Source organism: Rahnella victoriana, assembly GCF_004330295.1.
Classification (GTDB): domain Bacteria; phylum Pseudomonadota; class Gammaproteobacteria; order Enterobacterales; family Enterobacteriaceae; genus Rahnella; species Rahnella victoriana.
In genome coordinates, this window is record NZ_SJOJ01000011.1 from 1 (window position 1) to 115343 (window position 115343).

General features: G+C 53.5%; 103 protein-coding genes, 1 other RNA gene and 1 other annotated feature (1 of these 105 running past the window's edge). Of the genes, 48 read left to right on the plus strand and 56 right to left on the minus strand.

Going from position 1 to position 115343, the window contains the following annotated elements; translation table 11 throughout:
• Together ybbP and ybbA are read right to left on the minus strand one after the other, a co-directional pair.
• Window positions 1-2410, minus strand: a 2410-nt coding sequence (ybbP, locus tag EYY67_RS10805) for a putative ABC transporter permease subunit YbbP (protein WP_131693491.1), incomplete at its 3' end; no start/stop codon positions are given.
• Window positions 2407-3093 (minus strand): putative ABC transporter ATP-binding protein YbbA, encoded by a 687-nt coding sequence (gene ybbA / locus EYY67_RS10810; RefSeq protein WP_095925008.1) that lies wholly within the window; start codon window positions 3091-3093, stop codon window positions 2407-2409. The genes ybbA and ybbP, both read right to left, overlap by 4 nt.
• Between ybbA and tesA the strand changes: the two genes are divergently transcribed.
• From tesA to EYY67_RS10835, 5 genes are all read left to right on the plus strand, one after another.
• On the plus strand, window positions 3064-3699 hold the full coding sequence (gene tesA, locus EYY67_RS10815; protein ID WP_123902755.1) for a multifunctional acyl-CoA thioesterase I/protease I/lysophospholipase L1: 636 nt from the start codon (window positions 3064-3066) through the stop codon (window positions 3697-3699). The genes ybbA and tesA overlap by 30 nt on opposite strands.
• A gap of 116 nt (window positions 3700-3815) precedes the next feature.
• Window positions 3816-4592 (plus strand): SDR family oxidoreductase, encoded by a 777-nt coding sequence (locus EYY67_RS10820; RefSeq protein ID WP_095925006.1) that lies wholly within the window; start codon window positions 3816-3818, stop codon window positions 4590-4592.
• Window positions 4593-4800: 208 nt separating this feature from the next.
• The gene (locus EYY67_RS10825; protein ID WP_131693492.1) at window positions 4801-5658 is read left to right on the plus strand and encodes a co-chaperone YbbN; all 858 of its coding nucleotides are present in this window, start codon (window positions 4801-4803) and stop codon (window positions 5656-5658) included.
• A gap of 236 nt (window positions 5659-5894) precedes the next feature.
• Complete coding sequence (locus tag EYY67_RS10830) at window positions 5895-6815, plus strand: SPFH domain-containing protein (RefSeq protein ID WP_095925004.1); 921 nt, start codon at window positions 5895-5897, stop codon at window positions 6813-6815.
• Window positions 6815-7270, plus strand: coding sequence for an NfeD family protein (locus tag EYY67_RS10835; protein ID WP_119826735.1), 456 nt, complete (start codon window positions 6815-6817; stop codon window positions 7268-7270). Before EYY67_RS10830 ends, EYY67_RS10835 begins: the two co-directional genes overlap by 1 nt.
• A gap of 9 nt (window positions 7271-7279) precedes the next feature.
• Here the strand turns inward: EYY67_RS10835 and cueR are convergent, their stop codons facing one another.
• The 3 genes from cueR to EYY67_RS10850 form a co-directional block, all read right to left on the minus strand.
• Window positions 7280-7681 (minus strand): Cu(I)-responsive transcriptional regulator, encoded by a 402-nt coding sequence (gene cueR, locus EYY67_RS10840; protein WP_095925002.1) that lies wholly within the window; start codon window positions 7679-7681, stop codon window positions 7280-7282.
• A gap of 62 nt (window positions 7682-7743) precedes the next feature.
• A complete protein-coding gene (locus tag EYY67_RS10845; protein WP_195816796.1) occupies window positions 7744-8529 on the minus strand; it encodes a molybdate ABC transporter permease subunit in 786 nt (261 codons plus the stop codon).
• Window positions 8501-9433 (minus strand): extracellular solute-binding protein, encoded by a 933-nt coding sequence (locus EYY67_RS10850; protein WP_131693493.1) that lies wholly within the window; start codon window positions 9431-9433, stop codon window positions 8501-8503. Before EYY67_RS10850 ends, EYY67_RS10845 begins: the two co-directional genes overlap by 29 nt.
• Window positions 9434-9617: 184 nt before the next feature.
• On the opposite strand from EYY67_RS10850, the gene copA reads away from it, so the two are divergent.
• From copA to EYY67_RS10880, 6 genes are all read left to right on the plus strand, one after another.
• Entirely contained in the window at window positions 9618-12161 is a 2544-nt protein-coding gene (copA, locus tag EYY67_RS10855; protein ID WP_131693494.1) for a copper-exporting P-type ATPase CopA, read from the plus strand.
• Between the two features lie 49 nt (window positions 12162-12210).
• The gene (locus tag EYY67_RS10860; RefSeq protein WP_119826742.1) at window positions 12211-13011 is read left to right on the plus strand and encodes a TraB/GumN family protein; all 801 of its coding nucleotides are present in this window, start codon (window positions 12211-12213) and stop codon (window positions 13009-13011) included.
• Between the two features lie 254 nt (window positions 13012-13265).
• The gene (gene ybaK, locus EYY67_RS10865) at window positions 13266-13745 is read left to right on the plus strand and encodes a Cys-tRNA(Pro)/Cys-tRNA(Cys) deacylase YbaK (RefSeq protein ID WP_119826744.1); all 480 of its coding nucleotides are present in this window, start codon (window positions 13266-13268) and stop codon (window positions 13743-13745) included.
• Between the two features lie 43 nt (window positions 13746-13788).
• Window positions 13789-15006 carry an MFS transporter gene (locus tag EYY67_RS10870; RefSeq protein WP_095924996.1) on the plus strand — a complete coding sequence of 406 codons (1218 nt, stop codon included), beginning with the start codon at window positions 13789-13791 and terminating at the stop codon, window positions 15004-15006.
• Window positions 15007-15237: 231 nt separating this feature from the next.
• Complete coding sequence (gene ybaL / locus EYY67_RS10875; RefSeq protein WP_119826749.1) at window positions 15238-16929, plus strand: YbaL family putative K(+) efflux transporter; 1692 nt, start codon at window positions 15238-15240, stop codon at window positions 16927-16929.
• A 144-nt stretch (window positions 16930-17073) separates the two neighbouring features.
• Complete coding sequence (locus tag EYY67_RS10880; RefSeq protein ID WP_095924994.1) at window positions 17074-18318, plus strand: GGDEF domain-containing protein; 1245 nt, start codon at window positions 17074-17076, stop codon at window positions 18316-18318.
• A 55-nt stretch (window positions 18319-18373) separates the two neighbouring features.
• Here the strand turns inward: EYY67_RS10880 and EYY67_RS10885 are convergent, their stop codons facing one another.
• The 4 genes from EYY67_RS10885 to EYY67_RS10900 form a co-directional block, all read right to left on the minus strand.
• On the minus strand, window positions 18374-19693 hold the full coding sequence (locus EYY67_RS10885; protein ID WP_095924993.1) for an inosine/guanosine kinase: 1320 nt from the start codon (window positions 19691-19693) through the stop codon (window positions 18374-18376).
• A gap of 38 nt (window positions 19694-19731) precedes the next feature.
• Entirely contained in the window at window positions 19732-20694 is a 963-nt protein-coding gene (hemH, locus tag EYY67_RS10890) for a ferrochelatase (RefSeq protein WP_119826755.1), read from the minus strand.
• Between the two features lie 244 nt (window positions 20695-20938).
• Window positions 20939-21583, minus strand: a complete 645-nt coding sequence (gene adk / locus EYY67_RS10895; RefSeq protein ID WP_095924991.1) for an adenylate kinase — start codon at window positions 21581-21583, stop codon at window positions 20939-20941.
• 103 nt (window positions 21584-21686) lie between these two features.
• Complete coding sequence (locus EYY67_RS10900; RefSeq protein ID WP_131693495.1) at window positions 21687-22571, minus strand: DMT family transporter; 885 nt, start codon at window positions 22569-22571, stop codon at window positions 21687-21689.
• A gap of 106 nt (window positions 22572-22677) precedes the next feature.
• On the opposite strand from EYY67_RS10900, the gene EYY67_RS10905 reads away from it, so the two are divergent.
• Window positions 22678-23553, plus strand: a complete 876-nt coding sequence (locus EYY67_RS10905) for a LysR substrate-binding domain-containing protein (protein WP_131693496.1) — start codon at window positions 22678-22680, stop codon at window positions 23551-23553.
• Window positions 23554-23614: 61 nt separating this feature from the next.
• Here EYY67_RS10905 and htpG read toward each other — a convergent pair whose 3' ends face one another.
• The 4 genes from htpG to dnaX form a co-directional block, all read right to left on the minus strand.
• Window positions 23615-25480: a molecular chaperone HtpG gene (gene htpG / locus EYY67_RS10910; RefSeq protein ID WP_165497961.1), complete on the minus strand. Its 1866-nt coding sequence runs from the start codon at window positions 25478-25480 to the stop codon at window positions 23615-23617.
• A gap of 167 nt (window positions 25481-25647) precedes the next feature.
• Window positions 25648-26253 (minus strand): recombination mediator RecR, encoded by a 606-nt coding sequence (recR, locus tag EYY67_RS10915; protein WP_095924987.1) that lies wholly within the window; start codon window positions 26251-26253, stop codon window positions 25648-25650.
• Entirely contained in the window at window positions 26253-26582 is a 330-nt protein-coding gene (locus EYY67_RS10920; protein WP_013576599.1) for a YbaB/EbfC family nucleoid-associated protein, read from the minus strand. Before EYY67_RS10920 ends, recR begins: the two co-directional genes overlap by 1 nt.
• 41 nt (window positions 26583-26623) lie before the next feature.
• Window positions 26624-28567, minus strand: a complete 1944-nt coding sequence (gene dnaX, locus EYY67_RS10925; protein ID WP_131693498.1) for a DNA polymerase III subunit gamma/tau — start codon at window positions 28565-28567, stop codon at window positions 26624-26626.
• Window positions 27224-27288, minus strand: a sequence feature (DnaX frameshifting element). Its footprint overlaps the gene before it by 65 nt.
• A gap of 319 nt (window positions 28568-28886) precedes the next feature.
• On the opposite strand from dnaX, the gene EYY67_RS10930 reads away from it, so the two are divergent.
• Complete coding sequence (locus EYY67_RS10930; protein WP_131693499.1) at window positions 28887-30950, plus strand: alpha-amylase; 2064 nt, start codon at window positions 28887-28889, stop codon at window positions 30948-30950.
• Between the two features lie 66 nt (window positions 30951-31016).
• On the opposite strand, the gene apt is transcribed toward EYY67_RS10930, so the two are convergent.
• Both apt and EYY67_RS10940 read right to left on the minus strand, forming a co-directional pair.
• Window positions 31017-31568 (minus strand): adenine phosphoribosyltransferase, encoded by a 552-nt coding sequence (gene apt, locus EYY67_RS10935; protein WP_013576602.1) that lies wholly within the window; start codon window positions 31566-31568, stop codon window positions 31017-31019.
• 184 nt (window positions 31569-31752) lie between these two features.
• A complete protein-coding gene (locus EYY67_RS10940; protein ID WP_131693500.1) occupies window positions 31753-32121 on the minus strand; it encodes a DUF454 family protein in 369 nt (122 codons plus the stop codon).
• Window positions 32122-32236: 115 nt separating this feature from the next.
• Here EYY67_RS10940 and priC point away from each other — a divergent pair, with 115 nt between their 5' ends.
• Together priC and rsmS are read left to right on the plus strand one after the other, a co-directional pair.
• Window positions 32237-32773 carry a primosomal replication protein PriC gene (gene priC, locus EYY67_RS10945; protein WP_095924982.1) on the plus strand — a complete coding sequence of 179 codons (537 nt, stop codon included), beginning with the start codon at window positions 32237-32239 and terminating at the stop codon, window positions 32771-32773.
• Between the two features lie 95 nt (window positions 32774-32868).
• On the plus strand, window positions 32869-33042 hold the full coding sequence (rsmS, locus tag EYY67_RS10950; protein ID WP_015690305.1) for a pleiotropic regulatory protein RsmS: 174 nt from the start codon (window positions 32869-32871) through the stop codon (window positions 33040-33042).
• Between the two features lie 60 nt (window positions 33043-33102).
• On the opposite strand, the gene mscK is transcribed toward rsmS, so the two are convergent.
• Together mscK and acrR are read right to left on the minus strand one after the other, a co-directional pair.
• Window positions 33103-36498 (minus strand): mechanosensitive channel MscK, encoded by a 3396-nt coding sequence (mscK, locus tag EYY67_RS10955; RefSeq protein WP_119826765.1) that lies wholly within the window; start codon window positions 36496-36498, stop codon window positions 33103-33105.
• A gap of 171 nt (window positions 36499-36669) precedes the next feature.
• Window positions 36670-37308, minus strand: a complete 639-nt coding sequence (gene acrR, locus EYY67_RS10960) for a multidrug efflux transporter transcriptional repressor AcrR (RefSeq protein ID WP_095924980.1) — start codon at window positions 37306-37308, stop codon at window positions 36670-36672.
• A gap of 141 nt (window positions 37309-37449) precedes the next feature.
• Here acrR and EYY67_RS10965 point away from each other — a divergent pair, with 141 nt between their 5' ends.
• The 4 genes from EYY67_RS10965 (at window position 37450) to ykgO (ending at window position 42331) form a co-directional block, all read left to right on the plus strand.
• The gene (locus tag EYY67_RS10965) at window positions 37450-38625 is read left to right on the plus strand and encodes an efflux RND transporter periplasmic adaptor subunit (protein ID WP_095924979.1); all 1176 of its coding nucleotides are present in this window, start codon (window positions 37450-37452) and stop codon (window positions 38623-38625) included.
• Window positions 38626-38641: 16 nt separating this feature from the next.
• Window positions 38642-41794: a multidrug efflux RND transporter permease subunit AcrB gene (gene acrB / locus EYY67_RS10970; RefSeq protein ID WP_131693501.1), complete on the plus strand. Its 3153-nt coding sequence runs from the start codon at window positions 38642-38644 to the stop codon at window positions 41792-41794.
• Between the two features lie 121 nt (window positions 41795-41915).
• Window positions 41916-42170, plus strand: a complete 255-nt coding sequence (locus EYY67_RS10975) for a type B 50S ribosomal protein L31 (protein WP_095924977.1) — start codon at window positions 41916-41918, stop codon at window positions 42168-42170.
• Between the two features lie 20 nt (window positions 42171-42190).
• Window positions 42191-42331 carry a type B 50S ribosomal protein L36 gene (gene ykgO, locus EYY67_RS10980; protein ID WP_095924976.1) on the plus strand — a complete coding sequence of 47 codons (141 nt, stop codon included), beginning with the start codon at window positions 42191-42193 and terminating at the stop codon, window positions 42329-42331.
• A gap of 122 nt (window positions 42332-42453) precedes the next feature.
• Here the strand turns inward: ykgO and EYY67_RS10985 are convergent, their stop codons facing one another.
• From EYY67_RS10985 to EYY67_RS10995, 3 genes are read right to left on the minus strand one after another with little or no spacing between them, the layout of a single operon-like run.
• The gene (locus tag EYY67_RS10985) at window positions 42454-43332 is read right to left on the minus strand and encodes a metal ABC transporter substrate-binding protein (protein ID WP_119826773.1); all 879 of its coding nucleotides are present in this window, start codon (window positions 43330-43332) and stop codon (window positions 42454-42456) included.
• A 43-nt stretch (window positions 43333-43375) separates the two neighbouring features.
• Window positions 43376-44233, minus strand: a complete 858-nt coding sequence (locus tag EYY67_RS10990) for a metal ABC transporter permease (protein ID WP_131693502.1) — start codon at window positions 44231-44233, stop codon at window positions 43376-43378.
• A complete protein-coding gene (locus EYY67_RS10995; RefSeq protein WP_195816792.1) occupies window positions 44230-44958 on the minus strand; it encodes a metal ABC transporter ATP-binding protein in 729 nt (242 codons plus the stop codon). Before EYY67_RS10995 ends, EYY67_RS10990 begins: the two co-directional genes overlap by 4 nt.
• A 365-nt stretch (window positions 44959-45323) precedes the next feature.
• On the opposite strand from EYY67_RS10995, the gene EYY67_RS11000 reads away from it, so the two are divergent.
• From EYY67_RS11000 to EYY67_RS11010, 3 genes are all read left to right on the plus strand, one after another.
• Entirely contained in the window at window positions 45324-45677 is a 354-nt protein-coding gene (locus EYY67_RS11000) for a hypothetical protein (RefSeq protein WP_131693503.1), read from the plus strand.
• 232 nt (window positions 45678-45909) lie between these two features.
• The gene (gene tomB / locus EYY67_RS11005) at window positions 45910-46278 is read left to right on the plus strand and encodes an Hha toxicity modulator TomB (protein ID WP_095924971.1); all 369 of its coding nucleotides are present in this window, start codon (window positions 45910-45912) and stop codon (window positions 46276-46278) included.
• A 45-nt stretch (window positions 46279-46323) separates the two neighbouring features.
• Window positions 46324-46527, plus strand: a complete 204-nt coding sequence (locus EYY67_RS11010) for an HHA domain-containing protein (RefSeq protein WP_056771138.1) — start codon at window positions 46324-46326, stop codon at window positions 46525-46527.
• 92 nt (window positions 46528-46619) lie between these two features.
• Here EYY67_RS11010 and EYY67_RS11015 read toward each other — a convergent pair whose 3' ends face one another.
• Window positions 46620-47561 (minus strand): LysR family transcriptional regulator, encoded by a 942-nt coding sequence (locus EYY67_RS11015; RefSeq protein WP_232770433.1) that lies wholly within the window; start codon window positions 47559-47561, stop codon window positions 46620-46622.
• 137 nt (window positions 47562-47698) lie between these two features.
• Here EYY67_RS11015 and EYY67_RS11020 point away from each other — a divergent pair, with 137 nt between their 5' ends.
• Both EYY67_RS11020 and EYY67_RS11025 read left to right on the plus strand, forming a co-directional pair.
• Window positions 47699-49486, plus strand: coding sequence for an adenine deaminase (locus EYY67_RS11020; protein WP_131693504.1), 1788 nt, complete (start codon window positions 47699-47701; stop codon window positions 49484-49486).
• 76 nt (window positions 49487-49562) lie between these two features.
• The gene (locus tag EYY67_RS11025; RefSeq protein WP_095924968.1) at window positions 49563-50912 is read left to right on the plus strand and encodes an NCS2 family permease; all 1350 of its coding nucleotides are present in this window, start codon (window positions 49563-49565) and stop codon (window positions 50910-50912) included.
• Between the two features lie 50 nt (window positions 50913-50962).
• Here EYY67_RS11025 and ffs read toward each other — a convergent pair.
• An RNA gene (gene ffs, locus EYY67_RS11030) (signal recognition particle sRNA small type) lies at window positions 50963-51059 on the minus strand.
• 193 nt (window positions 51060-51252) lie between these two features.
• Between ffs and EYY67_RS11035 the strand changes: the two genes are divergently transcribed.
• The gene (locus EYY67_RS11035) at window positions 51253-51561 is read left to right on the plus strand and encodes an MGMT family protein (RefSeq protein WP_095924967.1); all 309 of its coding nucleotides are present in this window, start codon (window positions 51253-51255) and stop codon (window positions 51559-51561) included.
• Between the two features lie 74 nt (window positions 51562-51635).
• Here the strand turns inward: EYY67_RS11035 and EYY67_RS11040 are convergent, their stop codons facing one another.
• Window positions 51636-52214, minus strand: coding sequence for a YbaY family lipoprotein (locus tag EYY67_RS11040; protein ID WP_095924966.1), 579 nt, complete (start codon window positions 52212-52214; stop codon window positions 51636-51638).
• Between the two features lie 271 nt (window positions 52215-52485).
• Between EYY67_RS11040 and tesB the strand changes: the two genes are divergently transcribed.
• On the plus strand, window positions 52486-53352 hold the full coding sequence (gene tesB, locus EYY67_RS11045; RefSeq protein WP_095924965.1) for an acyl-CoA thioesterase II: 867 nt from the start codon (window positions 52486-52488) through the stop codon (window positions 53350-53352).
• A 144-nt stretch (window positions 53353-53496) separates the two neighbouring features.
• Here tesB and amtB read toward each other — a convergent pair whose 3' ends face one another.
• The 5 genes from amtB to EYY67_RS11070 all read right to left on the minus strand — a co-directional run bounded on the left by amtB (window position 53497) and on the right by EYY67_RS11070 (window position 59709).
• The gene (amtB, locus tag EYY67_RS11050) at window positions 53497-54786 is read right to left on the minus strand and encodes an ammonium transporter AmtB (protein ID WP_095924964.1); all 1290 of its coding nucleotides are present in this window, start codon (window positions 54784-54786) and stop codon (window positions 53497-53499) included.
• 85 nt (window positions 54787-54871) lie between these two features.
• A complete protein-coding gene (gene glnK / locus EYY67_RS11055) occupies window positions 54872-55210 on the minus strand; it encodes a P-II family nitrogen regulator (RefSeq protein WP_009639071.1) in 339 nt (112 codons plus the stop codon).
• A 342-nt stretch (window positions 55211-55552) separates the two neighbouring features.
• Window positions 55553-57385: a SmdB family multidrug efflux ABC transporter permease/ATP-binding protein gene (locus EYY67_RS11060; RefSeq protein WP_131693505.1), complete on the minus strand. Its 1833-nt coding sequence runs from the start codon at window positions 57383-57385 to the stop codon at window positions 55553-55555.
• Complete coding sequence (locus tag EYY67_RS11065) at window positions 57345-59117, minus strand: SmdA family multidrug ABC transporter permease/ATP-binding protein (RefSeq protein WP_131693506.1); 1773 nt, start codon at window positions 59115-59117, stop codon at window positions 57345-57347. The genes EYY67_RS11060 and EYY67_RS11065 overlap by 41 nt, the downstream gene beginning before the upstream one ends.
• A 136-nt stretch (window positions 59118-59253) precedes the next feature.
• Complete coding sequence (locus EYY67_RS11070; RefSeq protein ID WP_095924961.1) at window positions 59254-59709, minus strand: Lrp/AsnC family transcriptional regulator; 456 nt, start codon at window positions 59707-59709, stop codon at window positions 59254-59256.
• A gap of 120 nt (window positions 59710-59829) precedes the next feature.
• Between EYY67_RS11070 and EYY67_RS11075 the strand changes: the two genes are divergently transcribed.
• Window positions 59830-60873: a PLP-dependent cysteine synthase family protein gene (locus tag EYY67_RS11075; protein WP_131693507.1), complete on the plus strand. Its 1044-nt coding sequence runs from the start codon at window positions 59830-59832 to the stop codon at window positions 60871-60873.
• A gap of 166 nt (window positions 60874-61039) precedes the next feature.
• Here the strand turns inward: EYY67_RS11075 and cof are convergent, their stop codons facing one another.
• Entirely contained in the window at window positions 61040-61858 is an 819-nt protein-coding gene (gene cof / locus EYY67_RS11080) for an HMP-PP phosphatase (RefSeq protein ID WP_131693508.1), read from the minus strand.
• A 191-nt stretch (window positions 61859-62049) separates the two neighbouring features.
• Between cof and EYY67_RS11085 the strand changes: the two genes are divergently transcribed.
• Together EYY67_RS11085 and queC are read left to right on the plus strand one after the other, a co-directional pair.
• Window positions 62050-63762 carry an SgrR family transcriptional regulator gene (locus EYY67_RS11085; protein WP_131693509.1) on the plus strand — a complete coding sequence of 571 codons (1713 nt, stop codon included), beginning with the start codon at window positions 62050-62052 and terminating at the stop codon, window positions 63760-63762.
• Between the two features lie 110 nt (window positions 63763-63872).
• Window positions 63873-64571, plus strand: a complete 699-nt coding sequence (gene queC / locus EYY67_RS11090; RefSeq protein ID WP_095924957.1) for a 7-cyano-7-deazaguanine synthase QueC — start codon at window positions 63873-63875, stop codon at window positions 64569-64571.
• A 69-nt stretch (window positions 64572-64640) separates the two neighbouring features.
• Here the strand turns inward: queC and EYY67_RS11095 are convergent, their stop codons facing one another.
• The 9 genes from EYY67_RS11095 to bolA form a co-directional block, all read right to left on the minus strand.
• The gene (locus EYY67_RS11095) at window positions 64641-65042 is read right to left on the minus strand and encodes a YbgC/FadM family acyl-CoA thioesterase (RefSeq protein ID WP_013576634.1); all 402 of its coding nucleotides are present in this window, start codon (window positions 65040-65042) and stop codon (window positions 64641-64643) included.
• Between the two features lie 118 nt (window positions 65043-65160).
• A complete protein-coding gene (locus tag EYY67_RS11100; protein ID WP_095924956.1) occupies window positions 65161-65544 on the minus strand; it encodes a ComEA family DNA-binding protein in 384 nt (127 codons plus the stop codon).
• A 139-nt stretch (window positions 65545-65683) separates the two neighbouring features.
• Window positions 65684-67564, minus strand: a complete 1881-nt coding sequence (gene ppiD / locus EYY67_RS11105; RefSeq protein WP_095924955.1) for a peptidylprolyl isomerase — start codon at window positions 67562-67564, stop codon at window positions 65684-65686.
• 165 nt (window positions 67565-67729) lie between these two features.
• Window positions 67730-68005, minus strand: coding sequence for a nucleoid-associated protein HU-beta (hupB, locus tag EYY67_RS11110; protein WP_013576637.1), 276 nt, complete (start codon window positions 68003-68005; stop codon window positions 67730-67732).
• Between the two features lie 216 nt (window positions 68006-68221).
• Window positions 68222-70576, minus strand: coding sequence for an endopeptidase La (lon, locus tag EYY67_RS11115; protein ID WP_095924954.1), 2355 nt, complete (start codon window positions 70574-70576; stop codon window positions 68222-68224).
• A 191-nt stretch (window positions 70577-70767) separates the two neighbouring features.
• Window positions 70768-72042, minus strand: coding sequence for an ATP-dependent protease ATP-binding subunit ClpX (gene clpX, locus EYY67_RS11120; RefSeq protein ID WP_095924953.1), 1275 nt, complete (start codon window positions 72040-72042; stop codon window positions 70768-70770).
• A gap of 205 nt (window positions 72043-72247) precedes the next feature.
• Window positions 72248-72871, minus strand: coding sequence for an ATP-dependent Clp endopeptidase proteolytic subunit ClpP (gene clpP / locus EYY67_RS11125; protein WP_056771081.1), 624 nt, complete (start codon window positions 72869-72871; stop codon window positions 72248-72250).
• A 417-nt stretch (window positions 72872-73288) separates the two neighbouring features.
• Window positions 73289-74593: a trigger factor gene (gene tig, locus EYY67_RS11130; RefSeq protein WP_095924952.1), complete on the minus strand. Its 1305-nt coding sequence runs from the start codon at window positions 74591-74593 to the stop codon at window positions 73289-73291.
• 431 nt (window positions 74594-75024) lie between these two features.
• Window positions 75025-75339: a transcriptional regulator BolA gene (gene bolA, locus EYY67_RS11140; protein ID WP_095924951.1), complete on the minus strand. Its 315-nt coding sequence runs from the start codon at window positions 75337-75339 to the stop codon at window positions 75025-75027.
• Window positions 75340-75667: 328 nt separating this feature from the next.
• Between bolA and EYY67_RS11145 the strand changes: the two genes are divergently transcribed.
• The 9 genes from EYY67_RS11145 to EYY67_RS11185 all read left to right on the plus strand — a co-directional run bounded on the left by EYY67_RS11145 (window position 75668) and on the right by EYY67_RS11185 (window position 86104).
• Window positions 75668-76246, plus strand: a complete 579-nt coding sequence (locus tag EYY67_RS11145; RefSeq protein WP_095924950.1) for a lipoprotein — start codon at window positions 75668-75670, stop codon at window positions 76244-76246.
• Between the two features lie 148 nt (window positions 76247-76394).
• The gene (ampG, locus tag EYY67_RS11150; RefSeq protein WP_131693510.1) at window positions 76395-77873 is read left to right on the plus strand and encodes a muropeptide MFS transporter AmpG; all 1479 of its coding nucleotides are present in this window, start codon (window positions 76395-76397) and stop codon (window positions 77871-77873) included.
• A 434-nt stretch (window positions 77874-78307) separates the two neighbouring features.
• Complete coding sequence (gene cyoA, locus EYY67_RS11155; RefSeq protein WP_095924948.1) at window positions 78308-79267, plus strand: cytochrome o ubiquinol oxidase subunit II; 960 nt, start codon at window positions 78308-78310, stop codon at window positions 79265-79267.
• 3 nt (window positions 79268-79270) lie between these two features.
• Complete coding sequence (cyoB, locus tag EYY67_RS11160) at window positions 79271-81262, plus strand: cytochrome o ubiquinol oxidase subunit I (RefSeq protein ID WP_013576646.1); 1992 nt, start codon at window positions 79271-79273, stop codon at window positions 81260-81262.
• Entirely contained in the window at window positions 81252-81866 is a 615-nt protein-coding gene (locus tag EYY67_RS11165) for a cytochrome o ubiquinol oxidase subunit III (protein WP_013576647.1), read from the plus strand. Before cyoB ends, EYY67_RS11165 begins: the two co-directional genes overlap by 11 nt.
• Window positions 81866-82198, plus strand: a complete 333-nt coding sequence (locus EYY67_RS11170) for a cytochrome o ubiquinol oxidase subunit IV (protein ID WP_013576648.1) — start codon at window positions 81866-81868, stop codon at window positions 82196-82198. Before EYY67_RS11165 ends, EYY67_RS11170 begins: the two co-directional genes overlap by 1 nt.
• 18 nt (window positions 82199-82216) lie before the next feature.
• Window positions 82217-83101: a heme o synthase gene (gene cyoE / locus EYY67_RS11175; protein WP_119826790.1), complete on the plus strand. Its 885-nt coding sequence runs from the start codon at window positions 82217-82219 to the stop codon at window positions 83099-83101.
• 172 nt (window positions 83102-83273) lie between these two features.
• Window positions 83274-84638: an MFS transporter gene (locus EYY67_RS11180; protein ID WP_131693511.1), complete on the plus strand. Its 1365-nt coding sequence runs from the start codon at window positions 83274-83276 to the stop codon at window positions 84636-84638.
• A gap of 167 nt (window positions 84639-84805) precedes the next feature.
• Window positions 84806-86104 (plus strand): Gfo/Idh/MocA family protein, encoded by a 1299-nt coding sequence (locus EYY67_RS11185; protein WP_131693512.1) that lies wholly within the window; start codon window positions 84806-84808, stop codon window positions 86102-86104.
• Between the two features lie 168 nt (window positions 86105-86272).
• Here EYY67_RS11185 and EYY67_RS11190 read toward each other — a convergent pair whose 3' ends face one another.
• Complete coding sequence (locus EYY67_RS11190; protein ID WP_095924945.1) at window positions 86273-86764, minus strand: YajQ family cyclic di-GMP-binding protein; 492 nt, start codon at window positions 86762-86764, stop codon at window positions 86273-86275.
• A 240-nt stretch (window positions 86765-87004) separates the two neighbouring features.
• Here EYY67_RS11190 and panE point away from each other — a divergent pair, with 240 nt between their 5' ends.
• A complete protein-coding gene (panE, locus tag EYY67_RS11195; RefSeq protein WP_119826795.1) occupies window positions 87005-87916 on the plus strand; it encodes a 2-dehydropantoate 2-reductase in 912 nt (303 codons plus the stop codon).
• Window positions 87879-88487 (plus strand): protein deglycase YajL, encoded by a 609-nt coding sequence (gene yajL, locus EYY67_RS11200; protein WP_131693513.1) that lies wholly within the window; start codon window positions 87879-87881, stop codon window positions 88485-88487. Before panE ends, yajL begins: the two co-directional genes overlap by 38 nt.
• An 84-nt stretch (window positions 88488-88571) precedes the next feature.
• Here yajL and thiI read toward each other — a convergent pair whose 3' ends face one another.
• A complete protein-coding gene (thiI, locus tag EYY67_RS11205) occupies window positions 88572-90020 on the minus strand; it encodes a tRNA uracil 4-sulfurtransferase ThiI (RefSeq protein ID WP_095924942.1) in 1449 nt (482 codons plus the stop codon).
• Between the two features lie 276 nt (window positions 90021-90296).
• On the opposite strand from thiI, the gene xseB reads away from it, so the two are divergent.
• From xseB to EYY67_RS11225, 4 genes are all read left to right on the plus strand, one after another.
• Window positions 90297-90539, plus strand: coding sequence for an exodeoxyribonuclease VII small subunit (gene xseB, locus EYY67_RS11210; protein ID WP_095924941.1), 243 nt, complete (start codon window positions 90297-90299; stop codon window positions 90537-90539).
• A gap of 5 nt (window positions 90540-90544) precedes the next feature.
• Window positions 90545-91474, plus strand: a complete 930-nt coding sequence (gene ispA, locus EYY67_RS11215; protein ID WP_119826801.1) for a (2E,6E)-farnesyl diphosphate synthase — start codon at window positions 90545-90547, stop codon at window positions 91472-91474.
• 18 nt (window positions 91475-91492) lie between these two features.
• The gene (gene dxs, locus EYY67_RS11220; protein ID WP_095924939.1) at window positions 91493-93355 is read left to right on the plus strand and encodes a 1-deoxy-D-xylulose-5-phosphate synthase; all 1863 of its coding nucleotides are present in this window, start codon (window positions 91493-91495) and stop codon (window positions 93353-93355) included.
• Between the two features lie 183 nt (window positions 93356-93538).
• Window positions 93539-94513 carry an aldo/keto reductase gene (locus EYY67_RS11225; protein ID WP_095924938.1) on the plus strand — a complete coding sequence of 325 codons (975 nt, stop codon included), beginning with the start codon at window positions 93539-93541 and terminating at the stop codon, window positions 94511-94513.
• Between the two features lie 69 nt (window positions 94514-94582).
• On the opposite strand, the gene pgpA is transcribed toward EYY67_RS11225, so the two are convergent.
• The 6 genes from pgpA to nrdR all read right to left on the minus strand — a co-directional run bounded on the left by pgpA (window position 94583) and on the right by nrdR (window position 98926).
• Complete coding sequence (pgpA, locus tag EYY67_RS11230; protein WP_095925292.1) at window positions 94583-95077, minus strand: phosphatidylglycerophosphatase A; 495 nt, start codon at window positions 95075-95077, stop codon at window positions 94583-94585.
• Between the two features lie 62 nt (window positions 95078-95139).
• Entirely contained in the window at window positions 95140-96126 is a 987-nt protein-coding gene (gene thiL, locus EYY67_RS11235; protein WP_131693514.1) for a thiamine-phosphate kinase, read from the minus strand.
• 164 nt (window positions 96127-96290) lie between these two features.
• A complete protein-coding gene (gene nusB / locus EYY67_RS11240; RefSeq protein WP_013576663.1) occupies window positions 96291-96704 on the minus strand; it encodes a transcription antitermination factor NusB in 414 nt (137 codons plus the stop codon).
• A gap of 20 nt (window positions 96705-96724) precedes the next feature.
• Window positions 96725-97195: a 6,7-dimethyl-8-ribityllumazine synthase gene (gene ribH / locus EYY67_RS11245; RefSeq protein ID WP_095924936.1), complete on the minus strand. Its 471-nt coding sequence runs from the start codon at window positions 97193-97195 to the stop codon at window positions 96725-96727.
• A 123-nt stretch (window positions 97196-97318) separates the two neighbouring features.
• Window positions 97319-98428: a bifunctional diaminohydroxyphosphoribosylaminopyrimidine deaminase/5-amino-6-(5-phosphoribosylamino)uracil reductase RibD gene (ribD, locus tag EYY67_RS11250; protein ID WP_162928695.1), complete on the minus strand. Its 1110-nt coding sequence runs from the start codon at window positions 98426-98428 to the stop codon at window positions 97319-97321.
• 48 nt (window positions 98429-98476) lie between these two features.
• Entirely contained in the window at window positions 98477-98926 is a 450-nt protein-coding gene (gene nrdR / locus EYY67_RS11255) for a transcriptional regulator NrdR (protein WP_015698341.1), read from the minus strand.
• A 160-nt stretch (window positions 98927-99086) separates the two neighbouring features.
• Between nrdR and EYY67_RS11260 the strand changes: the two genes are divergently transcribed.
• A complete protein-coding gene (locus EYY67_RS11260) occupies window positions 99087-99650 on the plus strand; it encodes a DUF3251 domain-containing protein (RefSeq protein WP_131693515.1) in 564 nt (187 codons plus the stop codon).
• A 68-nt stretch (window positions 99651-99718) separates the two neighbouring features.
• On the opposite strand, the gene secF is transcribed toward EYY67_RS11260, so the two are convergent.
• The 5 genes from secF to queA all read right to left on the minus strand — a co-directional run bounded on the left by secF (window position 99719) and on the right by queA (window position 105378).
• Window positions 99719-100690, minus strand: coding sequence for a protein translocase subunit SecF (gene secF / locus EYY67_RS11265; protein WP_095924933.1), 972 nt, complete (start codon window positions 100688-100690; stop codon window positions 99719-99721).
• Window positions 100691-100700: 10 nt separating this feature from the next.
• The gene (secD, locus tag EYY67_RS11270; RefSeq protein ID WP_119826807.1) at window positions 100701-102548 is read right to left on the minus strand and encodes a protein translocase subunit SecD; all 1848 of its coding nucleotides are present in this window, start codon (window positions 102546-102548) and stop codon (window positions 100701-100703) included.
• Window positions 102549-102575: 27 nt separating this feature from the next.
• Complete coding sequence (yajC, locus tag EYY67_RS11275; protein WP_095924931.1) at window positions 102576-102908, minus strand: preprotein translocase subunit YajC; 333 nt, start codon at window positions 102906-102908, stop codon at window positions 102576-102578.
• A gap of 162 nt (window positions 102909-103070) precedes the next feature.
• Window positions 103071-104195 carry a tRNA guanosine(34) transglycosylase Tgt gene (gene tgt, locus EYY67_RS11280; RefSeq protein WP_095924930.1) on the minus strand — a complete coding sequence of 375 codons (1125 nt, stop codon included), beginning with the start codon at window positions 104193-104195 and terminating at the stop codon, window positions 103071-103073.
• Between the two features lie 112 nt (window positions 104196-104307).
• Window positions 104308-105378 carry a tRNA preQ1(34) S-adenosylmethionine ribosyltransferase-isomerase QueA gene (gene queA / locus EYY67_RS11285; protein WP_095924929.1) on the minus strand — a complete coding sequence of 357 codons (1071 nt, stop codon included), beginning with the start codon at window positions 105376-105378 and terminating at the stop codon, window positions 104308-104310.
• A 134-nt stretch (window positions 105379-105512) separates the two neighbouring features.
• On the opposite strand from queA, the gene EYY67_RS11290 reads away from it, so the two are divergent.
• The 3 genes from EYY67_RS11290 (at window position 105513) to ggt (ending at window position 108928) form a co-directional block, all read left to right on the plus strand.
• A complete protein-coding gene (locus tag EYY67_RS11290) occupies window positions 105513-106094 on the plus strand; it encodes an ACP phosphodiesterase (RefSeq protein WP_095924928.1) in 582 nt (193 codons plus the stop codon).
• Window positions 106095-106318: 224 nt separating this feature from the next.
• On the plus strand, window positions 106319-106921 hold the full coding sequence (locus EYY67_RS11295; protein ID WP_095924927.1) for a peroxiredoxin C: 603 nt from the start codon (window positions 106319-106321) through the stop codon (window positions 106919-106921).
• Window positions 106922-107176: 255 nt separating this feature from the next.
• Window positions 107177-108928, plus strand: a complete 1752-nt coding sequence (gene ggt / locus EYY67_RS11300) for a gamma-glutamyltransferase (protein ID WP_095924926.1) — start codon at window positions 107177-107179, stop codon at window positions 108926-108928.
• A gap of 139 nt (window positions 108929-109067) precedes the next feature.
• On the opposite strand, the gene proY is transcribed toward ggt, so the two are convergent.
• The 5 genes from proY to phoB all read right to left on the minus strand — a co-directional run.
• Entirely contained in the window at window positions 109068-110492 is a 1425-nt protein-coding gene (gene proY / locus EYY67_RS11305) for a proline-specific permease ProY (RefSeq protein ID WP_205948387.1), read from the minus strand.
• A gap of 162 nt (window positions 110493-110654) precedes the next feature.
• Window positions 110655-111974, minus strand: coding sequence for a branched-chain amino acid transport system II carrier protein (gene brnQ, locus EYY67_RS11310; RefSeq protein ID WP_095924924.1), 1320 nt, complete (start codon window positions 111972-111974; stop codon window positions 110655-110657).
• A 444-nt stretch (window positions 111975-112418) separates the two neighbouring features.
• Window positions 112419-113522 (minus strand): cobalamin-independent methionine synthase II family protein, encoded by a 1104-nt coding sequence (locus EYY67_RS11315; RefSeq protein ID WP_095924923.1) that lies wholly within the window; start codon window positions 113520-113522, stop codon window positions 112419-112421.
• Between the two features lie 251 nt (window positions 113523-113773).
• Complete coding sequence (gene phoR, locus EYY67_RS11320) at window positions 113774-115093, minus strand: phosphate regulon sensor histidine kinase PhoR (protein WP_131693516.1); 1320 nt, start codon at window positions 115091-115093, stop codon at window positions 113774-113776.
• A 22-nt stretch (window positions 115094-115115) separates the two neighbouring features.
• Window positions 115116-115343: the 3' portion of a phosphate response regulator transcription factor PhoB gene (gene phoB, locus EYY67_RS11325; protein ID WP_131693517.1), read on the minus strand. 462 nt of this gene lie beyond the right edge of the window; only the last 228 of its 690 coding nucleotides appear in the window; its start codon lies beyond the right edge, outside the window; the stop codon is at window positions 115116-115118.

The window sequence follows — 115343 nt, forward strand, 5'->3', positions numbered from 1 at the left end:
GGCCATGCTTGGTCAGCGACATAAACAGTTGCACCGCAATGGTCACGACGGCCATCACGATCACAATCACCGGCACCGCAATCCACATCAGATAATTGGGTTCCCACGGGAAATCGAACACTTTGCGTTGCAGCAGCCATAATGCGGCTTCCGCGCCGATCGCCGCCGCAATACCCGCCACCAGCCCGAGCACGGCAAACTCACACCACAGTGTGCGGTGCAGCATTTTTTTGCTGGCACCCAGCGTGCGGTACACAATCAGTTCCTGACGTCGCTGACGCATACCGACCTGAATCTGCGCCAGCAGCAGCAATCCGCCGCACAGCATCACCAGGATCACCATCACTTCCAGCGCCCGGCTCACCTGCTGCAACACCTGTCCGACCTGACGCAGGATCGAACCGATATCCAGCAGACTCAGCGTCGGGAACTGGCGGTTAAGCTGCGTGATCGTGCGGTCATCACCGTGATAGCGGAAACTGGTCAGCCAGCTTTGCGGCTGTGCATCCAGCGCCCCCGGCGGGAAGATGAAGTAGAAATTCGGCTTCAGGCTGTCCCAGTCCACTTTTCGCAGGCTGGTAATTCTGGCGCTGAACTCCTGCGTATCGCCGCTGAAGGTCACCGTATCCCCGAGTTTCAGTCCCAGACGTCCCGCCAGCCCTTCATCAACCGACACTTCATCGGCTTTTGGCGGCCCGTTACCGGCGACCAGCGGATTATGATCCGGCAGCCCTGCCATCCAGGTCAGATTCAGCTCACGGTTCACCGCTTCGCCGCCTGCGTCATCCGGCTTAATGATGTCGGTGGCAATCTGGTCGTTAATTTTGGTCAGACGAACCCGCACAATCGGATAGAAGGTTTCCGGCGCGGCGTTATGCTGATGCAGGAAATCCGTCACCTGCGGAATTTGCTCTTTGGTGATATTGAGCAGGAAGTAATTCGGGCTGTCCGGCGGCAGTTGTTGTTCCCAGCGATCCAGTAAATCCCCGCGCATCACCAGCAGCAATGCCAGCAACATAAACGACATCGAGAATGCCGCCAGCTGGCTGAGCGTCACCCACGGCTGGCGCAGCAGGCGGTTTACCGCCAGACGCAGCGGCAACTGACGGAACGTCAGCTTGCGTAACAGCAGCAGCGCGCCCCAGCCAATCACGCCGAGCAACAGTGACAGCACCAGCACGCCCGCCAGCAGCGACCAGAGCAACGAACTGCCGCCCATCAGCGCCGCCAGCAAACCGACCACCACCACAACCATCACCGGCAGGAAATAACGCAGCGGCCAGACGTTCGCCACCACATCCTGACGCAGCACCCGCAGCGGCTGGGTTGCCAGCAACTGACGATACGGACGGATGCCGATCAGCAGAGAAATCACCACCATCGCGCCCATCGACCACACCCACGGCCAGCCACCGGCAGGCGGCAACGCCGCGGGCAGAACCGGCGCCAGCACCTTCATCAGGATGGCTTCGAATACCAGCCCGACCACGCTGCCGCACAATCCTGCCAGCACCAGCACCGCCAGCCACTGTCCGATAATCAGTTTTTGCAGCGCCTTTTTCCCGGCACCCAGCGTTTTCAGTACGGCAACCAGATCGTAACGGCTGCGGCAGTAATGCCCCATCGACACCGCGATCGCCGCAATCGACAACATCAGAGTCAGCAGCGCCGACAATGTGAGGAATTGCTGTGAACGCTGTAATGATTTGCCCAGCGCGCCGTCGGAATCTTCCATGCCGGTCCAGCGTTGATCCGGCTTGAGCAGCCCTTTGATCGCATCGCCATAGGTCTGAATGGCCTGCGGCGAACCGGCAAACATATAGCGATACGTCAGACGGCTGCCCGGCTGTACCGCGCCGGTTTTCGCCACATCGTCCAGATTCATGATCACGCGTGGCGCAGTCTGGAACGGGTTAAAGCCCGAATCCGGTTCCTGTACCACCACACCGGCAATTTTCAGCGTGGTATCGCCAACATCCAGATTGTCGCCAACTTTCACGTTCAGCAGCGCCAGCAGACGCGGAGCAACCAGCACGGTGCCCGGCTCAGGTTTCAGCCCCGCCGGTTCGGTTTGCAATGTGCCATACAGCGGATACGCCAGATCGGTGGCTTTCACCGCCGCCAGTTGCGGGGTTTCGCCCGCAAAGGTCATGGTCATAAACGACAGCTGACGGCTGACGTTCAGCCCCTGCGCCTGCGCATCCTGCAACCAGGCTTCGGTAATCGGATGCGCTGACCGCAGCACACGATCCCCGGCTATAAACTCGCGGCTTTGCTGACTCAGCCCTTTGTCCATGCGGTCGCTGATACTGCCGAGCGCCAGCACACAGGCCACCGCCAGTGTCAGCGCCAGCCAGACGATCAGCAGCGAAGGCGAGCGCCATTCCCGCCAGAACCAGCGCCAGATCATGCTTCCTCCCACAATTTCCCGTCGCGCAGACGCAACCGCCGCTGACAGCGCGCCGCCAGCTGTTCATCATGCGTGACCAGAATCAGCGTCGTCGCTGCATCGCGGTTCAGTGAAAACAGCAGATCGACAATTCGTTCGCCGGTCGCGCGATCCAGATTGCCGGTCGGTTCATCGGCAAACAGTAATTTCGGTTTGCCGATGAACGCCCGCGCCAGCGCCACACGCTGCTGTTCGCCGCCAGAAAGCTGTGCCGGAAGATGATGCAGACGGCCGCCCAGCCCGAGACTTTCCAGCAGCTGCACCGCCTGCTGACGGCTGCTGCTGTCGCTTTCGCCACGTAACAGCGCGGGAAGCTGGACGTTTTCCAGCGCGTTAAGCGTCGGCACCAGCATGAAAGACTGGAACACGAAGCCGACATTTTTTGCCCGCAACGCCGCACGCCCTTCCTCGTTGAGTTCACTGAGGGATTTTCCCAGCAACTTCACGTCACCGTCGGTGCCGTCATCCAGCCCGGCAAGAATGCCCAGCAAAGTGGATTTGCCGGAACCGGATTCGCCAATCAGGGCAATTGTCTGGGCAGGTTTGACAACCAGCTCCACACCGGACAGGATGGTGAGCTGACTTTCACCCTGACCGACGTGCTTACTTAGATGATGAACTTCAAGAACATTTTCCGCTGGCATCTCCCCTTCCTTATGTTGTTAGGATTATTGAGTTTTCGCGCCGTGGCTGCTGATAACTTACTGATTATTGGCGACAGTTTGAGTGCTGTCTATCGTCTGCCGGTCGCCGAATCCTGGCCGACATTACTGAATAACAAATGGCAAAAAGAAGGCGGGAAACCCGTCATTATTAACGCCAGCATCAGCGGCGATACCGCTGAACAGGGGCTGGCGCGTCTGCCGTCCTTGCTGCAACAGCATCATCCGCGCTGGGTACTGATTGAACTGGGGGCCAACGATGGCCTGCGGGGTTTTCCGCCACAAGCCCTTTCCCAAACCCTGACGAAAGTGATCGCACAGGTCAAACAAGCCGGTGCGCAGCCGCTGCTGATGCAAATCCGCCTGCCGCCTAACTATGGCCGCCGCTACGGTGACGCCTTCTACGCCCTTTATCCGGCGCTGGCGAAGCAGGAAAATATCCCGCTGGTGCCGTTCTTTATGGAGCAGGTCGCCGTCAAACCCGAATGGATGCAGGACGACGGTTTACATCCGGCACTGGCGGCACAACCGTTTATCGCCGACTGGATGTCAGAAAAACTCACACCGCTGCTGACGCATCAGGGTTAACATACGGCATATAAAAATAATAACGGGACGTGAGTAAAACCAAGACGTTACCTTTTTCACCCGACTCCCTAGTAAATCACAGTCATAAAAAATAGGGACACCTCACAGGTAAAGTTATGCAAAAAGCAGTATTAATTACCGGTTGCTCCAGTGGTATCGGGCTGGTTGCCGCCCAGGATTTGCGCACACGCGGTTATCGGGTACTGGCGGCGTGCCGTAAACCACAGGATATCGACACGCTGCAACAGATGGGTTTTGAAACTGTTCAGCTTGATCTGGACGATCCGAAGAGCGTTGAACAGGCAGCCGATGAGGTGATTGCACTGACCGGCAACCGCCTGTACGGCCTGTTTAACAACGCCGGTTTTGGTGTTTACGGGCCGCTCAGCACCATCAGCCGCGGGCAGTTCGAAAAGCAATTTTCCACCAATCTTTTCGGCACACATCAGCTGACACAATTGTTACTGCCCGCCATGTTGCCGCACGGCGAAGGCCGTATTATCCAGACCAGCTCGGTGATGGGGCTGATTACCACGCCGCGCCGGGGCGTCTATGCCGCCAGTAAATTTGCGCTGGAAGCCTGGTCGGACACCCTGCGCATGGAGCTGCACGGCACCGGCATTCAGGTCAGCCTGATAGAACCCGGCCCGCTGACCAGCAATTTCACCGCCAATGTGAATCAGTCACAGGCCGATCAGCCGGTCGAAAATCCGGGCATTGCCCGTCGTTTTACGCTGACGCCGGAGGCAGTTTTGCCAAAACTGCACCATGCTTTAGAAAACCCGCGCGCGCGCCTGCGTTATCCGGTCACGCTGGTCGCCCATGCCCTGACCGTGCTGAAACGCCTTTTACCCGCGCGCGTACTGGACAAATTATTACGCGGAAACAGCTAAGTAAAAGCGATAAGGGGTTGAAGCGGCCCGAGTCGCCCCCATTTGTTCTTAAATACTTTAATTTTCTATACCCTAAATAATTCGAGTTGCGGGAAGGCGGCAAGCTCACGAAGACCCGGGAGCTTAGATAACTAAGTGACCGGGCTGAATGAGTGCAGCCAACGCATCAGCAGCTCGAAGTATGACGGGTAGCGGAGAGACAGAATTCATGCTTGCACAACCTACAGTAATCGATATCAACGAAACCAACCTGCACCAGACGCTGGAACAATCCATGTCCGTGCCGGTGATGTTCTATTTCTGGTCTGAGCGCAGCCAGCATTGTCTGCAACTGGGGCCGATCCTCGACAAACTGGCTGCGGAATACGCCGGTCAGCTGGTCCTGGCGAAAGTGGACTGCGATACCGAGCAGATGATTGCTCAGCAGTTTGGTCTGCGTTCAATCCCGGCGGTGTACCTGTTTAAAGACGGTCAGCCTGTCGATGGTTTCCAGGGGCCGCAGCCGGAAGAAGTCATCCGTGAACTGCTGCAAAAAGTGTTGCCGAAAGAAGAAGAGCTGAAACTGGCTCAGGCGCAGGAATTGTTGCAGGCGGGCAACGTGGCGGAAGCCCTGCCGTTGCTGAAAGATGCCTGGCAGCTGAGCAATTACCGCAGTGATATCGGCCTGCTGCTGGCGGAAACGCAAATTCACCTCAACCGCTCCGACGACGCTGAAGCCGTACTGGCGACCATCCCGTTACAGGATAAAGACTCCCGTTATCAGGGATTGATCGCGCAGATCGAGTTGCTGAAACAGGCCGCTGACACGCCGGAAATTCAGCTGCTGCAACAGGAACTCCAGCAGGATCCTGAAAACGCCGAGCTGGTGGTGAAACTCAGCCTGCAACTGCATCAGGTCGGGCGTAACGAAGAAGCGCTGGAACTGCTGATGGCACCGCTGAAAAAAGATCTGGGTGCGGCAAATGGCGCGGCGCGTAAAACGCTGATGGATATCATGGCGGCACTGGGCACCGGCGATGCGCTGGCTGCCAAATATCGCCGTCAGTTATATTCTCTGCTGTATTAATTCATCAGATCTACCGCTGAATCAGGCTACGCACGTCACTTAACCGGACGTGCGTTTTTTTTGGCTTTTTCCCCGTCTTTTATCCCCTGAACTATCCTTTATTAATACGATGACTTAACGATTTGTGCGACAATTGAGCACGCGCCTGACCGGTCGGTGAGTGCGCCAGGGACATGTTTTTATTCGATTATTCCCTCAGGAATAATCAGGACACAGTTTTACAGGAGTTTCATACTATGTTTGACCTCATTCCCATTCCTATCCTCATTCTGATCGTGCTGGCGCTACTGGTGGTGTACGCCGGGATCAAGATCGTGCCACAGGGCTATCAGTGGACCGTTGAACGCTTTGGCCGTTATACCAAAACCCTGATGCCGGGGCTGAATCTGGTCGTGCCGTTTGTTGACCGCATCGGCCGCAAAATCAATATGATGGAACAGGTGCTGGACATTCCTTCTCAGGAAGTGATTTCTCGCGATAACGCTAACGTTGCCATCGACGCCGTGTGCTTTATTCAGGTGATTGACCCGGCGCGTGCCGCGTATGAAGTCAGCAATCTGGAACAGGCGATCGTTAACCTGACCATGACCAACTTCCGTACCGTGCTTGGCTCGATGGAACTGGACGAGATGCTGTCACAACGCGACAACATCAACGCACGTTTGCTGCATATCGTCGATGAAGCCACCAATCCGTGGGGCGTGAAAATCACCCGTATCGAGATCCGCGATGTGCGCCCACCGGCTGAACTGATTTCCGCGATGAATGCGCAGATGAAAGCCGAACGCACAAAACGTGCCGATATTCTGGAAGCCGAAGGCGTGCGTCAGTCCGCTATTTTGCGTGCTGAAGGTGAAAAACAGTCACAAATCCTGAAAGCGGAAGGTGAACGTCAGTCTGCCTTCCTGCAGGCAGAAGCGCGTGAACGTGCGGCGGAAGCGGAAGCGCAGGCAACCAAAATGGTATCTGAAGCCATTGAAGCGGGCAGCGTTCAGGCGATTAACTACTTCGTGGCACAAAAATACACCGATGCGCTGACCAAAATTGGTTCTGCGAATAACAGCAAAATCATCATGATGCCGCTGGATGCCACCAGCCTGATGGGGTCTATCGGCGGAATTGCTGAGCTGCTGAAAGAAACCAAAGGCGGCAAATAATGCTGCATGATTTCATGGCAAATCCGCACGTATTCTGGCTGTCTCTGGGCGGCCTGTTGCTGGCGGCTGAGCTGGTCGGTGCGAGTGGTTACTTGCTGTGGAGCGGCGTGGCAGCGGCCTTAGTGGGCGCTGTCACCTGGATCCTGCCGTTGCCGTGGGAATGGCAGGGCACGGCGTTCGCGCTGCTAACCATTCTGGCGGCGTGGCTGTGGTGGAAATGGCTGAATCTGCGCGCCGACAAACCGGCCGGTAATTCAGCCCTGAACCAGCGCGGCCAGCAGTTAGTGGGTACTTACGCCACCGTGCTGGAACCGGTAACCAATCAGTTTACACGGGTACAAATCGGTGACAGCAGCTGGCGCGCAATCTGCACCTCGCCGCTCAATGTCGGTGACAAAGTGATTATCACCGGCGTGGAAGGCGCCACGCTGCGCGTGGAACCTGAGGTTCGCTAAACCCCCCTCTCAGTGTTTGTGACAACAGCCACTGAGATTGTCGATGATCGGGCAATCCGCGCCATCGTCACCGGGGCAGGATTCCGCCAGCGTCAGTAAGCGCTCACGCATGGCTTTAAGCTCTTCAATGTGCCGCGCAATTTCGGCGGCCTTTTCTAACGTCCGCGCTTTAACATCCGCACTGTGCCGGTCAGGATTGTGGAACAACGCCACCAGCTCCTGACACTCTTCCAGCGTGAAACCGACCTGTCGTGCCTGACGCAGTAAGGTCAGTTCTTCGATATGTTTTTGTGCATAACTGCGGTAGCCGTTTTCGCTGCGAGCCGGTGCGGTGACCAGCCCTTTCTCTTCATAAAAACGGATGGCTTTACTGGTCAGCCCGGTTTTTTTCGCCACATCACTGATGTTCATTTCGCCTCCACGACAAGCTGATTGTTGCGCATGATACGGACATCATACGCCATCAGAAGCGATCAGCTGTAATGGACGGTTTGTTTTTTGGTACGCAGAAGCAGCCACATCGGCAACGGCAGGGTCACGATCAGCAGGATCCACAACAGCGAATACACCGAGGTCACGCCGTCATTTTGCAGATTGATAAACATTTTTACCGGTATGCCCTGCGGGAAATAGCAGAATACCATCACAATGCCGAATTCACCGATGGCGCGCACCCAGGCGATCGCCACGCCAGCGGCAATGCCGCGTGACGCCAGCGGAAGTGTCAGCCGGATAAACACCTGAAACGGCGAAGCGCCGAGGGTTTTCCCTGCTTCTTCAACGTCTTTCGGCACCGCTTCCAGCGCACCTCTGGCGGAAATAATGAAATACGGCAGTGCGCCATAAATCTGCGCCAGCACGAACGCGGGCGCATTGTTGTTGAGCGTCATGCCTGTAGCAGACAGGATTTCGCCGACCGAACCGTACGGCCCGTACACTGACACCAGTAAAATGCCCATCGCCAGCGGCGGCGTCAGCAACGGGATCAGCACCAGCACTTCCACCACATTGCGCCAGCGTGACGCGGTTTTCGCCAGCCAGAAAGCCACCGGCAGACCGAGTAAAATAATCAGGCCCACCGATACCAGACTCAGCCCGAGCGATACCGCGACCGCATGGCTGTCGCCGTAAGCCAGATGAAAATCTGACCACGGCGTCAGGAACAGCAGCGTGACAAACGGCACCATTAACAGTGCCAGTGCGGGAACCGCCATGCCTGACGCACGCAACTTAAAGGTTTCCGCCTTTCGGTTTGTCATAACCATTTTGTTCAAACAGTTGCTGACCTTTGGCACTTTGCATGTAGCTGATAAATGCTTTCGCCAGTTCCGGATGCGGCGCGTTGTTCAGCACCACCGCGTAAAACACCAGCGGCTGAGTGCTCAGCGTTTTCTCTTTGCCGGTGGCATCTTTCACATTGAACGTGACTTTGCTGTACCAGTCTTTGCTCATCTGCGGATTGCTCAGGTTAATTTCATCCGGCAGTTTGATGTACGGCAGATGGGCGGAAATGGTGGCGCTTTCGTAACCCGACGCGGCATCAACCTGACCGGCTTCCAGACGGGTCAGCAAACCGCCTTCGCCGGAAATCTGTTTAGGGTTTTGTATGTCGCCCAGCACCGCTTTTTCCAGCCCCGGTTGTTTGTAGTAATTTTCAGCCAGCATCATGGTGAAAATGATGTTCTGACCCTGCGGATCGCTGACCGGATCGGTACGGCCAAATTGCAGCCCCGGCGTTTGCAGCACTTTCCACCACGGCTCAGCGCCCACCTTACCGTCTTTAATCGCGGCAAATTTTTCAGCGTATTTGCCTTTCGGATTGTAGGCAATCACCATGCTGGTGCTGGCGACCGGGATCGCCTGCCCGGCCAGTCCGGCTTTTTGCAGGATTTCAACCGGCCCCGGCGTGATCGACACGAACACATCCGCCACCACTTTTTTCGACGCCAGCAGATTTGCCATGCCGTAAGCGCCCTGCCCCTGTCCCTGATAATTCACGTGTTTTTGCTGCGCGAAATCCGGCCCCAGATATTTATCCATCACCACGCCCATCGAACCGGCGTAAGTCACACGAAAATCGTCAGCCGCCTGAGAACCCTGTGATGCTGCCAGACCCGCCAGCAATAATGCCGCCGTCAGTCCGGTTTTCTGAATCTTGCCCATACATGTTATCCCTGATTTACCGCTATATAGTTGTGGGTATAACGATAAGGCAATTTCAAGCCAACTTTCTAAATAAAGTGTAAATGGAAAAGATTTGCAGGCAGAAGAGACCGGGGCTTGACCTTCCCCTTGCTGGAAGGTTTATCCTCTGTCCTGAGTGAAGTTAACCCTGAGGAAATTCATCATGACGACTACCGTATTATCCCTGCAAGGCTTGTCCTGCGGGCACTGTGTCGCTTCAACACGTAAAGCACTGGAAGCGGTCGAAGGCACCACCGCGGTGGAAGTGTCTCTGGATAAAGCCATCGTTAAAGGCGAGGCCAGCAGCCAGAGCCTGATCGACGCCGTGGTCAACGCCGGTTACGACGCGCAGGTCGCGGGAGACACATCCCCAAAATCTGAGCCGCTGACCGATAAGGCGAGTGTTTTGCCGGAACCCCTGTCAGCGGCCGCGTCACCTGTTCCGGCTGAAACTCCCGCCCCGCAAACCGCCGGTGACAGCGTGCAGCTGTTACTCAGCGGCATGAGCTGCGCCAGTTGTGTCAGTAAGGTGCAACGGGCGCTGGAAGGCGTGGAAGGCGTCGCGCGGGCGCGGGTCAATCTGGCGGAACGCAGTGCGCTGGTCAGCGGCGATGCTGACCAGAACGCGCTGATTGCCGCCGTTGAACGTGCCGGTTACGGCGCTGAAATTATTATCGACGAAACCAAACGCCGCGAGCGCCAGCAGCAAACCTCGCGTAAAAGCATGATCCGTTTCAGCTGGCAGGCGGCGGTGGGTCTCGCAGCCGGTATCCCGATGATGTTATGGGGACTGCTCGGCGGCGAAATGATGGTCACCGCCAGTAACCAGACCGGCTGGCTGATTGTCGGGTTGCTGACGTTGCTGATCATGGTTGTCGCGGGCGGACATTTCTACCGCAGCGCGTGGAAAAACCTGATGCACGGCAGCGCCAACATGGACACGCTGGTGTCACTCGGTACCGGCGCGGCGTGGGTATTCTCGTTCGCGGTCAGCCTGTGGCCGGACGCGTTCCCGATGCAGGCACGCCATCTTTATTACGAAGCCAGCGTGATGATTATCGGCCTGATTAACCTCGGTCACGCGCTGGAACAACGCGGACGCCAGCGTTCCTCTCAGGCGCTTGAACGCCTGCTGGATCTGACGCCGCCCACCGCGCGCGTCGTCACCGGTGAAGGTGAAAAAAACCTGCCACTGGCGGACCTTCAGCAAGGCATGACGCTGCGTCTGACCACCGGTGACCGCGTGCCGGTTGACGGTGAAATTCAAAGCGGCGAAGCCTGGATGGATGAAGCCATGCTGACCGGCGAACCGATCCCTCAGCAGAAATCGCAGGGTGAAAAAGTCCATGCCGGGACGCTGGTGAAAGACGGCAGCGTGCTGTTCCGTGCCGACGCTATCGGCAGCCAGACCACGCTTTCCCGCATTATCAAACTGGTGCGGGAAGCTCAGGGCAGTAAACCGGAAATCGGCAAACTGGCGGATAAAATCTCTTCTGTCTTCGTGCCCGCCGTGGTGCTGATCGCCCTGTTCAGCGGCGCAATCTGGTACTTCTTCGGCCCGCAGCCGCAACTGATGTATACGCTGGTGATCGTCACCACCGTGCTGATTATCGCCTGTCCTTGTGCGTTGGGGCTGGCGACGCCGATGTCGATTACCGCAGGCGTAGGCCGTGCGGCAGAATTCGGTGTACTGGTGCGTGATGCCGATGCACTGCAAAAAGCCAGCACGCTTTCCACGCTGGTGTTCGATAAAACCGGGACGCTGACCGAAGGCCAGCCGAAAGTGACGGATATCCACACCTTTGGCGGCATCCCTGAACAGCAGGCGCTGCGCTATGCGGCCGCACTGGAAAAAGGGTCGCATCATCCGCTGGCGCAGGCGATTGTGGAAAAAGCCGAAGGGCAGGATATCCCTGACGTACTGAATTTCCGCACCCTCGGCGGGCTGGGTTTGCGCGGCGAGGCGGAAGGCATCGCGCTGTTGCTGGGTAATCTGGCGCTGATGCATGAAAACCGCATCGATACCGGCGAGGCGGATGCCCTGCTGGAAAGCCTGGCAGGTGAAGGCGCGACGCCGGTTTTACTGGCGGCTGACGGTCAGCTGGCGGCGCTGTTTGCCCTGCGCGATCCGTTACGCGAAGACAGCAAAAGCGCCCTGCAACGCCTGCACCAACTGGGTTATCAGCTGGTGATGCTGACCGGGGATAATCCGCGCACAGCACAGGCGATTGCCGCGCAGGCAGGGATCGATCAGGTGATTGCCGGCGTGCGTCCGGAGGGCAAAGCCGATGCCATTAAACGCTTGCAGGCAAAAGGTCAGCAGGTGGCGATGATCGGCGACGGCATCAATGATGCCCCGGCGCTGGCGCAGGCGGATGTCGGCATTGCGATGGGCGGCGGCAGTGATGTGGCGATCGAAACGGCGGCAATAACGCTGATGCGCCCGAGCCTGCACGGTGTGGCGGATGCGCTGGCGATGTCACAGGCCACGCTGCGCAATATGAAACAGAACCTGCTGGGGGCGTTTATTTATAACGTGATTGGTATCCCGGTCGCGGCGGGTGTGCTTTATCCGCTGACCGGCACACTGCTCAGCCCGGTGGTGGCGGGTGCAGCGATGGCGCTGTCTTCGATTACCGTCGTCGCCAATGCAAATCGTCTGTTGCACTTTACGCCGAAAAAACAAGACGTTTCCCCTGTTCGCTAAAACGCTGACGCGTTAGCATGGTCTCTCATTTTTCGGGAGACCATGCACTATGGCGCAGTTTTTCAACCGGGTATTACGCGGTTTCCGCAGGCTGTTCCCTGTCGAGTATGCCTATCCCGCCATTGATATTCAGCTTCCCGGCAACCGTTCCCTGCATCTGGTGGGCAGCATTCATATGGGCACGCAGGATATGCAACCGCTGCCTGCGCCACTGTTACGCCGTCTGCAAAAAGCCGATGCCCTGATTGTCGAAGCCGATATCAGCGGTACGGAATCCCCTTTCAGCATGACCGGCGAATTTCCGCCGCTGGCCGAACGCCTGCCTGAATCCCAGTATCTGCACGTCGAACGTTTATGCGAAGAACTGGGCGTCTCCATGTGGACGCTCAATCCGCTGCCGTCATGGCAGATCGCGCTGATGCTCCAGGCCACACAGGCGCAGCGCCTCGGGTTGCGTGGCAATTACGGCATCGACTATCAGCTTTTGCAGACTGCCAAAAATCAGGACACAAAAATCATTGAACTGGAAGGCCCGCAGGAACAGTTTGCCCTGTTGCAGCAACTGCCGGACGATGGCCTGACGTTGCTGGAAGACACCCTGACGCACTGGCACACCAACGCCCGCCTGCTGCAAACCATGATCAGCTGGTGGCTGGATACCAAACCGGGGGTGTCGGCCGAACCACTGCCGAATACTTTCAGCAGCGATCTGTACGACATTCTGATGAATCAGCGGAACCTGCGCTGGAAGCAACTGCTGCTGGATCTCCCGCCGGGAGACTATGTGGTCGCCGTCGGCGCGCTGCATTTGTATGGCGAAGGGAATCTGCCTGATTTGCTGAAAGGATAAAAAAATGGCCGGTTTTAAGGCCGGCCAGTCAAAGAGGAATTTCATTTTATTAGTTATAGCTTCAGTGCCAGCCCTTACGGACGCAGCACCGGCGGGCACAGGGTAGCAATCTGTGTTGGGTCTTGGCAATAACCATTCATTGCTCTACTATTTCTCCCTCGCTTAATAATCGCACTTTATTGTTTAATTTCATCAGATTGAACGACTGATGAAATTTCGAACAAAAACCTAAAATAACACTGAGGAGACAGGCTATGACCCCTGCCGTATTACTCCTGGAAAAGAATAAGGTCCGCTTTACCCTTCACCCGTACGAACACAGCAGCGATGAAACTCATTTTGGCGATGAAGCCGTAAAAAAACTCGGTCTGGATGCGCGTCAGGTTTATAAAACATTGCTGGTGTCGCTGAACGGCGATGCCAAAAATCTGGCCGTGGCGGTGACGCCGGTCGCCTCGCAGCTGGATCTCAAAAAAGTCGCGAAAGCCCTGGGGGCGAAAAAAGCCGATATGGCGGATCCGGTGATTGCGCAGCGGGTGACCGGCTATCTGGTCGGCGGCATCAGCCCGCTCGGGCAGAAAAAGCTGCTGCCAACGGTGATCGACAGCCCGGCGCAAACATTCGACACCATTTATGTTTCCGGGGGTAAACGCGGTCTTGATATTGAACTGTCCGCAGGCGATCTTTGTCGCTTACTGAAAGGCCGGTTTGCTGAGATCGCAAAAATCGGCTGATAGCCATCATATCTGTACCCTAAAATAATAAGGTCTACCCGCTATGACAGACACCACGTCAACGTCTGAAAGCCCGCAGAAAGACGCAGTCAAAAAGACTGCGTTTTCTATTCTGGCGGCGATCAGCGTTTCCCACCTGCTTAATGACATGATCCAGTCGCTGATCCTGGCGATTTATCCTTTGCTGCAAAACGAATTTTCGCTGAGCTTCACGCAAATCGGGCTGATCACCCTGACCTACCAGATCACCGCTTCGCTGTTGCAGCCGCTGATCGGCTCTTACACCGATAAACATCCGCAGCCGTATTCTTTGCCGATCGGTATGGGCTTCACGCTTTCCGGGCTGTTGCTGCTGGCGGTGGCGCAGAGTTTCCCGGTGGTGCTGCTGGCGGCGGCGCTGGTCGGCACCGGTTCCTCGGTGTTCCATCCTGAATCGTCGCGCGTGGCACGCATGGCTTCCGGCGGACGTCACGGGCTGGCGCAGTCACTGTTCCAGGTGGGCGGCAACTTCGGTTCCTCGCTGGGTCCGCTGCTGGCGGCGCTGATCATTGCGCCTTATGGCAAAGGCAATGTCGCGTGGTTCTCACTCGCGGCGCTGCTCGGTATCGTGGTGTTACTGCAAATCAGTAAGTGGTATCGCCAGCAAAACCAGCTCGCCAAAAAGCGCGGACCGGTGAACACTCAGGTGACGCTGCTGCCACGCAAAACGGTGGCGATGTCGATGGGTATCTTGCTGATCCTGATTTTCTCGAAGTATTTCTACCTGACCAGCCTGAGCAGTTATTACACCTTCTACCTGATCCATAAATTTGGTGTATCGGTGCAGAGCGCGCAAATCCATCTGTTCGTTTTCCTGTTCGCCGTGGCGGCAGGGACGATTATCGGCGGGCCGGTAGGCGATAAGATTGGGCGCAAATACGTCATATGGGTGTCAATTCTCGGCGTTGCGCCATTTACGCTGCTTTTGCCTCACGCCAATCTGATGTGGACCAGCGTACTGAGCGTGATTATCGGCGTGATCCTGGCCTCGGCATTTTCGGCCATTCTGGTGTTTGCGCAGGAGCTGATGCCGGGGAAAGTCGGCATGGTTTCCGGCCTGTTCTTTGGTCTGGCCTTTGGTATGGGCGGGCTGGGCGCGGCGGTGCTGGGCTACGTGGCGGATAAAACCAGCATCGAGCTGGTGTATCAGATTTGTGCCTTCCTGCCGTTGTTAGGCATCCTGACCGCATTCCTGCCGAATATTGAACGTAAACACCGCTAAACTTCCTGCCTGACGCTGCCGATATTCTTTTAACGGCAGCGTCAAACCCCTTATGCTCTTGATATCTGCCAGATAAAACCCATTTAAATCGTCCGTTGGGATTTTTTTTACGGCCTGCGGGCGATTTCGTACAAAAAAGGCCAAAATTCCCCAACGCGATAACGATTTTTGCCATAAACTTAGAAACAATCTGCAACACATTTGCTTTGTGCATAACCAGAAGGAGTCTGAATGCATCATTCTACGCCTCTCATCACTACCATCGTCGGCGGTCTGGTCTTAGCGTTCCTGTTAGGAATGCTCGCCAACCGCCTGCGAATTTCCCCTCTGGTGGGCTATCTCGCCGCTGGCGTGCTGGCCGGTCCGTTTACACCGGGCTTTGTTGCAGACACGTCGCTGGCCCCTGAACTGGCAGAAATCGGCGTCATCCTGCTGATGTTTGGCGTCGGACTGCATTTTTCGCTGAAAGATCTCCTGGCCGTAAAGTCGATAGCCATTCCCGGCGCTGTAGCGCAAATCGCGGTAGCGACGCTGCTTGGGATGGGGTTATCGAGCCTGATGGGCTGGGATCTGGCCACCGGACTGGTGTTCGGGTTGTGCCTGTCCACCGCCAGTACCGTGGTGCTGCTGCGTGCGCTGGAAGAACGGCAACTGATTGAAAGCCAGCGCGGGCAAATCGCCATCGGCTGGCTGATTGTGGAAGATCTGGTGATGGTGCTGACGCTGGTTCTGCTGCCTGCGTTCAGCGGCATGCTGGAAAGCCATCACTCCAGCCCGGTTGAACTGCTCACCGGACTGGCGGTGACTATCGGTAAAGTGATCGCGTTTATGGTACTGATGATGGTCGTCGGCCGCCGCGTGGTACCGTGGATCCTGGCCAAAACCGCCAGCACCGGTTCACGCGAACTGTTTACGCTGTCAGTTCTGGCGCTGGCACTGGGCATCGCCTACGGCGCCGTCGAGTTCTTTGACGTGTCGTTCGCACTCGGCGCGTTCTTCGCCGGTATGGTGCTGAACGAGTCCGAACTCAGCCAGCGTGCCGCCCATGACACGTTACCGTTGCGCGATGCGTTTGCGGTGCTGTTCTTCGTCTCGGTCGGTATGTTATTCGACCCGATGATTCTGGTGCGCGAGCCGCTGACCGTGATTGCGACGCTGGCGATTATCGTGTTCGGTAAATCGATTGCCGCCTTCTTACTGGTGAAGATGTTCGGGCATTCCAAACGCACCGCGCTGACGATTTCCGTCAGTCTGGCGCAGATCGGTGAATTCGCCTTTATTCTGGCAGGCCTTGGGATTTCACTGGGGCTGCTGTCTGAACATGGCCGCAATCTGGTGCTGGCGGGCGCGATCCTGTCGATCATGTTTAACCCGCTGCTGTTCACGTTGCTGGAAAAGTATCTGACGAAAACGGAAACCATCGAAGACCAGAGTGTTGAAGAAGCCGTTGAAGACGAGAAGCAAATCCCGTTCGATTTGTGCAATCACGCGCTGCTGGTCGGTTATGGTCGCGTGGGCAGTCTGCTCGGTGAAAAACTACAGGCCGCCGGTATCCCGCTGGTGGTGATTGAAAACTCAAGACCGCGTGTCGAGGCGCTGCGCGATCAGGGCATCAGCACGGTGCTGGGCAATGCCGCCAATCAGGAAGTGATGGATCTGGCGCGGCTCGACTGCGCCCGCTGGCTGCTGGTGACCATTCCCAACGGGTATGAAGCGGGAGAAATCGTCGCCTCCGCCCGCACCAGGCGGCCTAATATCGAAATTATTGCCCGTGCGCATTATGACGATGAAGTCACCTACATCATGGAACGCGGCGCGGATCGCGTGGTGATGGGCGAGCGGGAAATCGCCAACAGCATGCTGGATATGTTGCAGATCGATGTCATGACCGAAGACGAAAAACGGCCATTCTGTCCGATCTGACGCCTGCTGAACTCCGGGCGCAGTGTGTTTGCTGCGTCCGTTTCCCGCCCTCTCCCCTCCGTTAAAATTTGCGCAACATTAAAAAACCAAATCAGATCAATTCGCGGTATTCTGTGCTCATGCCAAATATTGATCGGTACTGCGATGTTGCTATCCCAACTGGAAACGTTAAACATATTGAGCACGCCGGTCTGGGTTGTCTCAACGCATAACCAGCATATTCTTTTTGCCAATACGGCCGCCAGAGTGCTCGCCGGTAACAGCCTGTTAGGCCCGTTGCGCAATGGTCAGTTCTCTGTGCATTCCCAGCAATCCCTCGACTCTTACCTGCCGAACCTGAAGAAAGGGGATCAGATCATTGAGATCTGGACCATTCACAAGGAAGGCCGCGCTTTTCCGCTCAGTTGCCGTCTTTCACTGGCGCAGTTTGGCATTCAGGAACCGGCGATTGTCTTTGAGGGCGCACATACCTCGGCGGCAAATGTGCCCGTCCCCGGCCCTTTCCCGGATAACGCCAGACCCTATCGCCGCGACGAAAGTAGTTTCTATGAACGTTTTTTCCAGACCAACAGCGCGCCGATGTTGCTGATCGACCCGGCCAATAACGGACAAATTGTGGATGCCAATCTGGCCGCAACCCGGTTTTATGGCTACTCGCGTGATGACATCTGCATGAAACACACATGGGAAATCAACGCGATGGGTGAGGATGTGTTGCCGGTGATGCACGAAATCGCCCGTCTGCCCGGCGGTCACAAACCACTGACCTTTGTGCATAAACTGGCAGACGGCAACTTGCGCCACGTGCAGACGTACGCCGGACCGGTGGATCTGGAAGGCGTCCGGCTGATGCTATGTATTATTCACGACATTACCGAACAGAAACGCCTCGAGCAGGAACTGGAACATGCCGCCCTGCGCGACCCGCTGACGGGACTGGGAAACCGCCGCCAGTTCATGCAACTGGTGGAAAATGCGCGGACGCAAAACCCGCAACGCACGCACAATTTCAGCCTGATGCTGGTGGATGCCGATCATTTCAAGGCGATTAACGATCAGCACGGACACAACAAAGGTGATGACGCGCTGGTGATGCTGGCGCGAACGCTGGAAACCGGCATCCGCGAGAGCGATACCGTATTCCGCTGGGGTGGCGAAGAGTTTTTGATTTTGCTGCCGCTGACCGGTCTGGAAGGCGCGCTGCATGTCGCGGAAACACTGCGTACGGCCGTAGAACGGTTTGCCCGCCCTGATCTGCCGTCGGTCACGGTCAGCGTCGGAGTGGTGCAATACGAAACCGGTGAAGATTTTACCAGCCTGTTTAAACGGGTGGATGACGCGCTATACCGCGCAAAAACGTCGGGCAGGAATCAGGTACAGGCGGGCTGAAAAAAAGGGCGGGGATTCAATTTCCCGCCCTTTTCACTTTTCGTTCCCGGTGAGTTTATCGTTCCCAGTAACTTTCTTCCAGACTGTCTTCGCGTTCCGGCAGACCACGCGTCAGACGCGGTGAATGCTGGTTCAGCACCTGATAACTCACGCGGTTGGCGTATTTACACACCTGCGCCAGTGAGGAATAGGTCAGATACTCGCGGGCATGTTTGCTGGAGTTGGGCACTGAGGTGCGGTGGAAACCGTTGGCGGCGATATCATGCAGCAGCGCAGACAGTGCGCCATCACCCGCTCCGTTGGTGTTCATGATTTTTTCCGGCCCGCCCATGTAGGGCGCGATGTGGGAATAAATCTTCAGCGGTTGCTGGCAACAGTCACGGCGCATTGCGCGGCTGAATTCGTACTGATTGAATTCGGCAATCGCCCCCGGCAGCAGCGGATGCTGGGTGGTGCGTTTGAATTCGTCTTCGGTATAACTCGCCATAAACAGACCGTTCGGCCCGGCGGTACACAGCACCAGATCGACCCAGTCCAGCGCCTTATCTGCCGCCATCAGCGGATCTTTCAGGCCCGTCAGCGCAAAACCTTCATCTTCGTTCATCGCCAGAATCGACACGTTTTCACGGATGAAATCACGCCATGCCTGCGGATCTTCCGCGATAACATATTGCGTGCCCAGCGTTAAGACCACCGGTACATGATACTTTTTCGCGTATTCAATCGCCTGCATGGTGGCTTCCGGCATCGGTTCGCCCGGCTTGCTGCGCAACAGATACGAAGTCAGCAGCAGCGCAGAGGCGCCGGCTATCACATCTTCCGGCACGCTGTGCGCCTGTAACTCATTCATCTTGCCCGGACTGATGGCAAACGTACGCTCGCCGGTGTCACTGATCAGCGTGAAGCAACGCCCGATGGCGCCGTCCACGCCTTGCAGGAAGTTGAGATCCACGCGGCTGGAGGTGTTGCACAAATAGCGGTACGCGTAATCACCGATTTTCACGTTGTTACACATCACGCCCAGCAGCACCGAACGGTCGTCGGCCAGCACGGAATAGTTGTGCAGCGTATTGCCGACGGTGCCACCGGCAAACTGATGGCTGATCAGCGCGTGGCTCATCAGTTCCTGATACAGCGCTTCCGACATCTCATCATCAAGAATGTTGGATTCGCCGGGTGTCAGCCCGTAACGGGACACAAAATTTTCATCCACACGCGCTTCGATATCGACCATGGTCTGATCGATGCCAACGATATAAGACGCCCCTGCTTCCGATTCCGGCTGCATCGCCTGCAACATAGAATCACGCAATAAAGGGTCACGTGCGCTGACCGGAAAATAGTGTTTGGACTTACGTTTACCAGGAAATTTCATTCAGTTTTCTCGGGAAATTCAACAGGCTCAGGCTTCATTCAGAAGTGCTGAGTGACCAGCTGTTGCAACAAATCGATATGCTCCGGCTGGTCGTTTAAGGCGTCAATATATTCGAAGCGCTCGCCGCCTGCATGAATAAAAATTTCCCGGTTCTCGCCTTTGATCTCTTCCAGCGTCTCCAGACAGTCTGCCGCAAAGCCCGGACACAGGATCTGAATATGCTTAACTCCCTGAGCCGGAAGACCTTTCAGCGTTTCATCGGTGTACGGCGTCAGCCATGGCTCGCGGCCAAAGCGTGACTGGAAGGTCAGCATAATTTTGCCTGAAGGCAGTTGCAGCGCGTCGGTCAGCGCCTGCACGGTATCGCGGCAACGCTGTTCGTAGTCATCGCCTTCAGCGACAAAACGCTTCGGAATGCCGTGGAAAGAGAGCACCAGACGATCCGGTTCGCCGTGCTGTTCGAACGAGCGCAGGATGCTGGCTTTCAGCGCGGAAATGTACGCCGGATGGGTGGCGTAATCGCGGATAAAACTCAGTGAAGGCAGGCGACGCTGGGATTTAAGCACCCGCGCCACACCGTCAAACACCGCCGCACTGGTCGAGCAGGAATATTGCGGATACAGCGGCAGCACCACCATTTTGGTGACGCCCTGCGCCAGCAGTTTTTCAATGGGGTCTTTCATGCCCGGTTTACCGTAGCTCATCGCCAGTTCCACCGGCGTTCCCGGCAGGCGTTCTGCCAGCGCTTTTTGCTGACGGCGGCTGTACACCATCAGCGGCGAACCTTCGTCCATCCATACCGCTTTATACAGTTTCGAGACGCGCGGAGAACGCAGCGGCAGGATCACAAAATTCAGGATCGGCCACCACAGCAGACGGGGCGTATCAACCACGCGGATATCACTCAAAAATTCAGCCAGATATTTTTTAACGGCCTGCGGGGTCGGAGCGTCCGGTGTCCCGAGGTTGACCAGGAGAACACCGAATTTGGTCTGCGTCATGCTGAATTTCCTAAATTGAAGGCACCGAAGTCAGTGCGAAAAATGATGGGCGCCCCCGTTTATTCGTGATGCAGCAAAGAGGCGCAGGCCATTGTAACGAAAACAAAGGCGATGGGAACAACGGCATAAGCTATCAATGCGAACAGTTATTAATCCCCTTCATACTTCAAGCTACAGATGCGTTGGCGCAGAAAAACAAACGGGGCGACTGAAGTCACCCCGTGATAGCGCGCAGAACAGACGATCAGCTCAGGATTGCAGCCAGTTCGTCACGCACAGCGGAAACCTGCTGTGTGCCGTCAATTTTGACGTATTGAGTGTTGCCCGCTTCGGCTTCTTTGCTGTAGTAGGACACCAGCGGCTCAGTCAGCTCATGGTATTCCACCAGACGTTTACGCACGGTTTCTTCCTGATCATCTTTACGGGTGATCAGGTCTTCGCCGGTGACATCGTCTTTACCTTCCACTTTTGGCGGATTGTACTGGATGTGGTACACGCGGCCAGAGCCTGGGTGTACGCGACGGCCAACGATGCGATCGACGATCAGTTCGTCAGGCACGTCGAATTCCAGCACGTAATCCACTTTAATGCCCGCGTCTTTCATGGCATCAGCCTGCGGAATGGTGCGAGGGAAACCGTCTAACAGGAAACCGTTGCGGCAATCTTCCTGCTGAATACGTTCTTTCACCAGTGCGATAACCAGTTCATCGGTCACCAGTTTACCGGCATCCATAATCTCTTTTGCTTTCTTGCCGAGCTCACTTCCGGCCTTCACAGCGGCGCGCAACATATCACCGGTAGAAATTTGCGGAATGCCAAATTTCTCCATGATGAATTGAGCCTGAGTACCCTTACCTGCGCCCGGAGCGCCCAGCAGAATGATACGCATTGCGTAAATCCCCTTGCATGTAATTTTTATGAATCTCGAAAAACGGTCAACCATACCATTCTGAGCCATTTTGCTCAAGGAACTCCCCCTGCTGAAATTGGGGTTAAGCCTGTCCGGGTTGGCGCTTTATCCACCAGGTCTGGGAGACCACCGCCAGCACAATTATCGCCCCGCCAACCAGGGCCTGTGGGGCAGGATTTTCGTGTAAAAACAAGGCGATCCATAACGGTGCCAGCGCGGTTTCCAGCAGTAAAAAAAGCCCGGCATTAACCGGAGAAACAAAGCGGGTTGACAGCGCAATCAGCCCCATCGCCAGCGGCATGATAACCGCCCCTTCAAGCGCCACCCATCGCCATTGTTCCCCGGCTAACGCGGGCAAACCCTGTAAAACATGACCTCCTGAAAACATCACCGCACAACATGACGCCAGAATACCGCCGAGCGAAGGCAGCCCGACGGTGCCGGTTTCGACCTTCGAGGCGAAGATAAACGCCAGTGCCATTGAGATGGCGGTGGCCAGCGCGAAATAATTCGCCAGAGGATCGCGTCCGGCAGGGTGTCCGCTCATCACCACGGCAACGCCCGCCATACCGGCCAGCGCGGCCAGCATCAGCGTTTTATCCATACGGATACCGAAAAAGCAGCGCGAGATAATGGCCGAGACAAAAGGCGTGGAAGAGATGATCACCAGCACCGTGGCGATACTGCCGCGATTGAGCGCATTGACGAAACAGGCGGAGGCGATACAGAAAAACAACGTTGATAGCGCATTTTTACGGGTGATCCACGGCACGCCCAATGTGGAACGCGATGCAGGCCAGAACAACCAGACCAGCGCCACCAGTGCCCACATAAATACCCCGCGCAGCACCACAATCAGCCATGAATCTTCGATCGCCATCAGGCGGATAAAAACGGAATCGGTACTGAGGATCACCCCGCCGAGAATGCCGATCAGATTGCCGTTCACCGGCGCAGTTTGACGCATGTTTCACTCCTGTCATTCACTTTGCGGCAAGACTAAAGGGCTTCCGGCGGTAAAAAAAATGATATAAACAGACACAGAGGATGAAAAAAACTAACAAGGTACACGCATGAATGACCTTCCTTCCCTGCGCGCCCTGCACTATTTCAAACAGGCGGCGCATTTCGAGAGCTTCAGTTCAGCGGCAGATTCCCTGAACGTGACGCACAGCGCGGTCAGCCATCAGATAAAGAATCTGGAAGGCTGGCTGGGTACTGTGTTATTTAATCGCACAGCCGGGCGTGTTTATCTCACCGCCGACGGCGTCCGGCTGAAAGCCTGCTGCGATCAGGTGTTCAGTGAGATTGAAAAAACCTGTCATCAGATGCGTCACCGCCGTGAACATCACCTGACGATTGCCTGTTCAGCCAGCTTTCTGGCGCAATGGCTGTTACCCCGTATCAGCCGGTTTTCGCTGCAACACCCGCAGATCACCTTGTCGTTTCAGACACAAACCGACATCAGTTTGCTGACGAACCAGCGCGCCGACGTGCTGATTAAAAGCGATCATCACGTCACGCATGAAGAGTTTGAAGCCACGTTAATCGGTTCTGATTTTATCGGTCCGGTCTGCGCGCCGGGCGTATGCGGGACACTGTCCTCACCGCCGGATTTCACGTCGCTGCCTTTACTGCACGCCCGGACGAAAATAAATGCCTGGCAGGAATGGGCGAACGTCACGGGTGCGCGCGGGGATTTCAGCGCAGGCAAGCACTTCGATAATCTGATGCTGGCGATTCAGGCGGCAAAAACGGGGTTAGGGTTCAGCATGACGCCCAAAATGCTGGTCAAGAAAGAGCTCGCGGAAGGCTCGCTGCTGGCACCTGCGGGCTTTTGCAAAGCTGACCGAGCCACCGCCATGCTGGTGAGTCATTTGCGCAGTGACGAGCCGGAGATCCGCGTTTTCAGGGACTGGATACAGGAAGAGGCAGAAACGGAGCAATAAAAAAGGGTGTCGCGTAAACGACACCCTTTCTGTTACATCAGATGACTAGTACATCAGACGATTACGCCTGCAACAGCGTGTTCATACGGCGGATAAACAGGTTTGGATCTTCCAGCGTGCCGCGTTCGGCGAACAGCGCCTGATCCAGCAACAGCTCGATCCATTCGCTGAACTGATCTTCGTCAGCCACATCAGAAGCACGTTTCACCAGCGCGTGTTCCGGGTTCAGCTCAAAGATGTATTTCACTTCCGGCGCGTCCTGACCGGCAGCGGCAAAGAGTTTTGCCATCTGCGTGGTCATTTCGTCGGCGCCGGTAGTAACGATGGCCGGCGTATCAGTCAGACGGTGCGTCAGACGCACTTCTTTCACACGGTCACCCAGCAGCGTTTTCACGCGCTCAACGAACGGTTCCAGCGCTTTTTCGGCTTCTTTCTGCTCTTCGCTTTCGTCAGCCAGTTTGTCCAGTGTGTCATCGGCCTTGCTGACGGACTGGAATACTTTGCCATCAAACTCAGTCAGATAGCTCATCATCCATTCGTCGATGCGGTCAGACAGCAGCAGAACTTCAATGCCTTTTTTGCGGAACAGTTCCAGATGCGGGCTGCTCTTCGCGGCGGCATAGCTGTCGGCTGTGATGTAGTAAATTTTATCCTGGCCTTCGACCATCGACGCCACATACTCTTCCAGCGACAATGTCTGCTCGCTGCTGTCGTTGCGGGTGCTGGCGAAACGCAGCAGTTTGGCGATCGTTTCTTTGTTCGCGCCGTCTTCTGCCGGGCCTTCTTTCAATACCAGACCAAACTGTTTCCAGAATTGCAGGTATTTTTCGTTGTCGTCTTTCGCCAGTTTTTCCAGCATTTGCAGAACACGTTTGGTCAGCGCACTGCGCAGGTTCTGGGTAATACGGCTGTCCTGCAGAATTTCACGGGACACGTTCAGCGGCAGATCGTTGGAATCTATCAGACCCCGCACGAAACGCAGGTAGTTCGGCATGAACTGCTCGGCTTCGTCCATGATGAACACGCGCTGAACATAGAGTTTCAGGCCATGCTTGTGATCACGGTTCCACATATCCCACGGTGCCTGTGAAGGGATATACAGCAGGCTGGTGTATTCCTGCTTACCTTCAACGCGGTTGTGGCTCCAGCTCAGCGGATCGCTGAAATCATGGGAAATGTGTTTGTAGAATTCTTTGTATTCTTCGTCGGTGACTTCCGCTTTACCCCGGGTCCACAAAGCCTGCGCCTTGTTGATCTGTTCCCAGGTGACGGTACCGTCTTCTTCGTTGCGGGTTTCCACTTCAACCGGCAATGCAATATGGTCAGAGTACTTGCTGATGATGGAACGCACGCGCCAGTCATCCAGGAATTCGTCCTGATCTTCGCGCAGATGCAGGGTGATTTCCGTTCCGCGATCGGCTTTCTCGATATCTGCCAGGGTGTACTCGCCTTCACCGGCCGATTCCCAGAATACGCCTTCTTCGGCGCTGGCACCGGCTGCACGGGTGCGCACGGTCACTTTATCCGCCACGATAAAGGCAGAATAGAAACCGACACCGAACTGACCGATCAGCTGGCTGTCTTTCGCCTGCTCGGAACCGACGGATTGCAGGAAGGCTTTGGTGCCGGATTTGGCGATTGTCCCGAGGTTATCGATAACTTCGTCACGGCTCATGCCGATGCCGTTATCGCTCAGCGTCAGGGTGCGTTTTTCTTTGTCAAACGCCAGACGCACATGCAGTTCGCCGTCACCTTCATAGAGTTCAGGGGCTGACAGGGCGCGGAAACGCAGTTTATCCGCCGCATCTGAGGCGTTGGAGATCAGCTCGCGCAGGAAAATTTCTTTGTTTGAATACAGGGAGTGGATCATCAGATGAAGAAGTTGTTTTACTTCAGACTGGAATCCGCGTGTCTCTTGTCCTTTCATACTCATCAAATTACCTCAATCCAGATACTGTTATTGACCAAATCAGACGTTGAGGAATAAGTGGGGTTAGGCGTCGTGCTTTTCAAGCACAGGGACAAATTTTTAGGAAGAAATGCAGAGGGATAGCGGAAGAAAACGGGGCGCAGAAGACCGCGCCCGCATAACAGTCAGAACCGGAAGGGATTACGCCCGGCAAGGGAATGTGACAGCGTGGTGCCGTCCACCATATCCAGTTCGCCACCGACCGGCACACCGTGCGCGATGCGGCTCGCCAGCACGCCGTACTGGCCGCACATTTCAGCGATGTAGTTGGCGGTCGCTTCACCTTCGACCGTCGGGTTAGTCGCGAGGATCACTTCCTGAATGTTTTCACTTTCAAGACGCTCTTCCAGACGGCCTAAACCGATGTCGTCAGGCCCGATGCCATCAAGCGGTGACAGGTGGCCCATCAGCACAAAATAGCGACCGGAGAACTGACCGGTTTGTTCTATCGCGTGAATGTCCGCCGGGCTTTCCACCACGCAAATCTGGCCGTTTTCTTTACGCCGTGGATTGGCGCAAATGGTACAGATTTCCTGCTCGGTAAAAGTACGGCAATCGGCACAGTGGCCGATTTCAGACATGGCACGCGTTAAAGACTGCGCCAGCCGCATTCCGCCGCTGCGATCACGTTGCAGCAGCTGAAATGCCATACGTTGCGCGGACTTCGGGCCAACGCCCGGCAGGCAACGCAACGCCTCCATTAAAGATTCAAGGAGAGGGCTGGTTTGCATCAGAACGGCATCTTAAAGCCTGGTGGCAATTGCATGCCGCCAGATACGGCTGCCATTTTTTCTTTCTGAGTTTCATCGATACGACGTGCGGCATCGTTGAACGCCGCAGCGATCAGGTCTTCCAGCATGTCTTTATCGTCTTCCAGCAGGCTTGGATCAATTTCAACGCGACGCACGTTGTGCGCACCGTTGATGGTGATTTTCACCAGGCCAGCGCCTGACTCACCGGTCACTTCCAGCTGAGCGATTTCCGCCTGAGCCTGTTGCATTTTTTCCTGCATTTGCTGGGCCTGTTTCATCAGGTTACCAATGCCGCCTTTTCCAAACATAGTCTTCTCTCTCAGCAATGGCCGCGTCACAATCGCGGCGTTTAAATTGGGCGGATACTTTCTTCATCCAGCTCCGCATCGAAGAAACGACGCAGGGTCTGGATGTTGTTATCCGCAATAATAGACTGACGCGCCTGCGCCAGTTTTTCTTCATAAATGGCCTGTCGCCATTCCAGCGGCGTCTTCACCGCCAGATTATCATCTTCCAGCACGGTCAGTTCAACCGGCGTCTGATGCAATGCCGACAAGGCATCCGTCAGCACTTTCTGCGCGGACGGCGAATTCAGATGTTTTTGCGATGAACGCAGATGCAGGCAGATTTTTCCCGGCTCCGGTTGCTCGCGGTAGGCATTCAGCGCCAGTTGCTGCACCAGTTTCGGAATGGTCATCCGGCTGATGTCAGCCGCCCATTCATCGCGTTCAATCGCTTCTTCCGCCAGACGGGAAGCCAGTTCCGGCGATTTTTCATGTTCCAGCGCGGTACGCAACGCTTTCGGTGTCGCCACCGGTTCAGGCGCAGCTTCCGGTTCCATCATCGCTTTCCAGCGATAGGCTTCTTCTTTTATCGGCGCGGCAGGTTCTTTCTTCACCGCCAATGTCTGCGCACGTTCAGTCACCGAAGCGAGGCGCTCCAGTGCTGAGGTTGCCGGCCGCGCTTTTCCTGGCGCTGCCGGCTCAGCTTTTTTTGGGGTGGTACTCCCCTGCCTGAGCAATTGTGTTCGCGCCTGTAAAAGTTGCGCGGTGGAATCTGGCATCGCCGCCGGTTCGGTACTTCCCTGCGGCGGCGGGGCATTATAATTTTGCGGTGTTGGCTGTTGCGGCGGCGCCTGATGTACGGGCTGGGGTGCCACATACGCCGGTGCGGCTGCCGGTTGCGGTGCCGGTTCAGCAATGATCACTTTCGGGTGGAAGGCCAGCGCGCGCAGCAGCGTCATTTCAACGCCCATGCGTTTGTCCGGCGCGTACGCCAGCTCTTTGCGGCCAATCAGCAACGTCTGGTAATAAAGCTGCACGTCAGCTGGCGGAATGACACGCGCCAGCTCACGCAGACGTTGTTCAATCGCGGCGTAATGATTATCGAGAACGGACGGCAGGAGCTGAACCATCGCAATGCGGTGCAGCAGCGCCAGCGTTTCTACCAGCAGGTTTTCCCAGTCCACGCCTCGCGACGCGGCCTGTTCGACCTGCGCCATCATCTGGCCGCCATCGGCGCTGACCAGCGCTTCGAGCATCGCCAGCGGCTGTTCATCGTCAAGCGTACCGAGCATTTGTGCCACGGTGTCGGTAGTGACCGCACCCTGCCCCATCGCAATCGCCTGATCGGTCAGGCTCAGGGCATCACGCATACTGCCGTCGGCCGCGCGGGCCAGCAGCTGCAAGGCGCGCGGTTCCGTGGTGATGGTTTCCTGCGTTAATACGTGTTCGAGCTGTTTGCGGATCTGTTCAGCGTCCAGCGCTTTCAGATGGAACTGCAAACAACGCGATAAAATAGTGACCGGCAGTTTTTGCGGATCTGTCGTTGCCAGCAGGAATTTGACGTGCGAAGGCGGCTCTTCCAGCGTTTTCAACAGCGCGTTAAAGCTGTGACGCGAGAGCATGTGCACTTCGTCAATCAGGTAAACTTTGAAGCGGCCACGCGCCGGTGCGTATTGCACGTTATCAAGCAGTTCGCGGGTGTCTTCCACTTTGGTACGGGAAGCGGCGTCGATTTCAATCAGATCGACAAAGCGGCCCTGCTCGATTTCGCGGCAGTTATCGCATACGCCACAAGGTGTGGACGTAATGCCGGTTTCGCAGTTAAGCCCTTTCGCCAGCAGACGGGCGATGGTGGTTTTCCCTACGCCACGGGTACCGGAAAACAAGTAGGCGTGATGGATGCGCCCGAGCGACAGGCCGTTGGCCAGCGCGGTCAGCACATGTTCCTGTCCGACGACGTCGGCAAAAGTTTGGGGGCGCCACTTACGGGCAAGAACCTGATAGCTCATTAACACTTCATCGTTGATTTATAATGAATAATTTGACGATACACGAAAAAACATCGTTTAACCCGTCTTTCTGCGCTGGTCTGCGAAACGGAGACTGAAGACTCAGCATAATGATGCCGGAGCCAGACTGCCACTTCTTAGTGTACCAGCAGGGTCGCCATCATTCCTATTACTTTACTTTTTGCCCGGCACGCCGCCGTTTCTCCGCCTTCCTCCTCCTCCTGACAATTCGCCCCGGGGGATGAGGGCAAATTTTGCACACGGATTACACTGAATCCCCTCTGTTCTGATAATGCTTTCTGCCCCGTCAAGGAGAGCCATGAAACGCCTGACACTGCCTTTATTACTGCTCGTATCCCCCGCCGTACAGGCCAGCTGGACGCTGCAAGGTTTCCCTGCGTTTGCCGAACCTGTCAGCGGAATATTCACCAGCAACGCCGCGTTACCTAAAGGACAGCGCACGCTGGAATTACATCAGGATAATCAATGCTGGCAGCCTTCGGGTGCGGTAAAGCTTAACGAAATGCTGTCGCTGCAACCCTGTGAAAACAACCCGCCGGCGCACTGGAAACAGTTCCGCGCCGGTGATTATCAGGTGCGGATCGATACCCGCAGCGGCACCCCCACGCTTCAGCTGAGCCTGAAAACGGCGCAGGAAGCCGTCGCGGCGGTAGCAAAAACCTGTCCGCGACGGGACGGCAAGCCACTGACGGTTGACGTTTCCGGCACCTTTGCCGAAGGAGAAACGGTCCGCGATTTTTATTCTGGTCAGAGCGCACAGGTCAGCGGCGGCCACATCACGATGCTGCCGGATCCGGCCAGCGGCGGTTTATTGCTGCTGGAAGCGGCAGCGCGTAAAAAACCTGCGGCGTTCAGTTGGAAAAACGCCACGGTGTATTTCGTGCTGACCGATCGTTTTGAAAACGGCAATCCGGATAACGATCACAGCTATGGCCGTCACCGTGACGGAATGCAGGACATCGGCACTTTCCACGGCGGCGATCTGGCCGGACTGACCCGCAAGCTGGATTATTTGCAAAAGCTCGGCGTGAACGCGCTGTGGATAAGCTCGCCGCTGGAGCAAATCCACGGCTGGGTCGGCGGCGGCACCAAAGGCGATTTCCCGCATTATGCCTATCACGGCTATTACACCCTCGACTGGACCAAACTCGATGCCAATATGGGTACCGGCGAAGATTTGCAGAAACTGGTCAGCGAAGCGCATAAGCGCGGGATCCGCATTTTGTTTGATGTGGTGGTCAATCACACCGGCTACGCCACGCTGGCGGATATGCAAACCTTCCATTTCGGTGCCTTGTACCTGAAAGGCAGCGACATCGAAAAAACACTCGGTAAAAACTGGACGGACTGGCAACCCGGCCCCGGCCAGAACTGGCACAGCTTTAATGATTACATCAATTTTGGCGACAAAGAGGGCTGGAGCACCTGGTGGGGGAAAAAATGGATCCGCACCGATATCGGCGATTATGACCCGCCGGGTTATGACGATCTGACCATGTCGCTGGCGTTCCTGCCGGACATTAAAACCGAATCCACGCAAGCCAGCGGCCTGCCCGTTTTCTATCGCCACAAGCCCGATACCGCCGCCAGAGAGATTGCCGGGGCGACACCGCGCGACTATCTGGTCACCTGGCTCAGCCAGTGGGTGCGGGATTACGGCATTGACGGATTCCGCGTCGATACCGCCAAACACGTGGAGAAACCGACACTGGCATTACTCAAAACCCGTTCCGCAGAAGCCCTGAAACAGTGGAAAGCGGCCCATCCTGAACAAGCACTGGATGATGCGCCGTTCTGGATGACCGGTGAAGCCTGGGGTCACGGCGTAATGAAAAGCGATTATTACGACAATGGCTTCGACGCCATGATCAACTTTGATTTTCAGGATCAGGCTGCGGCGGCGCTGAGTTGTTTTGCAAATATCGATGCGACGTATCAGCAGATGGCAGAGAAAATGCAGGATTTCAATGTGCTGAGTTATCTGTCGTCACACGATACGCGGCTGTTTTTTGCGGCCGATGCCAAAGGTTCTCTGCCCTTACAACAGCGTGCAGCCGATTTGTTACTGCTGGCCCCCGGCGCGGTGCAGATTTACTACGGCGACGAAAGCGGGCGTCAGTCCGGCCCGACAGGCTCCGATCCTTTGCAGGGCACCCGCTCTGACATGAACTGGAATGAACTGACCGGCGCGAAACAGGCGTTACTCACGCACTGGCAGACGTTGGGGAAATTCAGGGAGCAGCATCCGGCGGTGGGCGCAGGGGTGCAGAAATCGCAGCAGACAGCGCAATATTACGCCTTCAGCCGTCAGCGGGGTGACGATAAGGTGATGGTGGTCTGGGCAGGAGATAGCGGAAAATAGCGGCGCAGAAAGCAAATGGCCTCGCGTTTAACGGCGAGGCCAGTTCACATCAACTTTTTACATCAATCAGTGGCCGTCGAAACAGACCAGGCTGTAGCAGTTGATATTTGAATCGTTCAGGCGTTTTTCACCGCCCAGTTCCGGCAGGTTGATGATGAATGCCGCATCGGTCACTTCCCCACCCAGACGGCGGATCAGTTTCGCAGTGGCTTCAATCGTGCCACCCGTTGCCAGCAAATCGTCGATCACCAGGATTTTTTCGCCAGGCTGAATGGCATCAACGTGGATTTCAAGGCTGTCAGTGCCGTATTCCAGATCGTAGGTTTCGCTGATGGTTTCACGCGGTAACTTGCCCGGTTTACGCACGGGAACAAAGCCCACGCCCAGAACCAGCGCAACCGGTGCGCCAAACAGGAAGCCACGTGCTTCAGTGCCCACCACTTTGGTGACACCGGCATCGCGGTAACGATCGGCCAGTAACTGAATGCTTGCAGCGTAAGCTTTTGGGTCTTCCAGCAAGCTGGTGACGTCACGGAACAGTATGCCTGGCTTAGGATAGTCAGGGATGGTTTTGATACTGTCTTTAATAAACTGTAGCTGCTGTGCGGTAGCGGTCATAATGTTAATTGCCTGATAAAGCTGCTGTTCATACTTAAACGCGGGCGGTCAAATGTCCCCCGTCATGCCCTGATAAAGCATGTCGTTCAAGGAAGGAAATTGGGAGCGCACCGACGTACGAGATGCCCAAATCTATGCAAAGCTGCTTTAAAAAGCAACCCGCAGCCGGACATGATCGCCTGTTTTATTGCTCAAGGTCAACCACTGGTAATCGCCACATCATGATCAGCAGCGCAAACATCATGCAAACCAATAAAATACGCACCAATAATAACGGCACGAAATAGATCGAAATCGCGAAGGTTACGACGATCAGCGCGACCGCTTTAGGTTTCGCCCCTTTCGGTAACGCACGGTATGTCTGCCAGTGTCGCAGATAGCTGCCAAACCAGGAGCGGTGCAAAAGCCAGTGATGAAAACGCGGCGACGAGCGGGCGAAGCACCAGGCGGCCAGCAATAAAAACGGCGTGGTCGGCAACAGCGGTAACACCACGCCAAGCGTCGCCAGCACCACGCACAACCAGCCAACAGTAATCAGTAGTATGCGTTTCATGCATTTCCTTCGGTTTAAAACAGGCACCTTGCCCGGTTTGCGGTTTCTCAGTGTAAACAAGTGCGCAGAGGCTGTCATACCGGTAAGCTACGCCGGAGTTTAAGGGAGATTATCGGTGAGCACTGAACGAATTTTACATGTCCTTGATCAGCAGATCGAAACACTGGCGCGGGAAATTGAACCGATAGGTCACGTTTCCGCCTCGCAGGCCCGGTTTGATGTGGCACTTTTTTCCACCAAAGGCACCCGTCTGCGCGATTATCTGGCAGAAATTAAGACCAATTTGCAGCAACTGAATCAGGAAGTCGTCGAAAAACGTTCTGCGCAGGTGGCTTTTATTGCCGAACGTCTGGTGGCCCAGATTACCGCCATGCAGCGTGAACTGGCGACCCAGACGCTGCGTAAAACGCACCAGACTCCGGAGCGTAAAAGCCATGATAATTATACCAAACTGGCGGAAACACAGCAGTTCGAGCGACGTCTGATTGCGATGATTGAAGACCGCGAAACCACGCTCGGTCAGCTGGCGACGTTCAGCGATCAGCAGCGGGTACAGAAGGAACTTGCGGCACTGGAAGGGCGTTTAATGCGCTGTCGTCAGGCGCTGGCTAAAATAGAGAGACAAATCGAGCGTCAGGAAAAAGGTTTTTGAATCTTTATCACATTTTTTTAATCCGGCATTCAGAGCCGGGCTTTTCTTATCTATAATGGTAAGTCCAAAACCTGCTAATCATAATGTTGGCCAATATGTCCGTAGAGAATGCGCCCCCCGAACTTCAGCTTGCTGTCGATTTGATTTACCTGCTTGAGTGCAATGAAATTGCCCCGGAAACGGCTCTTGCAGCACTGGAAATCGTTCAGCGCGATTATCAGGAAAAGCTGAAAAACAGCAAAAGCACCCTGTCGATCAGTTACCTTTAAGCCGTCCGGCTGCCTGTTTCAGGGGAACTTATCGCATTCCCCTGAATGGCACGAACAGGTTCAGCTCTGTGGCATCGCATCCGGTTCATCGCCCGGCTGCCGCATGACCCGTTTGACCTCCTGCACGTCGTGACCGTCCTGGTTATGCAGGTACACTTCCAGCTGATTGAACGCAATGTTGATGCCGTTTTCACGGCACAACTTATCAATGCTGCGGTTAAGCTCGTCCACGGTATAACTGCGGTCGCCCAGCTCACGCACATACACCCGCAATTCATGATCGAGCGTACTGGCACCGAAATTCAGGAAAAACACCAGCGGCGCCGGATCACTCATCACGCGGGTATTTTCATGCGCCGCCTGCAACAGAATCTCTTTCACTTTGTCGAGATCAGATCCGTAGGCCACGCCGAGTTTGATCAGCACACGGGTGACGGTATCACTCAGTGACCAGTTGATCAGCCGCTCGGTCACAAAGGCTTTGTTCGGGATGATCACTTCCTTGCGGTCGAAGTCGATAATCGTGGTCGCGCGGATACGGATACGGCTGACCGTGCCGGAGAAGGTGCCGATCGTCACGGTATCGCCGATACGCACCGGGCGTTCGAACAGGATAATCAGCCCCGAAACAAAGTTGGCGAAGATTTCCTGCAAGCCAAAGCCCAGCCCGACCGACAGCGCCGCCACCAGCCATTGCAGTTTATCCCATGAGACACCGAGCGATCCGAGTGCCGTCACCGCACCAATTACCGTGATGGAATAAGTCAGGATGGTGGTGATGGCGTATGACGTCCCCTGCCGCAGTTGCAACCGCGACAACACCACCACTTCCAGCAATCCCGGCAGGTTGCGGGTTAAGACGTACGCCACAATCACCGCAAGGAAACCGAGCAGTAAATTCCCCAGCGTCACGGTTTGCTGAATGGCTGCGCCCGCCACCGTGCTGGAGTAATGCCATAACGTGATGCTGTCGAGATACGAAATCACCGTCAGTAAATCTGACCAGATCCAGTAAAACACGGTGGCGAAAATAAAGAACAGTCCCATGGTGGTCAGACGCAGCGATTGCTGGTTGATCTGATCCAGCCCGATCTGCGGTTCTTCAACCGGTTCATTGCCTTCCAGGCCATCTTTCACCGCCGCGGTCTGGCGGCGTGCCAGCGCACGACGGTAAGCCAGACGCCGCGCGGCCACGCTCAATCCCCGCAACGCGGTGAGATAAATGACATTCCAGAAAATCAGCAGGTAAAGGCTGTCAATCCAGCGCCCCGCCAGCCGCAGCGTGGTATAGAAGTAACCGGTGACCACCAGTCCGACCATAAACGCCGGGGCCAGCGCGATAGCGGTGACCACCACCAGACGGATGCTGTGCGAGTCTTTTTCGCGCCAGCCATCGCGGGCAATCGGAAACACCAGCACGGTCAGGGCGAGCAACGTCAGGAAAATCACCACCTGCCCGATAATGTCATCCACCAGCCCGAGCGGCGCTTTTTCGCCCCGCACCGACCAGAAAATCAGCGGCAACATCACCAGACTCAGTCGGATCACAGAACGGCGGTAATGCGCGCAGGTGGTGGCTGGCATACTGAAATGCCGCTCGTTGATGCCACCCGGTTTAAGAATGCGATAGCAGAAGCCCATCACCATCTGGAAGACCGCCAGACGCTGCGCCAGCGTCCACAAAAAGTCGCTCGGTTCGATATCGCACTGGGAAAGCCAGTAACCGATTCCCAGCGTCAGCAGCACGCCCGGCAGCACATTCAGCGCCACCAAAAGCAGCGCCTGCGGCGTATGCAGCTGGCTGTCACGCTTGAGCTGTCCGACATCGTTGCTCAGCATGTCGATCCGCTGGTTGATGTATTTCCTGCGCCACCACAGCAGCAAAATGGCGCAAAGCAGCGGAACCGTCACCGGCAGAGAATGCAGCGCCCCGAGCATCAGTTCGCCCGGAGGAATACTGACGTGCAGACCGCTGAGCTGACTTTTCACTTCACCGGGCAGAGATTTCAGAAACTCCCAGTTCATCGGTTTGTTACTGCTGACCCAGAATATTTGCTGCGTCAGCGTTTCTGTCAGCGACTGGTTGATGCTCAGCAACTGCTGCTGGTTAATCTGTAAATTGATGGCCAGAGAAAGCTGATTGCCGAGTTGCTTGTTCAGCTGATCCAGCAGTTCACGGCGCATATCAACAATCTGGTCGAGCGCATCACTGATGTCGTCATTGATCGTCTCTTTGCTGTTGCTCACCACGCCCTGAATGTAACTGTCGCCCTGAAATAAGGCGTCACGTTGCTGGTTAATGGTGAACTGCTCCAGGCGCAAATCAGCAATCCGCGTGCTCATATCGGTCATCAGGCCGGACGGCGGAATGGTATTTTGCTGTTGCTGATACAAAATGCGTGACAGCAATAAGCTGCCTTTCAGCACGGTGATTTGCTCCTTCAGATCGTGCTCAGCCTGCGCCGAGCGGTCGAGCCAGTTTTTCACCGTGATATTTTTTTGTACCAGCTGATTGCCCTCTTCTGTTGCGGCAATCAGGCGTTCGCTGAGCTGGCGGTTAATCCCCAGTTCCTGCGCCACCAGCGGATCATTTTGGATATCCGAGGTGTCGTCCGGCGTTTGTGCCTCTTTCGCCGTGCGTTCAGACAAAATCAGCCGTTTGCCGTTCACCACTTCCTGCAGCAACTGCGCGGTATGCTCCAGCTGGTTGATGTGCGCATTGGTGTAATCACGTTGTTTTTGCAGCAAATCCTGCAAGGTAGTGTTGGCCTCCAGACTCTTGCGCTGGAGATCAATCTGCGCGCTCAGCAGCGCCTGCTGGGTGACCAGCATATTTTGCTGTGAGTTGCGTAAATCCTGCTGGCCCGGCGACATCCCGTTGAGCTGATTACGAATTTTCTGGATCGCCAGCGAATAGGTGTACATCGCGTTCTGCACGCGTTCGGGCTGGGTTTGCAGCGAAATCAGCTGGGTGTTGTACGTCGATAAATCTTCCTGAGAAGACTGAAGATCGTCGAGGGTATCGTTAAGACGGTTTTCCAGCTGACGCAGGGATAACGCGGCAAGCTGCGCTTTATTGACGTCATCTTTGGGGTTGTTTTTGATCTGGTCGAGACCTTCCATCGCCACCCGCAGTTTTTGCGGCGCTTCGGCGACCTGTTTTTGCAACTGACTGGCATCCTGTTTCACCCGTTCTAGCGCATCCAGATATTCCAGCGTGTGGATCAAATCCTGCTGCGAAAGCTTATCAACCGGTGTCAGGTTTTTTTGACGGTTGAGTGCATCAAGCTGATTCTGGATTTCATTGCGGCCCGGCACATCATTACTGGCGGCATGACCGGAAAACGAGAAAAGGAATAAAGTCACGCACAGCATAAAGGTGAAAATGCGCAGTATTTCCCTTCTTTGCAGGAGTGAAATCTCATGGGAAGGTGCGGCCAGAAACCGGATAAACATACGTCAGCGTCGACTCATTTACTGAATGAATAATATGCTGACGACAATAGCAGCGTTGGTGATGAAAGAAAGGAGAAAAGCGTATCTGAATACAACACTGCCGTGGTGATTTTATCGCCACAAAAACACTCAATTTGCAGACTTATTAATTGCGGGAAAAGTATTACAGCGTTATTTGGCGAGGGTCAGAAAGGCAGAATGGCGCAGCATATCAATATAGGTATCAACAAACTTTCCGGCATTCCCTTCCAGATCAAAGCTTTCGGGAATAAATAGCCAGTTTTCCATCAGGCCGGTGAGATAAGCGCGTAAAATAATGGCGGCCTGACGGGTATCGAGATCGGCAGGCAGCTGTTTTTCTTCAATACAGCGCACAAGAATACGTTCGATTTTGCCGTATCCCTCCATGTATAACGCTTTGCGCGCTTCATGAACGGACGTCATCTCCCCAACAAATTCACATTTATGGAATATAATCTCCATCAATGCTTTACGTTGGCTATCGGTGACAGTGGCGACCAGAATGTAAATTAGGATTTCACGTAAAATACGCAGTGGATTATTCGGAAACTTTGTCTGATACTCTACTTCGAGCACTTTTATCCGCGACTCATAGGCTTCCCAGATCGCGTTAAACAGTTCCACTTTGTTCCTGAAATGCCAATAAATTGCGCCCCGCGTCACACCGGCTGCATTCGCAATATCAGTCAGTGATGTCGACGATACCCCACGGGCAGAAAACTCACGCACAGCAGCATCCAGAATCTGTTGTCTGGTTTCCAGCGCCTGTGATTTGGTTTTTCGTGCCATAGGTTTATCTTTAAGGGGAGTTTGATTTACATACATTCTTGAATGTATGTAACATAGCACGCACATACTAAAAGCGCAGCAATGGATTTGGAATGTTGTGATCCATTGGACAATTTGAAATCGGACACTTGAGGTTTATTTATGAACAAAAACAGAGGGTTAACGCCTCTGGCGGTAGTTCTGATGCTATCCGGAAGCTTAGCACTTACAGGATGTAACGATAAAGAAGCTCAACAAGGTGCGCCACATGCTCCGCAGGTTGGCGTCGTTACCCTGAAAACAGAACCGCTTAATGTGACTACCGAACTTCCTGGTCGTACTGCTGCTTTCCGCATTGCTGAAGTACGTCCGCAGGTTGGCGGCATCATTCTCAAACGCAACTTCGTTGAAGGCAGCGACATCAAAGCCGGGACCTCTTTATATCAAATTGATCCGGCCACTTATCAGGCCGCGTATGACAGCGCTAAAGGCGATCTGGTAAAAGCTCAGGCCAATGCCCAAATTTCCCGTCTGACGGTAACCCGTTATAAGCCACTGCTCGGCACTAACTACATCAGTAAACAAGATTACGATACGGCTGTTGCCACTGCCGCACAGGCTGATGCCGCCGTGGTCAGTGCAAAAGCGGCGGTTGAATCTGCCCGCATCAATCTGGCTTACACCAAAGTGACCTCCCCTATCAGCGGACGTATCGGTAAATCGTCGGTGACAGAAGGTGCGCTGGTATCTAACGGCCAGACCACGGCACTGGCGACCGTGCAACAACTCGACCCTATCTATGTTGACGTTACCCAGTCCAGCAATGATTTCCTGCGTCTGAAACAGGAACTGGCTGATGGTTCACTGAAACAAGCCGACGGCAAAGCGCAAGTCAAGCTGCTGATGGATAACGGTAAAGAATATTCACAGCCGGGTACATTAGAATTCTCTGATGTCACTGTGGATGAAACCACCGGTTCCATTACGTTACGCGCTATCTTCCCGAACCCAAATGATGCACTGCTGCCAGGTATGTTTGTACGCGCGCGTCTGGATGAAGGGATTAACAACAACGCTCTGCTGGTTCCTCAGCAAGGGATCACCCGTAACCCACGCGGTGATGCCACAGCGATGGTTGTTGGTGCGGATAACAAAGTTGAACTTCGTACAGTTACCACGACTCAGGCAATTGGCGATAAGTGGGTTGTGACCGACGGTCTGAAAAGTGGCGATAAAATTATCGTGACAGGTCTGCAAAAAATTAAGCCAGGCGTACAGGTTACTGCACAGGAAGTCGATCAAAACGCAGCAGCGCCCGCTACAGCGACGAAGTCTTAATAGGAGCCGGTAATTCATGGCTAAGTTTTTTATAGATCGTCCCATCTTTGCATGGGTAATTGCGATCATCATCATGTTGGCAGGGGGATTGGCAATTCTTAAATTGCCAATTGCACAGTATCCCACCGTTGCGCCACCGGCTATCCAGCTGACCGCAACCTATCCGGGCGCAGATGCGCAGACGGTACAGGATACCGTCACCCAGGTTATCGAACAGAACATGAACGGTATCGACAACATGATGTACATGTCGTCGACCAGTGATTCGTCCGGTACGGTTCAGATCACCCTGACCTTCGCTTCCGGTACTGATGCGGATATCGCACAGGTACAGGTTCAGAACAAACTGCAGCTGGCAACACCGTTACTGCCGCAGGAAGTTCAGCAACAGGGTATCTCCGTTGAGAAATCGAGCAGCAGCTTCCTGATGGTAGCGGGCTTTATTTCCAATAACGGTTCCATGACGCAGGATGACATCGCCGACTACGTCGGGTCCAACATTAAGGATCCGATCAGCCGTACTTCTGGTGTGGGCGACGTTCAGCTGTTTGGTGCTCAGTACGCAATGCGTATCTGGATGGATCCGAACAAACTGAACAACTACCAGCTGACGCCGGTTGATGTCATCAGTGCCATCAAGGTTCAGAACAACCAGATTGCAGCCGGTCAGTTAGGCGGTACGCCGCCGGTTCCGGGCCAGCAGCTGAACTCATCCATCGTGGCGCAGACCCGTCTGAAGTCACCGGATGAATTCGGTAAAATCATTCTGAAAGTGAATCAGGATGGTTCTCAGGTTCGCCTGAAAGATGTGGCTAAGATTGAACTGGGTGGTGAAAACTACGACGTTATTGCCCGTTTCAACGGACAACCCGCGTCTGGTTTAGGTATCAAACTGGCGACCGGGGCGAACGCCCTGAATACCGCGGCGTCTGTAAAAGCGACACTGAACAAACTTGAGCCATTCTTCCCGGCTGGCTTAGAAATTGTTTACCCGTACGACACCACGCCGTTCGTAAAAATCTCGATTAAAGAAGTAGGTAAAACGCTGTTCGAGGCCATCGTCCTGGTATTCCTGGTGATGTTCCTGTTCCTGCAAAACTTCCGCGCAACCCTGATCCCGACCATTGCGGTTCCGGTGGTTCTGCTCGGTACCTTTGCAATTCTGGCAGCGTTTGGCTATTCGATAAACACCCTGACGATGTTCGGGATGGTGCTCGCGATAGGCCTGCTCGTCGATGACGCCATCGTCGTCGTCGAGAACGTTGAACGCGTGATGGTCGAAGAGGGTCTGCCGCCAAAAGAAGCCACCAAAAAATCTATGGAGCAGATCCAGGGTGCTCTGGTGGGGATCGCGATGGTGCTGTCTGCAGTATTCATCCCGATGGCCTTCTTCGGCGGTTCAACCGGCGTTATCTACCGTCAGTTCTCCATCACCATCGTTTCCGCCATGGTGCTGTCTGTTCTGGTGGCGATGATCCTGACGCCTGCTCTTTGTGCGACCATGCTTAAGCCGGTTGCCAAAGGTGAGCATCACGAGAAGAAAGGTTTCTTCGGCTGGTTTAACAAAAAATTCGACCAGAGCACGCACCACTACACCGACAGCGTAGGCAACATTCTGCGCAGCACCGGTCGTTATCTGGTGATTTATCTGCTGATCGTGGTCGGTATGGCATTCCTGTTTATCCGCCTGCCAACTTCATTCCTGCCGGAAGAAGACCAGGGTGTATTCCTGACCATGGCACAGTTGCCAGCAGGTGCATCCCAGGAACGTACGCAGAAAGTGCTCGATGAAGTCACCGATTACTACCTGACGAAAGAAAAAGCGAACGTGAACTCCGTGTTTACCGTTAACGGCTTTGGCTTCGCCGGTCGTGGTCAGAACACCGGTATCGCGTTCGTCAGTTTGAAAGACTGGTCAGAACGTAGCGGCGCTGAGAACAAGGTGCCTGCGATTGCAGGCCGTGCGATGGGCGCGTTCAGCACCATTAAAGATGCACTGGTGTTCCCGTTCAACTTACCGGCGATTGTTGAGTTAGGTACGGCGACGGGCTTCGACTTCCAGCTGATCGACCAGGCTAACCTTGGTCATGACAAACTGACACAAGCGCGTAACCAGTTGCTGGGCATGGTGGCTCAACATCCGGACTTGCTGACTCAGGTTCGTCCGAACGGTCTGGAAGATACTCCACAGTTCAAGATTGAAATTGATCAGGAAAAAGCAACGGCATTGGGTGTTTCGATTTCCGACATCAACACCACTCTGGGTGCATCGGTGGGGGGTAGCTACGTCAATGACTTCATCGACCGTGGTCGTGTGAAGAAAGTGTACGTCCAGGCTGAAAATAAATACCGTATGTTGCCATCAGACATCAACAATCTGTATGTCCGTGGCAGCGCAGGCCAGATGGTGCCGTTCTCAGCGTTCTCAAGCGCGAAATGGGAATACGGCTCACCGCGTCTGGAACGTTATAACGGTCTGCCATCAATGGAAATTCTGGGTCAGCCAGCACCGGGTAAAAGTTCGGGTGCTGCAATGGAGATGATGGAATCTCTGGCTTCCAAACTGCCAAGCGGTATCGGCTATGACTGGACCGGTCTGTCCTATCAGGAACGTTTGTCAGGTAACCAGGCTCCGGCCTTGTATGCTATCTCCCTGATCGTCGTCTTCCTGTGTCTGGCAGCGTTGTACGAGAGCTGGTCAATACCGTTCTCCGTTATGCTGGTTGTTCCGCTTGGGGTAGTCGGTGCGCTTCTGGCGGCCACAATGCGCGGGCTGAGTAACGACGTTTACTTCCAGGTAGGTCTGTTGACCACCATCGGGTTGTCAGCGAAGAACGCCATATTGATTGTTGAGTTCGCCAAAGACCTGATGGACAAAGAAGGTAAAGGTCTTATCGAGTCAACACTCGAAGCGGTTCGTATGCGTCTGCGTCCGATCCTGATGACCTCACTGGCGTTTATCCTCGGTGTAATGCCGCTGGTTATCAGCTCAGGTGCAGGTTCCGGCTCACAGAACGCCGTCGGTACGGGCGTAATGGGCGGGATGATCACGGCGACACTGCTGGCGATCTTCTTTGTTCCGGTCTTCTTCGTGGTGGTTCGTCGCCGCTTCGGTAAGAAGAATGAGGACATTGAACATACACACAAAACAGAGCATCCGACGTTGTAACCGGATCACCTGTTCAGACCAAAGGCCGCTTATGCGGCCTTTTTTTTCGTCTGCGACTTGAACATGAAAACGGATGGGTGCATAATTGTTGTTATAGTATAACATAACATTTAGAGGCATTATGAAACCCGCTATCCATCCTGCGTATCGCACCGTGGTTTTTCACGACACCAGTGCTGATGAATACTTCAAAGTCGGTTCCACCATTTCGACGGATCGCACCATTGAACTGGAAGGGGCAACCTACCCGTATATCACGATTGAAGTCTCCTCATCCTCTCATCCTTACTACACCGGTAAGCAAAAAGAGTACTCAAAAGAAGGCAGTACCGCGCGCTTCAACCAGCGTTTCGGCAGCTTCCTCGGTAAGAAATAAACAACATCAGGGAAATCGTTATGCAGGTTCTGAGTTCATTACGTTCCGCGAAAAATCGTCATCCGGATTGCCGTGTTGTCCGCCGTAAAGGCCGGATTTATGTGATTTGTAAAAGCAATCCGCGCTTTAAAGCCGTACAGGGTAAGAAGAAAAAGCGTTAATGACGCCCCTTCCCGACCTGGTATACAAAAAATAAAAGCCCCGCCGCTTGCCCGACGGGGCTTTTTCTTATGTTAAGACATGATGTAAACCTCCCCACCGTTTCACGATGAGGAGGGAGATCTTATTTCATGCTGGCGACAATCGTTTCCACATTGTGCCTGAACGCTTTGACGTAGGTTGTCGCCGGGCCTTGTGGTCCTGACAACGCTTCCGGATACAGCTCACCACCAGGCTCAGCACCGCTGGCCGCCGCAATCTGCTTAACCAGGCGTGGATCAGTCTGGTTTTCGATAAAGTAGGTTTTCACCTTTTCCGCTTTGATTTGTTTGATCAGAGAAGCGACACCGCTGGCACTGGCTTCTGCTTCCGTAGAAAAACCGACCGGTGCCATAAAGCTGACATGATATTCCTGACCAAAATAACCAAAGGCATCATGGCTGGTCAGCACTTTACGTTTTGACTGCGGAATACCGGTAAATTCAGTTTTCGCCCACGCGTCAAGCTTCTGCAACTGTTCAATGTAAGCCGTTCCACGCTGACGGAAGTAATCCGCATCTTCCGGATCGGCTTTGATCAGTGCATTCATCACATTGGTCGCATAAATCACACCATTCGCCATGCTGTTCCAGGCGTGCGGATCGGTGATTTGCTTACCGTCTTCTTCCATCTTGCGGGAGTCCACACCTTCCGATGCCGTCACCAGATGGCCTTTATAACCGGAAGCCGTCACCAGACGGTCAATCCACCCTTCCAGCCCCAGACCGCTGACAAACACAACGTCAGAGGCGTTAATGGCTTTGCTGTCTTTCGGCGCAGGTTCAAAACTGTGCGGATCGCCGTCCGGGCCGACTAACGTGGTGACGTTCACATGTTCGCCACCGACTTCCTGAACGATATCCCCGAGGATGGAAAAACTGGCCACCGCTTCGACCGTTTTTGCCATAGCCAGCGGGCTCGACAGCAGGGCAGCTACTGCGAGTGATACAGGTAATACTTTCATCATGTCCCCTTAATGGTGGTACTGCTTATTAACATACAACGGCTTAACATCGCGAGGCGGTTAACATGCCGCCACGCTTTCCAAATAAAACGGAAATAAAGAAAATAACGGTGGCACTGAGCACAATGGCCGGGCCAGCCGGTAGTGAGGCGTAGTAAGACCAGATGAGGCCGACGACGCTGGCGATCACGCCAATGATCATGGCACTCAGCAATGTATGAGGCAGATCCTGCGCCCAGAAACGGGCACTGGCGGCGGGCAACATCATCAGCCCTACCGACATCAGTGTGCCAAGGATCTGGAAACCGGCGACCAGATTAATTACTACCAGCGCCAGAAAAATACCGTGGATCGCCGCCAGCCATTTTCCGGCACTCACGCGCAGGAACAACGGATCAAAGGATTCAATCACCAGTGCGCGATAGATACAGGCCAGCACCAGCAAGGACAGGCTGCTAATGATGCCAACCATGATCATGGCGGAAGAATCAATGGCAAGAATGGAGCCAAACAACACATGCAAAAGATCCACACTGGAACCGCGCAGGGAGACCAGCGTGACACCCAGCGCCAGCGAGCCAAGGTAAAATCCGGCGAAACTGGCATCTTCTTTTAATTGCGTACGGCGACTGACGAGTCCGGATAACATCGCCACCGCCAACCCCGCGATAAAACCGCCAATTCCCATCGCCACCAGCGACATACCCGAGATCAGATAGCCGATGGCTGCCCCGGGTAAAACGGCGTGCGACAGGGCATCCCCGACCAGACTCATCCGGCGGAGTAACAGGAAACCCCCCAGCGGTGTGGCACTGATGGATAACGCGATGCAGGCGATTAATGCCCGGCGCATGAAACCGAATTCAATAAAAGGATCGGCCAGTAAATGAAAAAGCATCATGAATTGGCGACTCCCGTCGTCAGGGAGAAAGGTTCGGTCGAAATACAGGCATGCGCCTGATGCGGGAAATGCCCCAGCACATCGCGGGCACTTCCCCATAAATTTTGCTGTGCGCTGAGATACAACACATGCGGAAAGTGACGGGACACCATCGAGATATCATGCAAAACAGCAATCACGGTTTTGCCTTCCTGATGCCACTGCGCAATAACGTTCAGCAGCAGATCCGTCGTCTGCGTATCGATGCCGGTGAAGGGTTCATCCAGCATAATGAGCGGTGCCTGCTGAACCAGCAAACGCGCGAAAAGCGTGCGTTGCAATTGTCCGCCGGAAAGTGAACCGACCGGTAAATGCGACATTTCCGTCATCCCGACGGTCTCAAGTGCCTGACCGACAGCCACTGCGGACTGACGACTGATACCGCCAAATAACCCGCTCTGAGGCCAGCATCCCATCGCCACCAGATCAAACACGCTGATAGGAAAACTGCGGTCCAGTTCGGCCTGCTGTGGCAGATACGCAAGACGCGGGCGCTTACCGCCTGTAAATGAAATGTTTCCCGCCACCGCCTGCTGAAGCCCGGCCAGCGTTTTGAGAAACGTGGATTTTCCCGCGCCATTGGCACCAATAACTGCGGTCAGTGAACCTGACTGAAATTGCCCGTTAAGCGGCATGGCAACGGCCTGCCGGTCATAGCCGACTTCGACATCGTTTACAAAAATCATGGTAGAGAAATTGCCCAGTAAATCGCAGCCCACAAAACGGCAAGCACGGCCAGTACCGCAAGACAGCGGACTGGCGAAGAAAGTGTAAAGAGTGTTTTGGTCATGACCCCTCCGATCGTTACAATATAACATCACAACTTGCATCAGGTATCAATACGTCAACTGTGTCAGTTTTTTTCACCGTGATTGAGGTCGCGGTGGCTGGAGAACTGTTAGAAAAGGGTAAAAATTAATGAATAGATAGTAAATTGCATTACAATCAGAAAGTTACGATTTTTGCGCCCGGAATTTTTTTTCTCCGCTCAAAACACATCCTGATAAAAGTATGCAATAATGAAAAGGAATACAGTTAAGAGGTCAACGCGTTGAAAAAAATCATCCCTTACGATATTAATGGGGAAACTCTGACTGTTCAGGATTTACAACAGATTATTGAGCCTGCGTTATCTGAAATTGAAGAACCGTTAATTGGTGATTTAACTTATTTCTCAGAAAATGCGCGTTATGAACCTAATTCTTTGCAAATCGTGTCAATAAGACAAATTGACAAAAACTATTATTCAATGACTTACCAGTTCCGATGGACGATTTTCAATGGTTGTCTGGACATAAATGCGCAGGAATTCACGACGCAAAGTGTCACATTCCAGGTTAAAGCGGACGGACTGGAGTTTGATATTATTGAATTATCGAAAGGCACTATGGCGGAAGAATTGTAAGTTTGAGTAATACGTTTGCACAGCTTTCCGAAAATGAATTATATTTAAAATGCTGACTGTATATTAAACAGTGTAGCCCTCCATTCAAAGAGGGATTCATTGTGATTATCTTTGAAGTTGTAAGCCAGTTCATAGCGTCAGAAGTGAGAGCCGTTTCCTGTAAGCCATTAAGTTTTGTTGTTTACTCACAGAGTGTTATCAACACCGAATAAACCATTACGGAGGGGATGATATGGATGAGTACTCGCCTAAGCGGCACGACATCGCTCAGTTACGCTACCTGAATGAAATGCTGTACGACGAAGGAATTGCGACACTGGGTGACAGCCATCACGGTTGGGTTAATGACCCGACTTCAGCGGTTAACCTGCAGCTCAACGAACTGATTGAACACATTGCATCTTTTGTGATGAGTTTTAAAATAAAGCATCCCGACGATAACCATTTAACTGATCTGGTTGAAGAGTATCTGGATGATACCTACACCCTGTTCAGTAATTATGGAATTAACGATTCTGATTTGCGCCAATGGCAGAAAACCAAGAAGCGACTATTCAGAATGTTCTCAGGGGACTACATCTGTACCCTAATGAAGACTTGAGTAATAATTTATATGCAGTCATCAGATAAAAATGAAAAGGCTAAGATGAACAAAATCGACTATTTGATGCGTTTAAGAAAATGCACCACTATTGATACACTTGAACGTGTCATTGAAAAGAATAAGTACGAACTCTCCGACGACGAACTGGAATTGTTTTACTCGGCGGCTGACCATCGTTTAGCGGAGCTAACGATGAACAAGCTGTACGATAAAATCCCGGTAGCGGTCTGGAAATTCGTACGCTGATCGTCAGGGCTGGGCCGAAATACACTTCGGCCTAATGCCTGTTATTTAAGCGACATCACTTAAGCGTTATTTAACGATTTTCTGCCATCCGGTTACTCTGCTTTCTCTTTGATTTGCCGATGAAATGTCTGTAACAGAAACTGGAAACACTGTTCCGTTTTTGGCGATCGCAGCGGTGCAGGTTTGCGCATCATTGCCACAGTTCGGCTTAATGTCGGCTGCTGCAAATGAATCACGGTTAATTCATTATCATTGAGCGTTGCAGTATATAGCTCAGGCAAAATAGCCACGGCCAGACGCGAACGCACCAGTCCGTATAATGTCTCCTGAAAATCCACCCGATAACCAATTTGCAAATTTAGCCGATGACTTTCAATCAGTGACGTCACCAGTCTGCTGACATTTCCTTTTGAAAACAATGCAATATCTCTTTTTACCAGTTGCCGCCACGGCACATTATGGCCTTCCGCCAGCGCATCGTCACGCCGGATCACCGCCACAAAAGGGTCTTCAAGCAACGGATACACGGCGATTGTTGCCGGTACCGTACTGTCTGTGGCTCCGATACCAAAATCCACCGAACCATTTTCCAGTTCCAGTAATAATGCATCATTAGTGAGGTCGTGGAATTCCACACGCATATCAGGGAAATATTCGGATAATAACTGCGGAACCGCCGGAAATAATAATGTACTCACCGAAGGGACTAATCCGATACGTAATGTCCCGTCCCCACCCTGCCGCATAATTTGCTGCATATCATCGAAGACACTGTGCGCGGTATTCAATAAGCGTTCTGCATATGGCAGGACAGCTTCTCCCTGCTCAGTCAGGCTCACACCCTGTGCGGTACGGTTGAGTAATTTTCCCCCGAGTACAGATTCGATTTGCCGCAATGCGCTGCTCAGGGCAGGCTGGCTGATGGCCAGACGATTGGCCGTTTCGGTGAAACTGCGCAATTGCGCCAGCGTCACAAAATATTGAATTTGCTTAAGGGAGAGAGCAGGCAACCGGCGCCAGGGTTCAGACATAATCAGCAGCTATTCCGCAAAAAATAGAAAACGTTTGCTCAGCATAACCGCATCTTATAAACGGATAAAATAATTCATCTGTGCAAAGCCTTCGCCTCTCCCTACATTAGCCCAATCACTGTGTAAATCCGGATACTGAAATGACCGATAACCTCGCTTCCCTGCCCCAGCGCCAGCGGGCTGTGAATGCTGCTCTGGGCAAAATCCCGTTTGACCGCCTGCTGATAAACGCCCGTGTGATCGACATGGTCACCGGAGAGCTACGAGAAGCCGACGTCGGTATCACCGGCAATATGATTGCCAGCGTGCACCCGCGTGGGAAATTCACTCAGAAAGAGAATGTCGATGATTTATCAGGCAGCTACCTTTCCCCCGGCCTTATCGATACACATGTACATATCGAAAGCTCACACCTGCCCCCGGAAAAATACGCGGAAATCGTCGTCGCGCAGGGCACGACCACTGTATTTTGGGATCCGCATGAACTGGCAAATGTGCTCGGTGTGGCCGGTGTTCGCTATGCCGTGCAATCGAGCCGTAATCTGCCTTTGCGGGTGATTTGTGCCGCGCCCTCCAGCGTCCCTTCAACGCCCGGATTAGAAATGTCCGGTGCGGATTTCAAGGGTCAGGAAATGCAGACCATGCTGAGCTGGCCGGAAGTGGCTGGCGTTGCTGAAGTGATGGATATGTACGGCGTGCTCAACGGCAGCGAACGCATGCTGGAGATCCTTGAAGCCGGATTAAACAGCGGTAAATTGATTGAAGGACACGCCAGGGGTCTGAAAGATGAGCAGTTGCAGGCTTATCTGGCCGCTGGCGTAACCTCCGATCACGAGCTGACGTCTGCCGAAGATGCGCTTGAAAAACTGCGTGCCGGGCTGACGTTGCAGATTCGCGGCTCGCATCCTTATCTTTTGCCTGACATCGCGGCCGCATTGCTGAAGCTTCCGCACCTTTCATCACAAATCACGCTGTGTACCGATGACGTCCCGCCGGATCATTTGCTGGAAAAAGGCGGCCTGATTGCCTTAATCAGACTGCTGATGGCCTGCGGTCTGCGTGCGGAAGACGTGCTGAGGATGGCGACGTTCAATGCGGCTATCCGTATGCAACGTCACGATTTGGGCCTGATTGCCGCAGGGCGCACGGCGGACATCATCGCGTTTGACTCGCTGGAGACGCTGGATCCACGCGCGGTTTACGTCGCAGGCACCTGCGTCGCCCGACACGGCAAACTTCTGTTTACGCCTTCAGCCGCCAGCGGCGTGACGCCTCCGCGCGATACCATGCGATTAAAAGCATTGAGTGCGGAGGATTTCAGGCTGCACATCCCCGGACTGAACAACGGCAAAGCGCGTCTGCGCAATATCAAAGGCGCGCGCTTTACGCAATGGGGTGAAGTGGTCGTCAATGTGCGCGACGGAGCGGCAGAGATCCCTGACGGCTTCAGTCTGATTTGGGTACAACACCGTCATGGCCGTCACGATGCCACGCCGAAAATGGCGCTGCTGGAAGGCTGGGGGGAATTACGCGGCGCAATTGCCACATCGTATTCGCATGACTCCCACAATCTGGTGGTTATCGGACGCGAGCCTGCGGACATGATGCTGGCCGCCAATCAGCTGATCGCCAGTGGCGGCGGTATGGCGCTGAGTCAGCATGGCAAACTGCTGGCAAAAGTGGATATGCCGATTGCCGGAATGCTTTCCGAATTACCGGCGGCAGAATTAGCCGAACAGTTTAAAAATCTGCGCGACCTCAGCGCGCGTATCGCAGACTGGGAGCCGCCATATAGGGTTTTCAAGGCCATCGAAGGCACCTGTCTGGCCTGTAACGCCGGGCCACATCTGACCGATTTAGGGCTTACAGATGGCGGTTTACGTGAAATCGTCAACCCGGTTCTGGAAATTTGGCCGGAAGAAAGCTGAGACACACCTCGCCACACCCGTCGTAAAAATGATAGCAAACACAACAAGATAAAAATTATTTCAGGGGAATGTAAGCATGTCCGAAAGTTCTGTGAAAAATGTGACGGCGTCATCTGAGGAAAACGCGCTGCTGCGCCGTTTCCAGCTTCGCCAGCGCCAGACCAACGTCAAAACGGAATGTCTGGCAGGGATCACCGGCTTTCTGGCCGCGGCGTATTTGCTGGTGGTGATCCCGGGTTTACTGGCGGTCAGCGGTATGGATAAAGGCGCGGCCACCACCGGCGTGATCCTGGTGTTTGTGCTGGGTTCTCTGCTGATGGCATTTTACGCCAACCTGCCCTTTATGGTCGGGCCGGGGATTGGCGGCTCCGTTCTGGTCGGTATCACACTGGCGGGGGATGGCATTTCATGGCCCATCGCGCTGGGTATCGCCTGCTGGTCGGGGATTTTGTTTTTCGTGATGACCGTATTCGGGTTGCGTGAAGTGGTCACCCGTTCGGTGCCCCAGTCGATCAAGCTCGGACTGACCGCCTCCATCGGTATTTTCGTTGCCCTGCTGGGTTTTCGAAATGCCGGGCTGGTCATGGCAAATGCCAAAACCCATGCGCTGGCTTTGGGTGATTTTACCGCGCCCGGCGCATTGATCGCGCTGCTCGGTTTGCTGGTCGCCGTGGGTTTACAGGCGCGCAAAGTACCCGGTGCCATTTTGTGGGCCATCTTACTGGCGACGGTTGCGGGCATCCCGTTTGGTGTCACGCATTTGCCCGCGCAATGGATATCCCTGCCACACTCCGTGGCCCCGCTGCTGGGCAAAGTCGATCTGACCGGCGCCATGAATATCGCCTTCCTGCCGTTCCTGTTTATCTTCTTCGCTTCGGAATTTTTCTCGACGATGGGTACCACACTGGCAGTCGGCGGCGAAGCCGGATTGCTCGATGAACACGGCAATATGAAGCACATCAACCGGCCATTCATGGTGGATTCTATTGCGGCGGCGCTGGGTCCGGTTGTCGGAATTCCTGCGGCAACCGCATTGATCGAATCTTCCGCTGCCGCTGAAGCAGGCGGAAAAACCGGCCTGACCGCGCTGGCTGCTGCCGTGATGTTCCTGCTGATGCTGTTATTCACGCCAGTTGCGCTGATGATCCCGAAAGAGGCGACCGCGCCCGCGCTGATTCTGATTGGCCTGAACATGTTCAGTAACCTGCGGAAAGTGGATTTAGCGAATTTCACCGATGCGCTGCCGGTGCTGATGATGGTGATGATCACGTTGATTTCAAACAGCTTCGGTACGGGTATCGCCGGCGGACTGCTGTTTTACGTGGTCATTAAAGCGGTGGCAGGGAAAGCGCGCGAAGTGCCGGTTGGCCTTTATATTCTGGCGATCCCGCTGGTGTATTATTTCGCCACACTGGTGCATCACTAAGACGGGCTGATCGGGAGAAGGTAAAACGGGAGGGCCTGAAATGGTGGAGGCCCTGCCAGCTACATCCCGGCACACACGACACCTGCCATGGCTGCTTCCTTCCGGACCTGACCAAGTTGACAAGTTAGCGTTGCGGGAGAACCAACAGGGCCCCCATTGACGTTGTCGGCTTCATTTCTCTGCTAAGAGAATCGAAGCGGTGGGCATTATCTGTGATGCCCGAAGCAAAAGCAAGTTAACGGCCGACAACCGTTGTTTTCTTAAACAATACGCCTGATTCAGGCCGGACAGAACCCCAATTTTTGCGTCATACTGTGCGCAAATCACTGAGGAGGATGTCATGTCGGAACCCGATAACTTTCGCCAGCGCGTATTTCAGATCATCGCCGCCATCCCGGCCGGACACGTCACCACCTACGGCAATGTCGCGCAACTGGCCGGTTCGCCACGGGCGGCGCGTCAGGTTGGCGGTGTACTGAAAAAGTTACCTGAAGGCAGCACACTGCCATGGCACCGGGTCATTAACCGTCATGGCGAGATTTCCCTGCAAGGTGAGGATTTTAAACGTCAGCGTCAGGCGCTACTGGCAGAAGGCATCATTTTTAAGAAAGGCAAAGTGGATTTAGAGAAATACGGCTGGAAATGGTAGTTGCTTGTGCGAACGTGCCATTAAAAAGCACCGCCGGAGCGGTGCCTGATACCTGCAATAACAACGCGATTACGTTAATAGGTCGGTTGCGTTGGCACTGCGCTGATTGGCGCCTGTGAAGACTCCATCCCCGGATTTGCCGGATTACTCATCGGCCCTAACGCCGTCGGCTTAGTGGCGACCGGTACAGCAACGACCGGGACCAGCTGCAGATCGGCACGGGTGCCCTGACCGTTGTTAATCACCTCTTTAATTGAATCGGTGACGAAGGTCATCTGGCCGTTAACTGTCACGGCGGCGCTCAACAGAACGCGGGCATTGGGGGCAATTTCCTGCGGGTTATACGGCAGGATAAAGCTGAATGGTGCCTGCTTGCCCTGGGTTCTCGCCACTTTCTGCGAAATCACACGCGACGGCGCATCAGACACTGACGCATCAGACAGGGTTACCGTCAGGACCGCATCCGGTGGCAACGCCACACGCTGATTGATAAACACGCTACCCGACACATTCGGGCCGGTGATCGCAGGTTCAGTGGCCGGACTGGCCGCCGTATTAACAGGGGGTTGCTGCGCTGGTGCCTCATGATGCTGAGCGCACCCGGCAAGAGTCAGAGACAGCGCGGTTCCACCTACTATCTGCCAAAGTTTCATTGATCGTACTCCCTTTTTTATTAGTCGCTTGTCGACAAGCTGTAATAAACGCCGACGATGAATTTAGTGACTTTAACCAGCTTACCCATTAATCATGGCACAAAAGTCTGAGGTTTTCCTGTCAGCGGGTAAACAGATCTTCAGGGCAAACGGAAGATCCACTATGATTAACAGGTTAGACCTGTCGGTGAAGGTGTATTTCAGAGGATTCCTGCCTGCACTACCCTGAGTCACTGAGGTCGATATCACCGGTAACTTTCATGAGGCCACTATGAGTCAGGCATTAAAAAATCTGCTGGATCTGTTAGATCTGGAAAAAATTGAAGAAGGGCTGTTTCGTGGTCAAAGTGAAGATTTGGGTTTACGTCAGGTCTTTGGAGGTCAGGTAGTCGGGCAGGCATTGTATGCCGCCAAACAAACCGTGCCGGTTGACCGTGGGATCCACTCCTTCCACAGCTATTTCCTGCGTCCGGGCGACAGCAGCAAACCGATTATCTATGACGTGGAAATCTTGCGCGACGGCAACAGCTTCAGCGCCCGCCGCGTGAAAGCCGTTCAGCACGGTAAGCCAATTTTCTATATGACGGCCTCGTTCCAGAGTCAGGAAAGCGGTTTTGAACATCAGAACACCATGCCGGACGTGCCGCCGCCGGAAACGCTGGTCTCAGAATCAGAGATTGCTAAAAATCTGGCTCATCTGATCCCGGAAAAATTCCGCGAAAAATTCATCGGCCATAAGCCGATTGAAATGCGTCCGGTGAAATTCCACAACCCGCTGAAAGGCAGTAAAGAAGAGCCACACCGTGCAGTCTGGTTCCGTGCCAATGGCGATATGCCCGATGATTTGCGGATCCATCAATATTTGCTGGGCTATGCGTCGGATTTCAACTTCCTGCCAACGGCGCTGCAACCGCACGGTATCGGGTTCCTTGAACCCGGCATGCAGGTCGCGACCATTGACCACTCGATGTGGTTCCACCGCCCTTTCCGCATGGATGACTGGCTGTTGTACGCCGTGGAAAGTACGTCTGCTTCGGGCGCGCGCGGATTTGTGCGTGGTCAGTTCTATACCCGTGATGGCGTGCTGGTCGCCTCAACGGTGCAGGAGGGCGTCATACGCCAGCGAACGCCTGAATAACACCGGACACTCGCTAAATAAGGCGCATTAAAAAGGGGCGATATCAATATCGCCCCTTTTGCATATCATCATTATTTTATTGTTTTGAACGGCTTAGTAAGAGAATTAGCGCACTACTTTCTCTGAAATCTTATGACTGCCGGATTACTGGTTATACGCGTTTTCGCCGTGGCTGTTAACGTCCAGACCTTCGCGCTCTTGTTCTTCCGGAACACGCAGACCGACGATCATGTCAGCCACTTTGTAGCCGATGAAGGCCACAACGCCAGACCATACCAGAGTCACGCACACGCTGAAGAACTGAACCCAGACCTGATGACCCATTGTCACGCCTTCTGCGTAGCCTACGCCGCCCAGTGAGCTGGAAGTGAACACACCCGTCAGCAGACAACCTACGATACCGCACACGCCATGCACACCGAACACGTCACAGGTGTCATCCACACGCAGCCATTTTTTCAGGGTAACCACACCCCACAGGCCAGTCACACCGCCAACCAGACCGATGATCAGAGCACCACCCACGCCGACCGTACCACATGCCGGGGTGATAGCCACCAGACCCGCGATAGCACCGGAGCTTGCGCCTAACAGTGACGGCTTACCACGCACCATCCACTCAACCAGTGTCCAGGACAGGATTGCGCCAGCAGTTGCAATCACAGTGTTCAGGAACGCCAGCGCGGCAATGGAACTTGCTGCACTTGCAGAGCCGGCGTTAAAGCCGAACCAGCCGACATACAGGATAGCGGCACCCGTGAAGACCATTGGCAGGTTGTGGGGTTTGAAGGCTTCTTTACCGAAACCGGCACGTTTACCCAGCAGGTAAGCACCGACCAGACCCGCGATTGCCGCGTTGATATGAACAACCGTACCGCCCGCGAAGTCCAGCGCGCCGTCAGCGGCCAGGAAACCACCGGCCCATACCATGTGTGCCATCGGGATGTAGGAGAAGGTCAGCCAGATCACAGTGAAAATCAGTACTGCCGAGAAGCGGACACGTTCAGCGATGCCACCCACGATCAGTGCCACGGTGATACAGGCAAACGAGCACTGGAATGCAACGTGGATCATCTGGGAGAAGGTGCCGGTGACAGAATCCAGGCCGATGCCTTTCATCATGACGTTACCGAAACCGCCGAAGAAGGCGTTACCTTCGCTGAATGCCAGGCTGTAACCGTAGAGGATCCACAGTACGCAGACCAGTGCAAAGGTGACAATAACCTGTGTCAACATGGATAAAACGTTTTTAGAACGCAGCAAACCGCCGTAGAACAACGCCACGCCAGGCACGGTCATAAACAATACCAGCGCGGTACAAATCATCATAAAGGCGTTATCAGCGCCGTTGGCGGCGGCTGGTGCTGCTGCCATGGCAAGCGAAGGCAGCAATGCGACTGCGCCAAGCCCCATCATGGATAAAAGTTTTTTCATTATTAACCCACCCCTGTTTCTCAAAACTGTTTTTTCTAATCTGATTTATCTCAAACCGAATGGCTGGAGAGATAAAAGCCTGAAATTACAGTGCTGCTTCGTCGGTTTCACCAGTACGAATACGGATAACACGTTGCAATTCAGCAACGAAAATTTTGCCATCGCCGATCTTGCCGGTGTAGGCCGCTTTGCTGATCACGTCGATCACTTCATCAAGCTGATCGTCAGCGATAGCAATGTCGATTTTTACTTTTGGAAGAAAATTCACGCTGTATTCCGCGCCACGGTAAAGTTCGGCGTGACCTTTCTGACGGCCAAAACCTTTAACTTCCGTTACGGTCAGCCCCTGAATTCCAACAGCAGACAGCGCTTCACGCACGTCTTCCAGCTTAAAAGGTTTGATCACCACAGTAACCAGCTTCATTTTGCCACTCCTCGAATTAAGGGCTTGCCGCGAGAGGATTCGCGCCCGATACCGAATGGTTAAAGCAAAGGGTGTGCCAGAGTTGAAATTCCACAGAGATTCATGCCATTCCCGCGCAATACGGCATTTTCAGAATAATCGTGACCCGGCGCACAGTTGCCGCGCCATATTCAGGGTTGCAGTACACGCACCATTAAAGTGCTTATCGCTGCTTTTTAGTGCAATAAGATCGGAGGACGTCTTTGGGGTGCATGAATAAGGTGCGCGAGGGAGTAAATGCGGGAAAAGAATACTTCTGCTGAAAGAGGGCTGGCGTAATGTGGACACTACGCCAGCGGGTGGTCAGGCATTTTCCGTTGCAGATATAATCTGACCGCCGGAAGCCAGTTCCTGTCCGGCAAGTTGCAACTGATACATCTGATAATACCGGCCTTTTTCTGCCAGCAACTGCAGATGGTTACCCTGCTCCACGGATTGCCCGCGGTGCAATACCAAAATATTATCCGCATCAACAATCGTCGATAACCGGTGAGCAATCACCACCAATGTAGTTTGCTGACGAATTGCCCGTAATGCACGCTGGATCGCCTGCTCTGTTCCCGAATCTATATTGGCCGTTGCCTCGTCAAGGATCAGAATTTCCGGTGCCTGCACCAAAACGCGCGCCATCGCCAGTAATTGCTTCTGCCCGACAGACAGATTATTGCCCTGCTCACCGAGTCGCGTATTCAGCCCTTCCGGCATTTCTCGTACCAGCGGCGAAAGCTGCACAATGTCCAGCGCGTGCCAGACCTGTGCCTCATCAATATCACGGCCTAAGGTCACATTGGCGAATACCGACTCCGCAAGAACAACAGGATCCTGCTGAACCATCGCAATCCCTTTTCGCAGACTGGTATGCGACAGATCCGCGAGGTTGCGACCATCGACCCTGATCTCGCCTTTATTGAGCGGGTAATAGCCCATCAGCAGATTCGCCAGCGTACTTTTGCCACTGCCGGTGTGCCCGACCAGTGCCACAAATCCACGCGAAGGGACATGCAGGGAAATGTTTTCCAGCACCCATTTATCCGGGCGATAGGCAAAACTGACGTCGCGAATATCAATCTCGCCGCTGGTCAGTAATTTGTCATCCGGCCCGTATTGCTGCTGGGTTCTGTCCATCAGGTCAAAGATACGCTCACCCGCCACAACGGCCTGTTGCATAATCGACTGCTGCGATGTCAGTTCTATCAGCGGTTCGTTAAGCCTGCCAAGGTAGTTAATGAAAGCGTACAACACCCCGACACCGACTGACCCTTCAGCACTGAATCCAAACAACAGCAACAACCCGCAGAGAATCAGCGAAGAAAACAGGCTGAGCAAAGGACGCAGCAGAAAGCCTTCCAGACGTAGCGTTTGCATACGCGCCAGATAATGAGACTGACTGGCGCGGGCAAGCCGTTCACCAAACCGTTTCTGCTGACGGAATTGCTGAATTACATTCATGCCGTTGATGACTTCGTTGAAACCATCATTAATATCCGCCAGATACGCACGCACCTTGCGAACCACCGGCGTACTGTAAATCTGATATAACCCCATCACGACAAACACCGCCGGGAAGATGCAAATTGCGACCGACGCCAGCCGCCAGTCAAGGCTGAACATCGCCACCAGCATCGCGCCGATCAGGGCAATGCTGCGCAAAACCGTCGACACCACGGTCACATACAAGTCACGGATCACTTCCGTGTCGTTGGTCACGCGGGAAATAAGCTGGCCGACGGGCTGGGTATCAAAGGCGCTTAACGGCTGACGTAATGCCGCATCCATGACATCCGTACGCAGACGCTGGACCACGCCCACCGCTGCACGGTTGAACAAAAGCGCCTGAAAATAGTGCAGACTGGCCGCCAGAAACTGCAGGAAGATAAAACTCAGCGCGAGCAGGCTGACTTTACCCCACGGCATTTCGCCTTTGGCGACATAATGATCAATGAAGAAACTGATCAGAATAGGCCCGGTCACTTCGGCAGCCGCTGCGACCCATAGCATCAGTACCGCAAAAGATAATGGCCTGCTGTAAGGTTTTCCGTATTTCAAAAGACGTTTCAGCGTGGGCCAAAGCTTCTGAATTTTATTAGTTTTCTGTTCAGCCACGAGGTTCCGGCTCCTTTTCCTGCGGCACATCATCCAGCGCGGCTTCTAACTGCTGATAACGGAACATGTCACGGTACCAGCCCGGCTTCGCAGCAAGCTGGTCATGATTGCCACGCTGCGAAATACTTCCCTGCCTGAAAACCAGAATTTCACTGGCTTCGGTCAGGGCAGACAGGCGATGCGCACTGATGATCACTGTCCGGTCACTGCCCCACTGGCGCAGGTTATGCAGGATCTGGTGTTCAGTACGCCCATCGACGGCGGATAAGGCATCATCCAGGATCAGGATTTCCGCTTTCAACAACAGCGCCCGCGCAATCGAAATACGTTGCTTCTGACCGCCGGAAAGCATGACGCCCCGCTCACCGACCTCCGTTTCGTAACCCTGCGGTAAACGCAAAATGTCTTCATGAACACTGGCAAGACGTGCCGCTTCTTCAATTTCTTCCTGCGTGGCCTCCGGCCTTCCGAGCGCAATATTCTGCGCCACGGTGTCAGAGAACAGGAACGGCGTCTGGCTGACCACTGCCAGCCGGGCGCGCCAGTCATCGAGGCGGATCTCTTTCAGGGACAGCCCGTGATAACGCACTTCGCCTTCGGTCATATCAAACTGGCGCTGCAGCAGAGCCAGCAAAGTACTTTTACCGGAACCCGTCGGGCCGCATAACCCCAGCATTTGCCCCGGTTGCAGGGAAAAGGCAACCGAGGTTAACGCTGCGTGACGGTTCTCCGGATAATGGAAACCGGTGATATCCGCGTCGAGTACCGCGCGCCCCGCCGGTAGTGGTGTGGTGCCGTCCGCGACGGCCGGCGCTTCCTGTAACAGGCTGCGGATACGACTGTAAGCCGCGCTGCCACGTTCCACGATGTTAAACATCCAGGCAAGGGCCAGCATCGGCCAGATCATCAGGCCAAGGTACATCACGAAACTGGTGAGTTCACCGAGGGTCAGGTGGCCGTTGACCGCCATCCAGCTACCGCCGCCAATGGCCAACAGGTTTGCCATGCCGATGGACACATAAATTGTCGGATCGAAACGCGCATCAACGCGGGCGACCCGCATGTTTTTCGCACCGGTATCTGCGGCCACATCAGCAAATTGCGATGACTGGTGATTTTCCAGACCAAAAGCTTTGATCATGCGGATGCTGGTCAGGCTTTCCTGCGCCTGATCGTTGAGTGACGAAAACGCCGCCTGCGCGGTTTTGAAGCGGGAATGCAACTGGTCGCCATAACGCTTGATGATGATGGCCATCACCGGCATCGGCACCAGTGACAGTAAGGTCAGTTCCCAGCTGATTTGCGTTGCCATGACGATCAGTACCGCCAGCCCCATAACCAGAGAATCGACCAGCGTCAGCACGCCCTCACCGGCCGCAAACACCACGCGATCCACGTCATTGGTGGCACGGGCGATCAAATCGCCGGTACGATGGCGCAGATAAAAAGCGGGATGCTGGCGGCTCAGCTGACGGAAAAAATCCTGCCGCAGTTCGACCGCAAGCTGATAAGACGCCCCGAATAACAGCACGCGCCAGACGTAACGCAGCAGATAGACGACAACGGCCGTGCCGATCATCAGACCGAGCCATGCAAAAAGCACGCGGTAAGACATTTGTTTTGACGTTACGCCGTCAATAATGACGCCTACCAGTTTCGGGGGCAGCAATTGCAGAACGGCGATAATGATCAGTAAGGCTACAGCACCCAGATACCGGCGCCATTCGCGTCGGAAGTACCAGCCTAATTGTGCAAACAATCTCACGCAGCGTTTTCCATACCAAAATTCATGATTTTATTGAGTTAAACGGGCATCTGAATGGCCCGTTTACTCTTCAGGATGACAAGGATACCAGACTTAACCGGCGTTTCTGATGAAACTTTTTACTGCAACTTTTGCATTAAATCGGCAATGCAGTGGTCGATTTAATGCGTTCCATCGCAAAACTGGAGGTCACATCGTTCAGTCCCGGAATGCCGTTCACAAGTCGCTTGTAAAAGTTATCGTAGCTTTTCATATCGGAGACCTGTACCTGGAGCAAATAATCGTACTCCCCTGCCATCCGGTAGAAACCCAGCACCTCCGGAAAGGCTTCGACCTGCTGAACAAATCGCTGATACCACTCGCTGTTGTGGTGTTGCGTTTTAATCAGGACGAATGCGGTCAGGCTCAACCCCAGTTTTTCCCCATCAAGTAATGCCACCTTTCCGCAAATAATGCCGTCATCTTCCAGACGCTTAATGCGTTTCCAGCAAGGCGTGGTGGTGAGGTTGACAGCCTCGGCCAGTTCATTGAGCGACAGCGTGCAGTCTTGCTGCAGCAGGGATAACAGTTTGAGGTCAGTTTTATCTACCATCAGGCACTCCGGGAGAAAATAATGCTACGAAAGCGGCATCTCATGGGCTAAAGAGTAACTTATTTCTCTGGTGATTACGTTATTCTTACTCTCATCAAAACACTTTCATGAGCCTGCAACATGCGCAATGCCTGGGTTACCCACGCGATTAAAGAAATCGACGCTGATTTTCAACGTTCTGCCGATACACATTTGATTCGTCTCGCGCTGAACGACTTCCCGGGGATTTCGTTGTATCTGAAGGATGAAAGCACTCATCCTTCCGGCAGCCTGAAACACCGTCTTGCGCGCTCACTGTTTTTATATGGCCTGTGTAACGGCTGGATCCGCGAAAATACGCCGATCATTGAAGCCTCTTCGGGCAGCACCGCGATCTCTGAAGCCTATTTCGCACGTCTGCTTGGCCTGCCTTTTATTGCTGTGATGCCTTCCTGCACCGCGCCACGCAAAATTCAGCAAATTGAGTTTTACGGCGGCCGCTGTCATTTTGTCGAAAACTCCGGCCAAATCTATGCCGCTTCAGAACAGCTCGCCAGAGAACTAAACGGTCATTATATGGATCAGTTTACGTATGCTGAGCGTGCCACCGACTGGCGCGGAAACAACAATATTGCCGACAGTATTTTCCGTCAGATGTCTCGCGAGCCACATCCTGTACCGCGTTATCTGGTGATGAGCGCCGGTACCGGTGGAACCTCTGCGACACTCGGACGTTACATCCGCTATCTGGGGCACGATACTGAACTGGTGGTGGTAGATCCGGAAAACTCGGTCTTTTACGAATACTATCAGCAACGTAATGCCAGCGTCACCGCGCAGTGCAGCAGCCGGATAGAGGGCATTGGCCGTCCGCGCGCCGAACCTTCATTTATCCCGGACGTCATCGACAGCATGATGCAGGTGCCTGATGCGGCCAGTGTCGCGACCGTTCGCTGGCTTGAGCAGGTGCTGGGCCGCAAAGTCGGCGGCTCCACGGGTACCAATATGTGGGGAGCGTTACAGCTGGCAAAACAAATGCGTGAGAAAGGCGAAACTGGTTCGATCGTTACCCTGCTTTGCGACAGCGGCGAACGGTATCTGAATACCTATTTTGACGACACCTGGGTGGCGAACAATATCGGGGATATTTCGGGTTACGCTGCACAACTGGAAGGACTTAACTAATATTTTTCGAAAATAATTCGAGTTGCAGGCAGGCGGCAAGTTTGTGAATCCCGATGAGCTTACATGATTAAGTGATTCGGGTGAGCAAACGCAGCCAGCGCATCAGCAGCTTGAAGTATGACGGAAAAAAGCCGGGACAGAATGGCCCGGCTTGCTGCAATACCTTTTATTCGGGGGAATAGGTGAGGTGTGGAGTGTGCAGCCAGTGTTGCAAAAAGTGAGACACAGCCTGATTGCGGCAATGTCCGATAATTTGTAGATGCGCCGACTGGGCTTTTAAGGCCGGTAAGGCGTTGCCCATAATCAGCCCCATCCCGACCCCTTCCAGCATTTCTTTGTCATTCATCGCATCACCGAATGCCATGCATTCGGCCATCTCTATCCCGAGACCTGCGGTTAGAAGCGCCAGTGCGCTGCCTTTATTACTGCCTGCGGGCTGAACATCCAGACAATCTGCCGCTGAAAAACACAAATCAAGCCGCGGGCCGAAGTGCGCTTCAAGCTGAGGCACCAGCGCCAGCAGGGTTTCGTGAGGAGCGCAGAAACAAACTTTGCTGTTCCCCGAATCCGGCAATAAACGCAGATCCTGCAACTGATAGCGGAAGCCACTGAACTGATGCGGGATTAGCAAATCCGGGTCGTCGAGGGCGGTGAACCAGCCATCATCGCGGAAGACATGCAGGCTTGCAGGCGTATCCCAGACGGTATGCAGAAGTTCATGCGCGCAATCTTCCGATAAATCACTGGCATGCAGCCGGTTGCCTGACAAATCATGAATACGTGTGCCGTTACCGGTGATCAGAAAACCATCCAGCCCGATATTCGCCAGAATATCTTTCATTTCGAGATAATGACGGCCCGTCGCAAAGGTCAGTTTCACCGGCTTTTCCGCCAGCTGTCTCAGCGTCGCCAGCGTTTTTTCGCCCAATGTGTGATCAGGTAAAAGCAGTGTGCCATCCATATCAAATGCAGCTAAACGGAACATATTTTCTCTCTGAGCAGGGGTGTTTTTCACGTTCAAAGTATGGACTGCTATTTGCGGAACTAATAGTGAACAGTTTATGAATACTGTTCCGGTTTTAGATCACACTTTCAGATTCACCTTCAGCCAGCGCGCCAGACGTAAGATATGCTGAACGGATTAATCCATCCGCAAAATGAGGTTCCGTATTTACCGTGCGTCTGCAAAACCGGCTCAATCAGTTTCAGCGTCTCTACCTGAAAACCGGACAACTTCCGGCGCAGTTTACCGTGGCAGAACTGGCGGAGATTTTCTGCTGCAGTGAACGTCATACCCGCACCTTGCTGTCTCATTTTCAGGATGCGGGCTGGATAGACTGGCAGTCGCAGGCTGGCCGGGGAAAACGTGCGTCACTTTGCTGCCTGAAAGCGCCGGAAGAATTACGGGGCGCCTATCTGCAGGATTTGCTCAACCACGGGGAACACTCTGCCGCATTACAGCTGAGTCAGTTGGATCCGTCACATCTGAATGCCCTGCTTTCTCCCCATCTTGGCGGGCAATGGCAGGAGGATGCCCCTACGCTGCGCATCCCTTATTACCGCCCGCTCCAGTCATTGGATCCGCTGGCGCTGACCGGCCGCGCCGAGCAGCATCTGGCGCACACCATTCATGCCGGTCTGACACGTTTTGTTCCGGGGAACCAGACCCCTCAGCCGGATCTGGCTCATCACTGGCAAATCAGTAATAACGGCAAAACCTGGCAGTTTTTTCTGCGCAGTCAGCTGTTCTGGCATAACGGCGAACCCTTGAAAACAGCACAACTGATGACCCGTTTTCAACAGTTGCGGGATTTCCCGCGGGCTAAGCACAATCTGGCGTCAGTGATCAAAATATCTCAGCCGCATGCGCTATGCCTGCAATTTGATCTTGATAAACCAGACTACTGGCTGGCGCACCGCTTTGCCGATCTCAATTGTCTGCTTTCTCATCCTGATGATCCGCATATTGGCGCGGGGCCGTTCCGGCTGACGACGTTTTCCCCTGAACTGGTCAGGCTCGAACAGCACACGCTGTACGCGTTGCAGCATCCTTATCTGACGGCCATTGAGTTTTGGATCACGCCGCAACTGTTTGCGCAGAAGAATAACGTCAGCTGCCAGCATCCGGTGAGGATCATTCTGGGTGAGCAGGAAGAATTATCGCGGGTGAAGCCGGTCAGACGCAGCACCAGTCTGGGATTTTGCTATATCGCCGCCAACCTGAAACGCGGTGTTTTAAACGCCTCTCAGGCGCAAAAAATTGTCCGCTTAATCCAGCGCAGCGGCATGCTGGATAATTTACCCATCGATCATGATCTGGTGAAAGCCAGCAAGGAGATGCTGCCGGGCTGGCCGATCCCCTTACATGACGATGCTGATGTTCCGTTACCACAAAAACTGAGACTGCTGTTTCATCCGCCGGTTGAATTTGAACTGGTGGCACAAGCGCTGCAGGAAAAACTGGCAGAAGAAGGCTGCGTACTCGAGGTGGTTTACCATGCCGGACGCCTTTGGGAAGACGGCGAATTGCTGGGGTCCGCTGATCTGCTGCTTGGCGATCGTCTGATTGGTGAATCTCCGGAAGCCACACTGGAAAACTGGCTGCAACAGGATCCGCTCTGGCCGGGGATCCTGGGCGAAAAAGAGCATACCCGTCTGCAAAAACGGCTGACCCGTATTCAGCAAATTCCGCAGGAGAACCGCCGGTCGGACGAACTGCGCGAACATTTCTATCAGTGGATGCAATCCGCCATCGTCACTCCTCTGTTTAACTATCAGTATCAGGTCAGCGCACCGCCGCGCATCAGCGGTGTACAACTCACTGCCTGGGGCTGGTTTGATTTCTGTCAGGCATGGGTTCCTCCTCCCCTGCAAACGGAAAGTGCCTGAAGGAGCTGTTTCACTACACTCTGGCGATAAAGGAAAGTACCATTAGGGCAGTTTTGCTGCCCTGAGCGCAGTGGATTTCAGTCAATGGTTTTACACAACAGGTAATCAGAATGAAAAGAGCAGTGGTGGTTTTTAGCGGCGGACAAGACTCAACAACCTGTCTGATTCAGGCTCTGAAGCAGTATGACGAAGTCCACTGTGTCACTTTCGATTATGGTCAGCGCCACCGTGCAGAAATTGACATCGCCCAAACGTTGTCAGTGAAACTGGGCGCGCGTGCCCATAAAGTACTGGATGTCGGGTTGCTAAACGAACTGGCGGTCAGCAGCCTGACCCGCGATAACATTCCTGTTCCTAATTTCGGCGACGAAAATAATGGCGGTCTGCCAAGCACGTTCGTTCCCGGCCGTAATATTCTGTTCCTGACACTGGCGGCTATCTATGCTTATCAGATCCAGGCAGAAGCGGTGATCACCGGTGTCTGTGAAACAGATTTCTCCGGCTATCCGGATTGTCGCGATGAATTCGTCAAGGCGCTGAATACGGCGGTTTCACTGGGTCTGGCGCGTGATGTTCGTTTCGAAACGCCGCTCATGTGGCTGAATAAAGCCGAGACCTGGGCACTGGCCGATTATTACCAGCAACTGGATTTGGTTCGTCATCAAACGCTGACCTGCTACAACGGCATTGCCGGTGATGGTTGTGGCGAATGTGCAGCCTGTCATTTACGCGCCAATGGTCTGCAACAGTATCAACAGGATAAAACGGGCGTAATGGCCAGCCTGAAGAAGAAAACCGGACTGCGCTGATTAACCCCTTCTGAAGTCAGTGACGGGCGGCTAACACTCCGCCCGTTTTATTCTCTGTGCGCGAAAACATTAATCGTTTTCCAGTTCCAGTTCGCGTAACCGCTCCAGCAATTCTCCCTCCAGCGGCAGTGCTTTTTGTGTACGCAAATCAATACACACGAACGTCAGCGTCGCATCGGCGACCACATCGCCTTCACAGGTAACGACCTGTTCCAGCACACCGCTGCGCCCGTTTAACTGTTGCAGGCTGCTGTCGATGCGCAACACATCGCCCAGCACGGCCGGCTTGCGGTAATTGATATTGATATTCACCACAATGAAAGCAATCTTGTTCTGGCTCATCCACTGGAAACCTGACTGATTATCGAGCCATTCCCAGCGCGCTGTTTCAAGAAACTCCAGATAACGCGCGTTGTTAACGTGCTGATATACATCGATGTGGAAACCGCGAACTTTAATGAACGTATGCATAATCGTTAAAAAACTCCTGATAATCGTCTGAGGCATACAACCAAACTGGTCAGATGTCTTTAGAGATTAGCAGAAGAAAACGGCGGCAACCGTTAAGGGATCACCGCCGCGACATCCGTCACAATTTCAGACGGTCCTTGTTACGTTCAAACAGTGCCGCGCCAATTCCCGGCACTTCCCGCAGCTGTTCGATGTCGGTAAATTGCCCCAGTTCTTCACGGTAGCTGACAATGGCCTGCGCCTTTTTCATGCCGACGCCGTTCATGACTTGGGCAAATTCCTCGGCCGTGGCGGTATTAACACTGACCGTACCTTCATCAGTCGCCACCGGCTGTTCCTTTTTCACTTGCGGACCGGCCACTTTGCTGGCCGTTGTCGCCGGCGCAGCCGTCGTGGTTGCCACGGTACTGCTCGCATTCGGTGCCGCCTGCAACATAACCGGCAGAGTAGAAAGTCCCAGCGCGAGAGCCAGTGAGAGTGAAGTAATGCCTAATTTTTTCATGCTGTATCCTCCATGTGTTTGACAGCACGGAGAGAGTGCATCAGGCAGAAAAAGCGAACAATGGGCAACTTTCAGATATGGAAAAGGCCGCGAAAGCGGCCTTTTGTTTGTTGCAACGCGTTGCAAAACTTTGCGGCGTTTACTGGTTTTGTGCAGCAGAACCGTATTTGATTTTCGCTTCCTGACGCAGGTTGGTCAGCAGCGCATCAAAGGTCACATTCGAGGAGGTCTGTTGCATCTCCTGATTGAAACGTGCGGCATCGGCTTCAGGAATGACACCCGGCGTCACGGCGTTCAGTTTGACCAGCATACTGTTACCTTTGTCGTCCTGAGTCAGACCATACACCGGTTTATCTTTCTGCGGGTGCGGCAGTGCGTAGACGTTTTCTTCGAATGCAGAAGGCTGCTGGCTGCGTTGCACTTTCTGCACGTCGCCAAAGGTCAGACCGGCGGCTTTCATGGCCTCGTCGCCTTTACCTTCTTTCAGCGCGGTCAGCAATTTCTCACCGTCCATACGCGCCTGATCCTGTGCCTTGCGGTTTTTCACCAGCGTCGTCACCTGATCCTTCACGTCAGCGAAAGGTTTAACGCCTTCGGCTTTATGTGCATCCACACGAACGACAAACGCACGATCACCATCCACAGTGATGATGTCGGAGTTGCTGCCCGGAGAACCTTCCTGACCAATCAGCCCCCCTTCAAAAATCGCCTGCACAACCGGTTTAAAGTTGATTGCTGCCGGGATTTGATTCTGTGAGAACCAGTCAGTGTGCACCGCTTTCGTACCGGCTACGTCTTCGGCAGTTGCCAGAGATTCGTTGTCATTGGTCGCGGCTTCGCTGACTTTCTGTTGCAACGCGTAGTACGCATCCAGTGACTTCTCTTGCTTAAGCTTGTCAGTGATCGCGTTGCGAACATCAGCTAACGGTTTGACCTGCTCAGGCGTCACGTCATCAAGACGCAGGATGAAGAAACCGCTGTCAGACTTAATCACACCGGAAACCTGACCTTTGGTGGTCAGATTAGCGTTTTTGAATTCTGGCAACGTCGTCTCAGGTTCCATCCAGCCCAGATCACCGCCCTGCTTCGCACTCAGCGTATCGGTCGATTTGGTTTTGGCCAGTTCAGCAAAGTCGGTTCCTTTTTTCAGCTCGGCAACCACGGCGTCAGCATCGGCCTGAGATTTCAGGACGATCACGCTGTAGCGACGGCGTTCAGGCTGGCCGAACTCGCTTTTATGCTGGTCGTAATACGCGCTGATATCCGCATCAGTCACCTCAGTTTTGCCCTGCATCGCCGCCGCATCCATTTCGATGTAGCTGACTTTCACCTGTTCAGGCGTGAGGAAACTGTTTTTGTTCTGGTCGTAGAAGGCCTGCAATTCAGCATCCGTTACCTGCTGTTTAGCGGCTAACGCTGCGGTATCCAGCGTGGCTGTCTGCACGTCACGGCTTTGCAGGATCAACGCACCCAGTGATTTGCTTTCCACTGGCAGAACGAAATCAGACTGGCCGTAGGCTTGCTCAAGCTGCTGACTGATTAGCTGCTGCTTCATTAACTGCGCAAAATTATCGGCGGTGTAACCCATACCCTGGATACTTTGCAGATATTTGGTGTTATCGAAACGGCCATCAGTCTGGAATTGAGGGGTGGCAAAAATCGCGTCTTTGATCTGCTGATCGCTGACGGTGATGCCTAATTTTTTGGAATACTGATCCAGCAAAGTGACGTCAATCAGGTTGCTCAGGGATTCCTGGCGTAACTGCTGCATATAGCCTTCGCTGCCCGCCAGCGCAGAGAATTGATCTCCAAGCTGCTGCTGCAACCGGCTGCGCTGGTTTTGCACTGCCTGTTCCAGCTGAGCACGTCCTATTTCCTGACCATTCACTTTCGCTGCATAGTCGCCTGAACCGCCGATCAGGTAGTTGCCCACCCCTGTCAAAATAAAGGACAGAATAATCAGGGCCAGAATGATTTTGAGCACGACGTGATTGGCGGCCGCGCGTAAATTGTCCATCATAGTGTGGCAACACTCCGCTGTAATAAAAAAAGCGCACCGTTTTCGATGCGCCTTGTATCTTACCTTACCAGCCCGATGACGTCAGGTTATTGTTTAACAACCAGACCTGAGTGAGAAAGCATCAGTGATGCCTGTCACACAGTTTCGACGTCAGTCTGCGGGTAATTAACCGTTAACGGCATCTTTCAGCGCTTTACCTGCACGGAAGCCAGGTACTTTAGCCGCTGCAATACTGATTTCTTTGCCGGTCTGTGGGTTACGACCGGTACGTGCTGAACGCTCACGCACGGAGAAAGTACCGAAACCAACCAGAGCTACTTCATCCCCCGCTTTCAGGGTGTCAGTGACAGATGCAAGAACAGCATCTAAAACACGTCCCGCTGCGGCTTTAGAAATATCAGCACCGGCAGCAATTTTGTCGATCAATTGTGACTTATTCACTCTTATCATCCCCTCTTAAAATTCGTTCATCACGGCGCATTTTCCCTACGGACGTGACCGCGCTGCTGTTATATCAATCTTGTCAGGGCGATGCAAGCGACTGAAAGCAGCCTGAAACCCTCTGACCGTTGACTAACTTAACGGCACAAAAAAAAGCTGGCAAGTGAGATTTCACCTGCCAGCCTGAGTTTTATTCAACTGTGTAAGCTGAAGTCACTATTTTGCCGCCACCGGCAACGCGCCGTAAGCCGGATTTTGCAATGCGATGTTCAAAACATCATCAATGCGTTTAACCGGGTGGATCTCCAGATCAGCCAGCACGTTTGCCGGAATCTCTTCCAGATCACGTTTGTTGTCGTCCGGGATCAGAACCACTTTGATGCCACCACGATGGGCCGCCAGCAGTTTTTCCTTCAGACCACCAATGGGCAGAACCAGACCACGCAGCGTGATTTCACCGGTCATCGCGACATCAGCACGCACCGGGTTACCGGTCAGACAAGACACCAGCGCCGTACACATGGCGATACCCGCACTCGGACCATCTTTCGGCGTTGCCCCTTCCGGTACGTGAACGTGAATATCACGTTTTTCGTAGAAGTCAGGGTTGATGCCCAGTTTGTCCGCACGTGAACGTACCACGGTCAGTGCAGCCTGAATGGATTCCTGCATCACTTCACCCAACGATCCGGTGTAAGTCAGCTTACCTTTGCCCGGTACGCAGGCCGTTTCGATGGTCAGCAATTCACCGCCCACTTCGGTCCACGCCAGACCAGTGACCTGGCCCACACGGTTTTCGGTATCGGCACGGCCATAATCGACCTTCTGCACGCCGAGGAAATCTTTCAGGTTGTCGCCGTTGATTTCAATGTGCTTGATGTCTTTATCCATCAGCAATTGTTTGACTGCTTTTCGGCAAAGTTTAGACAACTCACGTTCTAAACTACGCACACCCGCTTCACGGGTATAGAAACGGATAATGCCGATAATCGCGCTGTCATCAACGGTCAGTTCGTTCTTCTTGAGCGCATTGCGTTCAAGCTGTTTCGGCAACAGATGCTGTTTGGCGATGTTCAGTTTTTCGTCTTCGGTATAACCGGAAAGACGGATCACTTCCATACGGTCCAGCAACGGCGCCGGGATGTTCATCGAGTTCGAGGTCGCCACAAACATCACATCTGACAGATCGTAATCGACTTCCAGATAGTGATCGTTGAACGCCACGTTCTGTTCCGGATCCAGCACTTCCAGCAGAGCAGAAGCCGGATCACCGCGCATATCCGATGACATCTTGTCGATTTCATCGAGCAGGAACAGCGGGTTTTTCACCCCGACTTTGGCCATTTTCTGGATCAGTTTGCCTGGCATGGAACCGATGTAGGTACGACGGTGACCGCGGATTTCCGCTTCATCACGTACGCCACCCAGCGCCATACGCACATACTGACGGCCCGTCGCCCGTGCGATTGACTGACCCAGTGAGGTTTTACCCACACCCGGAGGCCCGACCAGACACAGGATTGGCCCTTTAATTTTGCTGACGCGGCTCTGCACGGCGAGGTATTCCAGAATGCGGTCTTTGACACGCTCCAGACCGTAATGGTCGGTATCCAGAACTTCCTGTGCTTTGCGCAGGTCCTTTTTCACTTTGCTGCGGGCATTCCACGGCACCTGAAGCATCCAGTCGATATAACCACGAACAACCGTGGCCTCGGCGGACATCGGCGACATCATTTTCAGCTTTTGCAGCTCAGCTTCGGTTTTTTCACGCGCATCTTTCGGCATTTTGGCCGCTTCGATTTTGCGTTTCAGCGCCTCATGTTCGTCAGGCGTATCGTCCATCTCGCCCAGTTCTTTCTGAATCGCTTTCATTTGCTCATTCAGATAGTACTCGCGCTGGCTTTTTTCCATCTGTTTTTTGACACGATTACGAATGCGTTTCTCAACCTGTAACAGGTCGATTTCCGATTCCATCATCGCCATCAGATATTCCAGACGCTCGGTGATATCAAACATTTCCAGCACGGATTGTTTGTCAGCGAGTTTCAATGGCATATGCGCGGCAATGGTGTCAGCCAGACGTGCAGCATCTTCAATGCTGTTCAGGGAGGTCAGCACTTCCGGCGGGATTTTTTTGTTCAGTTTGATGTAGCCTTCAAACTGATTAATCGCCGTACGCACCAGAACTTCCTGCTCGCGTTCATCCACGGCCGGAGATTCAAGGTATTCCGCCTGGGCAGCAAAATGCTCGCCACTGTCGGAAAGTGTCGTAATGCGCGCGCGTTGTAACCCTTCCACCAGCACTTTGACCGTGCCGTCCGGGAGCTTCAGCATTTGTAATATTGAGGCAACCGTACCCACGGAGAAGAGATCATTAACGCCCGGCTCATCTGTTGAGGCTTCTTTCTGCGCCACCAGCATGATTTTTTTGTCGTGATCCATCGCGGCTTCGAGGCACCGAATCGATTTTTCCCTGCCAACAAACAACGGGATCACCATGTGCGGATAAACCACCACATCGCGCAGAGGCAATACGGGGATTTCTATGCGTTCAGAACGCTCAGGGTTCATAGAGCTCTCTCTTAGTTTAGCTTCCGCCAGGTTAAGGAAATCTCGTGAAACACGAGTCAGACGGGTTTCAGCAAGTCGTTAACTGAGTATATGGGGATGAATGTCTGACATTCAACGATAAGAATGTGCGAAAAAAAAATGGGGGACTAAATCCCCCATTTCGTGGCTAACTCTCTGGATAGATTGGCTAATTATTCGCCAGATGCCTGTTGAGCTTCCGGTTTGCCATAAATCATCAGAGGTTCTGACTGACCCGCAATCACGGATTCATCAATCACCACTTTCTCGACATCTTCGAGAGACGGCAGATCATACATCGTGTCCAGCAATGCGGCTTCTACGATCGAACGCAGACCACGGGCACCGGTTTTACGGACCATGGCTTTTTTGGCGATCGCCGTCAGCGCTTCATCACGGAATTCCAGTTCAACGCCTTCCAGATTGAACAATGCCTGATATTGCTTAGTCAGGGCATTTTTCGGCTCTTTCAGAATTTGAATCAGTGCTTCTTCGTTCAGTTCACTCAGGGTCGCGACCACTGGCAGACGACCGATGAACTCAGGGATCAGACCAAACTTGATCAAATCTTCTGGCTCAGCTTGCGCAAGTAACTGACCTTCCGTCGCTTTCTGCTCTTTGCCTTTCACTTCAGCACCGAAACCGATGCCGGTATTCGTGTTGATACGCTGACCAATCACTTTATCCAGACCGGCAAACGCGCCGCCACAGATAAACAGGATTTTCGACGTATCAACCTGCAGGAATTCCTGCTGCGGGTGCTTACGTCCACCTTGCGGAGGAACGGCAGCCACGGTGCCTTCAATCAGTTTCAGCAGCGCCTGCTGGACACCTTCACCGGACACATCACGGGTGATCGATGGGTTGTCAGACTTGCGGGAAATCTTGTCGATTTCATCAATATAAACAATACCGCGTTGCGCTTTCTGAACGTCGTAATCACATTTCTGCAGCAGTTTCTGAATGATGTTTTCAACGTCTTCACCCACATAACCGGCTTCGGTCAGCGTGGTGGCATCGGCCATCGTGAAGGGCACATCCAGGAAACGCGCCAGGGTTTCAGCCAGCAGCGTTTTACCGCTACCGGTCGGCCCGATCAGCAGAATGTTGCTCTTGCCTAATTCGATACCGTTGCTGGTATCGCCATTACGCAGGCGCTTGTAGTGGTTGTATACCGCCACGGCCAGCACTTTCTTCGCCGGTTCCTGACCGATAACATAATCGTCAAGGTGCTGACGAATTTCATGCGGCGTCGGTAAGGCACTGCGTTCACGGTGTGGCGCGACTTCTTTGATCTCTTCGCGAATAATGTCATTACATAAGTCGACACATTCATCGCAGATATACACTGACGGCCCGGCAATCAGCTTACGCACTTCATGCTGGCTTTTGCCGCAAAAAGAGCAGTACAGCAGCTTTCCTGAACCGTCTTTGCGCTTATCTGTCATCAGTAAACCTCTTCTCTAGTATCAGTCCCGCAGCGTAACAATAACACCACGGCACGACCATATTACACAACAGCCGCATGGTTGGCTGATGTCTGTTCATTCCTGTTATTACTCATTGCTGGCAGAGCCATCAGGATCCAGGCTCTGCCTCTGAGACGTCCGTATGAGTATAACTATAGACCATCAGCCCGGCAGAAATAAGCCGTCAGGCGCGATGGGTAAATACGGAGTCCACTAAACCGTACTGTACAGCCTCATCAGCAGACAGGAAACGGTCGCGCTCAGTGTCACGCTCTATTTCTTCAAGAGTTTTGCCCGTATGTTTCGCCATCAACTCATTCATACGAGATTTCACTTTCAGGATTTCTTTGGCGTGGATCTCAATATCCGTCGCCTGACCCTGGAAACCACCCAGTGGCTGGTGGATCATCACCCGTGAATTCGGCAGACAGAAGCGTTTGCCTTCTGCGCCAGCGGTCAACAGGAATGCCCCCATTGAACATGCCTGCCCCATACAAATGGTGCTGACATCCGGTTTGATGAACTGCATGGTGTCGTAAATCGACATCCCGGCAGTGATCACGCCACCTGGTGAGTTGATGTACAGGTAAATGTCTTTTTCCGGGCTCTCTGCTTCCAGGAACAGCATCTGGGCAACAATCAGGTTAGCCATATGGTCTTCAACCTGGCCGGTCAGGAAGATGATACGTTCCTTAAGCAGACGGGAGAAGATGTCGTATGAACGCTCGCCCCGTGAAGTTTGCTCAACCACCATGGGTACCAACGCCATGTTTGGTGCAAATTGCTCTCTTTCACCACTGTATGACATAACCGTCTCCTAATAGATTCTGTTTGGCGCTCTTTAAAACCGATTCTACTTGAGATAGGCACACATGACTATGCTCAAGCGGCCAAGTCGCCATTTACACGCCTGACGGTCTTTATCAGTCAGATTTTAACTACAAATTTACCTGGGATCGTTCTTATCAATTGGGGGATTTAGCCCCCTTTTTCAAGCCTGCAGGGATATTTCTTTTTCATACACTCCCCAAAATAGCGAGATACGCCATATTGAGGGGGTCAGTGAACGGTTTCTACGTGGGCTGTGCCTTATAGTGATAAATATAGTGCAAAAACAACAGCCAAAAACAAAAAATACCTGATTTTCAGGAAATAAAAAGCCCGCAGTAAAAACTGCGGGCTTGGGAAGCAAACCTGTAAACAGGTTCAGCAACGTGCAAATCAATTATGCAGGTTGAGTCTGGTTCATCAGTTCAGTAAAGGTCGTGGCTTTTTCAGTCACTTTTGCTTTAGACAACAGAGTTTCGACCGCTTGTTCTTCCAGCGCGACGTTACGCATGTTGTTCATCAGCTCTTTATTTTTGCTGTAGAACTCAACAACTTCCTGTGGATCTTCGTACGCAGAAGCCATTTCTTCGATCAGCGCTTTAACGCGATCTTCATCAGCTTTCAGTTCGTGCTGGCTGATCACTTCACCCAGCAGCAGACCTACAACGACGCGACGTTTAGCTTGCTCTTCGAACAATTCGCGTGGCAGTTCCAGCGCTTGTTTTTCGTTGCCGCCAAAACGTTGTGCAGCCTGACGACGCAGCACATCAATTTCGCCGTCGATCAGTGCAGATGGCACGTCGATTTCGTTAGCGCTGACCAGACCGTCGATAGCCTGAGTTTTGATGCGGTTACGAACAGCACCTTTCAGTTCGCGCTCCATGTTTTTACGCACTTCAGCACGCAGACCTTCAACAGACCCATCAGCCACGCCGAAACGTTTGATGAATTCAGGTGTCAGTTCTGGCAGTTCACGCACTTCAACTTTCTTCAAAGTAATCGCGAACTTAGCCGCTTTACCTTTCAGATTTTCAGCGTGGTAATCTTCAGGGAAGTTTACGTCGATGGTGAATTCTTCACCGGCTTTGTGACCGACCAGACCTTCTTCGAAGCCTGGGATCATGCGGCCCTGGCCCATAGCCAGTACGAAATCAGAAGCTTTACCGCCTTCGAATTCTTCACCGTCGATAGAACCGGAGAAATCAACGGTCACGCGATCTTCAGCAGTCGCTGCAGCGTCAGTTTCTTTCCAGTCAGCTTGTTGCTTACGCAGAGTTTCCAGCATGGTATCAACATCAGCGTCGTTCACTTCAACGACAGGTTTTTCAACTTCGATGTTTTCCAGATCTTTCAGCTCAACTTCCGGGTACACTTCAAATTCTACGGAGAAGTTGAAGTCTTCACCCTGCTTGTACTCACCCGGGATGTAGTTAGGTGCGCCAGCTGGATTGATTTTTTCTTTGATGATCGCATCAACGAAATTGCGTTGCATCAGATCACCCAGTACGTCCTGACGTACTGACGCGCCGTAACGCTGTTCGATGATGTGGCTTGGTACTTTGCCTTTACGGAAGCCGTCAATACGTACTTTTTTAGAGACGTTGATCAGTTCACTGCTCACTGCTTTTTCAATGCTTTCAGCAGGAACAGTAATCGTTACGCGGCGCCCAAGGCCTTGAGTGGTTTCAACAGAAACTTGCATCTTGTTACCTCAAAAAAAAATCACAGTGCTCGGTCAACTCCAGAAGTCGTTCTCAAGATGAGCGCAAACTTACCTTGAAAACGACTTCTAAGAACCGGGACAGTTCTGTATCAGAACGTAGCCCTGTATTCGAGAGCGTCCGAAACCATTCCGGAAAAATTAGACGCGACATTATAGCGGCGCATGGGCATTGAGTCGAGGACGGTATCTGTTGCGCGGGAGGAAACTCACACGGGACTCGATCCTTCGAAAAATGCGGCCATTCAGAGGCATAAACCTCTTACCGTCAGTCCGTCAGAAGAAAAACAAAAACGGCCCGCAGGCCGTTTCTTGAAATTCGCATCTACTAATACCGCATTAGACAAGGAAAGTTCCAGTGTTACCGTGTCAAACGGCGATATTTATGCCTTTTGTGAAACAGATCGCGACGATCAGGCCAACGTGCCTGCGCCGCGACAAGGTGGAGAGGCCGGAACCGTGTCCTGTAAGCCTTCCCATTCTTTCAGGGTGTAAGTATGCAATGCCAGAGCATGCACGCTGCCAGCCAGCTCTTCGGTTAATCTCCCATAGATGGCGCGATGGCGCGCCAGGAAACGTTCCCCGATAAACTTATCGGACACCATGACCACTTTAAAATGGCTCTCGGAGCCTGCCGGGACATTATGACGATAGCTTTCGTCAGTCACTTCCAGAAACGCAGGTTCGAATGCCTCAACTAATTTTGCTTCTATTTGCTCACGAATCATAGCAATCTCCTTACACCGCATCAGCAGAGAACTGCGCCTGTCTGGTACACCTATCTCTTTATAATGATAGGCTGCTTTCCAGATTCTTCGCACGCCAGAACAATAAATTTCTGCTGCGGATTGATAAAAATGCCGCTCAGTCTGTCAAAGAAAGTGCCGCTTCGCTACGGCTGACCGCAGCGGCCTGCAGCTTTACTGCGACTTTGCTGAAAAAAAACGCGAAAAACACGCTTTTCCAGATTGTTGGGACTTCCCCCGGCAAATGGCAATGTTATGATGTCGGCAAATTTTTGAGCACTATTCCCTTATTAATATTGAGAAAATACACATGCTGAAGAAAATTCTATTCCCTGTGCTGGCCATGTTCATGCTGGCCGGTTGCGCCACCAGCACCAACACCCTGGACGTTTCGCCGAAAATTGTCCTGCCTTCACAGGACCCTACCCTGCAGGGCATCACCATCAGCATCAACGGTGCTGACCAGCGTCAGGATCAGGCATTGGCAAAAGTGAACCGCGACGGTCAGCTGATTTCCCTGACGCCATCACGCGATCTGCGTTTCCTGTTGCAGGAATCTCTGGAAAAACAAATGACCGCCCGTGGCTATATGATCGGTGCTGACGGTGCAGTCGATCTGCAAATCGTCGTGAACAACCTGTATGCAGACGTTCAGGAAGGCAATCTGCGTTACAACATCACCACCAAAGCCGATATCTCCATCATCGCGTCGGCTAAAAACGGCAGCAAGCAGGTGAAAAACTACCGCTCGACGTATAACGTTCAGGGCGCGCTGTCTGCAACTAACGCCAAAATCACCAACGCGGTTAACACCACGCTGGGCGATGTCATCAGTGACATGGCGTCAGACACCAGCATCAGTGACTTCATTAAAGCGAACGCCCGTTAAGTTCGGCTGAAGTTTGCATGATGAATTCTGCCCGGCTCGTCCGGGCAGAATGCTTTTTTAAGCCAGTGATTCGCTTTCCCGATCTGTCTCCCTTCCTTTATTATGCGTATGCGTCACTCTCTCACCGGTTCGCAGGAACACAATCTTCATGATCAGTCAGTACTTTAAAATTTTCACGCAACGCAATACGGTCATTTTACTGCTTCTTGGCTTCGCTTCCGGTTTACCTCTGGCGCTGACCTCCGGCACATTGCAGGCGTGGATGACGGTCGAAAATGTCGATCTGAAAACCATCGGCATTTTTTCGCTGGTGGGTCAGGCTTATGTGTTCAAGTTCCTGTGGTCGCCGATGATGGACCGCTACACGCCCTCTTTTCTCGGACGCCGTCGCGGCTGGCTGATCCTGACGCAGTTGTTACTGGTCGTGGCGATTTTCGCCATGGGATTCATGGATCCGTCAAAAGACTTATTCTGGCTGGCGGCACTGGCCGTGCTGATTGCCTTCGCCTCGGCGTCGCAGGACATCGTTTTCGATGCCTATAAAACCGATTTACTGCCACCGGAAGAACGCGGGAACGGGGCTGCCGTCTCGGTACTGGGATACCGTCTGGCGATGCTGGTTTCGGGCGGACTGGCGTTATGGCTGGCTGACCGTTACCTCGGCTGGCAGCATATGTACTGGCTGATGACCGTGTTAATGCTGATGGGCGTTTTCGCCACCCTGCTGTCACCGGAGCCGGAAAACTCGCAACCTGCGCCGCGTACTATTGAAATGGCCGTCGTCGCACCGCTGAAAGACTTTTTTGGCCGTAACAATGCCTGGCTGATTTTGCTGCTGATCGTGATGTACAAAATGGGCGACGCCTTTGCGGGCAGCCTGAGCACCACATTTTTAATCCGTGGCGTCGGGTTTGATGCCGGGGAAGTGGGACTGGTGAACAAAACACTGGGGCTGATGGCGACCATCATCGGCGCATTGTTTGGCGGCATGTTAATGCAGCGGCTGAGTCTGTTCCGCGCATTAATGCTGTTTGGCATTTTGCAGGCCGTGTCCAATGCGGGTTATTGGATCCTCGCCATCACCGCTAAAGATTTAACCACCATGGGCGCGGCGATTTTCTTCGAAAACCTGTGCGGCGGGATGGGGACGGCGGCGTTCGTGGCGTTACTGATGACGTTATGTAACCGTTCATTCTCTGCCACCCAGTTCGCCCTGCTCTCCGCACTGTCTGCCGTGGGCCGCGTGTACGTCGGGCCGATTGCCGGATGGTTTGTGGAAGCCTATGGCTGGCCGTGGTTTTACCTTTTCTCGATTGTGGCGGCCATTCCCGGATTGTTTCTGCTGGCGGTTTGCCGTCAGACGCTGGAATACACTCAGAAAACCGACAGTTTCCTGCCGCGCATCCACTTCGCCACCCCGTATCGCTGGGCGTTACGTTGCATGATGACGGGCAGCTTGCTGCTGGTGCTCTGGCTGCTTACCCTGGTTGTGGACAGCCTTGGCTGGGCGTCATGGCAAAGTCTGGCCACGGCATTGCTTGAAACGGGCGCATTGATTTGTCTTGCTGGTGTTATTTTAGGCAGTCTGCTCGACTTTTTATCACTGCGGCGGACCGCACGTTCCTGATTTATCGCCATTCATGTGAAAATGAATGGCGCATTCGATTTAACAAATGATCTATAAATATCGCTCACTAAATTAAATTCAGAAAAAATAATATTTTCCGCGATGATTTTTCTTTCGCGCTTTCGGTGCATTTTATTTCACCTGATTTCTACATTAATTTAACATTAATTAAACCTATCGATGAGATAACGAACGACAATAATAATGTCAAAATCTGTCACCCCTTGTTTTTCATCACTATAGAAAAAAATCTATACGCAACATATTGTTGCCCACTGTAAATTGTCACGATCCGTGACATGTGTGACTGCGTTAACATAAAGTGTCAACAGCGCTTTGACACTTGTTTAAGCGTGTTTACAGTCCTGCAACCTTCCCGTAAAATGCCCGCACACCTGAAGCGACAATAGAGCCCTAGTTATTGAGGTCGTTAGATGAGACTTAAGAAATACAATAAAAGTATTGGGATGTTGTCCTTATTTGCCTCCGCGGTAATGTTGAGCGGTTGCAATACGGCATTGATGGATCCCAAGGGAGCAATTGGACTTGAGCAGAGAACGCTGATTTTAACGGCGATCGGTTTAATGCTGATCGTTGTTATACCAGTTATTATCATGGCGTTTGCCTTTGCGTGGAAGTATCGTGCTTCCAACACAAAAGCAAAATACAGTCCTGATTGGTCCCACTCCAACAAAATTGAAGCCGTCGTCTGGACAGTTCCAATTATTATCATTGCCATTCTGGCAACGATTACCTGGAAAACCACCCACTCGCTTGATCCGTTCAAGCCTATCGTGACTGACGAAAAACCGATGACGGTTGAAGTCGTTTCTCTGGACTGGAAATGGTTGTTCATTTATCCGGAACAGGGCATCGCGACCGTTAACGAACTCGTCATTCCTAAAGATGTGCCGGTTCAGTTCAAAGTCACTTCAGACTCTGTGATGAACTCGTTCTTTATTCCTCAGTTAGGCGGGCAGATTTATGCGATGGCCGGTATGCAAACTCAGCTACATTTGATTGCAAATGAAGCGGGTACGTATAAAGGCATCTCAGCAAGCTTCAGCGGCCGCGGCTTCTCAGGTATGAAATTCAACACAATTGCGACTCCAACCCGTGCCGATTTCGACACCTGGGTAGCGAAAGTGAAAAGCGCACCGAACCAGCTGGCCACCACTGATGACTTTAACAAACTGGCTGCACAGAGTATCGACAACCCGGTCGAATACTTCTCTGTTGCAAAACCAGGCCTGTTCAAAGAAATCATTGGCAAATACTCCATGCATGACATGAAGGCAGCGCCAGAAGGTCACACCATGCCAATGCCTGCTGGCAGCGACATGAAAGGCATGGATATGGGTGGACAGTCTCACGCAGCCGGAGCCGAGGAATAAACGATGTTCGGAAAATTAACGCTTGATTCGGTTCCGTATCATGAACCGATTATCATGGTCACAGTTGCCGCGATTATTATCGGTGGCCTGGCAGTGGTTGCCGGCATCACCTATTTCGGTAAGTGGAAGTATCTGTGGACCGAGTGGCTGACCTCCGTCGACCACAAAAAATTAGGTATCATGTATATCATTCTGGCTTTCGTCATGCTTCTGCGTGGCTTTGCCGATGCGATCATGATGCGTAGCCAGCAGGTGCTTGCCTCTGCGGGCGAGCCGGGCTTCCTCCCTCCTCATCACTACGACCAAATCTTTACCGCGCACGGCGTGATCATGATCTTCTTCATGGCGATGCCTTTCGTAATCGGTCTGATGAACGTGGTTGTTCCTTTGCAAATCGGTGCACGCGACGTTGCGTTCCCGTTCCTGAACAACGTGAGCTTCTGGTTTACCGCCGCTGCGGTTGTATTGATCAACATCTCTCTGGGTGTCGGTGAATTCGCGCAGACCGGCTGGTTGGCCTATCCGCCACTGTCAGGTAAGGAATACAGTCCGGGGGTCGGGGTCGATTACTGGATCTGGAGTCTCCAGATATCCGGTGTCGGGACCTTGCTGACCGGTGTTAACTTCTTTGCGACCATCCTGAAGATGCGCGCTCCTGGTATGCCGCTGATGAAAATGCCGGTATTTACCTGGGCCGCACTGTGCACCAACGTGTTGATTATCGTGTCCTTCCCGATCCTGACCGTCACTGTTGCACTGCTGACTTTAGACCGTTATCTGGGCACCCATTTCTTCACGAATGATATGGGCGGCAACATGATGATGTACATCAACCTGATTTGGGCCTGGGGCCATCCGGAAGTGTACATTTTGGTTCTGCCAGTCTTTGGTGTGTTCTCAGAAGTTACCGCAACCTTCTCCAAAAAACGTCTGTTCGGTTACACCTCGCTGGTATGGGCAACCATCGCCATCACCGTGTTGTCGTTCATCGTTTGGTTGCACCACTTCTTCACCATGGGTTCAGGCGCAAACGTCAATGCCTTCTTCGGCATCATGACGATGATCATTTCTATCCCGACCGGGGTAAAAATCTTCAACTGGCTGTTCACCATGTATCAGGGTCGTATCACGCTGAACGCAGCCATGCTGTGGACCGTTGGCTTCATCATCACCTTCTCTGTGGGTGGGATGACCGGGGTTCTGCTGGCGGTGCCGGGTGCTGACTTCGTGCTGCACAACAGCCTGTTCCTGATTGCCCACTTCCACAACGTCATCATCGGTGGTGTGGTCTTCGGTTGCTTCGCGGGTCTGACTTACTGGTTCCCTAAATCCTTCGGCTTCACGCTGAACGAAAAATGGGGTGTGCGTTCATTCTGGTTCTGGATCATCGGCTTCTTCGTTGCGTTCATGCCACTGTACGTACTGGGCTTCATGGGCATGACCCGTCGTGTCAGCCAGAACATCGATCCTGAGTTCCACCCGCTGCTGGTTGTTGCGGCATGCGGTGCTGCACTGATTGCCTGCGGTATCCTCTGCCAGCTGATCATGATCTTCGTTTCCGTTCGCGACCGCGACCAGAACCGTGATCTGACCGGTGACCCATGGGGCGCACGTACTCTGGAGTGGTCAACTTCTTCTCCTCCTCCGTTCTACAACTTCGCTATCGTGCCGCAAATTCACGACCGTGATGAGTTCTGGGACATGAAAGAGAAAGGTACCGCTTACAAGCAGCCTGCTAAATATGAACCGATTCATATGCCACGTAACAGCGGCGCCGGTTTCATCATCGCTATGCTGAGTCTGGTTTGTGGTTTCGCCTTAATCTGGGATATCTGGTGGCTGGCAGCAGTGAGCTTCATTGCCCTGGCTGCGACCTGGATTGCGAAAAGCTTCGACGAAGATGTTGATTACTACGTGCCAGTTGAAGAAGTGGAACGTATTGAAAACCAACATTATGAACAAATCCGTAAAGCAGGTGTGAAACATGGCAACTGATACTCTGACTCACCACGATGAGGCCCATGCTGAGCATGGGCACCACGATGCAGGTGCAACCAAAGTCTTCGGCTTCTGGATCTACCTGATGAGTGACTGCATTTTGTTCGCGAGCCTGTTCGCAACCTATGCAGTACTGGTAAACGGGACCGCTGGCGGTCCCTCTGGTAAAGACATTTTTGAACTGCCGTTCGTGCTGGTAGAAACCTTCTGCCTGCTGTTCAGTAGTATCACTTACGGCTTTGCGATGCTGGGCATGAACAAAGGCAACAAAGCTGCGGTTAACGGCTGGTTGTTCCTGACTTTCCTGTTCGGTTTAGGCTTCATCGGGATGGAACTCTATGAATTCCATCACCTGATTGCTGAAGGCTATGGCCCGCAGCGCAGTGGTTTCCTGTCTGGCTTCTTTGCGCTGGTCGCCACCCACGGTCTGCACGTGACCTGTGGTCTGATTTGGATCCTGACCATGATGGTTCAGGTTTCACGTCGCGGTCTGACTGAAGTCAACAAAACCCGTCTGATGTGTCTGAGCCTGTTCTGGCACTTCCTGGACGTGGTGTGGATCTGCGTGTTTACCGTTGTTTATCTGATGGGAGCGATGTAATGAGTCATTCTGCTACTTCCCATGGTGGCGCAAGCCACGGCAGCCTGAAGTCATACGCGATTGGCTTCATCTTGTCGGTTATCCTGACGGTGATCCCGTTTGCCATGGTCATGACCGACACGGCATCACATTCACTGATCCTGGGTACCGTGGTTGCGTCCGCAATCATCCAGATCGTTGTCCATCTGGTGTTCTTCCTGCACATGAATACGTCGTCGGAAGAGCGCTGGAACCTGGTGGCACTTCTGTTCACCGCTGTGATTATCTTTATCGTCGTTGTGGGCTCATTGTGGATTATGTATAACCTCAACCTCAATATGATGGTCAGTTAAAGAGCCGAGCTGCACGTGATGATTAAGCAATACCTGCAAGTAACGAAACCAGGAATTATTTTCGGCAACTTAATTTCTGTCATCGGGGGATTTCTCCTTGCTGCCAAAGGCAGCATCGACTTCCCACTCTTTCTCGCCACTTTGGTGGGTGTTTCGCTGGTTGTCGCATCGGGTTGTGTATTTAACAACTTTATCGACCGCGACATCGACCGGATCATGGAAAGAACGAAGAACCGGGTCCTGGTGAAAGGGCTTATTCCGCCGAAAACAAGCCTGGTTTATGCGACCCTTCTGGGTATTGCAGGCTTTGCGCTGTTGTATATCGGAGCAAATCCGCTGGCCATGTGGCTGGCAGTGATGGGCTTTGTGGTTTATGTCGGCGTTTACAGCCTGTACATGAAACGCAACTCGGTATACGGCACGTTGATCGGCAGCTTGTCTGGCGCAGCGCCACCGGTTATTGGTTACTGTGCCGTTTCAGGCCAGTTCGATACCGGTGCGCTGATCCTGCTTCTGATTTTCAGCCTGTGGCAGATGCCGCATTCGTACGCGATTGCCATCTTCCGCTTCAAAGATTATCAGGCAGCAGGCATCCCGGTTCTGCCAGTGGTTAAAGGCATCTCCGTCGCCAAGCATCATATTATCGTCTACATCCTGGCGTTTATGATTGCGACACTGATGCTGACCCTGAGCGGTTACGCAGGTTACAAATACCTGATTGTTGCCGCTGCTGTCAGTATCTGGTGGCTGGGTATGGCACTGAAGGGTTACAAAACGGAAAACGACGTGTTGTGGGCGAGAAAACTGTTTGGTTTCTCCATCATCACGATCATGTCGCTGAGCTTCATGATGTCCGTGGATTTTAATTCTGCACCGACATCGTTGCTGACCTACGTTTGGTAACGCAAACTTCCAGTGTAACTCACTGAGATCACAGCTAAAGGCCAGTAGCAATACTGGCCTTTTCTTTTGCTCCGTCTCACGGGCAAATCCCGTAATATCTGCTAAAGATCCATCGTTTTACCCAGGCCGGCTTAATCATTAAAATGTCGGATTGTTATTTTGAGGTAGTAATGTGAACGATAACCAGATGACCCCGCAGGAAAGTCGGGCGACATGGGGACTAGGGACAGTATTTTCTTTGCGCATGCTTGGCATGTTCATGGTTCTGCCGGTGCTGACCACCTATGGCATGAAATTATCCGGCGCCAGCGAAACGCTTATCGGCATCGCCATCGGCATTTACGGGCTGGCACAGGCTGTTTTCCAGATCCCATTTGGACTGCTTTCTGACCGCGTTGGCCGCAAACCACTGATCGTCTTCGGTCTGGTCATCTTCTGCATCGGCAGCATTGTGGCTGCTTCCACCGACTCTATCTGGGGCGTGATCATTGGTCGTGCCCTGCAAGGCTCCGGCGCGATTGCTGCCGCCGTGATGGCCCTGCTTTCTGACCTGACCCGCGAACAAAACCGCACCAAAGCGATGGCGTTTATCGGTATCAGTTTCGGTATTACCTTTGCGATTGCGATGGTACTCGGGCCGATCATTACCCACGCCTGGGGTTTACACGCCCTGTTCTGGGCAATCGCCGTGCTGACCATTGTCGGCATCATCATTACCGTCGCCGTGGTGCCCTCCCCTGCCACGCATATCCTGAACCGTGAATCGAGCATGGTAAAAGGCAGTTTCGGTAAAGTGATGGGCAACCCCAAATTGCTGAAGCTGAATTTCGGCATTTTATGTTTGCACGTATTGCTGATGTCGAGCTTCGTGGTGTTACCGCAAGTCATGGAACACGCGGGCTTCCCGCCGAGTGAGCACTGGCGCGTGTATCTGATCACCATGCTGACGTCATTCGTCGCGGTGATCCCGGTGATTATCTACGCCGAGAAAAAGCGTCACATGAAGCAGGTTTTCATGGGCTGCGTGGTGGTGTTGCTGCTGGCAGAAGTCGTGCTGTGGGCAGCGGGTCTGCATTTATGGGCCGTGATTGCCGGTATTCAGCTGTTCTTCCTGGCCTTCAATGTGATGGAAGCGATTCTGCCTTCGCTTATCAGTAAAGAATCGCCTGCGGGCTACAAAGGCACGGCGATGGGGCTTTACTCCACCAGCCAGTTTATCGGCGTAGCGATTGGCGGCAGCTTGGGCGGTTACGTCTACGGTCACGCCGGTGCCGGTGCGGTATTCCTGGTGTGTGCGGCGATTGCCATGGTCTGGCTGCTGGTCAGTTCCACCATGACCGAACCGCCGTATGTCAGCAGTCTGCGTATCACGTTATCTGAGCTGGCAGTGAAAGATTCCGCCCTGCAGGCGCGCATTCTCGCCCAGCCGGGCGTGGCAGAAGCGGTTGTCGTACCGGAAGAATTCAGTGCCTATGTGAAAGTAGATACCAAACAGACCAACCGCAAAGCACTCGAGCAACTGGTCAGCGCCGCCTGACATCTCCCTGCTTAAAAACGCTGTACCGGGAAACTGGCACAGCGTTTCATTTTATCCCCACCGCGTGACCTCCCTCACTTAAAAAACCTCAATAATCATTATCCTCAGGAATTCCTTAACAAAAATTTTTGTCAGTGATGACGGCTTTCGGGCCTTTTGAGGATCTCATGAAAACATATGCTCTCGTTGGCACCGGCGGACGCTCGGGTTTATACATTGAAGCGATCACCGGCAAGTACCGCCACAACGCAAAATTTGTGGCCTTCTGTGATACAAACCAGACGCGAATGGATTATGCGAACCGGCAACTGGAGCAGAACGGCGTCGCCCCGGTATCCACCTGGAAAGCGTCTGATTTCAATGCGATGCTCGATGAAACTAAACCCGATATCGTGATTGTCACCAGCATGGATCGCACGCATGACGATTACATCGTTCGCGCCCTGCACGCCGGTTGCGACGTCATTACTGAAAAACCGATGACCATTGATGAGCCGCGAGCTTTGCGCATTCTCGATGCCGTCGATGCCACCGGCTATCAGGTGCGGGTAGCGTTCAATTACCGCTACGCCCCGCATCACAGCAAAATGCGCGAACTGCTGATGCAGGACACCATTGGCGAAGTGCTTTCCGTGCATTTTGAATGGCTGCTGAATACCGAACATGGCGCCGATTATTTCCGCCGCTGGCACCGCGAAAAACGAAATTCCGGCGGTCTGCTGGTGCATAAATCCACCCATCATTTTGACCTGATGAATTTCTGGCTCAACAGCACGCCGGAGAAAGTCTATGCCCAGGGCGATCTGCGTTTTTACGGTAAAGAGAATGCCGAGAAGCGGGGCGTCACTCAGTTTTATCCACGGGCGCATTGTTATCCGCAGGCACAGAACGATCCGTTTGCTCTGCATATGGCCGATAACGCCCAGCTAAAAGCGCTGTATCTGGATGCGGAGCATGAAGATAACTACTTCCGTGATCAGAGCGTATTCAGCGACGGTATCAGTATTGAGGACACGCTCTCGGTGCTGGTGAAATATCAGAACAAAGTGCAGCTGACCTATTCGCTGAACGCCTATCTGCCGTGGGAAGGTCTGAACGTGGTATTCAACGGCACCCAGGGCCGCATTGAAATGAAAATCGTCGAGATGTCTTACGTGAATGCCGGGGGTAAACGCGAAAACGAAGGCAGCATTGAGAAAGCCGAAATCACCGTTTATCCGTTATTTGCTGAACCCTGGAAGGCCGAATTCCAGCTGGGAGAAGGCGGTCACGGCGGCGGCGATAACGCCATGCTGGAGGATCTGTTTGGCGAACGTAAACACGATCCGTTACAACGCGCCGCCGATCACCGCGCCGGAGCGATGTCGATCCTGACCGGTATCGCCGGAAATCTGTCGATGCAGCATGATAAACCGGTTTACTTTAAAGACTTCGAACTGGTGAAAAGACTGCGCCAGCGGAAGTAACCGCCATAAAAAAGGGACGCATTTGCGTCCCGATCTTAATTGCAAAGAGCCAAGTAATTTGAGCTGCAGGAAGGCGGCAAATGAAGGAACCCGATGAGCTTACTGGAGTAAGTGATTCGGGTTACTGAATGCAGCCAACGCATCTGCAGTTCAAAGAACGAAGGCTATTTAGTCGCGGAAATTCTTGAACTGGAAGGGCTGGCCCAGATCACCTTTCTTAACCAGCGCCATCACGGCCTGCAAATCATCACGTGCTTTACCGGTGACGCGCACTTCGTCGCCCTGCACCTGCGCCTGCACTTTGATTTTACTGTCTTTGATCAGCTTGACGATTTTCTTCGCCAGCGCGGATTCAATGCCGGAATGCAGTTTGGCGTCAACGCTGTAGGTTTTACCGCTGTGATCCATCTGCTCAGGAATTTCCAGCGCCCCGCCTTCAATACCCCGTTTGGCCAGTTTCTCACGCAGAATATCGACCAGCTGGTTTACCTGAAAATCTGATTCGCTGGCCACTTTGATGCTCTCGTTTTTCTCATTGAGATCGAAGCTGGCAGGAATGTTGCGGAAATCCCAGCGGGTTTGCAGTTCACGGCTGGCATTTTCCACGGCATTGCGCACTTCCTGCATGTCGATTTCGGAAACAATGTCAAAAGACGGCATAATCGCTTCTCCCTGTAGTTTTTGTATTGCACGTTATATGGCGTGCATAATACCGCCTTCAACCGTCGATGCCAAACAACAGCAAAGCACCGAACATAAAATGCCCCGATGGTCAAAAAGTGCAGGTGAAAATGTGATGCGCAGCACAAATGTCTATACTAATAAGATAACCGGACAGCAGAATATTCTTTCTACAACCGGACTGGCCGGCGGATTTCGCCACAACTCCCGGGAGGCACAATGAAAATAACAGTACTGGGTTGCGGTGCACTGGGACAACTTTGGCTTTCTGCTCTTTATCAGCAAGGCCACGACGTTCAGGGCTGGGTGCGTATTCCGCAGCCTTTTTGTGCCGTCAACGTGATCTCACCGGAAGGCATGGCTTTCAACCGCAATATGCCGACTAACGACCCGGAACATCTGGCACAAAGCGAATTACTGCTGGTCACGCTCAAGGCGTGGCAGGTTTCCGGCGCGGTCAGCGCCCTGATGCCGATGCTCAATGATAACTGCGCCATATTATTGCTGCATAATGGCATGGGTACCATTGATGAGTTACCGGCGAACCGGCTGGCCATTTTACAGGGTGCCACGACCCACGCGGCACGTCATGAAGGCAACGCCATTGTCCATGTGGCGGCCGGTGCGACGCACATCGGGCCGGTGACACCGCGCGGTGCGGCACTGAGTTCGCTGGCCGACACGCTGCACAATGCCTTACCCGACGTGGCGTGGCATGACAACATTAAACCGTCGCTGTGGAACAAGCTGGCGGTGAACTGTGTCATCAATCCGCTGACTGCGTTATACGACTGCACCAATGGCGATTTGCTGGCGTATGCCGGTCAGATTGAGCAGATCTGTCAGGAAGTGGCGCAGGTGATGGCGATTGAAGGCGTTGAAATTCACAATGAATCGCTGCTCAGTTTTGTCTATCAGGTGATTGATTCCACCTCCGCCAATCATTCCTCGATGTTGCAGGACATCCGCAGTCAGCGTCATACCGAAATTGATTACATCACCGGCTATGTGTTGCGTCGCGGGCGAAAATTCGGCCTGAGTCTGCCGGTCAATACCCGCTTATTTGAACAGATTAAGAGAAAGGAAAACGATTATGAGCGCATCGGTTCTGGTCTGCCTGGCACCTGGTAGCGAAGAAATTGAAGCCGTCACCGTGATTGATTTGCTGGTGCGGGCGGGCATTAACGTGACCACCGCCAGCGTCGCAGGCGACGGCAATCTGGAGATCCGCTGTTCTCGCGGCGTGCGTATTCTGGCTGATACTGCGCTGGTGGATGTTGCGGATGACGAACATGACGTGATCGTGCTGCCCGGGGGTCTGGGCGGCGCAACCTGTTTCAGTGACAGTCCGCTGCTGGTGGAAAAAGTCCGTCAGATGCACGTCAGCGGTAAAATCGTCGCGGCCATCTGCGCTGCAACTGCGCTGGTGCTCGAGTACCACGACCTGTTCCCGGTGGGAAATATGACCGGTTTTCCGGGCTTAAAAGATAAAATCGACCCGAACAAATGGTCTGATCGCCGGGTGATCTTTGATCCGCGCGTCAATCTGCTGACCAGTCAGGGGCCGGGCACGGCGATGGAATTCGCCCTGAAGATTATCGATCTGCTGCTGGGCAAAGCCAAAGCCGCAGAGATTGCCGCACAGCTGGTGCTCGCGCCGGGAATTTATAACTATACCGATGAAGGCGCGCGTGAATCCTGAGCCACAAGATCCCGACAATAATTTGAGCAAACAAAAAGGGGCTCAGCATTGCTAAACCCCTTTTTTATATATAAGGACCGCGTGTTACGGGCGATACACTTTCACGTTATCGAAGCCCTGTTCTTTCAGATACAGCGCCTGCAAACGGCTCATTACGCCACGGTCGCAATACAGCAGATACGTTTTGCTCTGGTCCAGATCGCCAAACTGCGTCGCCAGCTTGTAGAACGCTAACGGCTTCACTTCGACGTTCTCCAGTGCCAGCGGCTGCGCTTCCACTTCATCCGGTGCGCGCACATCCAGAACGATGTCAGTTGAAGTGAACTCCGCGACAGTTTCCACTTCCGGCACCACTTCTGCCGCCTGGGTGGCAATTTCACGGATATCGACGTTTCGCGCTTCGCTGACCACTTTATCCAGCACATTGAAATCGAACATGGCTTCTTCGGCTTCAATCTTCGCTTTCACCGCTTTCACCGTCGGGCTTTTCGAAATCACACCGCAATATTCCGGCATGGTTTTCGCAAAATCTTCCGTACCGATCTCACGGGCAATCTTGATGATGTGCTCTTTATCGTGAGAAATCAGCGGACGCAGGATCAGCGTGTCAGAAACGTTATCAATCAGACGCAGGTTAGTCAGCGTCTGGCTGGAAACCTGTCCCAGCGCTTCGCCGGTCACCAGCGCCTGCACGCCATAACGCTCAGCAATGGCTGACGCCGCACGCACCATCATGCGTTTCAGCACCACGCCCATCTGACCGTCTTCGATTTTTTCGAGGATTTCACCCACGACCGGCTCAAAATCCACGGCGATAAAACGCACACGGTGCGAGCTGCCAAACCGGTTCCACAGATAATGCGCGACCTGTTTCACACCGATTTCATGCGCCGCACCACCGAGGTTAAAGAAGCAGTAATGCACACGACAGCCGCGACGCATCAGCATATAACTGGATACGCCGGAGTCGAAACCGCCGGAAATCAGTGACAGCACATCTTCCTGCGTGCCAATCGGGTAACCGCCCTGACCTTCGAGACGGCTTTTCACCAGCACCAGCTGATCGTCATTAATTTCCAGTTTCACCGTCACCTGCGGATCTTTCAGGCTGACTTTTGCCGATTCGATGTGCTGATTCAGGCCGCCGCCGACGTAACGTTCCACTTCCGTGGACGTGAAGTCATGTTTACCGCGACGTTTAACACGCACGCAGAAGGTTTTCCCTTCCACTTCAGCACGATAGGCTTCCAGCGTTTGCTCGAAAATGTGGTGAACGTCAGTATAAGGACGGTCTTCCACTTCCTCGACATAACGGATGCCGGGAATGCGACAGAGCAATTCCTGGATCAGGTCGTGTTTGCTTTCGTCTTTGCTGCGAACTTCGATATGATCCCAGTGGCGGACCACGGCCAGCGTCTCATCATGCGGTCGCACGATATTGCGAATGCTGCTTGAGAGGATCTTAATGAAGCGCAAACGCACAGATTGGCTCTTGATGGTGATTTCAGGGAACAATTTAATGATAAACTTCATGGCAGTCTTTTGTTAGCGGGTGAAAAAACGGGGTAGTAAGTCGCTGAATAAGGATCTAGGATCCTATTATTGCTAAGCCAAATGTTGGTTCTGTGTCACATTGGGCTTAGCAATAATATCTGCGGCGCAGAGTATATCACTTAAAATGGGTACTCTGCGCACAAAACCCGACAGCAGATGTCATGCTGAACAGGAATGTCTCTTGAGGCTGAGCGCTGACTCTGCCGCCTCAGTACTTCGATCATCCATTCTGATCAACGATATTAAAAGAGAATTATGCCAAAAAAATCTGCACCACCTGCCAATTTTGAAACGGCTCTGGCCGAACTGGAACAGATCGTTTCCCGCCTCGAATCCGGCGAGTTGCCTCTGGAAGAGGCTCTCACTGAATTTGAGCAAGGCGTCCAGCTGGCACGTCAGGGGCAACAAAAGCTGCAACAGGCAGAGCAACGCGTCCAGATCCTGCTCGACAGTGATAACGATGCGCCGCTGACGCCTTTCACCCCGGAAGCTGAGTAACTGGCATGTCTGAAGCGATCTCTCCCTCTTCCATCGACGGGTTTACGCACGACTTGCGCAAGATGCAAAAGCGTGTCGATGAGGCATTAACGGCGTATGTCAGCGCTCAGCCGCTGGCAGATTTGCCACTGGTTGAGGCCATGCGCTACGGTGCGCTGCTGGGCGGCAAACGCCTGCGCCCGTATCTGGTTTACGCCAGCGGCCAGTTATTCAGCCTTGATTTGAAAAATCTTGATGCCCCGGCGGCGGCTGTGGAATGCATCCACGCGTATTCACTGATCCACGATGATTTACCGGCCATGGACGACGACGATTTGCGCCGTGGTCAGCCAACCTGTCACATTAAATTTGGCGAAGCCAATGCGATTCTGGCGGGCGATGCCCTGCAGACCCTGGCTTTCTCCATTCTGGCTGACAGCGAGATGCCGGATGTCGCGGTGAAAGATCGTCTGGCGATGGTTTCCGAACTGGCACGCGCCAGCGGAGCAAGCGGAATGTGCGGCGGTCAGGCACTGGATTTAGCGGCGGAAGGTCATCAGGTTGATCTCGCCGCACTGGAAAAAATTCATCGTCACAAAACCGGTGCGCTGATCCGCGCTGCCGTGCGCATGGGCGCGCTGGCTGCCGGGGAAACCGGCCGTGCCGTTTTACCGATACTGGATAACTACGCTCAGGCCATTGGCTTAGCGTTCCAGGTTCAGGACGATATTCTGGATGTAATAGGTGATACCGCCACGCTCGGTAAACGTCAGGGCGCTGATCAGCAGCTTGGTAAAAGCACGTACCCTGCCCTGCTGGGGCTGGACGGTGCAAAAGCCAAGGCCGCGGATCTGTATCAGGAAGCCGTTGCCGCGCTGGATCAGCTCGCGGCACGCTCTTACAACACCGCGCCACTTCTCGCGTTAGCCCGCTTTGTCATTGAACGCGATAATTAAACTTACTATGAGCAACTGATGAGTCTTGAATTAGCCAAATACCCGACACTGGCGCTGGCGGAGGATCCTGAAGATCTCCGTTCGCTCCCTAAAGAGAGCCTGCCGAGGCTCTGCGATGAGCTGCGCCAATATTTATTGGCCAGCGTCAGCCAGTCCAGCGGACACTTTGCTTCCGGTCTCGGGACGGTTGAACTGACCGTGGCGATGCATTACGTCTATAACACGCCGTTTGACCACGTTGTCTGGGATGTCGGCCATCAGGCCTATCCGCACAAAATTCTCACCGGTCGCCGTGATCGTATTTCGACTATCCGCCAGAAAGGCGGCCTGCACCCGTTCCCGTGGCGTGGTGAAAGCGAATACGACACGCTGTCCGTCGGTCACTCATCGACGTCCATCAGTGCCGGTCTGGGCATGGCCGTGGCGGCTGAACGTGAAGGCAAAGGCCGCCGCACCGTCTGTGTGATTGGTGACGGCGCGATCACCGCCGGTATGGCGTTTGAAGCGATGAACCACGCGGGCGACATCAAACCTGACATGCTGGTGATCCTCAACGACAACGAGATGTCGATTTCAGAAAACGTCGGCGCGCTGAACAATCATCTGGCCCAACTGTTGTCCGGCAAACTCTATTCACGCCTGCGTGAAGGCGGTAAGAAAGTCCTGTCCGGCCTGCCTCCGATCAAAGAGCTGGTACGCCGCACCGAAGAACATCTGAAAGGCATGATGGTGCCGGGCACGCTGTTTGAAGAGCTCGGCTTCAACTATATCGGGCCGGTAGACGGTCATGACGTGATGGCGCTGGCGCAGACACTGAAAAACATGCGCGACCTGAAAGGCCCGCAGTTACTGCATATCATGACCAGAAAAGGCAAAGGCTACGAGCCAGCCGAAAAAGACCCGATCAGTTTCCATGCGGTGCCGAAATTCGATCCGGCTTCCGGTACCCTGCCGAAAAGCAAAGAAGGTCTGCCAACGTATTCGAAGATTTTCGGAGACTGGTTGTGCGAAACCGCCGCGAAAGACAGCAAGCTGATGGCTGTCACGCCCGCGATGCGTGAAGGCTCAGGTATGGTGCGTTTCTCGCGCGAATACCCGCAGCAATATTTCGATGTGGCGATTGCCGAGCAACACGCCGTGACCTTTGCCGCCGGTCTGGCGATTGGCGGGTACAAGCCGATCGTGGCGATCTACTCGACGTTCCTGCAACGTGCGTATGATCAGGTTATTCACGACGTGGCGATCCAGAATCTGCCGGTGCTGTTTGCGATCGATCGCGGTGGCATTGTCGGCGCGGACGGACAAACGCATCAGGGCGCGTTCGATCTCTCCTTCCTGCGCTGTATCCCGAACATGACCATCATGACGCCTAGCGATGAAAATGAATGTCGCCAGATGCTGCATACCGGTTATCACCACAACAGCGGGCCGGTTGCCGTGCGTTATCCGCGTGGCAACGGGACGGGCGCGAGTTGTGAACCGCTGGCGTCATTGCCTATAGGCAAAGGCGTGGTGCGCCGTGAAGGCGAAAAAGTCGCTATTCTTAACTTCGGGACATTGTTACCGGAAGCCCTGGCGGCAGCGGAAAAACGCAATGCCACCGTCGTGGATATGCGCTTTGTGAAACCGCTGGATGAAGCGTTAATTCAGGAACTGGCTGCCAGTCATGAAGTGCTGGTGACACTGGAAGAAAACGCCATCATGGGCGGTGCAGGCAGCGGCGTGAATGAACTGCTGATGTCTAAACGTATTCTGGTGCCGGTGCTGAATATCGGTCTGGCGGACAGCTTTGTTCCGCAAGGCACACAGGAAGAAATTCGTCACGATGTCGGGCTGGATGCCGAAGGCATTGACCGCCAGATCACCGACTGGCTGGCCTGATTGTTCTCCCCTCTTTCTGCCTGAAAGAGGGGATTTTCCTCTCTGATTTCCTTCTCTGTCACACGTTCCTGCCGTTCTGTAAGCTACAGTTATAGCGTGCTAACCATTTTCATCATGTTCTGCTAGTTTGGTTATCGATTAAAAACAATCAGATAGCCACACAAACCGCAATGGAGAAATGCTATGCAATACACCACATTGGGAAAAACCGGATTAAAAGTTTCGAAGCTGTGTCTGGGTTGTATGACGTTTGGCGAACCGGATCGCGGCACGCACGCCTGGACTCTGCCGGAAGAGAGCAGCCGCCCGATCATTCAGCAAGCGCTGGATGCCGGGATCAATTTCTTTGATACGGCCAACAGCTATTCTGACGGCAGCAGCGAGGAAATCGTCGGTCGCGCCCTCCGGGATTTCGCGAAACGCGATGACATTGTCGTGGCGACCAAAGTGTACAACGCTGTTACCGGCTTAAAACCGGGACTTTCCCGCGCCTCGATTATGCAATCCATCGACGACAGTCTGCGCCGTCTCGGCATGGAGTATGTCGACCTGCTGCAAATCCATCGCTGGGATTACGACACACCGATTGAAGAGACGCTGGAAGCACTGAATGACGTCGTGAAAGCGGGTAAAGCGCGCTTTATCGGAGCCTCATCAATGCACGCCCATCAGTTTAAACAGGCTCTGGATGTCTCTGAGCAAAACGGCTGGGCAAGTTTTGTGTCGATGCAGGATCAATACAATCTGATCCAGCGTGAAGAAGAAAATGAAATGTATCCGCTGTGTCTGGAAAAGAACATTGCGGTGTTGCCGTGGAGCCCGCTGGCGCGCGGTAAACTGACCCGTCCGTGGGGAGAAACTACCGCACGTTCGGTTTCTGATAATTTCGCCAAAACACTGTATGACGCCACCGATGAGGCCGACGGGAAAATCGCCGAGCGAGTGGGGAAAATCGCGGAAGATCATGGCGTACCGCGTGCGCAAATCGCACTGGCGTGGATCCTGAGCAAACATGTGGTGACCGCGCCAATCATTGGTGCTTCCCGCCCTGCTCATCTGGAAGATGCTATCGCGGCACTGGAGGTTAAACTCTCTGTTGAGGAGATCGCCGAGCTGGAAATGGCTTACGTGCCGCATCAGGCGACCGGTTTCCAGTAATATCAGATCGTAAAAAAGGCGTTGTCAGGGAAACCCGGCAACGCCTTTTTGATGACTTTCTGACACGGATCAGAACAGACCCAGCGGCCAGTGATGCCCGATCAGATAGATAATCGCCGCACCCAGTACACCGGCTACCACGTCATCAATCATGATGCCCATTCCGCCCTGCACGTTGCGGTCAAACCAGCGGATCGGCCAGGGTTTCCAGATATCCAGCACGCGGAAAACGATAAAACCGATTAATACCCAGCGCCAGTCGTTCACCGGGATCGCCATCAGGGTGATCCACATACCGACAAATTCATCCCAGACAATACTGCCGTGATCATGCACCCGCATGTCGCGTGCTGTCTGGCGGCACAGATATACCCCGATACAAATACTGAACATGACGATCATGGAATAGACCTGCCACGGCAGGTAGGTCATGACAATCCAGAACGGGATCGCGGCGACCGAGCCTGCGGTACCGGGGCCGACAGGGAATAAACCGCTGCCAAAACCGGTGGCCAGTAAATGCCACGGATTGCGTAAATCCAGACGTTTTTTGGCGGCGGCCATGTCCTGAACCGGATCACCGGTTTTTCCTTTGTACCCTGCCGGGCGTTTTTTACGGCCTATATTCACAACAGTTCCTCTCCGGCAAAGTGGTCAAACCCATGCCATTCCAGTTCCACCGGTACGCCTGAACGCATAAACTTGATCCCTTCCGAAAGCGGCGCAATCTGACCGACACAGGTAAAGTCGATGCCCAGATGGCTCAGCGCCGCGTCCACCGCGCCCCGGTTAATTTCCGGCACCGTGAAGCAAAGTTCATAGTCCTCACCCCCGGTCAGTGCCCATTTCAGCGCCTGCTCAGGGTCGGTGACCTGCGTTAACGCAGCCGATAACGGGAGAGTATCCAGATCGAGCCGTGCACCGCATTCGCTGGCATTCAGTATATGTTTAAGATCGGAAATCAGCCCGTCAGACAGATCGATAGCGGATGTCGCTAAATCGCGCAGCGCCTGCCCCTGCAGAACACGCGGCGTAGGGCGCAGATGACGTTTGAGCAGGAATTCACGCGTATCGGTATCGGTCACGCTCAGCTGTTCCAGCAGAATGGCCAGCCCTGCGGCACTGTCACCGAGCGTTCCGGTGACGAAGATCCAGTCGCCAATCCCGGCACCGGAGCGGGTTAACGCACGACCCGCGGGCACCAGACCCTGAATGGTTAACGTCATGCTCAGCGGGCCGCGTGTGGTGTCGCCGCCAATCAGCTGCATGCCGTAATAATTGAGCTGTTCAAACAGACTGTCGCTGAATGCCTGCAACCAGTCCGTGTTCACTTCCGGCAACGTCAGTGCCAGTGAAACCCAGGCCGGATCCGCGCCCATGGCGGCCAGATCGCTCAGGTTAACCGCCAGGGCTTTATAGCCCAGATCGGCCGGTGAAATCGTTTTGAGAAAATGGATGCCTTCAACAAGAGTATCGGTGCTGACTGCTAATAGCTGCTTCTCGCCAACCGTCAGTAAGGCACAATCATCACCAATGCCCAAATGCACATCCTGTCGGGCGGTTCTGAACCGGTTAAAGTAGCGAGTGATAACATCAAATTCGCCGCATGCCATAGTACATTTCCAAATCGTTAGAATGACTTAAGGCCGGAAATCCGGCCTTAAGAAGGGTGTCACACAAAGGATAAACAGGGTGACATCACCAGATTATCAACAGAGCCAGAAATCAGCCAAAATGACTGTCGCCATTTGTGACCGGGGCTGACTCTTTTTGACGATCACTTTTTACGAATATGCGGACCTGCTTTATCCAGCACACCGTTGACGAACTTGTGGCTGTCTTCGGCGCCGAAGGTTTTCGCCAGCTCGATCGCTTCGTTGATCGCCACTTTGTAAGGAACGTCCTGGCGTTTGCTCAGCTCAAACAGAGCCAGACGCAAAATCGCTCTTTCCACCTGGCCCAGTTCATCCAGCTGGCGGGACAGGTATGGCGCCATCAGTGCGTCAAGTTTCTCAGCACTGTTTGCTACACCAGCCAGCAGTTCGCGGAAATAGGCAATGTCTACGTCTTTGACATCCTGCTCGGTCAGGAATTCTAATTCAACATCGGCGATGTCATTTTTCGACAACTGCCAGGAGTAAAGCGCCTGAACGGCACATTCACGGGCGCGGCGACGAGCAGCAGGTTTCACGGATTTCCCCTTAACTAGATTCAGGCCTTAATAGCCTTGATAACATTAATCATTTCAAGCGCGGTCAGTGCAGCTTCTGCACCTTTGTTACCGGCTTTTGTCCCTGCGCGTTCGATGGCTTGTTCAATGCTTTCTGTGGTCAGCACACCAAAGGCAACCGGGATTTCGCTGTTCATGGCAACGCTGGACAGGCCAGAGCTGCATTCGCCCGCTACAAATTCAAAGTGGGCAGTGCCCCCGCGGATCACGGTGCCAAGTGCAACCACCGCGTCAAACTTACCGCTTTCAGCCAGTGCACGGGTTGCCAGAGGCAATTCGTATGCGCCAGGGACCCAGACTACGGTGATGTTGTCATCGCTGACCTGACCAATACGTTTCAACGCATCAACAGCGCCGGAAAGCAGGCTGTCGTTGATAAAATTGTTAAAACGAGCAATCGCGATCGCTACGCGCGCGTTAGGCGTGGCTACAACACCTTCGATAACGTTCATAGTTTTCCTTAAAGTGGGTTCAGGAGTTTCTCAACCCCAGCCGCAGGGGGGCGGATTCTATCATAAAATTACCCTGTCTGGACATGCGCTTTTAAAGCCATTCCGCAGGGAGGAGTAAAATTCTCAGTACACTGGTTTCAGGCGCAAACGTAAATCCGGGCCAACCTGACGGATATCGCTGAAAACGAATTCCGGCGCATCGGCCAGATGTTGCAGCCCGGGCAGGTCACACAGCGCGCGGCCATTATTACCCAATAACTTAGGCGCCATATAAACGATTAATTCATCAACCAGACCGGCTTGTAATAAGGCACCCGCCAGTTGAGCACCCGCTTCGACCCAGATGGCGTTTATCTGACGTTTCGCCAGCTGCATCATCAGCAGAACCAGATCAATACGGTTATCGCGCTCAGCCACACGCCATTGTTCGACGGACTCCGGCCAGATCTGATTATCTGTTTCCAGCCGTGCCAGCAACACCTCACCGGGCAGATTCACCAGCTGATGCTGTGGCGTCACACGGTTCTGACTGTCGAGAATAATGCGCAGCGGCTGGCGCAGATTATCTTCGGGATAAATTGCCTGTACGTCGCTGCCCAGTTCGCTCCAGCGCACATTCAGTGAAGGATTATCCGCCAGCACGGTGGCACTGGTGCTGAGTATCGCCGAGCTTTCGGCACGAAAACGCTGAACATCCGCACGGGCCGCCGCCGAGGTGATCCACTGACTTTCGCCAGAGGCCATCGCCGTCCGGCCATCCAGAGACGCGCCCATTTTAAGCTGCACGTAAGGAAAACCGGTGCGCATGCGTTTCAGGAAACCCAGATTCACCGCTTCGGCCTGCGGATGCATCAGCCCGTGGCTGACATCCACGCCGTTTTGTTTGAGGCGGTATAACCCGCGCCCCGCCACTTCCGGATTAGGATCCTGCATCGCGGCGACCACGCGGGTGATACCCGCTGCCAGCAACGCATCGGCACAGGGCGGCGTGCGCCCGTGATGGCTGCAAGGCTCCAGCGTCACATACGCTGTCGCCCCTTTCGCTTTCTCACCGGCCATGCGCAAGGCGTGGACTTCGGCATGCGGTTCACCGGCACGCAAATGATAGCCTTCACCGACAATTTCGCCATTCAATACAATGACACAACCAACATTCGGATTCGGGGTGGTGGTAAAACGCCCGCGACGCGCCAGTTCGAAAGCGCGCGCCATATAGCGTTCATCGGAATGCAATTCAGCAGATTGTGGTTCAGCAGGCTGTTCGGGCAACATCAACTTTCCTCAGTCCTGAAGGCGGGCGATCTCTTCACCAAATTCACGGATATCTTCGAAGCTGCGATACACCGACGCGAAACGGATATAGGCGACTTTATCCAGCCCCTTCAGGGCATCCATCACCAGATTGCCAATCATTTTGGCAGGGATCTCACGTTCACCAGTCGCGCGTAATTGTGACTTAATGTGGCTGATGGCGGTCTCCACGTCATCAGAACTGACGGGGCGTTTTTCCAGTGCTTTCAGGAATCCGCCGCGTAGTTTGTCTTCGTTGAAGGGTTCACGGACTTCATTGCTTTTAATGACGCGCGGCATCACCAGTTCCGCCACTTCAAAGGTGGTGAAACGTTCATGGCACACCAGGCACTGACGGCGACGGCGAACCTGCGATCCGTCGCCTACCAGGCGGGAATCGATGACTTTAGTATCAACAGCGGCACAAAATGGGCAATGCATAGCACTTCCTGATCGCGAACTCAATTGGACATTAGTTTAACCCGAAGTGTGCCGACAACAAAGGCTGTCGCTACTTTCATCGACATCGGGTTAAACTTAGCTATCGATATGGGTGCCCGGACGGAATGTTTCAACGGGCAGATGAAAGGAAGTCTCTGATATGACTAAACACCCGCGCCTGTTACTGGCCTGCGCTGCGTTTGTCAGCCTGACGGGCTGTGCGACGCAAAACTCACCAATGCCCGAGCTGAAAACGGAAGTCGGCCAGCTGAATCAAAAGCTGCAACGCCTGACTGATTTAGCCACCGCGCTGGAGCAACAAACCACCCTCAACCGCCAGTCAAATAATGGTGTCTATTTGTTACCGGCGGCCAAAAGTGCCGCGCTGCTGAAAAGTGACATCGGCGAACTCAGTGTTCAGCTGACCCGCGTCGCGCCGGATGCCAGCGGTGTCCAGGCGGTACTGGAAATCAAAAACAACGCCGGTCAGCCATTGCCGCCGTTTACCGCGTCAGTCAGCTGGGGACAGCTGGATCCGGTGACCGGCAAACCGCTGACCGTCGACATGCAAACCCAGACCATTACCGTGGAACCCGATCTGCTGCCGGGGCCGCTGAAAACCGTCGACGTGAAGTTTAATCAGGTGACGGTGGATACGCTGGGGTTCGTTCATCTGCATAATATCGTGGCGATCCCGCAGACGCAGCCCGTCGTCGCGCCGTAAGCACAGCGAACCGCAGATAAAAAAAAACCCCGCAATGCGGGGTTTTTTATGGCTTTCACACGGGTAGCTTAAGGAAGAATTGAAGGCTGATCGGCGCCTTCTTTTTCCACTTTTTGCTGCAACATGTGTTCACGCTTCATGCCTAGTTTCAGAGCCAGCGCGGACGCCACATAAATCGATGAAGCCGTACCGATTGAAACACCAATCAACATGGTCAGTGAGAAACCACTCAGCAATGCACCACCAAACAAATACAGCATCAGGATCACGACTAACGTGGTACCGGATGTGATTAATGTTCTGTGCAACGTCTGGGTCAACGACACGTTAAAGATTTCGTAAGGCGTCCCGCGACGGATCTTGCGGAAGTTCTCACGAATACGGTCCGATACGACGATGCTGTCGTTAAGCGAGTAACCGATAACCGACATCAACGATGCGACGATGGTCAGGTCAACCTCGATATGGAACAACGAGAGCACACCCATGGTGATCACAACGTCGTGAGCCAGCGCGATAACCACACCGGCTGCCAGACGCCACTCGAAGCGGAAACCGACGTAAACCAGGATAGCGATCAATGCCACTAACAGTGCCATAGCACCATTTTGCGCCAAATCGGCCCCTACGCTTGGACCCACGAACTCGATACGTTTTACCAGAGCATTCTGGCTGGTCGTTTCGTTAATCACGCTAAGAACTTTAGCACCCAGTTCCTGGCCGCCTGTTTCACCCTTAGTCGGTGGCATACGAACCATGATGTCACGGCTGCTACCAAAATTCTGTACCAGCGGTTCTGCAAAGCCTGCTTTCTCAAGCGAAGCGCGCATCACGTCCAAATCCGCAGGTTTTTCCAGCGAGATTTCAATGACCGTACCACCGGTGAAATCCAGACCCCAGTTGAAACCTTTTACACCGATAATGGCGATAGAAAGGATCAACAGGAAACCAGAGATACCGAAAGCCCAGTAATCCCAGCGCATAAAGTCATAGACTCTACGGCCGTGGTTTAATTGTTCAACAGTATATTCCTGTGCCACAACGCACTCCTCAGATAGACAGCTTTTTGATGCGCTTGCCGCCGTACAACAGATTTACGAGGGCACGGGTACCGACGATTGCGGTAAACATGGACGTCGCTACACCAATACCGGTTGTAATCGCAAAGCCTTTAATTGCCCCGGTGCCGACGGCATACAGGATGATGACCTTGATTAGCGTCGTGACGTTGGCATCAAAAATGGAGCTGAACGCGCCTTTGTAACCTTCATCAATAGCCTGCTGTACTGTACGTCCGTTACTAAGTTCTTCTTTAATACGTTCGTTAATCAGTACGTTGGCATCAACCGCTACGGCAAGGGTTAATACGATACCCGCTATACCCGGCATGGTGAGTGTTGCCCCTGGTATCAGAGACATGATCCCAACAATAAGCACCAGGTTAGCAATCAGCGCAGAGGTCGCAATCAGGCCAAACTTCTTATAGAAGAACAGCATGAAGATAATTGAGACCACAAGTCCTGCCAGACAGGCTTCCAGACCTTGCTTGATATTTTCCATCCCTAAGGTCGGGCCGATGGTGCGTTCTTCAACAATCTGAATTGGCGCGATCAACGCCCCGGCACGCAGCAGCAGAGAGAGCTGACGGGCTTCATTCGGATCGTTCACCCCGGTGATACGGAAGCTGTTACCCAGACGTGACTGAATAGTCGCCACGTTGATGACTTCTTCCTGTTTCGCCAGAATCGAACGGCCATTGGCATCTTTCTTACCGCTGTCTTTGTACTCCACGAACAGGGTCGCCATCGGTTTGCCGATGTTGTCCTTGGTGAAGTTAGACATGGCGTTACCGCCAGCGCTGTCGAGAGAGATGTTAACCTGCGGCTGATTGTATTCATCCATACTGGATGTGGAATCAGTGATGTGGTCACCGGTCAGGATCACGCGCTTGTACAGCACAACCGGACGGCCATCACGCATGTTTTTCACTTCACTGTCACCCGGTACACGACCGGTCGCGGCAGTTGAAGCGTCCACATTGGTGTTAACCAGACGGAATTCCAGTGTCGCAGTCGCGCCTAAGATTTCTTTGGCACGCGCAGTATCCTGAATACCCGGCAGCTCAACCACGATACGGTCAGCACCCTGACGCTGTACCAGCGGCTCGGCGACACCCAGTTGGTTAACACGGTTACGCAGGATGGTGATGTTTTGCTGAACGGCATACTCGCGAGCTTCACTCAGGCGAGCATCAGTCATCACCACTTTGACGGCATTGTCGCCGCTGTTGGTGATCACTAAATCGCGGTGACGTGGGCTCAGGTAGCTGACCGCAGAATCACGGGTAGCAGCATCGCGGAAACGCACTTCAACGCCATAGTTGTCGAGCTTACGCACCGTGGCATAAGGAATATTCTTGTCGCGCAGATCACTGCGCATATTGTCCATCGTTTGTTCTTGCAGCTTGGTTAACGCGGTATCCATATCCACTTCCATCAGGAAGTGCACACCACCACGTAAATCGAGGCCCAGCTTCATCGGCTCAGCGCCCAGCATACTCAACCAGCGCGGCGTTGCCGGTGCAAGGTTCAGTGCAATAACAAACTTATCGCCCAGCGCTTCAGTCAGCGCTTCACGTGCACGAAGTTGTACATCCGTGTCTTTGAAACGGGCAAGAATAGCGCCATTCTCCAGAGCAACTGATTTGATCTGGATTTTGCTTTGATCTAATACATTACGGACTTGGTCCAGCGTTGCTTCACTGGCGTCGGAACCCCGAGCACCAGTGATTTGAACAGCCGGATCCTCACCATAAAGGTTGGGAAGTGCATAAAGCAGCCCGACGATGATCACGACGATCAACATCAGATACTTCCACGCAGGATAACGGTTTAACACGGCAGTTCCCTTCGGGAAAATCGAAAATTAGATAGACTTAATCGTGCCTTTTGGCAGAACAGCTGCCACGAAGTCACGTTTAATCATCACTTCGTTAGTGTCGTTCAGTGCGATAACCACGTAGCCGGTTTCGGATACTTTGGTTACGCGACCGATCAGGCCACCGCTGGTCATAACTTCATCACCTTTACCGATAGAGTCCATCAGTTTTTTGTGTTCTTTCGTACGTTTCTGCTGCGGGCGCAAGATCATGAAATAGAAAATCAGACCAAAGACCACCAGCATGATGACCAGAGAGTAAGGACTTCCCTGTGACGGTGCGCCGGTCGCTGCGACTGCATCGGAAATGAAAAGACTCATTTAACTTCCCTCATTGTTGTTGTGAAGCAAATTGATGTAAAACTAACCCGGGATCCGACCCGGAGTCTGGCGATGAAACGTCTCGCACAATACCCCATAATGCCGGCCCAAGAAATTATAAAATCGGCACCCCCTTTCGAAGATGCCGACGCGAGAAAGAAATCAGAAGTTTAAAGGCGGAACCGGTTTGCCTTTACGCTCGTAGAAGTCTGTCACAAACGCGTCTAATTTACCCTCTTCGATAGCCTGACGTAAACCGGCCATCAGACGCTGGTAATAGCGCAGATTGTGGATCGTATTCAGCCGCGCACCCAGAATTTCGTTGCAACGGTCGAGATGATGCAAGTAGGCACGGCTATAATTGCGACATGTGTAGCAATCACAGTGCTCGTCGAGCGTTGACGTGTCATCTTTATGCTTCGCATTTCGGATTTTCACGATACCGTCAGTCACGAAAAGATGACCATTGCGCGCATTGCGCGTTGGCATCACGCAGTCGAACATGTCGATGCCGCGACGTACGCCTTCCACCAGATCTTCCGGTTTACCGACACCCATCAGATAACGAGGTTTGTCTTCCGGAATTTGCGGGCAAACGTGCTCCAGAATACGGTGCATGTCTTCCTTCGGCTCGCCGACTGCCAGGCCGCCCACAGCGTAACCATCAAAGCCGATATCTACCAGCCCTTTTAATGATACATCTCGTAAATCTTCGTAAACGCTTCCCTGAATAATCCCGAACAAAGCATTCTTATTATTCAATTCGTTGAAGCGATCGCGGCTGCGTTTTGCCCAGCGCAAAGACATCTCCATCGAGCGTTTTGCGTAATCCCAGTCAGCAGGATATGGCGTACATTCGTCGAAGATCATCACGATGTCGGAGCCGAGATCGTTTTGGATCTCCATGGATTTTTCCGGGCTCAGGAAGACCGGATCACCGTTGATCGGGTTGCGGAAATGCACACCCTCTTCTTTGATTTTACGCATCGCACCCAGGCTGAACACCTGGAAGCCGCCGGAATCGGTGAGGATCGGACCGTGCCAGTTCATGAAATCGTGCAGGTCGCCATGCAGTTTCATGATCTCCTGACCCGGGCGCAGCCACAGGTGGAAAGTGTTGCCCAGTAAAATCTGTGCGCCGGTCTCTTTCACTTCTTCCGGGGTCATGCCTTTTACGGTGCCGTAAGTGCCCACCGGCATAAATGCCGGCGTCTCGACCACGCCACGTTCAAAGACCAGACGCCCGCGGCGTGCGCGGCCATCGGTAGTGCTTAATTCGTACTTCACATTGCCTCCAGCATCAGAGAAACAGTCTGATGAGGTTAAGTCCGTGGCATGACGCCCGGAAAAGAAAGCCCGGATGCACCGAGTGCGACCGGGCCGGTAGTTACAAAAATCGTTACTGGCCGACCACTTCCTGCGGCGCCAGCGGGTTACGGTTGATGAACATCGCATCGCCATAACTGAAGAAACGGTACTGCTCTGCGACGGCCTGATGATAGGCATTCATCGTATTTTTATAGCCGGCAAACGCCGACACCAGCATGATCAGCGTTGATTCAGGCAGGTGGAAATTGGTGATCAGGGAATCAATCACCTGATAGTGATAGCCCGGATAAATGAAAATCTTGGTATCGCCAAAGAACGGCGCAATCAGCGCATCTTCACTGGCCTTGGCCGCGCTTTCCAGCGAACGCACAGACGTGGTGCCTACGGCGACGACTTTATTCCCGCGTGCTTTACAGGCCAGGACGGCATCCACCACGTCCTGAGGCACTTCGGCATACTCAGCGTGCATGATGTGGTCTTCGATGGTGTCCACACGAACCGGCTGGAACGTCCCGGCGCCCACGTGCAGCGTGACGAAAGCAAATTCCACACCTTTCGCTTTCAGCGCATCCATCAGCGGCTCATCGAAATGCAGGCCAGCGGTGGGCGCGGCTACCGCACCCGGACGTTCGCTGTACACGGTCTGATACAGTTCACGGTCAGCATCTTCATCGGGACGATCAATATACGGCGGCAGCGGCATGTGGCCGATTTCGTTGAGCAGAGTAAAGACATCACGGTCTTCATTAAATTCCAGCTCGAACAACGTATCGTGGCGCGCCACCATCGTGGCTTTAATGTCTTCTTTATCACCGAGCAGCAGTTCAGCACCCGGTTTTGGCGATTTGGACGCACGCACATGCGCCAGTACGCGGTGCGAATCAAGCACACGCTCAACCAGCACTTCAATTTTACCGCCGCTGACCTTACGGCCAAACACGCGGGCCGGGATCACGCGGGTATTGTTGAATACCAGCAAATCGCCGGGATGAATTTTATCGAGAATGTCGGTGAACACGCCGTGCGTTAACTCACCGCCCGGCCCGTCCAGAGACAACAAACGACAGCCGCTGCGCTGGGTCTGCGGATAGCGGGCAATCAGGGATTCAGGGAGTTCAAAAGAAAAATCGGCAACACGCATGGCTTTTCACTTCACTTAACGACAAAAACAGGCGGCTTAGTCTAGTGGGACGGGGCATCCCCTGCAAGCATCTGCGTCAATAAAGGCATCCGCTGCCCTGTCAGAGATCAACTTTCCTGCGTTATACTTCGCGAATGAATTTTTTAGCCCATCTCCATCTGGCTTCTTTAGCCGGAAGCTCCCTTACCGGCAACCTGCTGGCAGACTTCGTTCGCGGCAATCCTGACGGTCAGTTTTCTGCTGAAATCGTCAGCGGCATCCGCATGCACCGTCGCGTAGATACCATGACCGATGCGCTGCCGGAAGTGAAAATTGCCCGCAGCTATTTTCGTGAGGATTTTCGCCGCGTCGCGCCGATCACCCTTGATGTCGTCTGGGATCACTTTCTCTCACGTCACTGGTCTACCCTTCATCCTCAGCAATCGCTGGAAGATTTTCTTGAGGCCTGCCAGCAGGAAATCGAACCGCAGTTGCCTGACATGCCGGAACGTTTCCAAAATCTGAATGCGTATTTATGGCCGGAACGCTGGATGGAACGGTATGCCGCGCTGCCTTTTATCGGCAATGTGTTACGCGGTATGGCTAACCGGCGACCAAAGCTGAGCGCGCTGACCGGCTCATTTCATGATATCGAACTCAATTACGACGCCCTGGAGCAACTGTTCTGGCAGTTTTATCCGGTCATGATGCAGCAGGCCAAAGACCGCCAGCTCTGAAACATCCGGCGGATTTTGTGAAATACGCCACATTTCCCTGCAAAACAAAAGGTTGTTGTTAAAGAAGTATGAGACTTACTTCAAAGACTGATAGCCGGATGCTATCTGATTGATTGGTGCGATGGGGTTTATTCACCCGAGGGTTGCCCCTATACTGGCAGTCGTTTTGTTCACCCTTCCTTCTCACCTACGACGCCCGTAAGGGTTTCATAAGGAGTAATATTATGGTTCTGGTAACTCGTCCAGCCCCTGACTTCACCGCAGCAGCAGTTCTCGGTAGCGGCGAAGTAGTTGAAAACTTCAACTTCAAAAAACACACTGCAGGCAAACCTACTGTTATCTTCTTCTGGCCAATGGACTTCACTTTCGTATGTCCTTCTGAGCTGATCGCTTTCGATCACCGTTACGAAGAATTCCAGAAACGTGGCGTAGAAGTTGTCGGTGTGTCCTTCGACTCCGAGTTCGTTCACAATGCATGGCGTAACACCCCTGTTGAGAAAGGCGGTATCGGTCCTGTTAAATACGCGATGGTTGCTGACATCAAACGCGAAATCCAGAAAGCCTACGGTATCGAACATCCGGACGCTGGCGTTGCACTGCGCGGCTCTTTCCTGATCGACAAAGAAGGCGTTGTTCGTCACCAGGTAGTGAACGATCTGCCACTGGGTCGTAACATCGACGAAATGCTGCGTATGGTTGACGCACTGCAATTCCACGAAGAGCACGGCGAAGTGTGCCCGGCTCAGTGGGAAAAAGGCAAAAAAGGTATGGGCGCATCTCCGGACGGCGTGGCTAAATACCTGACAGAAAACGCATCAAACCTGTAATCCCTTCACGGATGTAAAGGTCAATAACGGTCAGCCTCGCTGGCCGTTTTTTTTGCCTGCCATCCGGCACGATCACATTTTCCCCTTCCCGCTCCTCGTATTGCCTCTTTTGCGTCTACGCTGAAAACGGTCTGACCGCGTCATTCTGGCGTGCCGATTGCATAAACATTGTCGGACTGAAATCACAAAAAAGCGTTATCACACAATAACCTGAAGGTTATGACTCATAAGACAGGGTAATAAACAGGAGCCCCTATGTTACGGAAATCACTCATCGCGCTGGCCATGCTGACCAGTCTCCCGCTGTACGCCGCGTCGAATCCTGCGGTTGAAGCCAAAAACGGCATGGTCGTCACCTCGCAATATCTGGCCTCTCAGGTCGGCGTGGATATTCTGAAAATGGGCGGCAATGCCATCGATGCTGCCGTGGCTGTTGGCTATGCGCAGGCGGTCGTCAACCCATGCTGTGGCAATATCGGCGGCGGAGGCTTCATGACGGTGCATCTTGCTGATGGCAAGGACACATTCATCAACTTCCGCGAAACCGCCCCGGCGGCGGCCAGCGCCAATATGTATCTGGATGCCGACGGCAACGTGAAGAAAGGTGCCAGCCTGTACGGCTATCTCGCCGCAGGCGTGCCGGGTACCGTGTTGGGCATGGATACCGTGCAAAAGGAATACGGCAAACTGACGCGTCAGCAGGTGATGGCACCGGCGATTAAACTCGCCCGTCAGGGCTTTGTACTGACCCGCGCCGATACCGATATTCTCGATACCACGGTGAAACGCTTCAAAGAAGACCCTGAAGCCGCGCGTATTTTCCTGCGTAAAGACGGCAGTCCGCTGCAACCTGGCGACAAACTGGTGCAAACCGATTTAGCCAACACGCTGGAATCCATTTCTCAACACGGACCGGATGCATTCTACAAAGGCGACATCCCGGCGGCGGTAGAAGCGGCCTCCAAAAAAGGCGGCGGCATCCTGACGGCAGCGGATTTCGCGAACTATAAAGTCACCGAAGACACACCGATTTCATGCAGCTATCGCGGGTATAAATTCGTCTCAGCGCCCCCGCCAAGCTCCGGCGGCGTGACGATGTGTGAAATTCTCAATATTGTGGAAGGCTATGACCTGAAAAGCATGGGCTTCAACTCCGCGGCTTCGATTCACGTCCTCACCGAAGCCATGCGTCATGCCTATATGGACCGCAATACTTATCTAGGCGATCCGGAATTTGTGAAAAACCCGATCGACCGTCTGGTCAGTAAAAGCTATGCCGATGAAATCCGTAAGAAAATAGAAGCGGATAAAGCCACGCCGTCCACGGCGGTTCAGCCGGGTATGGAACCGCACGAGAAGCCGGAAACCACGCATTATTCTATTGTCGATAACCTGGGCAACGCCGTGTCCACCACTTATACGGTCAATGGCCGCTTTGGTTCGGTGGTGATTGCGCCGGGTACCGGTTTCTTCCTCAATGACGAAATGGATGATTTCACCACCAAAGTCGGCGAGAAAAACCTCTACGGTCTGGTGCAGGGAACCAAAAATGCCATCGCCCCCGGTAAGCGCCCACTATCGTCTATGAGCCCGAGTCTGGTGACCAAAGACGGTAAGATCTTCATGGTGCTGGGTTCGCCGGGCGGTTCACGCATTATCACCATCACCTTGCAGGCGGCGCTGAATGTCATTGATTACGGCATGGCACCACAGGAAGCGGTCGATGCGCCGCGTATTCACCATCAGTGGCTGCCGGATGAAGTGTATTACGAGCAGCGCGGCGTTTCTCAGGACAGCCTGAACATCCTGCAGAAGATGGGTTACAAAATGGTTGAACAGACGCCGTGGGGCGCGACAGAGCTGATTATGGTGGGATTACCGGGGGCTGCTGGCGTGACATCAGCGAACTCAGGCAATGACTCTGCGGTGTCCGGCAAGGTTCGCGAAGGTTATCTGTATGGCGCGAATGATGTGCGACGCCCCGCTGGTGCCGCCATCGGTTATTAACCGCCATCCTTCGGGCTGTCTCTGCGTTGCCGCCTTGATATAGCCCGAACGAGTGGGTTAATAAAATGTATAAACAGCAAAAAGCCCCCGGGATCATCAGATCCCGGGGGCTTTTCTTTACCGGAAGGTAAGTGCTTGCTTACGCTTTGTTGTTCAGCGCCAGCGCTTGTTTTTTGCGGTCATTGCGCAGTTTAAAGGCATAACCGACCAGCAGCGCCACAACCCACACCATCCCGACGTACAGCGAAATACGGGTATCCGGGAAGTAACCAATCAGGCCAATAATGAACACCAGGAAAATGATACCGAACACGGAGGTGTAAACACCGCCACGCAGCGGGAACTCAAGTTCTTTCACCTGCTGTTTGCTCAGCTTGCGACGGAAACCAATCTGGGAGAACAGGATCATAATCCACACCCAGACAGTTGCGAACGTCGCCAGAGACGCGATCACCAGGAACACGTTAGACGGCATGATGTAGTTCAGGTAAACCGCCACCAGCAGCGCCGCCATCATCACCAGCACGGTGACCCACGGCGTCCCCAGACGCGATACCTTACTGAACATTTTCGGTGCCTGTCCCTGCTCTGCCATACCGTGCAGCATACGGCCCACGCCGAATACATCACTGTTAATGGCCGAAAGCGACGCGGTGATCACCACAAAGTTCAGAATGGTCGCCGCCGCCGTAATGCCCATATGCTGGAAGGTCAGTACAAACGGACTGCCCTGCGTACCCACCTGATTCCAGGGAAAAATAGACATGATCACAAACAGCGTACCCACGTAAAACACCAGAATACGCAGCGGTACGGAGTTGATCGCTTTCGGAATGGATTTCTTCGGATCTTCAGCTTCACCGGCAGTGATGCCGATAATCTCAATGCCGCCGTAAGCAAACATCACCAGCTGGAGCGACAGAATCGTCCCCATAATACCCTGACTGAAGAAGCCGCCGTTGCTCCACAGATTGTGGATACCGGTCGCCTGACCGCCATTGCCGATGCCCCAGAAGATAATGCCGAAGCCCGCCACGATCATGATGATGATGGTCAGGACTTTGAAGAAGGAGAACCAGAACTCCAGCTCACCGAACACTTTCACGCTGACCAGATTGATCGCGCCGATGATCAGCACCACGCTGAGCACCCAGGTCCATTGCGGTACATCCGGGAACCAGACGCCCATATAAATGCCGAATGCCGTCACATCCGCGATGGCGACAATCAGGATTTCGAAACAGTAGGTCCAGCCGGTGATGTAACCCGCCATCGGCCCGAGATAATCCTGCGCGTAACGTGAAAACGAACCACTTTGCGGGTTGTTAACAGACATCTCACCGAGCGCGCGCATGATGATAAACGCGATGATCCCGCCGACCAGATACGCCAGCAATACGCTCGGCCCGGCCATTTTGATGGCATCTGCCGAGCCATAAAACAGACCGGTTCCGATGGCTGATCCCAGTGCCATAAAGCGGATATGGCGCGTTGTCAGGCCACGTTTTAACTTCGTGCCCGGCGCTTGATTCTGCGCGGTTGGTTGTTCAGCTTCTTGCTGCATGTGCATTGACCCGTATTGTTTTTTTAACTTTCAAAAATCGTATTCTAAAAAATGACTTTTAGCCTGCCAATGAAAAAGCCACGGAAGGGGTCTCCGTGGCCTGATTGGCGAAACATTCGTCAGACGATCATGCTTTTATGTCTTCGAACATTCACCCGATGATCATTGGTGCGCGGTAACGCTGCGCGGGCCGCTGATTTTGTCATAAATCCCGACCAGTACCAGCATTAATAATGACGGTGGTAACCAGGCAAGACCTTGCGCAGCCAGTGGCAGGTTCGCAGTCCAGGCTGGCATCAGGTCAGCAAAAGCAGAGGCCTTGATACCGTCAACAATGCCGAACACCAGACTCACGACCATCACCGGCGCCACGATACGCGTGGTGCTGTTCCACCAGCGCAGGGTGAAGCTCAGCACGACCAGCGCGATACATGGCGGATAAATCGCCGTCAGCACCGGTACAGAAATCGCAATCAGATGGCTCAGACCCAGGTTGGACACCAGCATGGAAAACAGACCCAGAATGAAGACCAGTGACTTGTAAGACAGCGGCAGATACTGAGCAAAGAACTCCGCACAGGCGCAGGTCAGGCCCACAGCCGTGACCATACAGGCGATGAAGATCAGCGCACCGAGGAAGAAACTGCCCACACCACCGAAAGTATGCGCCACATAGGCATGCAAAATAACCGCCCCGTTGGTCGCGTCAGGCACCAGTGAAGCACTGTTTTCGCCGAGCTTGAACAGGCTCAGATAAACCAGCATCAGCCCCAGACCGGCAATCAGCCCGGCCAGCACCGTATAACGGGTCAGCAGTTTGGCGTCAGACACACCACGGGAACGCGCGGCATTGACGATAACGATACCAAACACCAGCGCACCCAGCGTATCCATGGTCAGATAGCCGTTCACAAACCCGCTGGAAAACGGCACCGTCTGGTAAGCGTCAACCGCAGGCATCGGCGAACCGGCAGGCCACAGCACAGCAGCGATACCCAGCGCACCCAGTGCCACCATTTTCAGCGGAGCCAGGAAATGGCCGACGGTATCGAGCAGACGGCCCGGATACAGGGAAATGCCGATCACCAGAGAGAAGTAAATCACGCTGTAAATCAGCAGAGGCAGCGGGCCGTCACCGGTCATCGGCGCGATACCCACTTCAAAGGAAACCGTCGCGGTACGTGGCGTGGCAAACAGCGGGCCGACAGCCAGATAACACACGGTGGCCAGAAGAATACCGGCACCACGACCAATCGGCGTACTCAGGGCATCCACACCGCCGCCAACGCGCGCCAGTGCAATTACCGTCATCACCGGGAGTCCGACCGCAGTGATCATAAATCCGGCGGCTGCCCACCAGACGTCATGACCTGCCTGCAAGCCAACCATAGGCGGGAAAATGATATTTCCGGCCCCGACGAATAAGGCGAAGGTCATGAAACCTAACGCCAGAATATCTTTATTTGTTAAACGAGTACTCATGATTGGTGTCGTGTTGCCTGTTCAAATGAATAAAGTGTCCGATGCTGTCGTCGTGCTACTTCGTCAAAAGGATGAATGGCCTGAAAAAGCCAGAGAGCACCAATGTGAGGATCGAAGTGAGCTAAAAACGCCTGATGATATGCAGATGATTACGTTGTTATGCAGGGAGTATCGAGCGACAGCGGAGGCTAAGGTAATCTTTTATAGCGTATAAAGGCAAGCCGTGATCCAAAAAGCAGAGTCTTCGACCAGATTAAGAATGGAAAGCAGTAATATTCACTAAATACAGCGAAAAACGCGCCATATGATATGTATGATTTTTGCGCTAACAGAGCACAAGATATGCTCCGATGAGATGAAAAATGCGTGAAATCACCACCAGAAGGTCATTTCACGCACAATATTCAGAATATTTACCAAGCCGGTAATTTGCCGGCGAGATATTTACCAGACGCGGGCAGCGATATCGACCACCAGTTTCAGTTTTTCCCACTGTTGCGCTTCGGTCAGGCTGTTACCCTCTTCCGTTGACGCAAAGCCACATTGCGGGCTGAGGCAAATCTGGTTGATATCCAGATATTCGGCCGCTTCTGCCAGACGGGCTTCCACTGTTTTTGCCAGTTCAAGTTCACCGGATTTGGTGGTGATCAGACCCAGAACCGCCTGCTGATGCCCCTTCTTAATGAAACGCAGTGGCTCGAAGCCCCCTGAACGCTCATTGTCATATTCCAGGAAGAAGGCATCAATGTTCACACCGCCAAACAGGATCTCCGCGACCGGCTCATAGCCGCCTTCTGAAATCCAGGTGGAACGGAAGTTGCCACGGCACACATGCAGACCAATCACCAGATCATCCGGTTTACCGGCGATGGCTTTGTTCAGCACATCCGCGTAAGTGCGTGCTAACTCTTCCGGAGAATCGCCACGCTCGCGGATTTGTTTCTTCTGATCTTCAGAACACAGATAAGCCCAGACGGTGTCATCGAGTTGCAGATAGCGACAACCGGCATCGTAAAACGCCTTAATCGCATCACGGTAAACCTGTGCCAGATCGTCAAAATAATCTTTCAGATCCGGGTACACCTCTTTGCTGATGGCATTACGACCACCGCGGAAATGCATCACGCTCGGGCTTGGAATGGTCATTTTCGGCACGGCCGTTCCGCTGATGCTTTTCAGGAAGCGGAAATCTTCCAGCATCGGATGTGAACCGAAACCGAGTTTGCTGACCACTTTGATGCTGCGTGCTTTGGTCTGAACGCCGTTGAACTGGATACCCTGCACTGCGTCGTAACCTTCCACCCCTTCCAGCCCTTCGAAGAAATCGAAGTGCCACCACGCACGGCGGAACTCACCGTCAGTGACCACTTGCAGACCCGCTTCTCGTTGTAAATCCACCACACGGCGGATTTCGGTGTCTTCCACCGCACGCAGCTGGGCGGCATCAATCTCACCGGCCTGGAACTGCTTACGCGCTTCTTTAATCGCCGCAGGGCGCAGGAAACTGCCGACGACATCGGCGCGGAACGGAGGGGTTGAACGTTGCATGCATGACTCCTTTTAGGCACCCCGCTTCTAAGGGCGGAATACGAATGATTTACAAAGTAAATAATTACGCGGCGTTATATGTAGACATCTGGATGTCTAAACGTCTTTAAACCGATATTGTCATGCAGAATGTTCAGGGGCAACAGAGGAATCTTCATGGGACATGAATAAAATTCATGTTGGTGTGAGAGATGTTCAGTCTATAAGGGAGGTCATAAGCCTGAAATCCGCAGATAACAGGCTTTCGGAAATCAGGGTTTTATCACAACTTGCGAGTTGGAATCCTCAGGAACAATCAACTTCGGTGCCAGCGTAAATATAAAGCGGGTTCCGGTGCCGACTTCACTCATCACTTCCAGTTTGGCGTGATGATGGCTGAGCGCATGTTTGACGATCGCCAGTCCGAGGCCGCTGCCGCCGGTCTGGCGTGAGCGGGCTTTATCGACGCGGTAGAAACGTTCCGTCAGGCGCGGCAGATGTTGCGGTGCAATACCCGGTCCGTTGTCGCTTATCTGGAACTGCGCGCCGTGCGGCGTTTGTTGCCAGCTGACTTCAATCCGGGTACCGGCTGGCGTGTGGTTGACCGCGTTATACACCAGGTTCGACACCGCGCTGCGCAGCTGATCTTCGTTGCCGAACACTTTCAGCTTGTCGTTTACCCGGAACACCACGTCATGCCTGCCGTTGCTGAGCGTTTGCACTTCACGTTCCAGCATGCCGAGCATCAGCGGAATATCGACTTTCTCGTGCAAATCGATATTCGCTGAGGCTTCAATTTTCGACAGCGTCAGCAGCTGTTTCACCAGCCCGTCCATCCGCCGCGTCTGTTCCTGCATGGTATCCAGCGCTTTGCTGCGAAACGGTTCTTCCAGCTTGGCGTCTTCCATCATTTCCAGATAACCCTGCAATACCGTCAGCGGGGTTCGCAGTTCATGACTGACGTTGGCGAAAAAGTTACGCCGTGCGCCTTCGAGCTGGCGCATCTGCGTGACGTCGCGCGCCACCATCAGCAGTTGCCCTTCGGAATAGGGCATGACGCGAAACTCGACGTAATGCTCATTATTGAGTTGCAGATTCAGGGCACGGCTGAAATCGCGGGTCTGGATCCACAGCCGGAATTCCGGATAACGCAGCAGGTTAAAGATGTGCTGGCCGTTATCTTCCGGCCAGCGGAAACCGAGCAAATCCTGCGCCAGTCCGTTACACCAGAAAATATTGCCTTCTTCGGTCGTGAGCACCACGGCGTCCGGCAACGATTCGGCACCGCTGCGAAAACGCTTGATGAGCTGGCCTAATTCGCGACGGCGACGCCGGTTACGCATCTGCATCTGGTTCAGCCCGTAAAACAGCGGCTCCCAGCTCCAGCGGCCATTCGGCGGGGTAATGCTGCGGTCGAGCCACAGCCAGTGAGAAAGTTTCAGCTGGTTGTAATAATTCCAGCCCAGTGCCGCCATCAGCGACACAAAGAGGAGCCAGCCAAAATGGCCGACGAAGATACCGAGGATTAACGCGGGCAGGCAAAAGAGAAAAAATTCACCTGCCAGCCGTTTCCATGACAAACGTTCTAGCACACAGATTCTCCGCTGTGAGGGCTCAATAACGCGTTGAAAAACGGTATCCGGTACCGCGAACAGTCTGGATCATTCTGTCATGTCCACTGGTTTCCAGCGCCTTACGCAAACGACGAATATGCACGTCAACCGTGCGATCTTCCACATAAACGTTAGTGCCCCAGACGTTATTCAGCAACTGCTCGCGGCTGTAAACACGTTCGGAGTGCGTCATAAAGAAGTGTAATAATTTAAATTCTGTCGGCCCCAT

Coding starts and splice junctions, on each gene's coding strand:
- tesA (WP_123902755.1), top strand. CDS start 3,064: ATGAACTTCAAGAACATTTTCCGCTGGCATCTCCCCTTCCTTATGTTG.
- ybbA (WP_095925008.1), bottom strand. CDS start 3,093: ATGCCAGCGGAAAATGTTCTTGAAGTTCATCATCTAAGTAAGCACGTC.
- EYY67_RS10820 (WP_095925006.1), top strand. CDS start 3,816: ATGCAAAAAGCAGTATTAATTACCGGTTGCTCCAGTGGTATCGGGCTG.
- EYY67_RS10825 (WP_131693492.1), top strand. CDS start 4,801: ATGCTTGCACAACCTACAGTAATCGATATCAACGAAACCAACCTGCAC.
- EYY67_RS10830 (WP_095925004.1), top strand. CDS start 5,895: ATGTTTGACCTCATTCCCATTCCTATCCTCATTCTGATCGTGCTGGCG.
- EYY67_RS10835 (WP_119826735.1), top strand. CDS start 6,815: ATGCTGCATGATTTCATGGCAAATCCGCACGTATTCTGGCTGTCTCTG.
- cueR (WP_095925002.1), bottom strand. CDS start 7,681: ATGAACATCAGTGATGTGGCGAAAAAAACCGGGCTGACCAGTAAAGCC.
- EYY67_RS10845 (WP_195816796.1), bottom strand. CDS start 8,529: ATGACAAACCGAAAGGCGGAAACCTTTAAGTTGCGTGCGTCAGGCATG.
- EYY67_RS10850 (WP_131693493.1), bottom strand. CDS start 9,433: ATGGGCAAGATTCAGAAAACCGGACTGACGGCGGCATTATTGCTGGCG.
- copA (WP_131693494.1), top strand. CDS start 9,618: ATGACGACTACCGTATTATCCCTGCAAGGCTTGTCCTGCGGGCACTGT.
- EYY67_RS10860 (WP_119826742.1), top strand. CDS start 12,211: ATGGCGCAGTTTTTCAACCGGGTATTACGCGGTTTCCGCAGGCTGTTC.
- ybaK (WP_119826744.1), top strand. CDS start 13,266: ATGACCCCTGCCGTATTACTCCTGGAAAAGAATAAGGTCCGCTTTACC.
- EYY67_RS10870 (WP_095924996.1), top strand. CDS start 13,789: ATGACAGACACCACGTCAACGTCTGAAAGCCCGCAGAAAGACGCAGTC.
- ybaL (WP_119826749.1), top strand. CDS start 15,238: ATGCATCATTCTACGCCTCTCATCACTACCATCGTCGGCGGTCTGGTC.
- EYY67_RS10880 (WP_095924994.1), top strand. CDS start 17,074: ATGTTGCTATCCCAACTGGAAACGTTAAACATATTGAGCACGCCGGTC.
- EYY67_RS10885 (WP_095924993.1), bottom strand. CDS start 19,693: ATGAAATTTCCTGGTAAACGTAAGTCCAAACACTATTTTCCGGTCAGC.
- hemH (WP_119826755.1), bottom strand. CDS start 20,694: ATGACGCAGACCAAATTCGGTGTTCTCCTGGTCAACCTCGGGACACCG.
- adk (WP_095924991.1), bottom strand. CDS start 21,583: ATGCGTATCATTCTGCTGGGCGCTCCGGGCGCAGGTAAGGGTACTCAG.
- EYY67_RS10900 (WP_131693495.1), bottom strand. CDS start 22,571: ATGCGTCAAACTGCGCCGGTGAACGGCAATCTGATCGGCATTCTCGGC.
- EYY67_RS10905 (WP_131693496.1), top strand. CDS start 22,678: ATGAATGACCTTCCTTCCCTGCGCGCCCTGCACTATTTCAAACAGGCG.
- htpG (WP_165497961.1), bottom strand. CDS start 25,480: ATGAAAGGACAAGAGACACGCGGATTCCAGTCTGAAGTAAAACAACTT.
- recR (WP_095924987.1), bottom strand. CDS start 26,253: ATGCAAACCAGCCCTCTCCTTGAATCTTTAATGGAGGCGTTGCGTTGC.
- EYY67_RS10920 (WP_013576599.1), bottom strand. CDS start 26,582: ATGTTTGGAAAAGGCGGCATTGGTAACCTGATGAAACAGGCCCAGCAA.
- dnaX (WP_131693498.1), bottom strand. CDS start 28,567: ATGAGCTATCAGGTTCTTGCCCGTAAGTGGCGCCCCCAAACTTTTGCC.
- EYY67_RS10930 (WP_131693499.1), top strand. CDS start 28,887: ATGAAACGCCTGACACTGCCTTTATTACTGCTCGTATCCCCCGCCGTA.
- apt (WP_013576602.1), bottom strand. CDS start 31,568: ATGACCGCTACCGCACAGCAGCTACAGTTTATTAAAGACAGTATCAAA.
- EYY67_RS10940 (WP_131693500.1), bottom strand. CDS start 32,121: ATGAAACGCATACTACTGATTACTGTTGGCTGGTTGTGCGTGGTGCTG.
- rsmS (WP_015690305.1), top strand. CDS start 32,869: ATGTCCGTAGAGAATGCGCCCCCCGAACTTCAGCTTGCTGTCGATTTG.
- mscK (WP_119826765.1), bottom strand. CDS start 36,498: ATGTTTATCCGGTTTCTGGCCGCACCTTCCCATGAGATTTCACTCCTG.
- acrR (WP_095924980.1), bottom strand. CDS start 37,308: ATGGCACGAAAAACCAAATCACAGGCGCTGGAAACCAGACAACAGATT.
- EYY67_RS10965 (WP_095924979.1), top strand. CDS start 37,450: ATGAACAAAAACAGAGGGTTAACGCCTCTGGCGGTAGTTCTGATGCTA.
- acrB (WP_131693501.1), top strand. CDS start 38,642: ATGGCTAAGTTTTTTATAGATCGTCCCATCTTTGCATGGGTAATTGCG.
- EYY67_RS10975 (WP_095924977.1), top strand. CDS start 41,916: ATGAAACCCGCTATCCATCCTGCGTATCGCACCGTGGTTTTTCACGAC.
- ykgO (WP_095924976.1), top strand. CDS start 42,191: ATGCAGGTTCTGAGTTCATTACGTTCCGCGAAAAATCGTCATCCGGAT.
- EYY67_RS10985 (WP_119826773.1), bottom strand. CDS start 43,332: ATGAAAGTATTACCTGTATCACTCGCAGTAGCTGCCCTGCTGTCGAGC.
- EYY67_RS10990 (WP_131693502.1), bottom strand. CDS start 44,233: ATGATGCTTTTTCATTTACTGGCCGATCCTTTTATTGAATTCGGTTTC.
- EYY67_RS10995 (WP_195816792.1), bottom strand. CDS start 44,958: ATGATTTTTGTAAACGATGTCGAAGTCGGCTATGACCGGCAGGCCGTT.
- tomB (WP_095924971.1), top strand. CDS start 45,910: ATGGATGAGTACTCGCCTAAGCGGCACGACATCGCTCAGTTACGCTAC.
- EYY67_RS11010 (WP_056771138.1), top strand. CDS start 46,324: ATGAACAAAATCGACTATTTGATGCGTTTAAGAAAATGCACCACTATT.
- EYY67_RS11020 (WP_131693504.1), top strand. CDS start 47,699: ATGACCGATAACCTCGCTTCCCTGCCCCAGCGCCAGCGGGCTGTGAAT.
- EYY67_RS11025 (WP_095924968.1), top strand. CDS start 49,563: ATGTCCGAAAGTTCTGTGAAAAATGTGACGGCGTCATCTGAGGAAAAC.
- EYY67_RS11035 (WP_095924967.1), top strand. CDS start 51,253: ATGTCGGAACCCGATAACTTTCGCCAGCGCGTATTTCAGATCATCGCC.
- EYY67_RS11040 (WP_095924966.1), bottom strand. CDS start 52,214: ATGAAACTTTGGCAGATAGTAGGTGGAACCGCGCTGTCTCTGACTCTT.
- tesB (WP_095924965.1), top strand. CDS start 52,486: ATGAGTCAGGCATTAAAAAATCTGCTGGATCTGTTAGATCTGGAAAAA.
- amtB (WP_095924964.1), bottom strand. CDS start 54,786: ATGAAAAAACTTTTATCCATGATGGGGCTTGGCGCAGTCGCATTGCTG.
- glnK (WP_009639071.1), bottom strand. CDS start 55,210: ATGAAGCTGGTTACTGTGGTGATCAAACCTTTTAAGCTGGAAGACGTG.
- EYY67_RS11060 (WP_131693505.1), bottom strand. CDS start 57,385: ATGATGTGCCGCAGGAAAAGGAGCCGGAACCTCGTGGCTGAACAGAAA.
- EYY67_RS11070 (WP_095924961.1), bottom strand. CDS start 59,709: ATGGTAGATAAAACTGACCTCAAACTGTTATCCCTGCTGCAGCAAGAC.
- EYY67_RS11075 (WP_131693507.1), top strand. CDS start 59,830: ATGCGCAATGCCTGGGTTACCCACGCGATTAAAGAAATCGACGCTGAT.
- cof (WP_131693508.1), bottom strand. CDS start 61,858: ATGTTCCGTTTAGCTGCATTTGATATGGATGGCACACTGCTTTTACCT.
- queC (WP_095924957.1), top strand. CDS start 63,873: ATGAAAAGAGCAGTGGTGGTTTTTAGCGGCGGACAAGACTCAACAACC.
- EYY67_RS11095 (WP_013576634.1), bottom strand. CDS start 65,042: ATGCATACGTTCATTAAAGTTCGCGGTTTCCACATCGATGTATATCAG.
- EYY67_RS11100 (WP_095924956.1), bottom strand. CDS start 65,544: ATGAAAAAATTAGGCATTACTTCACTCTCACTGGCTCTCGCGCTGGGA.
- ppiD (WP_095924955.1), bottom strand. CDS start 67,564: ATGATGGACAATTTACGCGCGGCCGCCAATCACGTCGTGCTCAAAATC.
- lon (WP_095924954.1), bottom strand. CDS start 70,576: ATGAACCCTGAGCGTTCTGAACGCATAGAAATCCCCGTATTGCCTCTG.
- clpX (WP_095924953.1), bottom strand. CDS start 72,042: ATGACAGATAAGCGCAAAGACGGTTCAGGAAAGCTGCTGTACTGCTCT.
- clpP (WP_056771081.1), bottom strand. CDS start 72,871: ATGTCATACAGTGGTGAAAGAGAGCAATTTGCACCAAACATGGCGTTG.
- tig (WP_095924952.1), bottom strand. CDS start 74,593: ATGCAAGTTTCTGTTGAAACCACTCAAGGCCTTGGGCGCCGCGTAACG.
- bolA (WP_095924951.1), bottom strand. CDS start 75,339: ATGATTCGTGAGCAAATAGAAGCAAAATTAGTTGAGGCATTCGAACCT.
- EYY67_RS11145 (WP_095924950.1), top strand. CDS start 75,668: ATGCTGAAGAAAATTCTATTCCCTGTGCTGGCCATGTTCATGCTGGCC.
- ampG (WP_131693510.1), top strand. CDS start 76,395: ATGATCAGTCAGTACTTTAAAATTTTCACGCAACGCAATACGGTCATT.
- cyoA (WP_095924948.1), top strand. CDS start 78,308: ATGAGACTTAAGAAATACAATAAAAGTATTGGGATGTTGTCCTTATTT.
- cyoB (WP_013576646.1), top strand. CDS start 79,271: ATGTTCGGAAAATTAACGCTTGATTCGGTTCCGTATCATGAACCGATT.
- EYY67_RS11165 (WP_013576647.1), top strand. CDS start 81,252: ATGGCAACTGATACTCTGACTCACCACGATGAGGCCCATGCTGAGCAT.
- EYY67_RS11170 (WP_013576648.1), top strand. CDS start 81,866: ATGAGTCATTCTGCTACTTCCCATGGTGGCGCAAGCCACGGCAGCCTG.
- cyoE (WP_119826790.1), top strand. CDS start 82,217: ATGATTAAGCAATACCTGCAAGTAACGAAACCAGGAATTATTTTCGGC.
- EYY67_RS11185 (WP_131693512.1), top strand. CDS start 84,806: ATGAAAACATATGCTCTCGTTGGCACCGGCGGACGCTCGGGTTTATAC.
- EYY67_RS11190 (WP_095924945.1), bottom strand. CDS start 86,764: ATGCCGTCTTTTGACATTGTTTCCGAAATCGACATGCAGGAAGTGCGC.
- panE (WP_119826795.1), top strand. CDS start 87,005: ATGAAAATAACAGTACTGGGTTGCGGTGCACTGGGACAACTTTGGCTT.
- yajL (WP_131693513.1), top strand. CDS start 87,879: ATGAGCGCATCGGTTCTGGTCTGCCTGGCACCTGGTAGCGAAGAAATT.
- thiI (WP_095924942.1), bottom strand. CDS start 90,020: ATGAAGTTTATCATTAAATTGTTCCCTGAAATCACCATCAAGAGCCAA.
- xseB (WP_095924941.1), top strand. CDS start 90,297: ATGCCAAAAAAATCTGCACCACCTGCCAATTTTGAAACGGCTCTGGCC.
- ispA (WP_119826801.1), top strand. CDS start 90,545: ATGTCTGAAGCGATCTCTCCCTCTTCCATCGACGGGTTTACGCACGAC.
- dxs (WP_095924939.1), top strand. CDS start 91,493: ATGAGTCTTGAATTAGCCAAATACCCGACACTGGCGCTGGCGGAGGAT.
- EYY67_RS11225 (WP_095924938.1), top strand. CDS start 93,539: ATGCAATACACCACATTGGGAAAAACCGGATTAAAAGTTTCGAAGCTG.
- pgpA (WP_095925292.1), bottom strand. CDS start 95,077: ATGGCCGCCGCCAAAAAACGTCTGGATTTACGCAATCCGTGGCATTTA.
- thiL (WP_131693514.1), bottom strand. CDS start 96,126: ATGGCATGCGGCGAATTTGATGTTATCACTCGCTACTTTAACCGGTTC.
- ribH (WP_095924936.1), bottom strand. CDS start 97,195: ATGAACGTTATCGAAGGTGTTGTAGCCACGCCTAACGCGCGCGTAGCG.
- nrdR (WP_015698341.1), bottom strand. CDS start 98,926: ATGCATTGCCCATTTTGTGCCGCTGTTGATACTAAAGTCATCGATTCC.
- EYY67_RS11260 (WP_131693515.1), top strand. CDS start 99,087: ATGACTAAACACCCGCGCCTGTTACTGGCCTGCGCTGCGTTTGTCAGC.
- yajC (WP_095924931.1), bottom strand. CDS start 102,908: ATGAGTCTTTTCATTTCCGATGCAGTCGCAGCGACCGGCGCACCGTCA.
- queA (WP_095924929.1), bottom strand. CDS start 105,378: ATGCGTGTTGCCGATTTTTCTTTTGAACTCCCTGAATCCCTGATTGCC.
- EYY67_RS11290 (WP_095924928.1), top strand. CDS start 105,513: ATGAATTTTTTAGCCCATCTCCATCTGGCTTCTTTAGCCGGAAGCTCC.
- EYY67_RS11295 (WP_095924927.1), top strand. CDS start 106,319: ATGGTTCTGGTAACTCGTCCAGCCCCTGACTTCACCGCAGCAGCAGTT.
- ggt (WP_095924926.1), top strand. CDS start 107,177: ATGTTACGGAAATCACTCATCGCGCTGGCCATGCTGACCAGTCTCCCG.
- proY (WP_205948387.1), bottom strand. CDS start 110,492: ATGCAGCAAGAAGCTGAACAACCAACCGCGCAGAATCAAGCGCCGGGC.
- brnQ (WP_095924924.1), bottom strand. CDS start 111,974: ATGAGTACTCGTTTAACAAATAAAGATATTCTGGCGTTAGGTTTCATG.
- EYY67_RS11315 (WP_095924923.1), bottom strand. CDS start 113,522: ATGCAACGTTCAACCCCTCCGTTCCGCGCCGATGTCGTCGGCAGTTTC.